Origin of the sequence: Wolbachia endosymbiont (group A) of Melitta haemorrhoidalis (assembly GCF_964273365.1) — a bacterium.
In the GTDB taxonomy this organism is placed as follows: Bacteria; Pseudomonadota; Alphaproteobacteria; order Rickettsiales; family Anaplasmataceae; genus Wolbachia; species Wolbachia pipientis.
Window position 1 is genome coordinate 1 of record NZ_OZ187004.1, and the last position, 115,343, is coordinate 115,343.

The 115,343-nt window shown below is 35.6% G+C and carries 105 protein-coding genes, 5 tRNA genes, 1 other RNA gene and 1 pseudogene (1 of these 112 running past the window's edge); 66 read left to right on the forward strand and 46 right to left on the reverse strand.

Translation table 11 applies throughout. The features are described from left to right. From tuf to carA, 4 genes are all read right to left on the reverse strand, one after another. Nucleotides 1–1,158, reverse strand: a 1,158-nt coding sequence (gene tuf, locus ACICPZ_RS00005) for an elongation factor Tu (RefSeq protein ID WP_395462122.1), incomplete at its 3' end; no start/stop codon positions are given. A 78-nt stretch (nucleotides 1,159–1,236) separates the two neighbouring features. Continuing rightward, a tRNA-Gly gene (locus ACICPZ_RS00010) sits at nucleotides 1,237–1,307 on the reverse strand. Between the two features lie 4 nt (nucleotides 1,308–1,311). Next, nucleotides 1,312–1,394: transfer RNA gene (locus ACICPZ_RS00015), tRNA-Tyr, on the reverse strand. Nucleotides 1,395–1,508: 114 nt separating this feature from the next. Beyond that, on the reverse strand, nucleotides 1,509–2,708 hold the full coding sequence (gene carA, locus ACICPZ_RS00020) for a glutamine-hydrolyzing carbamoyl-phosphate synthase small subunit (RefSeq protein ID WP_264373989.1): 1,200 nt from the start codon (nucleotides 2,706–2,708) through the stop codon (nucleotides 1,509–1,511). Between the two features lie 205 nt (nucleotides 2,709–2,913). On the opposite strand from carA, the gene ACICPZ_RS00025 reads away from it, so the two are divergent. Beyond that, on the forward strand, nucleotides 2,914–3,408 hold the full coding sequence (locus ACICPZ_RS00025) for a hypothetical protein (RefSeq protein WP_010962761.1): 495 nt from the start codon (nucleotides 2,914–2,916) through the stop codon (nucleotides 3,406–3,408). A 420-nt stretch (nucleotides 3,409–3,828) separates the two neighbouring features. Here the strand turns inward: ACICPZ_RS00025 and ACICPZ_RS00030 are convergent, their stop codons facing one another. Both ACICPZ_RS00030 and glpX read right to left on the reverse strand, forming a co-directional pair. Then, nucleotides 3,829–5,196: a hypothetical protein gene (locus ACICPZ_RS00030; RefSeq protein WP_264373990.1), complete on the reverse strand. Its 1,368-nt coding sequence runs from the start codon at nucleotides 5,194–5,196 to the stop codon at nucleotides 3,829–3,831. An 81-nt stretch (nucleotides 5,197–5,277) separates the two neighbouring features. Then, complete coding sequence (gene glpX / locus ACICPZ_RS00035) at nucleotides 5,278–6,204, reverse strand: class II fructose-bisphosphatase (RefSeq protein ID WP_264374058.1); 927 nt, start codon at nucleotides 6,202–6,204, stop codon at nucleotides 5,278–5,280. Nucleotides 6,205–6,316: 112 nt separating this feature from the next. Here glpX and ACICPZ_RS00040 point away from each other — a divergent pair, with 112 nt between their 5' ends. Then, entirely contained in the window at nucleotides 6,317–7,678 is a 1,362-nt protein-coding gene (locus ACICPZ_RS00040) for an ankyrin repeat domain-containing protein (protein WP_264373991.1), read from the forward strand. Between the two features lie 85 nt (nucleotides 7,679–7,763). Here ACICPZ_RS00040 and ppdK read toward each other — a convergent pair whose 3' ends face one another. Continuing rightward, nucleotides 7,764–10,499 carry a pyruvate, phosphate dikinase gene (gene ppdK / locus ACICPZ_RS00045; protein WP_395462161.1) on the reverse strand — a complete coding sequence of 912 codons (2,736 nt, stop codon included), beginning with the start codon at nucleotides 10,497–10,499 and terminating at the stop codon, nucleotides 7,764–7,766. A 210-nt stretch (nucleotides 10,500–10,709) separates the two neighbouring features. Between ppdK and ACICPZ_RS00050 the strand changes: the two genes are divergently transcribed. Further along, nucleotides 10,710–11,561: an Rpn family recombination-promoting nuclease/putative transposase gene (locus ACICPZ_RS00050; protein WP_015589151.1), complete on the forward strand. Its 852-nt coding sequence runs from the start codon at nucleotides 10,710–10,712 to the stop codon at nucleotides 11,559–11,561. Between the two features lie 106 nt (nucleotides 11,562–11,667). On the opposite strand, the gene ACICPZ_RS00055 is transcribed toward ACICPZ_RS00050, so the two are convergent. After that, nucleotides 11,668–13,023 carry a phosphomannomutase/phosphoglucomutase gene (locus ACICPZ_RS00055; protein ID WP_227738550.1) on the reverse strand — a complete coding sequence of 452 codons (1,356 nt, stop codon included), beginning with the start codon at nucleotides 13,021–13,023 and terminating at the stop codon, nucleotides 11,668–11,670. Nucleotides 13,024–13,150: 127 nt separating this feature from the next. Here ACICPZ_RS00055 and ACICPZ_RS00060 point away from each other — a divergent pair, with 127 nt between their 5' ends. The 4 genes from ACICPZ_RS00060 (at nucleotide 13,151) to ACICPZ_RS00075 (ending at nucleotide 17,764) form a co-directional block, all read left to right on the forward strand. Beyond that, nucleotides 13,151–15,244 (forward strand): hypothetical protein, encoded by a 2,094-nt coding sequence (locus tag ACICPZ_RS00060; protein WP_264711391.1) that lies wholly within the window; start codon nucleotides 13,151–13,153, stop codon nucleotides 15,242–15,244. A gap of 521 nt (nucleotides 15,245–15,765) precedes the next feature. Beyond that, complete coding sequence (locus ACICPZ_RS00065) at nucleotides 15,766–16,017, forward strand: hypothetical protein (RefSeq protein WP_010081945.1); 252 nt, start codon at nucleotides 15,766–15,768, stop codon at nucleotides 16,015–16,017. Further along, nucleotides 16,007–16,522 carry an IS110 family transposase gene (locus ACICPZ_RS00070; RefSeq protein WP_010081946.1) on the forward strand — a complete coding sequence of 172 codons (516 nt, stop codon included), beginning with the start codon at nucleotides 16,007–16,009 and terminating at the stop codon, nucleotides 16,520–16,522. The genes ACICPZ_RS00065 and ACICPZ_RS00070 overlap by 11 nt, the downstream gene beginning before the upstream one ends. A gap of 153 nt (nucleotides 16,523–16,675) precedes the next feature. Then, nucleotides 16,676–17,764 carry an IS481-like element ISWpi2 family transposase gene (locus ACICPZ_RS00075; protein ID WP_264373697.1) on the forward strand — a complete coding sequence of 363 codons (1,089 nt, stop codon included), beginning with the start codon at nucleotides 16,676–16,678 and terminating at the stop codon, nucleotides 17,762–17,764. 47 nt (nucleotides 17,765–17,811) lie between these two features. Here the strand turns inward: ACICPZ_RS00075 and tsaD are convergent, their stop codons facing one another. From tsaD to ACICPZ_RS00095, 4 genes are all read right to left on the reverse strand, one after another. Beyond that, nucleotides 17,812–18,819 (reverse strand): tRNA (adenosine(37)-N6)-threonylcarbamoyltransferase complex transferase subunit TsaD, encoded by a 1,008-nt coding sequence (tsaD, locus tag ACICPZ_RS00080; protein WP_209473117.1) that lies wholly within the window; start codon nucleotides 18,817–18,819, stop codon nucleotides 17,812–17,814. Between the two features lie 156 nt (nucleotides 18,820–18,975). Continuing rightward, entirely contained in the window at nucleotides 18,976–19,140 is a 165-nt protein-coding gene (locus ACICPZ_RS00085; protein ID WP_022626335.1) for a hypothetical protein, read from the reverse strand. 118 nt (nucleotides 19,141–19,258) lie between these two features. Continuing rightward, a complete protein-coding gene (locus ACICPZ_RS00090; RefSeq protein ID WP_209473121.1) occupies nucleotides 19,259–19,996 on the reverse strand; it encodes a hypothetical protein in 738 nt (245 codons plus the stop codon). Nucleotides 19,997–20,524: 528 nt separating this feature from the next. Next, a complete protein-coding gene (locus ACICPZ_RS00095; protein ID WP_264373998.1) occupies nucleotides 20,525–21,661 on the reverse strand; it encodes a cysteine desulfurase family protein in 1,137 nt (378 codons plus the stop codon). A 155-nt stretch (nucleotides 21,662–21,816) separates the two neighbouring features. Here ACICPZ_RS00095 and ACICPZ_RS00100 point away from each other — a divergent pair, with 155 nt between their 5' ends. Beyond that, complete coding sequence (locus tag ACICPZ_RS00100) at nucleotides 21,817–22,515, forward strand: alpha/beta hydrolase (RefSeq protein ID WP_209473125.1); 699 nt, start codon at nucleotides 21,817–21,819, stop codon at nucleotides 22,513–22,515. 238 nt (nucleotides 22,516–22,753) lie between these two features. On the opposite strand, the gene ACICPZ_RS00105 is transcribed toward ACICPZ_RS00100, so the two are convergent. Beyond that, entirely contained in the window at nucleotides 22,754–23,428 is a 675-nt protein-coding gene (locus tag ACICPZ_RS00105) for an ABC transporter ATP-binding protein (protein WP_007549198.1), read from the reverse strand. Nucleotides 23,429–23,467: 39 nt separating this feature from the next. Beyond that, complete coding sequence (locus ACICPZ_RS00110; RefSeq protein ID WP_164224387.1) at nucleotides 23,468–23,929, reverse strand: HesB/IscA family protein; 462 nt, start codon at nucleotides 23,927–23,929, stop codon at nucleotides 23,468–23,470. Between the two features lie 47 nt (nucleotides 23,930–23,976). Here ACICPZ_RS00110 and ACICPZ_RS00115 point away from each other — a divergent pair, with 47 nt between their 5' ends. The 3 genes and pseudogenes from ACICPZ_RS00115 to tnpC all read left to right on the forward strand — a co-directional run bounded on the left by ACICPZ_RS00115 (nucleotide 23,977) and on the right by tnpC (nucleotide 27,718). Further along, complete coding sequence (locus ACICPZ_RS00115; RefSeq protein WP_070356885.1) at nucleotides 23,977–25,176, forward strand: deoxyguanosinetriphosphate triphosphohydrolase; 1,200 nt, start codon at nucleotides 23,977–23,979, stop codon at nucleotides 25,174–25,176. Further along, a complete protein-coding gene (ribD, locus tag ACICPZ_RS00120; RefSeq protein ID WP_264373997.1) occupies nucleotides 25,176–26,258 on the forward strand; it encodes a bifunctional diaminohydroxyphosphoribosylaminopyrimidine deaminase/5-amino-6-(5-phosphoribosylamino)uracil reductase RibD in 1,083 nt (360 codons plus the stop codon). Before ACICPZ_RS00115 ends, ribD begins: the two co-directional genes overlap by 1 nt. 112 nt (nucleotides 26,259–26,370) lie before the next feature. Beyond that, nucleotides 26,371–27,718: pseudogene (tnpC, locus tag ACICPZ_RS00125) on the forward strand (IS66 family transposase). Between the two features lie 143 nt (nucleotides 27,719–27,861). On the opposite strand, the gene rpe reads toward tnpC, so the two are convergent. Together rpe and ACICPZ_RS00135 are read right to left on the reverse strand one after the other, a co-directional pair. Further along, nucleotides 27,862–28,542, reverse strand: a complete 681-nt coding sequence (gene rpe, locus ACICPZ_RS00130) for a ribulose-phosphate 3-epimerase (protein ID WP_264373996.1) — start codon at nucleotides 28,540–28,542, stop codon at nucleotides 27,862–27,864. Nucleotides 28,543–28,636: 94 nt separating this feature from the next. Then, nucleotides 28,637–29,065, reverse strand: a complete 429-nt coding sequence (locus tag ACICPZ_RS00135) for a zinc-ribbon domain-containing protein (RefSeq protein WP_264373995.1) — start codon at nucleotides 29,063–29,065, stop codon at nucleotides 28,637–28,639. A 73-nt stretch (nucleotides 29,066–29,138) separates the two neighbouring features. Here ACICPZ_RS00135 and dapD point away from each other — a divergent pair, with 73 nt between their 5' ends. Beyond that, nucleotides 29,139–29,969 carry a 2,3,4,5-tetrahydropyridine-2,6-dicarboxylate N-succinyltransferase gene (gene dapD, locus ACICPZ_RS00140; RefSeq protein WP_264373994.1) on the forward strand — a complete coding sequence of 277 codons (831 nt, stop codon included), beginning with the start codon at nucleotides 29,139–29,141 and terminating at the stop codon, nucleotides 29,967–29,969. Between the two features lie 6 nt (nucleotides 29,970–29,975). Here the strand turns inward: dapD and ACICPZ_RS00145 are convergent, their stop codons facing one another. Further along, on the reverse strand, nucleotides 29,976–30,260 hold the full coding sequence (locus ACICPZ_RS00145; RefSeq protein WP_010962783.1) for a DUF2610 domain-containing protein: 285 nt from the start codon (nucleotides 30,258–30,260) through the stop codon (nucleotides 29,976–29,978). Then, entirely contained in the window at nucleotides 30,261–30,632 is a 372-nt protein-coding gene (locus ACICPZ_RS00150) for a hypothetical protein (RefSeq protein ID WP_022626336.1), read from the reverse strand. A 101-nt stretch (nucleotides 30,633–30,733) separates the two neighbouring features. Between ACICPZ_RS00150 and ACICPZ_RS00155 the strand changes: the two genes are divergently transcribed. Beyond that, the gene (locus ACICPZ_RS00155; protein ID WP_264329519.1) at nucleotides 30,734–31,783 is read left to right on the forward strand and encodes a class I SAM-dependent methyltransferase; all 1,050 of its coding nucleotides are present in this window, start codon (nucleotides 30,734–30,736) and stop codon (nucleotides 31,781–31,783) included. Between the two features lie 377 nt (nucleotides 31,784–32,160). Here ACICPZ_RS00155 and terL read toward each other — a convergent pair whose 3' ends face one another. The 3 genes from terL to ACICPZ_RS00170 all read right to left on the reverse strand — a co-directional run bounded on the left by terL (nucleotide 32,161) and on the right by ACICPZ_RS00170 (nucleotide 37,277). Continuing rightward, nucleotides 32,161–33,468 (reverse strand): phage terminase large subunit, encoded by a 1,308-nt coding sequence (gene terL, locus ACICPZ_RS00160; protein WP_264374203.1) that lies wholly within the window; start codon nucleotides 33,466–33,468, stop codon nucleotides 32,161–32,163. A gap of 1,440 nt (nucleotides 33,469–34,908) precedes the next feature. Further along, a complete protein-coding gene (locus tag ACICPZ_RS00165) occupies nucleotides 34,909–36,483 on the reverse strand; it encodes a penicillin-binding transpeptidase domain-containing protein (RefSeq protein WP_006280388.1) in 1,575 nt (524 codons plus the stop codon). After that, entirely contained in the window at nucleotides 36,438–37,277 is an 840-nt protein-coding gene (locus ACICPZ_RS00170; protein ID WP_010962787.1) for a polysaccharide deacetylase family protein, read from the reverse strand. The genes ACICPZ_RS00165 and ACICPZ_RS00170 overlap by 46 nt, the downstream gene beginning before the upstream one ends. Nucleotides 37,278–37,399: 122 nt before the next feature. On the opposite strand from ACICPZ_RS00170, the gene ACICPZ_RS00175 reads away from it, so the two are divergent. From ACICPZ_RS00175 to ACICPZ_RS00205, 7 genes are all read left to right on the forward strand, one after another. Then, nucleotides 37,400–38,908, forward strand: a complete 1,509-nt coding sequence (locus ACICPZ_RS00175) for a YifB family Mg chelatase-like AAA ATPase (RefSeq protein ID WP_264329517.1) — start codon at nucleotides 37,400–37,402, stop codon at nucleotides 38,906–38,908. An 83-nt stretch (nucleotides 38,909–38,991) separates the two neighbouring features. Continuing rightward, nucleotides 38,992–39,441: a hypothetical protein gene (locus ACICPZ_RS00180; RefSeq protein WP_264329516.1), complete on the forward strand. Its 450-nt coding sequence runs from the start codon at nucleotides 38,992–38,994 to the stop codon at nucleotides 39,439–39,441. Between the two features lie 248 nt (nucleotides 39,442–39,689). Then, nucleotides 39,690–40,886 (forward strand): cell division protein FtsZ, encoded by a 1,197-nt coding sequence (gene ftsZ, locus ACICPZ_RS00185; RefSeq protein ID WP_010962790.1) that lies wholly within the window; start codon nucleotides 39,690–39,692, stop codon nucleotides 40,884–40,886. After that, complete coding sequence (locus tag ACICPZ_RS00190) at nucleotides 40,886–41,284, forward strand: EVE domain-containing protein (RefSeq protein WP_264374000.1); 399 nt, start codon at nucleotides 40,886–40,888, stop codon at nucleotides 41,282–41,284. Before ftsZ ends, ACICPZ_RS00190 begins: the two co-directional genes overlap by 1 nt. A 55-nt stretch (nucleotides 41,285–41,339) precedes the next feature. After that, a complete protein-coding gene (locus tag ACICPZ_RS00195) occupies nucleotides 41,340–41,675 on the forward strand; it encodes a WPE palindromic element domain-containing protein (RefSeq protein ID WP_174515860.1) in 336 nt (111 codons plus the stop codon). Continuing rightward, entirely contained in the window at nucleotides 41,669–42,121 is a 453-nt protein-coding gene (gene ybeY / locus ACICPZ_RS00200) for an rRNA maturation RNase YbeY (RefSeq protein WP_264374001.1), read from the forward strand. The genes ACICPZ_RS00195 and ybeY overlap by 7 nt, the downstream gene beginning before the upstream one ends. A gap of 86 nt (nucleotides 42,122–42,207) precedes the next feature. Continuing rightward, nucleotides 42,208–42,996, forward strand: a complete 789-nt coding sequence (locus ACICPZ_RS00205; protein ID WP_010082472.1) for a succinate dehydrogenase iron-sulfur subunit — start codon at nucleotides 42,208–42,210, stop codon at nucleotides 42,994–42,996. Nucleotides 42,997–42,999: 3 nt separating this feature from the next. Here ACICPZ_RS00205 and ACICPZ_RS00210 read toward each other — a convergent pair whose 3' ends face one another. Genes ACICPZ_RS00210 through ACICPZ_RS00225 form a run of 4 tightly spaced genes read right to left on the reverse strand, consistent with a single transcriptional unit; the run spans nucleotide 43,000 to nucleotide 46,433 of the window. Beyond that, nucleotides 43,000–44,136, reverse strand: a complete 1,137-nt coding sequence (locus tag ACICPZ_RS00210; protein ID WP_010962793.1) for a hypothetical protein — start codon at nucleotides 44,134–44,136, stop codon at nucleotides 43,000–43,002. 42 nt (nucleotides 44,137–44,178) lie between these two features. Then, nucleotides 44,179–44,958 (reverse strand): GNAT family N-acetyltransferase, encoded by a 780-nt coding sequence (locus tag ACICPZ_RS00215; protein ID WP_006280097.1) that lies wholly within the window; start codon nucleotides 44,956–44,958, stop codon nucleotides 44,179–44,181. Continuing rightward, nucleotides 44,948–45,430: a phosphatidylglycerophosphatase A gene (locus ACICPZ_RS00220; RefSeq protein WP_006279290.1), complete on the reverse strand. Its 483-nt coding sequence runs from the start codon at nucleotides 45,428–45,430 to the stop codon at nucleotides 44,948–44,950. Before ACICPZ_RS00220 ends, ACICPZ_RS00215 begins: the two co-directional genes overlap by 11 nt. Nucleotides 45,431–45,449: 19 nt before the next feature. Beyond that, nucleotides 45,450–46,433 (reverse strand): NAD(P)H-dependent glycerol-3-phosphate dehydrogenase, encoded by a 984-nt coding sequence (locus tag ACICPZ_RS00225; protein ID WP_010962796.1) that lies wholly within the window; start codon nucleotides 46,431–46,433, stop codon nucleotides 45,450–45,452. Nucleotides 46,434–46,758: 325 nt separating this feature from the next. Between ACICPZ_RS00225 and ACICPZ_RS00230 the strand changes: the two genes are divergently transcribed. Further along, complete coding sequence (locus tag ACICPZ_RS00230) at nucleotides 46,759–47,529, forward strand: response regulator transcription factor (RefSeq protein WP_010962797.1); 771 nt, start codon at nucleotides 46,759–46,761, stop codon at nucleotides 47,527–47,529. A gap of 51 nt (nucleotides 47,530–47,580) precedes the next feature. On the opposite strand, the gene rnpB is transcribed toward ACICPZ_RS00230, so the two are convergent. Both rnpB and ACICPZ_RS00240 read right to left on the reverse strand, forming a co-directional pair. Then, nucleotides 47,581–47,930, reverse strand: an RNA gene (gene rnpB / locus ACICPZ_RS00235) — RNase P RNA component class A. A gap of 157 nt (nucleotides 47,931–48,087) precedes the next feature. Further along, on the reverse strand, nucleotides 48,088–49,653 hold the full coding sequence (locus tag ACICPZ_RS00240) for a hypothetical protein (RefSeq protein ID WP_264374205.1): 1,566 nt from the start codon (nucleotides 49,651–49,653) through the stop codon (nucleotides 48,088–48,090). Between the two features lie 673 nt (nucleotides 49,654–50,326). Here ACICPZ_RS00240 and nuoE point away from each other — a divergent pair. From nuoE to ACICPZ_RS00255, 3 genes are all read left to right on the forward strand, one after another. Then, nucleotides 50,327–50,827, forward strand: coding sequence for an NADH-quinone oxidoreductase subunit NuoE (nuoE, locus tag ACICPZ_RS00245; RefSeq protein ID WP_010962799.1), 501 nt, complete (start codon nucleotides 50,327–50,329; stop codon nucleotides 50,825–50,827). Continuing rightward, nucleotides 50,828–52,042, forward strand: a complete 1,215-nt coding sequence (gene tgt, locus ACICPZ_RS00250) for a tRNA guanosine(34) transglycosylase Tgt (RefSeq protein WP_010082445.1) — start codon at nucleotides 50,828–50,830, stop codon at nucleotides 52,040–52,042. A 191-nt stretch (nucleotides 52,043–52,233) separates the two neighbouring features. Further along, the gene (locus ACICPZ_RS00255) at nucleotides 52,234–52,551 is read left to right on the forward strand and encodes a hypothetical protein (protein WP_010082444.1); all 318 of its coding nucleotides are present in this window, start codon (nucleotides 52,234–52,236) and stop codon (nucleotides 52,549–52,551) included. Nucleotides 52,552–52,557: 6 nt separating this feature from the next. Here ACICPZ_RS00255 and ACICPZ_RS00260 read toward each other — a convergent pair whose 3' ends face one another. Both ACICPZ_RS00260 and ACICPZ_RS00265 read right to left on the reverse strand, forming a co-directional pair. Beyond that, a complete protein-coding gene (locus ACICPZ_RS00260) occupies nucleotides 52,558–53,829 on the reverse strand; it encodes a M16 family metallopeptidase (protein WP_010962800.1) in 1,272 nt (423 codons plus the stop codon). After that, complete coding sequence (locus tag ACICPZ_RS00265) at nucleotides 53,826–54,446, reverse strand: superoxide dismutase (RefSeq protein WP_264374003.1); 621 nt, start codon at nucleotides 54,444–54,446, stop codon at nucleotides 53,826–53,828. The genes ACICPZ_RS00260 and ACICPZ_RS00265 overlap by 4 nt, the downstream gene beginning before the upstream one ends. 930 nt (nucleotides 54,447–55,376) lie before the next feature. Between ACICPZ_RS00265 and ACICPZ_RS00270 the strand changes: the two genes are divergently transcribed. The 8 genes from ACICPZ_RS00270 (at nucleotide 55,377) to ACICPZ_RS00305 (ending at nucleotide 63,295) form a co-directional block, all read left to right on the forward strand. Continuing rightward, entirely contained in the window at nucleotides 55,377–56,783 is a 1,407-nt protein-coding gene (locus ACICPZ_RS00270; protein ID WP_006280502.1) for a cytochrome ubiquinol oxidase subunit I, read from the forward strand. Then, nucleotides 56,776–57,798, forward strand: coding sequence for a cytochrome d ubiquinol oxidase subunit II (gene cydB / locus ACICPZ_RS00275; RefSeq protein WP_010962802.1), 1,023 nt, complete (start codon nucleotides 56,776–56,778; stop codon nucleotides 57,796–57,798). The genes ACICPZ_RS00270 and cydB overlap by 8 nt, the downstream gene beginning before the upstream one ends. A gap of 250 nt (nucleotides 57,799–58,048) precedes the next feature. Next, complete coding sequence (gene era, locus ACICPZ_RS00280; protein WP_010082484.1) at nucleotides 58,049–58,933, forward strand: GTPase Era; 885 nt, start codon at nucleotides 58,049–58,051, stop codon at nucleotides 58,931–58,933. Beyond that, nucleotides 58,926–59,747: a 3'-5' exonuclease gene (locus ACICPZ_RS00285; RefSeq protein ID WP_006279435.1), complete on the forward strand. Its 822-nt coding sequence runs from the start codon at nucleotides 58,926–58,928 to the stop codon at nucleotides 59,745–59,747. Before era ends, ACICPZ_RS00285 begins: the two co-directional genes overlap by 8 nt. Nucleotides 59,748–59,954: 207 nt before the next feature. Beyond that, nucleotides 59,955–61,934, forward strand: coding sequence for a porin (locus ACICPZ_RS00290; RefSeq protein ID WP_010962806.1), 1,980 nt, complete (start codon nucleotides 59,955–59,957; stop codon nucleotides 61,932–61,934). A 156-nt stretch (nucleotides 61,935–62,090) separates the two neighbouring features. Further along, nucleotides 62,091–62,270: a hypothetical protein gene (locus ACICPZ_RS00295; RefSeq protein ID WP_155975174.1), complete on the forward strand. Its 180-nt coding sequence runs from the start codon at nucleotides 62,091–62,093 to the stop codon at nucleotides 62,268–62,270. Between the two features lie 100 nt (nucleotides 62,271–62,370). Next, nucleotides 62,371–63,177, forward strand: a complete 807-nt coding sequence (locus tag ACICPZ_RS00300) for a DUF2163 domain-containing protein (RefSeq protein ID WP_395462123.1) — start codon at nucleotides 62,371–62,373, stop codon at nucleotides 63,175–63,177. A gap of 31 nt (nucleotides 63,178–63,208) precedes the next feature. Then, nucleotides 63,209–63,295, forward strand: a tRNA-Ser gene (locus tag ACICPZ_RS00305). 106 nt (nucleotides 63,296–63,401) lie between these two features. Here ACICPZ_RS00305 and ACICPZ_RS00310 read toward each other — a convergent pair. The 3 genes from ACICPZ_RS00310 to ACICPZ_RS00320 form a co-directional block, all read right to left on the reverse strand. After that, entirely contained in the window at nucleotides 63,402–63,653 is a 252-nt protein-coding gene (locus ACICPZ_RS00310; RefSeq protein ID WP_022626339.1) for a hypothetical protein, read from the reverse strand. Beyond that, nucleotides 63,623–63,772, reverse strand: a complete 150-nt coding sequence (locus ACICPZ_RS00315; protein WP_285520262.1) for a hypothetical protein — start codon at nucleotides 63,770–63,772, stop codon at nucleotides 63,623–63,625. Before ACICPZ_RS00315 ends, ACICPZ_RS00310 begins: the two co-directional genes overlap by 31 nt. 262 nt (nucleotides 63,773–64,034) lie before the next feature. Next, nucleotides 64,035–64,328 carry a transposase gene (locus tag ACICPZ_RS00320; RefSeq protein ID WP_080717625.1) on the reverse strand — a complete coding sequence of 98 codons (294 nt, stop codon included), beginning with the start codon at nucleotides 64,326–64,328 and terminating at the stop codon, nucleotides 64,035–64,037. Nucleotides 64,329–64,687: 359 nt separating this feature from the next. Here ACICPZ_RS00320 and ACICPZ_RS00325 point away from each other — a divergent pair, with 359 nt between their 5' ends. The 3 genes from ACICPZ_RS00325 to ACICPZ_RS00335 are packed head-to-tail and all read left to right on the forward strand — an operon-like array spanning nucleotide 64,688 to nucleotide 68,110. After that, entirely contained in the window at nucleotides 64,688–65,797 is a 1,110-nt protein-coding gene (locus tag ACICPZ_RS00325) for a PQQ-binding-like beta-propeller repeat protein (protein ID WP_038228167.1), read from the forward strand. After that, nucleotides 65,790–67,178: a dihydrolipoyl dehydrogenase gene (lpdA, locus tag ACICPZ_RS00330; protein WP_264374207.1), complete on the forward strand. Its 1,389-nt coding sequence runs from the start codon at nucleotides 65,790–65,792 to the stop codon at nucleotides 67,176–67,178. Before ACICPZ_RS00325 ends, lpdA begins: the two co-directional genes overlap by 8 nt. A 2-nt stretch (nucleotides 67,179–67,180) precedes the next feature. After that, a complete protein-coding gene (locus ACICPZ_RS00335) occupies nucleotides 67,181–68,110 on the forward strand; it encodes a tyrosine recombinase XerC (protein ID WP_264374007.1) in 930 nt (309 codons plus the stop codon). Here ACICPZ_RS00335 and ACICPZ_RS00340 read toward each other — a convergent pair. The 3 genes from ACICPZ_RS00340 to ACICPZ_RS00350 form a co-directional block, all read right to left on the reverse strand. Beyond that, entirely contained in the window at nucleotides 68,107–69,741 is a 1,635-nt protein-coding gene (locus tag ACICPZ_RS00340) for an ankyrin repeat domain-containing protein (protein WP_208571626.1), read from the reverse strand. The two genes, ACICPZ_RS00335 and ACICPZ_RS00340, sit on opposite strands and share 4 nt — an antisense overlap. A gap of 85 nt (nucleotides 69,742–69,826) precedes the next feature. Continuing rightward, nucleotides 69,827–70,774: a thioredoxin-disulfide reductase gene (gene trxB / locus ACICPZ_RS00345; RefSeq protein ID WP_010962814.1), complete on the reverse strand. Its 948-nt coding sequence runs from the start codon at nucleotides 70,772–70,774 to the stop codon at nucleotides 69,827–69,829. Next, nucleotides 70,761–71,360, reverse strand: a complete 600-nt coding sequence (locus ACICPZ_RS00350) for a peroxiredoxin (RefSeq protein WP_012673206.1) — start codon at nucleotides 71,358–71,360, stop codon at nucleotides 70,761–70,763. Before ACICPZ_RS00350 ends, trxB begins: the two co-directional genes overlap by 14 nt. A gap of 1,090 nt (nucleotides 71,361–72,450) precedes the next feature. Between ACICPZ_RS00350 and ACICPZ_RS00355 the strand changes: the two genes are divergently transcribed. Further along, a protein-coding gene (locus tag ACICPZ_RS00355) for an IS5 family transposase (protein WP_395462124.1) occupies nucleotides 72,451–73,214 on the forward strand; the annotation gives its coding sequence in 2 pieces (ribosomal slippage) (nucleotides 72,451–72,805 and nucleotides 72,805–73,214; 765 coding nt in all). A gap of 6 nt (nucleotides 73,215–73,220) precedes the next feature. Here the strand turns inward: ACICPZ_RS00355 and ACICPZ_RS00360 are convergent. Then, nucleotides 73,221–73,958: a hypothetical protein gene (locus ACICPZ_RS00360; protein ID WP_395462125.1), complete on the reverse strand. Its 738-nt coding sequence runs from the start codon at nucleotides 73,956–73,958 to the stop codon at nucleotides 73,221–73,223. A 115-nt stretch (nucleotides 73,959–74,073) separates the two neighbouring features. Then, nucleotides 74,074–74,412, reverse strand: a complete 339-nt coding sequence (gene grxC, locus ACICPZ_RS00365) for a glutaredoxin 3 (protein WP_007550037.1) — start codon at nucleotides 74,410–74,412, stop codon at nucleotides 74,074–74,076. 68 nt (nucleotides 74,413–74,480) lie between these two features. Here grxC and ribF point away from each other — a divergent pair, with 68 nt between their 5' ends. The 4 genes from ribF to ACICPZ_RS00385 are packed head-to-tail and all read left to right on the forward strand — an operon-like array spanning nucleotide 74,481 to nucleotide 78,553. Next, nucleotides 74,481–75,413, forward strand: coding sequence for a riboflavin biosynthesis protein RibF (ribF, locus tag ACICPZ_RS00370; RefSeq protein WP_010082493.1), 933 nt, complete (start codon nucleotides 74,481–74,483; stop codon nucleotides 75,411–75,413). Beyond that, nucleotides 75,410–75,886: a signal peptidase II gene (lspA, locus tag ACICPZ_RS00375; protein WP_006279329.1), complete on the forward strand. Its 477-nt coding sequence runs from the start codon at nucleotides 75,410–75,412 to the stop codon at nucleotides 75,884–75,886. Before ribF ends, lspA begins: the two co-directional genes overlap by 4 nt. A 29-nt stretch (nucleotides 75,887–75,915) precedes the next feature. Then, nucleotides 75,916–77,256 carry a M16 family metallopeptidase gene (locus tag ACICPZ_RS00380; RefSeq protein WP_264374011.1) on the forward strand — a complete coding sequence of 447 codons (1,341 nt, stop codon included), beginning with the start codon at nucleotides 75,916–75,918 and terminating at the stop codon, nucleotides 77,254–77,256. Beyond that, nucleotides 77,243–78,553: a M16 family metallopeptidase gene (locus tag ACICPZ_RS00385; RefSeq protein ID WP_264374012.1), complete on the forward strand. Its 1,311-nt coding sequence runs from the start codon at nucleotides 77,243–77,245 to the stop codon at nucleotides 78,551–78,553. Before ACICPZ_RS00380 ends, ACICPZ_RS00385 begins: the two co-directional genes overlap by 14 nt. Nucleotides 78,554–78,555: 2 nt before the next feature. Here the strand turns inward: ACICPZ_RS00385 and purN are convergent, their stop codons facing one another. Further along, the gene (gene purN / locus ACICPZ_RS00390; RefSeq protein WP_264329499.1) at nucleotides 78,556–79,122 is read right to left on the reverse strand and encodes a phosphoribosylglycinamide formyltransferase; all 567 of its coding nucleotides are present in this window, start codon (nucleotides 79,120–79,122) and stop codon (nucleotides 78,556–78,558) included. A 304-nt stretch (nucleotides 79,123–79,426) separates the two neighbouring features. On the opposite strand from purN, the gene ACICPZ_RS00395 reads away from it, so the two are divergent. Then, nucleotides 79,427–79,843, forward strand: a complete 417-nt coding sequence (locus tag ACICPZ_RS00395) for a hypothetical protein (protein ID WP_006279382.1) — start codon at nucleotides 79,427–79,429, stop codon at nucleotides 79,841–79,843. Here the strand turns inward: ACICPZ_RS00395 and ACICPZ_RS00400 are convergent. Further along, on the reverse strand, nucleotides 79,836–80,366 hold the full coding sequence (locus tag ACICPZ_RS00400; RefSeq protein WP_077188223.1) for a Na+/H+ antiporter subunit E: 531 nt from the start codon (nucleotides 80,364–80,366) through the stop codon (nucleotides 79,836–79,838). The two genes, ACICPZ_RS00395 and ACICPZ_RS00400, sit on opposite strands and share 8 nt — an antisense overlap. 344 nt (nucleotides 80,367–80,710) lie before the next feature. Here ACICPZ_RS00400 and ACICPZ_RS00405 point away from each other — a divergent pair, with 344 nt between their 5' ends. The 11 genes from ACICPZ_RS00405 to dapA all read left to right on the forward strand — a co-directional run bounded on the left by ACICPZ_RS00405 (nucleotide 80,711) and on the right by dapA (nucleotide 92,661). After that, nucleotides 80,711–82,057, forward strand: a complete 1,347-nt coding sequence (locus ACICPZ_RS00405; protein WP_264373686.1) for an IS110 family transposase — start codon at nucleotides 80,711–80,713, stop codon at nucleotides 82,055–82,057. Further along, nucleotides 82,041–84,104 carry an ankyrin repeat domain-containing protein gene (locus tag ACICPZ_RS00410; RefSeq protein ID WP_264373687.1) on the forward strand — a complete coding sequence of 688 codons (2,064 nt, stop codon included), beginning with the start codon at nucleotides 82,041–82,043 and terminating at the stop codon, nucleotides 84,102–84,104. Before ACICPZ_RS00405 ends, ACICPZ_RS00410 begins: the two co-directional genes overlap by 17 nt. 120 nt (nucleotides 84,105–84,224) lie before the next feature. Further along, a complete protein-coding gene (gene smpB, locus ACICPZ_RS00415) occupies nucleotides 84,225–84,674 on the forward strand; it encodes an SsrA-binding protein SmpB (RefSeq protein WP_264373688.1) in 450 nt (149 codons plus the stop codon). Between the two features lie 6 nt (nucleotides 84,675–84,680). Continuing rightward, nucleotides 84,681–85,472, forward strand: coding sequence for a prolipoprotein diacylglyceryl transferase (lgt, locus tag ACICPZ_RS00420; protein ID WP_010962823.1), 792 nt, complete (start codon nucleotides 84,681–84,683; stop codon nucleotides 85,470–85,472). A 690-nt stretch (nucleotides 85,473–86,162) separates the two neighbouring features. Continuing rightward, on the forward strand, nucleotides 86,163–87,908 hold the full coding sequence (locus tag ACICPZ_RS00425; RefSeq protein WP_015589192.1) for a type I secretion system permease/ATPase: 1,746 nt from the start codon (nucleotides 86,163–86,165) through the stop codon (nucleotides 87,906–87,908). A 361-nt stretch (nucleotides 87,909–88,269) separates the two neighbouring features. Continuing rightward, nucleotides 88,270–89,709 (forward strand): hypothetical protein, encoded by a 1,440-nt coding sequence (locus ACICPZ_RS00430; protein ID WP_015589193.1) that lies wholly within the window; start codon nucleotides 88,270–88,272, stop codon nucleotides 89,707–89,709. 4 nt (nucleotides 89,710–89,713) lie between these two features. Further along, on the forward strand, nucleotides 89,714–90,322 hold the full coding sequence (locus ACICPZ_RS00435; protein WP_065094800.1) for a hypothetical protein: 609 nt from the start codon (nucleotides 89,714–89,716) through the stop codon (nucleotides 90,320–90,322). A 4-nt stretch (nucleotides 90,323–90,326) separates the two neighbouring features. Then, the gene (locus tag ACICPZ_RS00440) at nucleotides 90,327–91,133 is read left to right on the forward strand and encodes a hypothetical protein (protein WP_264329850.1); all 807 of its coding nucleotides are present in this window, start codon (nucleotides 90,327–90,329) and stop codon (nucleotides 91,131–91,133) included. A 13-nt stretch (nucleotides 91,134–91,146) separates the two neighbouring features. Beyond that, nucleotides 91,147–91,220, forward strand: a tRNA-Arg gene (locus ACICPZ_RS00445). A gap of 67 nt (nucleotides 91,221–91,287) precedes the next feature. Next, a complete protein-coding gene (ssb, locus tag ACICPZ_RS00450; protein ID WP_213863027.1) occupies nucleotides 91,288–91,770 on the forward strand; it encodes a single-stranded DNA-binding protein in 483 nt (160 codons plus the stop codon). A gap of 9 nt (nucleotides 91,771–91,779) precedes the next feature. Then, nucleotides 91,780–92,661: a 4-hydroxy-tetrahydrodipicolinate synthase gene (gene dapA, locus ACICPZ_RS00455; protein WP_264329667.1), complete on the forward strand. Its 882-nt coding sequence runs from the start codon at nucleotides 91,780–91,782 to the stop codon at nucleotides 92,659–92,661. A 38-nt stretch (nucleotides 92,662–92,699) separates the two neighbouring features. Here dapA and ligA read toward each other — a convergent pair whose 3' ends face one another. Further along, nucleotides 92,700–94,697 (reverse strand): NAD-dependent DNA ligase LigA, encoded by a 1,998-nt coding sequence (ligA, locus tag ACICPZ_RS00460; protein ID WP_264374212.1) that lies wholly within the window; start codon nucleotides 94,695–94,697, stop codon nucleotides 92,700–92,702. A gap of 214 nt (nucleotides 94,698–94,911) precedes the next feature. On the opposite strand from ligA, the gene gltX reads away from it, so the two are divergent. The 10 genes from gltX (at nucleotide 94,912) to ACICPZ_RS00510 (ending at nucleotide 103,906) form a co-directional block, all read left to right on the forward strand. Next, nucleotides 94,912–96,234 carry a glutamate--tRNA ligase gene (gltX, locus tag ACICPZ_RS00465; RefSeq protein ID WP_264373691.1) on the forward strand — a complete coding sequence of 441 codons (1,323 nt, stop codon included), beginning with the start codon at nucleotides 94,912–94,914 and terminating at the stop codon, nucleotides 96,232–96,234. 107 nt (nucleotides 96,235–96,341) lie between these two features. Then, entirely contained in the window at nucleotides 96,342–96,491 is a 150-nt protein-coding gene (locus tag ACICPZ_RS00470; RefSeq protein ID WP_264374431.1) for a hypothetical protein, read from the forward strand. A gap of 595 nt (nucleotides 96,492–97,086) precedes the next feature. Beyond that, nucleotides 97,087–100,416, forward strand: a complete 3,330-nt coding sequence (dnaE, locus tag ACICPZ_RS00475) for a DNA polymerase III subunit alpha (protein ID WP_264374253.1) — start codon at nucleotides 97,087–97,089, stop codon at nucleotides 100,414–100,416. Between the two features lie 48 nt (nucleotides 100,417–100,464). Next, a complete protein-coding gene (locus ACICPZ_RS00480; RefSeq protein ID WP_010082465.1) occupies nucleotides 100,465–101,238 on the forward strand; it encodes a 30S ribosomal protein S6 in 774 nt (257 codons plus the stop codon). Then, entirely contained in the window at nucleotides 101,238–101,513 is a 276-nt protein-coding gene (gene rpsR, locus ACICPZ_RS00485; protein WP_007548890.1) for a 30S ribosomal protein S18, read from the forward strand. The genes ACICPZ_RS00480 and rpsR overlap by 1 nt, the downstream gene beginning before the upstream one ends. A 7-nt stretch (nucleotides 101,514–101,520) precedes the next feature. Further along, complete coding sequence (rplI, locus tag ACICPZ_RS00490) at nucleotides 101,521–102,075, forward strand: 50S ribosomal protein L9 (protein ID WP_006279792.1); 555 nt, start codon at nucleotides 101,521–101,523, stop codon at nucleotides 102,073–102,075. 6 nt (nucleotides 102,076–102,081) lie between these two features. Continuing rightward, nucleotides 102,082–102,315, forward strand: coding sequence for a hypothetical protein (locus tag ACICPZ_RS00495; RefSeq protein WP_182282649.1), 234 nt, complete (start codon nucleotides 102,082–102,084; stop codon nucleotides 102,313–102,315). After that, nucleotides 102,312–102,545: a hypothetical protein gene (locus ACICPZ_RS00500; protein WP_138344574.1), complete on the forward strand. Its 234-nt coding sequence runs from the start codon at nucleotides 102,312–102,314 to the stop codon at nucleotides 102,543–102,545. Before ACICPZ_RS00495 ends, ACICPZ_RS00500 begins: the two co-directional genes overlap by 4 nt. Beyond that, nucleotides 102,542–103,834: an adenylosuccinate lyase gene (gene purB / locus ACICPZ_RS00505; RefSeq protein ID WP_010962833.1), complete on the forward strand. Its 1,293-nt coding sequence runs from the start codon at nucleotides 102,542–102,544 to the stop codon at nucleotides 103,832–103,834. The genes ACICPZ_RS00500 and purB overlap by 4 nt, the downstream gene beginning before the upstream one ends. After that, nucleotides 103,834–103,906: transfer RNA gene (locus tag ACICPZ_RS00510), tRNA-Met, on the forward strand. Before purB ends, ACICPZ_RS00510 begins: the two co-directional genes overlap by 1 nt. 170 nt (nucleotides 103,907–104,076) lie before the next feature. Here ACICPZ_RS00510 and ACICPZ_RS00515 read toward each other — a convergent pair. Next, nucleotides 104,077–105,333 carry an iron-containing alcohol dehydrogenase gene (locus ACICPZ_RS00515; protein ID WP_264329664.1) on the reverse strand — a complete coding sequence of 419 codons (1,257 nt, stop codon included), beginning with the start codon at nucleotides 105,331–105,333 and terminating at the stop codon, nucleotides 104,077–104,079. A 42-nt stretch (nucleotides 105,334–105,375) separates the two neighbouring features. Between ACICPZ_RS00515 and dapE the strand changes: the two genes are divergently transcribed. Beyond that, nucleotides 105,376–106,572: a succinyl-diaminopimelate desuccinylase gene (gene dapE, locus ACICPZ_RS00520; protein WP_264373692.1), complete on the forward strand. Its 1,197-nt coding sequence runs from the start codon at nucleotides 105,376–105,378 to the stop codon at nucleotides 106,570–106,572. Between the two features lie 647 nt (nucleotides 106,573–107,219). On the opposite strand, the gene nth is transcribed toward dapE, so the two are convergent. The 3 genes from nth to icd form a co-directional block, all read right to left on the reverse strand. Next, a complete protein-coding gene (gene nth, locus ACICPZ_RS00525; RefSeq protein WP_395462126.1) occupies nucleotides 107,220–107,858 on the reverse strand; it encodes an endonuclease III in 639 nt (212 codons plus the stop codon). A gap of 37 nt (nucleotides 107,859–107,895) precedes the next feature. Beyond that, nucleotides 107,896–109,143 (reverse strand): molecular chaperone DnaJ, encoded by a 1,248-nt coding sequence (locus ACICPZ_RS00530; RefSeq protein WP_264373693.1) that lies wholly within the window; start codon nucleotides 109,141–109,143, stop codon nucleotides 107,896–107,898. A gap of 82 nt (nucleotides 109,144–109,225) precedes the next feature. Beyond that, nucleotides 109,226–110,644: an isocitrate dehydrogenase gene (icd, locus tag ACICPZ_RS00535; RefSeq protein WP_264374215.1), complete on the reverse strand. Its 1,419-nt coding sequence runs from the start codon at nucleotides 110,642–110,644 to the stop codon at nucleotides 109,226–109,228. Nucleotides 110,645–110,789: 145 nt separating this feature from the next. Here icd and ACICPZ_RS00540 point away from each other — a divergent pair, with 145 nt between their 5' ends. Both ACICPZ_RS00540 and ACICPZ_RS00545 read left to right on the forward strand, forming a co-directional pair. Next, entirely contained in the window at nucleotides 110,790–111,326 is a 537-nt protein-coding gene (locus tag ACICPZ_RS00540) for an RDD family protein (protein WP_006279799.1), read from the forward strand. A 22-nt stretch (nucleotides 111,327–111,348) separates the two neighbouring features. Further along, the gene (locus ACICPZ_RS00545; RefSeq protein WP_010082496.1) at nucleotides 111,349–111,825 is read left to right on the forward strand and encodes an RDD family protein; all 477 of its coding nucleotides are present in this window, start codon (nucleotides 111,349–111,351) and stop codon (nucleotides 111,823–111,825) included. A gap of 166 nt (nucleotides 111,826–111,991) precedes the next feature. Here ACICPZ_RS00545 and rho read toward each other — a convergent pair whose 3' ends face one another. Both rho and ACICPZ_RS00555 read right to left on the reverse strand, forming a co-directional pair. Further along, nucleotides 111,992–113,395 carry a transcription termination factor Rho gene (rho, locus tag ACICPZ_RS00550; protein WP_007549497.1) on the reverse strand — a complete coding sequence of 468 codons (1,404 nt, stop codon included), beginning with the start codon at nucleotides 113,393–113,395 and terminating at the stop codon, nucleotides 111,992–111,994. Between the two features lie 199 nt (nucleotides 113,396–113,594). Then, the gene (locus ACICPZ_RS00555; RefSeq protein ID WP_010082495.1) at nucleotides 113,595–114,197 is read right to left on the reverse strand and encodes a cell cycle transcriptional regulator TrcR; all 603 of its coding nucleotides are present in this window, start codon (nucleotides 114,195–114,197) and stop codon (nucleotides 113,595–113,597) included. A gap of 331 nt (nucleotides 114,198–114,528) precedes the next feature. On the opposite strand from ACICPZ_RS00555, the gene ACICPZ_RS00560 reads away from it, so the two are divergent. Continuing rightward, nucleotides 114,529–115,343, forward strand: partial view of a peptidylprolyl isomerase gene (locus ACICPZ_RS00560; protein ID WP_095742751.1) — the 5' portion only. 994 nt of this gene lie beyond the right edge of the window; only the first 815 of its 1,809 coding nucleotides appear in the window; the start codon lies at nucleotides 114,529–114,531; the stop codon falls past the right edge of the window.

Here is a 115,343-nt window from a genome sequence, read left to right on the forward strand (position 1 = left end):
AGAAACAACACCAGAACCAACAGTTCTACCGCCTTCTCTTATCGCAAAACGCAATCCCTTATCCATTGCTATCGGTACTTGCAATTCTACTTCTACACTCACATTATCTCCTGGCATTACCATCTCCTTCCCATCTAGCAATTTTATGCTCCCAGTTACATCCGTTGTCCTTAAATAAAACTGTGGCTGGTAATTCGCAAAAAATGGTGTATGCCTTCCTCCTTCCTCTTTCTTTAATATATAAACCTCCGCCTTAAACTTTCTATGCGGTGTTATCGTCCCCGGTTTCGCTAATACTTGCCCTCTCTCCACTTCTTCTCTTTTTGTTCCTCTTAACAATATTCCTACATTGAGTCCTGCACTTCCCTTATCCAGCAACTTCTTAAACATCTCAACACCTGTGCATATCGTCTTTTGCGTCGCTTTCAGACCTATTATCTCTATCTCTTCTCCCGTCTTTATCTCTCCCTTCTCTATTCTTCCTGTTACCACTGTTCCTCGCCCCGATATCGAAAATACATCTTCGATTGGCAATAAAAATGGTAAATCCACAGGCCTTGGTGGAACCGCTACATATTCATCTAACTTTTCCATCAATTTATCTATTGATTTCTTTCCATATTCGCTGCTGTCATCCTCCAGCGCCTTGAGCGCTGAACCAACCACCACAGGCACTTCATCCCCTGGAAATCCGTATTTACTCAGTAATTCCCTCACTTCCATTTCTACTAAATCTATCATATCAGCATCAGCAACATCAGCTTTATTTATATACACCACGATATATCCAACACCTACCTGCTTCGCCAGCAATATATGCTCTCTCGTTTGTGGCATTGGCCCATCAACCCCCGACACTACCAATATCGCCGCATCCATCTGTGCTGCACCTACTATCATGTTCTTTACATAGTCAGCGTGTCCAGGACAATCAACGTGTGCATAATGCCTTTTTTCCGTCTGATACTCAACATGCGCTGTTGCTATCGTTATCCCCCTCTTCCTTTCTTCTGGCGCTTTATCTATCTGATCGTACGCTACAAAATTTCCATAATGCTTCGTTATCGCCGCTGTTAACGTCGTCTTCCCATGATCCACATGTCCTATTGTTCCCACATTTACATGCGGCTTTCCAAATGCTTCCACTATTGCTGTCATAATTTAAACTTTTCTACCTAAAATACAAATACATCAATAAATAATATGTTGATTTTATAAAAATACAACAAAAAAAAGAGCGGATAGTGGGAATCGAACCCACGTCACTAGCTTGGAAGGCTAGAGCTCTACCATTGAGCTATACCCGCACAATGGAGGAGGTAGGATTCGAACCTACGTACGCTCACGCGGACAGATTTACAGTCTGTTACCTTTAACCACTCGGTCACTCCTCCGCAAAAATTTGTTAAGAGAATACTATTTTAGCATCTTAACTTAAGCTCTTATTGTATTTAATACTAAACGCCTAAAATTAAAAAATCAAGCAATAAAACCTACCCTGATTAAAATCATGCAGATTTCATTTTATATAACACAATATTGCCAATAAAACGCCTAAACAAATAATGCGAATCATGCGTACCTGGCGCTTCTTCTGGATGATATTGCACAGAAAAGACTAGGTAATCCTTCATCATTATTCCCTCTACACTATTATCAAATAGAGAAATGTGAGTAATTTCAACATTACTTGGAAGAGAAGCTGAATCAACAACAAAACCATGATTTTGGCTAGTGATCTCAACTTTTCCACTAATTACATCATAAACTGGATGGTTACTCCCTCGGTGACCTATATCCATCTTGATGGTCTTTGCCCCCAAAGTAATCGCAAGTAATTGATGGCCCATGCATATGCCAAAAATTGGTATTTTAGATTTTATAATAATGTCTATTTCTGAAACTACACTTTCTCCTATTTCTTGCGGATCACCAGGACCATTTGAAAGCACTATACCATCTGGATTCATACTCAACACTTTTTGAGCAAAACCTGTGCTTGGTCTGATTAATTCAACTGTACAACCAAGTTCTATTAAGCGTGAAACTATACTGATTTTTACGCCAAAATCAACGATTACAATCCTATATTTTGCATTAAGGTCAATAGCTCTATCTGATGTCATTCCAGTGCGTGACACTGGAATCCATATATTTTTTGCTGGATCCGAGTAGTCAGCTACTTGGATGACAAAGTGCTCCGCTAGTCTATTATTTTCAAAACTGTTATTTAAACTAACCTTATTAGTTATTTCTATCCCATTTACAGGTTTGTATTCCTTCAATTTGTCTAATGCATGCGCCTTACTCGATGAGCATATCATTCCATTTTGAGATCCATGTTCTCTCAAATGTCTCGTTAAAGCTCTAGTATCAACTCCTGATATCCCAATCACGTTATTTTTCTCTAACCAATCATTTAAACTGATATATGAAGAAGGGTGGGACATAGAAGAAAGTTCACGCATAACCACACCACTTGCAAAAATTTTCTTTCCTTCATTATCCTTATGGTTTATTCCAACGTTACCAATATGAGGAAAAGTGAACGTTATAATTTGATCGGCAAAAGAAGGATCAGTTATAGTATGCTGATAACCGGTCATACCAGTGGTAAAACAGACCTCACCTATGCATTTGCCTTTTTTACCTACTGATTTTCCCCAAAAGCACTTGCCATCTTGTAAAATTAAAACTGCGTCCTGCACTTCATTATCTATTTAACTGATTCAAAACAGTATACAAGAATTTCAAATAATACGTAACTCTTTCTAAAATTCCAAATTTAACCACGAAGCAGCAAAAAATAACATGAAAAACTTTTAATACAATCTTTCATATAAAATATATAGTTGACTACCTTCATATTTCGTATTAGATATAGGTAAATCATAAGTAAAGTGGAGGGTAATAATGAACACTGGTACAAATCAATCAAAAAAAATAAATGAGAAGTGGTTAGCTGGAGGAATTGGCGCGCTATTATTTGTAATGATGCTACCGTCGATTCTTCTTTTAGCAAAAATAGCTATAGGGTTAATTATGGTTTCAGTTGCAGCAATAGCGATAAAAGTTGCCTTAAAAACAATATCGAATGCTTTAGAGGATAAACAGGCAGATCAAAGCCAAGCGACGCAACAAACAACACAAAGTAAAATTATAAACCTGGCTATTGGATTAACATCTATATTCGTAGGAGGATTATCACTATTCATTATAGCACAAACTGGCTTAATTGCAGCATGTGCAGCTATAACTGCTTTAGCTCTACACGAATATGTTAAAAATCAAGAAATAGGAAAAGAGATAAATGATAAATTCGATAAGGTAGCTGACGATACAATCAATTTTATTGTTAGCAGTGTTGAAAAACTTATTCCAACAAAGCCGCCAGGCATAACAGCCTAAACTGTCTCCGTTCAGGGCATAAGTGTTACAAGTAGCATTATATAAAGCGATTAATGGCATCCTCCTGATAATAGAATAATTGTATCTGTTCAGGGGCATCGCAAATATTGAAGCAAAAGTGGTCAGTGCTTACTATACGAATATTGTGATTTGAATCCACTAGGGAGGATGTCATCCCAGTGCCCAGACACTGGGATCCAGGAATTTTGATTAGAGATTAAATTGGTGAGTATAAAAGTAGCTAATCCTACGTTAAAATACAACGTTTTTAATGGGACTGCGTAAAAGGGCTGGATTCCAGTGTCAAGCACTGGAATGACACCTTTGTGTTTGAGGCAAAACCTGCTATAACATTTCTTCGCAAACAAACGTTCGTACAGTTATGTATCAGCTACTTTCATGGCACCATTTGTTGTAAACTCACATTTCTCTATGATTATCTTTATTTGCCGCTTTCCCGAACGGATGCTCTACAGTTATTTCCTCATTAATAGAGCGAGGTGCACCGGAACCAGGTACAACGATATTCTCGTGCGATTGCATATCCTTCTTTTCCTCACATGGTGTTTGCTTAATGAAATGTGCTGCTAAAACTTCATGTAAAGCTTTACCTTTTATAAGCACAGCCTCGTTTTGCTTAGCTAACTCTAAAATTTTCTTTGGTTCAACATCTTTACCGTCAATAGTTGATTTTTTAATACTAACTTGACCTAAATTTATATTTAGAACAACAGTACAGTTAAGGTCTTTTCCAGATTCATCTTTTGCACCCCAACTAATTTCGATGTCACATATTGCAAATTTTGTAAAGGAGTAGTTCCTCTGTTGTTTCTCATTCTTCTCAATTGTTACTATTCTTTCACCATTGCTGTATATTTTTGCTCTTTTTACCTCGCTTTTCTCTTCTTCCATTCTTTTAGTTTTTTCAGTGAAAAGACGACTGGTTTCTAAACTTTGTTCAGGTTTAGTAATGTTGATATTAAGATGGTCATAATGATTAAGAAGACGGTTTGCATATGGACATGGCACATAACACCCATCAAAGAAAGCAATTGCACTACCAGTTTTTAGAAATTCTTGTCCATCGCTCATTCCTTCACCAATTCGAATAAGATATCTACCCAACCTCTTTTTAAAATTTTCTTTTAACTCCTCCTGATCTTTAGAAGTAAGCTTCTTATCCAATATACCCATTATTTCTTTTCGCTTACTCAATACCACATAATTGAAAAGGAAAATATCATCCTCTCGATAATAATTTGCTATCTTGTCAAATGGATCTGCCGGCCAACCGTTATTATAATTTACGAAATCAGAAGAATCTTCACACTTATTATCCTTAAAATCAAAATTCAATCTTTCAAAATCTGATAATACTTTTTCTGCCCTATCTTCAAAAGACCGAAGTCCATCTTGAAGTTCTTTTCCATAACTCATTCCTTTGTCAATTTGAAGAACATATTGACCATATTTCTTTCTAAACTCCTCCTGTTCTTCGAGGAGAGGAAGATTCCTATCTAATATATCGATTATTTCTTTCCGCTTATTCAATATTACATAGTTAAAAAGGGCACTCTCCCCCTTCTTTTCATAATCGTCTGCTATTTTGTCAAAACACTTATTATCCTTAAACTCCAATTCCTCAAAATCTGAGAGCACACTTTGTACCTGAGTCTCATCGAATTGAAGATTTGCTTGAGGAGATAGAAGAGTCAACTTTTCTTCACTTTCCTTGGTACTCGAATTTTTGTACAAACCATTAAATAGATTTATAATACTAGAAAACATTTCACACCTCTATTGTTATAAGTAAACTTGATTATATCTTAATGCTAAATGTTGTAAAGCTAAAATTAGAAACTAAAAAAGCTAACATAAGTTCTGCATTGTTTGCAGCTTTATCAGCCTATTAGGCAGAATTATTAAAGAATTAGTTGAATAGGTATTATGATTCAATTTAACTCCATCCACAAGTTCTCCGCTTGTTACTCCAGTTGCAATGAACACTGATTCACCTCTTGCCATATCTTTTACGGCGTAGACTTTTTCTGGGTCATCAATATTTAAATTTTTTGCTCTTTCTCTTAACTGATCCGTATCAAGTACTAATCTTCCCTCCATCTGTCCGTCGATAGAGCTTAGCGCTGCAGCCGCAAGCACTCCCTCTGGTGCTCCTCCTATACCGATATACATATCATGATTGCCATTTACTAGTGAAACTATGGCCGCAACATCACCATCATCTATTAGTTTAATTTTTGATCCTAATTTCCTGATTTTCTCTATTAATTCACCATGCCTTTCACGTTTAAGTACAGTTACCACGAGATCATTCACTTTGCATTTTTTTGCCTTGGCTAAATTGTCTAGATTCTTTTCAATGCTATTTTTTAGTGAGACTACACCCTCTGGAAGATTTTTTCCCACTGCTATTTTTTCCATATAAACATCAGGTGCGTGTAAAAAATTACCTTTTTTCGTTGCAGCAAGAACAGACATTGCCCCTGATTTGTAATGAGCACAAATCGTAGTGCCCTCAAGTGGGTCAACAGCGATGTCGATTTCAGGACCATTTCCAGTGCCAACCTGCTCGCCAATATATAGCATCGGCGCTTCATCTCTCTCACCTTCACCAATTACGATAGTACCATTTATTTCCATTGAATTTAATACTGTACGCATTGCATCAACTGCAACCTGATCAGCCTTTTTTTCATCGCCGAAGCCTGCTAGTTTATATGCAGCAAGCGCCGCAGCTTCGGTCACTTTAACTAATTTATAGGCTAAATCTTCCATCATTTGCTTTAAGAACTATATTCAATATGTATCATGATATATCATGCTGCTTGAAACTGCAATATGTCTTGACTGATTATTAGGGAGTTGATATAATATAAGCATTATAGTTGTGGCATATAGTGATGATGATGTTAGAAATTTCTATCTAGATATAGATAGAATTACAGGACGTGATAACACAGTTACTAGTTTGGAAGAACTAAAAAAGAGGTTAAGGAAAGAAGTTAATTTTCAAGATGAATGTGAAGGAGGCAATTCATTAGGGAACCTACTTCTAAAACATGCAACCGAAAATAACAACCCACGCGTTAAGGATTTTCTCCTCCAAAATGGGTGTGAACCCCTTCAACAAGAGCAAATAACCGCAGCAATAAACAAGGAAGAAGAGGCACCTAATGTGGAAGAGAATAGAGCAGACAGTAATGAAGTAGATTCTAGTAACTTCATAAACCCTGGTATGACTGCTGAAGTACTTTACGAGCAACTAATACAAGGGAAAGAAACAAATCTGGCAATTTTTGACTCGTTTGCAAATGCTGTAAGAGAGTCCAATATTACCGGCGATCGTGGCATATTTCTAGATGTTGTAAAATTGTTTACAGATTTAGATGCTGTAATCCATCTTACAGATACTGCTTCCAGAACTATATTGGGCATAGCTACAATAACAAAACAAGCTGACGTTGTTAAGGTACTTTTGGATAGTGGCAAATTTTATGAAGAAGAAAAATTTAACGCTCTATGTCTTGCTATTACTCAGGATAATGCCCAAGAAGCTGAGCTAATTTTAGGTTACGTGAGTCCTGCAAACAGGAAAGAGGCTTTACAAGTGGCCATACAGGTAGGTAAAACTGAAATTGTTAATGCGTTCTTGAATAGAGGTAAGCTTAATGAAGAAAATAGAGCAGAACCCAGCAGCAGTAATGGAAACATTGGTAGTAGACCTGTAGCAACAGTGCCTCCAGTTAGTACTAATGGTGATAATCGCAATCACGACAATGAAATACCTGTAGTAACAGAGACTAACCAAACTACCACGCCAAATAGTGATAATGTTAATGGCCAATCAAATCATAATAACAAAAATAAAACGCCTGTAATACCAGAGGCTAAGCAAACTGCCAAACCAAATAATGATAATAAAGCTAACGGCTTTGTAGATGCTCAATTTTCTGTGCCAAATGAAAAAGAAGCTAAATATAAAAAAAGCAAGGAAAATTTTTACACCTCATTAACAAAAGATGTTGTTGGAGTTGTTATTACAGGATTATTCATTACTGCTGCTGTGATGGTTCCATTTGTAACTGGTGCAGTGATTTGTGGTGTTATAGCTGCTTTGGTTGCAATAGCTACCGGGTTGCATGTAAAAAATTCTACATTACCAAGTTATAGGGAGATGAGAGAGAATGAAGTTGAACGTGTAACAGGATGTCATCCCAGTGCCCAGACACTGGGATCCAGAAGGTCATAATAAAAACTAGATTCCAGCGTCACGCGCTGGAATGACACCCTCTGGTGGGCTCAAACCATATGAGTAGCCAACACTGCCACTATACTTACCTAGCAAATTTAGATCTAACACTAAACTGTGCTGCCACTAACTTTGCAATCGGTACTCTATAGGGTGAGCATGAAACATAATCTACCCCTGATTCGATGAGAAACTCTATAGATTTTGGATCTGCTCCATGCTCTCCACATATACCCAGTTTTATTTCTTTTCGGGTTTTTTTGCCTCTTTCAATGGCTATCTTGATTAACTCCCCTACCCCTTCGATGTCCAGCACTTCAAATGGGTCGTTTTCGAATATGTTGCTTTCCTTATAAGAATCAAGGAAATTAACTGAATCATCTCTTGAAAGTCCCATGGTTGTTTGCGTTAAATCATTAGTGCCAAAACTAAAAAACTCTGCATGTTTTGCTAATTTATCAGCAATCAGTGCTGCTCTTGGTAGTTCTATCATCGTTCCAATTGAATAAGCCTTGTCTGATGTCATTCCAGCGCGTGACGCTGGAATCTGCGTCTGGATCCCAGCTGAGATAACAGAGGATTCTTTCTTTGCTAGCTCGCATATCAGAATAAATTCTTTCTCGCTCATGATAAAAGGAATCATGATTTCAGGCTCCACTTCTATCTTCTTTTCTTTCTTTAATTCACTTGCAGCACTAAGTATTGCCCTAATCTGCATGCTATATATTTCAGGATGAGAAATAGCAAGTCTACAACCTCGATGGCCAAGCATTGGGTTCTTTTCTGATAACTGTGCTATTTTATTTTTTACTGACTCAACTGACTTACTAAGTGATTTGGCAATTTTTTCTATAGTAGACTGATCATTGGGTAAAAATTCATGCAAAGGTGGATCAAGCAACCGTATAGTGACTTCCCTGCCCTCCATAATAGAAAATATTTCTTTGAAATCAGACTTTTGCATTTCTTCTAGTTTAATGAGCGCATTTGCCCTTTCATTTTCATCGTCAGCTATTATCAACTTTTGAATGAATTCGATTCTATCACTAGCGAAAAACATATGTTCTGTGCGACATAAGCCTATACCTTCTGCACCGAATTCTTTTGCAATTTTTGCGTCTTTTGGAGTATCAGCGTTCGCTCTCACTTTGACCGTTTTGATTTCATCTATCCAGTTGATTACCGTTTTGAATTCTTGCGATAATTCAGGTGAAATTGTAGGGAGAATGCCAAGCATAACCTCCCCTGTTCCTCCGTTGATGGTAATTGGTTCACCTTTATTTACTTTTGTATCCCCTACAGAAAAGAAAGTTCCATCTTTATCGATATAAAGTCCACTCACACTGCAAATGCATGGCTTACCCATTCCACGGGTTACAACAGCAGCATGCGAGGTCATCCCTCCCCGTGCTGTTACTATGCCACTTGCAGCATTCATTCCATTAATATCTTCAGGACTCGTTTCTGACCTTACTAAAATCACTTTTTTGCCCTGCTCTGCAGCTTTTTCAGCATCACTTGCACTAAACACTACATATCCAGAAGCAACCCCTGGAGAAGCCGGCAGCCCCTTCCCTATTACTTTTTGGTCACTCTTAACGTCAAGAACTGGATGCAATAAATTGTCAAAGGTTTTTGGATCAATTCTCAATATTCCTTCTTCTTTTGTAATCGTTCCTTTGTTTACCATATCAACTATTATGCGAATAGCAGCTTCAGCCGTGCGCTTGCCAGACCTAGTCTGCAAAATCCATAACTTACCGTCCTGCACAGTAAATTCGATATCCTGCATGTCTTTATAATGCCTTTCAAGTTTTTCACATACCACGCATAATTCTCGGTAGACACTTGGCAGCAACTTCTCCATGGTGTTTTTTTGCTCTCCGTCAATTGGCATAGGAGTATAAACACCAGAAACCACATCCTCACCCTGAGCATTAACCAAAAACTCACCAAAAAGCTTTTTTTCTCCAGTTGAAGGATTTCGTGTAAATATCACACCAGTTGCAGAATTATCATTTAAATTACCAAAAACCATTGCTTGCACGTTGACCGCTGTTCCAAGGTTTTCAGGAATATTATGTATTTTTCTATAGGAAACAGCCCTATCATTTTTCCAAGAAGCAAATACTGCATTCACTGAGCTGAGCAATTGCTCTTCAACGTTCTGCGGAAAATGTTTTCCTGTTTTTTCATGTACTATCCTTTTGAAATTGTTAACAATTTCTTTTAAAACATCAACATCAAGATCAGCTAAGCTTTTTGCTCCACTCTTTTGCTGCTTATTATCAACAACATCTTGAAATAGGTGATGATCAAGCTGTAGTACAACATTGGAGTACATCATGATGAAACGGCAGTAGCTATCGTAAGCAAAACGTTCGCCACTTTTTTTTGCAAGCCCAACAACGGTTTCATCATTTAGACCAACATTTAAAATAGTATCAAGCATGCCCGGCATTGAACTAACACTACCAGAGCGTATGGAAACTAATAAGGGATTATTTAAATCCCCAAATTTACAACCGATGTCATTTTCGAGCATCGCCATGTAGTTTTTGATTCCACTACATATGTCATTCCAGTGCGTGACCACATTTTTTTCTGGATCCGAGTAGTCAGCTACTTGGATAACAGAAGATCTATTGTCTTGATAATAGACTTTGCAAGCAGAGGTGGAAATTGTGAAACCAGGTGGAACAGGAATGCCAACATTGCACATTTCTGCTAAATTTGCCCCCTTTCCTCCCAGCAGATTTTTCATTTCTGCATTGCCTTCGCATTTACCCTGGCTAAAGTAATGTATTAACTTTTCCCCCATCATTTTCTCCGGATTTTCACTGATAAACACATTGTACATATAGCTCCAATAAACCTGTGAGAACTTGAAACCTTAGGATAATAAATTTTACAAAATTTTGCAACAACGTTCCTTACAACAACATCAGTAAAGTTAACAAAAAAGACGACAAATTATTGAATTATTATTAATAAGAATATATAATATAAAGATACATTTAAAAATTTTTTTATGGCTCTTTCTAAATTTCTCGACCCCAAGAATGATGTTGCGTTCCGGCGTATTTTTGGTACTGAAAAAAATAAAGACATCCTCATTCACTTTCTCAATGATATTTTGGGGTTCACTGGCAAAGATGAAATAAAAGAAATAGAATTCCTCAGCACTATTCAAGATGCTGAAATTGCCTCTAAAAAACAAAGTATCGTTGATGTTCTTTGCAGGGATGAAAATGGGGTGCAAGTAATAGTCGAAATGCAAGTTGCCAAAACTAAAGGCTTTGAAAAACGCGCTCAATATTACGCTGCTAAAGCTTATTCAAGGCAAGCTGATAAAGGTGATCAATATCAGGGTCTTAAAGAAATCATTTTTATAGCTATTGCTGATTGTATTCTCTTTCCTAATAAATCTGAGTATAAGTCAGATCATGTAATGTTAGACAAAGATAGCTATGAACATGATTTAAAAGATTTTTATTTTACATTTATTGAGTTACCAAAATTTCCTAAAACTAAAGAAGACCAATTGGAGAGTATAGTTGAAAAATGGATCTATTATTTTAAATATGCAGATGAAACTAGCGAAGAAGAATTGGAAAAGATAATAGGTAGTGATGTAATAATTAAAAAGGCATATGAAGAACTAAATAGATTCAACTGGTCAGAGAAAGAATTTATTGCCTACGAACAGGAAATAAAACGTATTCGTGATGAACGGGCTGTTCTTGAACAAAAACTTGATGATGCTAAAAAGGAAGGAAAAATTGAAGTTGCAAAAACAATGCTGGCTAATAATGTTGATGTCACCACTATTGTTAAGTTTACTGGCCTCTCCATGAGTGAGATCAAAGAATTGCAGAATTAAGTGGACCCGCAAACGGTTACACGAAATAATGCTGCAGCCTGACCAGGTGATAAGTACATTTAGCCTATTTATCTTTATACTTTCATGCCAATTTTATAAATCAAATTTATTTCTGTGAGTAGCTACAATTTAAAGACCTTGCTTCATCAATGTAATGGAACAAAACCTTTTTAGTAAGTTCAAAACCCTCTAAAGTCTCTCCTTCGCATCTTGCTGTAATGCAGTTTTGCGTATTTGATACCCTAAGAAGCCACCAACCTTTATTATCGGTTACCTTAACACCATCAAGATCTGAAAATACAATATTTTGCTGCTCCAGTGTTTTCTTTATTGACTCAATTATTTGAAACTTTTTCTCATCTTTCACTACAATCTTCACTTCATGAGTGATATATAACTTCGGTAAATCCTCAATCACCTGAGATAGGCTTTGGTTTTTCTTAAGCAAAATGTCAACTGCTTTAACAGCAGAATATAGCCCATCATCAAAACTTAGCTCAGAAAAGAAGAAGTGCCCGCTTAATTCACCAGCAAACTTTGCCTCTTCCTCTACCATCTTCTTCTTAACTAGTGAATGTCCAGTAGCACAGGTGATAACTTGCCCTCCTAACTTGCTAACAAAATCATGCACTTTCATACTCATTTTTACGTTAGCAATAACTTTGCTTTCTGGATATTCCTCCAACACTTCACGTGCAAAAATTATAAATAAATGGTCATTGGAAACAACGTTGCCTTTATTATCAATTAAGCGCACCCTATCGCTATCGCCATCTAGCGCAATGCCAAGATCACATCCATATTCCTTCACAATGTCAATTAATTGAGCAAGATTTTTTTCCTCTATGGGATCTGGATCATGCAGTGGAAATGCCCCATCTATAGAGTTATTGGTTACGATGTGCGTATGACCAGGCAAGATCTTTTCAATATACCTTATAATTCCACTTGCTGGACTATTTCCACAATCCCAGGCTATTTTTAATTTCTGTGTAGTATTATTCTTCACTGCACTTTTCAATATGCTAATGTACTCACTATATATATTTATGTTAATTAAGCTTCCAATTCTTGTGCTGTTTTTAATTGGACTGCTTATAATTTCCTTCATTTCTTGATCTGAGAAGACTTTTTTATTACTAAAAAATTTAAAGCCATTATATTCGCTGGGGTTATGAGAGGCAGTTATTATGATACCAAGATCCGCCTGTGTGATTTGTGTTGCAGCGTAAAGCATAGGTGAAGAGCATAGTCCAACGCGTATAACATTTGCACCGGATAAAGTTAAGCCCCTAATTAATTCTCTTTCTATACCTGGTGAATCTATTCTGCTGTCGTAGCCGACACAAACACTAGCTACGGTTTGGCCAAACTTTCTACCTATCTCGTACCCATCATTAATCTGCAAATCTTTGCCTACTATACCTCTAATATCGTATTTTCTTATAATGGTATTGTCCATACTGTACTTCTTGAAGTGACTACTATATAACATTTTGGCCAAATGCTCAAGTTTATTTATCCAACAATTAGTTGATTTTTTAAAGAAATCTGTTAATATTATAGTATATTTTTTAAAATGTAAAATTATGCCACAGGAAAACGAAAATGTATTTATAGCTGAAAGTCAAAGTTTAGATGTAGATGAACAAAAGAAAAATGATACTTTAAATGTCATTGAATCTTGCAACGATCTTCAGGATTTTATCAAAAGACTGGAGGAAGAAAATTTAATCTGGTACTTTATTGGTCCTTTACGCAAAGATGAGGACATTACAGGACAGATAAATTTAAAGTGGGAAAAGGAGTTCCAAAAATTTGAGCAATCAATAGACGCAATGCATAAAGAACTTAAGTCGTCTCTGCCTGGTCAAAATTTCTTAGTGTATCCAACAAAGGATAATGACTTCAAAATTAGATTTGAAAATGAAGAAAAACCAATAGAAATTAGCAATATTTTAAGGACCAGCAGTGAAGGTAAGGTTTATAATATATCTTTAGGGAAAGATAGTCAAATAACTGCAACCAAAAAAGGCAGCGAAAGGCACTATGATTTTACTGGTTCAAGCTCATGTGAAATGACCATTAATTGGCAGGCTAAGGATTCTGAAGGTAACAGCATAGACTGTAGCATGACCGTAAAATTGGATTCTGGTGGTATACAGAGTGTTATTGGTGAGCCAAAATTTGGAGGAATAACGAGTTCAGAAGAAGTATTAAAGTTAGTTGGACAAAATAAAGAAGTTTTTATCAACGGAAAAACTCTGTATCAAGCTTTTACTGGCATATCCAAGAGTGTAGACGATCAGCAAGTACCAGCAGAGGAAATATTTACAAAAGATCTACATATATCACCACAGTCACCTACACCAAGCAGCAGTGGGTATTCCTCTCCTAGCACACCTTCTTCACGTAGAAGTTCTATATCCACCAGCAGTGAATTTAGTGATGAAGATGAAATATTTGAGGATGATATGTCTGGTGATGAAGAAGAGTATGAGCAAGAAGGATTAAAAGATGAAGTTGAGGAATTAGAGGAAGAAAAAGAAACATTTGCTAAATATTTTGCAGTGCAGGCAAAGCAGCTTGAGGATCTAAGATTAGAACGTGACTCCTTGAGAGATAAAGTCAATGAACAACAGCGAGCGATATTTGAAAGAGGTCAAAGAATAAAGGAACAAGAGGAAGAACTACAGGATAAAAATGATGTAATAAAGAACTTAAATGATCAGTTGAAAGATAAGGAAGGTGAAACAAATGAGGCAAATAAAGAATTACAGAGAAAATTGAAGCAAAGTGAAGCTAATTTAACTGTACTAAAGGAAAAGAATGCAAATTTGGAGAATGACCTGAAGAAAATAGTGGAAGGTTTAAAGGATGATCATAAAAAGCAGTTGGCAGAACAGTTAATGGAAACAAAAAAGGAAAACAATACATTGGCTGAAACGGCGAGCCAATTGTCTAAAGAATTAAATGAATTACAGAGAGAAAAGGAAGATTTAGAGAGGGAAATTCGACAACTTGAACCTGGAAGATCACTTGCAGATGAGCTAAGCGAAGAAAATACGAAGAGGGAAATAGAAAAACTTCAATATCAACTTAAGGAAAAGGAAGGGATGTTAACGTGTACACAGGAAGAGCTGGCATCTGTCAAAGAGAGTCTAGAGCAACTGCAGAACATATTACAGCAGGAAAAAGGTCAGGTAGCTACATCAACTCAAACTGAAGTTGAATATGAAAGTAGAGGAACAAGCATGCAGCAGCAAGACCAAGGTATACAAGCTGTAAACAACAACTCAAGCAGAACAGCTAGTGGGTTAAGACAAGAAAACAAAAAATTGACTAGAGACAAACTAACTATATCTGAACAATTAAAACAAAAAATAAGAGAGATTGACGAGTTAAAGAAAAATTTAAAGCAATTACAAGAAGAAAATAAACAACTAAAACAAGAAGTTACCAAAAATGCAGGAGTTGATGCATCATCTTCAACAGGTCAAAAAGAAGCTAAAGAAGCAGAAGTTATACCGCAAAACATTATGGATTGGCCTGTTCCAATTCCAGATGATAAACCGGAAGAGCAGAAAACTCCATTAGAGCCAATCAAGGTAAATACAGAATTATCAGATCCAAAATCAATCCCTGCTGAGGGTCCGGAAAAATCTCCTCCTCTTTCAAAATGATGAGTTTTGCTTCTATAGCTGACCCAAGCAACACGTCATCCCGCGATTTATTCGCGTTATCTCAGCCGCTAACACGTAGCGGGATACTTAACCGTCATACCGTGATTTATTCACAGTATCTCTTAGCCACTAACAAGCAGCGGGATGACAGCAATCCTACGTCATGCCGCCGCGGTACCTCTAGATCCCGCTAACTAGTAGCGGAATGACGAATTTTTGTTTTTCAAATTATAGCTAAACATACTGTAATTGCTATTGAATGATGGAGAGACATACTCCATTATTTTAGCACGAAGTAACAAATTCAATGAATTGGTTCTTCAAAAATAATTTAAACTTTTACAGTAGGTCATGAAATATTATAGCGATCTCATTAAAAGAAACTTTTATAAGTATCGTTGATGAGAAAGGAAAAGTTGTTAAGGAAGAAGTTGTTGCAAGCGAAAGTAAGGCAATAGCAGATTAGCCAAGGCAAAAAATACGAACCCATAGGAATAGAAAGTGGATAGTTGTCAATATCAATGTGCAAAGAGTTAAGGAGTTTTGGATTACCAGTAATTTGTGTAGATGCAAGGCATATGGCAGCAGCGTTGTCTGCAAGAATCAATAAGAATGATAAAAACGATGCGAGGGGTATAGCGCAGATGATGAGAAGTGTTAGTAAAATCAGTTGTCAAATTAAAATAGCGCTTGGAAGCAGAAGACAGCTAATGTGTAGCAAACAGCAGGTTATTGGAACAATAAGAGGGTTGTTGAAGATACATGGTCGGTAAAGGATCAAAATTTGAAACTTTCGCTTTAAGAATACAAGAGGCAATAAATAATTTGGATGAAATCAGTAGGAGTTCAATTGAAGCGTTAGTTTGTAGTTTGGAAGCAATAGAAAAGTCATTAAGAAAGCTTGACAAAATGCTTTCAGAACAAGGTGAAAAAGACGATGATTGTAAATTGTTAACTACTGTTCCAGGAGTGGGGATTATAGTAGCAATGACGTATAAAGCTGCAATTGATAACCCACATAGGTTTGAGAAATCTGATACAGTTGGAGCATATATAGGGTTGACACCAAGGCAATATTCTTCTGGAGAAGTTGATCGGCATGGCAGCATATCAAAGATGGGACCAGCGGAATGTAGAAGTATGTTATATGAAGCTGCACAAACAATGCTTACAGTTACCAAGAGGACATTTAAATTAAAAAACTGGGGTTGCGAAGAAAAAAGGAATGAAAAAAGCAATTGTAGCAGTAGCAAGAAAATTAGCTGTAATTATGCATAGGATGTTGGTTGATAAAACAGAATTTTATTATCAATAAACATCAAAAGAGCATAGGACAATAATTTTATTGAAAATAAAAGTGTATTAAATAAGACTTGACCTGACACTTTAAAAAAGTAAGTTAAAAATAATAAAAATAAAGGAGTGTTAGATATGAGTACAATACAGACAAAAATATTAAAACCAAAGCTAGGATTATTAGAACTAGCAAAACAACTAGGAAATGTGTCTCAAGCATGCAAAGTGATGGGATACTCAAGAGATACATTTTATCGCTTTAAGGAGTTATATGAAAATGGAGGAGAGGAAGCATTACATGAAATAAGTAAGAAAAAACCGCTATTAGCAAACAGAGTTTCCGACGATATAGAAAGAGCAGTGATTAGTATAGCAACAGAATTTCCAGCATATGGGCAAGAAAGAGCTGCAAATGAACTGAGAAAAAGAGGTATAATAATTTCTCAGGGAGGAGTAAGGTCTGTATGGCTAAGAAATGACCTTGAAACTCTCAAAAAGAGACTTAAAGCACTAGAGACAAAAGTAGCTCAAGACGGAATCATTTTAACTGAAGAACAACTTGCAGCTTTAGAAAAAGTGAAAGAACAAAGGGAAGCTCATGGTGAAATTGAGACGCAACATCCAGGTTATTTGGGTTCTCAAGATACCTATTATGTGGGCAATATCAAAGGTATAGGGCGCATTTATCAGCAAACTTTTGTTGATACTTATTCCAGAGTTGCAATGGTTAAACTTTACACGGACAGAACAGCTATTACAGCTGCAGATCTTCTCAACGATAGAGTTATTCCATTTTTTGATGAGCAGAAAATTCCATTATTACGCATTTTAACTGATAGGGGTACGGAGTATTGTGGCAAGCCCGAAAATCACGCTTATCAGCTTTATTTGGGCATAGAAAACATCGATCATTCTAGAACTAAAGCCAACTCTCCACAGACTAATGGCATATGTGAAAGGTTTCATAGAACCATGCAAGATGAGTGTTACAATATCATCTTTAGAAAGAAAATCTACAGTTCTTTGGAAGATCTACAGATTGATGTTGATCATTGGTTGCGTTCTTATAATGAGACAAGACCTCACTCGGGTAAATATTGCTATGGCAAAACGCCTATGCAAACTTTTCTTGATAGCAAATATATTGCTTTTCAGAAAAATATTAGTAGCATTACACAAGAGCCTGATATTAGTTTTGACTACCTCAATTCTTCTGTCAGTTAATTCTTGTCTGTCAGATCAAATCTTGTCTTTTACAGAATTGAGAGCTTTTAATAACTCTCTAACTCCCACTTAGGTCTTGGTGCAAAATTGAGAGAATCTATATAGCTTTTCTGTAACATTTCAATTCCTGCCCATCCAACCATTATTGCATTATCTGTACATAGGTTGTTGGGAGGAAAAAATATGTTTAAGTTTATGTGTTGCTTTAATTTTTCTCTCAAGAAATTATTTGCTGCAACTCCGCCGGTAATCACAAAGTCATTGATTTTGATATTTAAAGATTCGGCTATAATAATCGCATTACTAACCCTGTCCAGCAGTATGTCACTAATACACTCTTGAAACGAAGCACATACATCACACACATCTTGCTCGCTCATTTTCAGTTCTTGCACTAAGTTTTTTACTGCTGTTTTAATTCCAGAAAACGAAAAGTTACATCCAGAACGTTTTATCATTGCCCTTGGCAGTTTGAATCTTGTGCCATTGCCTTTTTTAGCCAACTTTTCAATTAATGGGCCTCCTGGGTAGCTTAAACCCAGCATCTTAGCAACTTTATCGAACGCTTCACCCAGCGAGTCATCAAGCGTTTCTCCAAGTTTAACGTATTTGCCTACATCCTGTGCAATTAAAAATTGACAGTGACCACCTGATATTAATAGGACTAAAAATGGAAATTTTACCTCATGCAGTAACCTAATAACCAATGCATGCGCTTCTAAGTGATTCACTGCAATGAACGGTTTTTGTGCTACATGCGCAATTGCTTTAGCCATCATTGTACCAACTATTAATCCACCTATGAGTCCTGGTCCTGATGTTGCTGCAATTGCATTGAGGTCACAAAAGTTAAGGTTAGATTTTTTTACAGCGCTTTTTATCAGGCCACTTAAATGTTCCATATGAGCACGTGAAGCTATCTCAGGAATCACCCCACCGCGTTTTTTGTGTTCTACTTGAGAAAGAATCTTGTGAGCAAGGACTTGCTTGTCACTATTTACAATCGCTACTGCAGTTTCGTCGCAGCTTGTTTCAACAGCTAAAATGGTTTTCATGTATATTTAGTTACTGTATTACCAAAACTATACTTTGAAACGCTGTAGAAGTTAACTGCAAAGTTAACTTCTATAGCTAAAAGATTTACCGACAACCGTCATTCCGCTACGTGTTAGCTGATGAGATACCGCGCACAACTGTACGAACATTCATTCTTAAAGGTAAACTGCACAGCAAATGGTGTCATTCCAGTGCTTGACACTGGAATCCAGCCTTGCCGTAATCTCATCAAGAACGTTGTGTTTTAACATAAGATCAGCCACTTTTATGCTCACCAACTTAGTGCCCAATCCAAATTCCTGGATTCCAGTGTCAAGCACTGGAATGACACCATCTACTACTCAAATTACCTGCAAATTGCAATGTTCGTACACCAAAAGAATGAATCGCGGTATGACGGTTCGCGGCGGCATGACGTAGGAAAACCTGCACTATAAGCTAATCATCATCTCCAAATATAGAGCTAATTTTTTTGCCCCCAGGAGAAAATTTATTAGTCCAACTGCTTTGCACTTTGGTTACATCTTTAAAGACAGTTTTATTGCTGTATTCCTTGATTTCTTTATCTACTCTCTCCATTATTTGTGGATCCAGGTAGCTCTTTTTCCATTGGTCAGTAGCAAGGAACACTTTGTTTAAGTCTTGAGTGCGGATTAAGTATTCTTTATCTTTAGGGTAAACCTCCTGCGCCCAAGCAAATAGCTCAAAATAGCGTGCAAATAATTCAGATGCGCGTGATTTTGCAGTTTGATAAGCCTGTATCTCCTTAAATATAACTTGGCCGATAATTTTCTGCACAAGAATATTTGCTTGCTTTAGGTTCTGCTCAATATCCTGGTAAACTTTATGGAGAAATTCCTGTTCCAAACTTAAGTTCAGTTCATTTTCAACCATGTGTGAAAGTTCATGCACTATAATGTATGGGTTTGACTTCCTCAGTACAATAACATATCTATTTACACTGGAAGACCTGATTGTCTTACACACTCCCTCTTCCATATCCACTAATCCCTCTTGGTATATTTCAAATGAGAGCCTGTTTTGCTTTATTAGTGATAAAGTGAGGTTTAATGTGTTTCTAAACTTCTCAAATTGATAGAGATATTCGACATACCGTATTGCATTTTCACTGCTTCCTACTTGAGTTGCTTGTTTTATTAAATTCCTGATTAGCATACCTTATTATTAAAGGAATTCTTTTTATACTCAAGAATTGATTGGCTACAAAGTGTTTTTAGGAAGCCTGATTGCATAGCTAAAGTAATTCATGTTTACTGATAACCGTCATACCGCTGCTTGTCAGCGGGATCTATGGTGAGATACCGCGAATGAATCCATAGCTGTACGAACATTCATTTTTGAAGGTAAATTGCACAGCAAATGGTGTCATTCCAGTGCTCTTTTTTTGTCATCCCAGTCTGGGATCTATTTTGCATGTAACTCCAATTGTGTTTTGGCATAAAACGCGACACGTATTAGACTTATTTGCAAGCAAAGCTTGCTAGATCCAAGTAGTCAGGACACTGGAATGACACCATAGGGGCACTGCCGTCATAAAGGAACCAGTGTCAGCTACTTGGATGACAGCTAGCCTAACAACCGTCATCCCGCTGCTTGTTAGCGGGATCTAGAGATACCGCGGGGTTGTAAAGTAATTTTTTACATCTAATGCTCGGCCAGTGCCTGCATGATACCACGTATTATCTATACCAAGGTGTTCTGCTTGTAGATATTATACCAACAATCCACTATTTTTTTTATGTCTTGTGGTTTAGTTTCTGGACCTATACTGATTCTAATTGAACACTCTGCTTGCTCTTTTGTTGCCCCCATTGCAAGCAAAACATGGGAAGGCTCAACTTTTCCAGAAGAACATGCGGAGCCATTACTAACTGCAATATGATTCAAGTCAAAATGCATAAGCTGCACATCACTCTTTACTCCTGGCATATAAATAAAACTTGTGTTTGGCAGCCTCTTAGAGTTTTTACCGAAGATTCTTATGTCACTGGCAAGATTTAATAATTCACACTCTAATTGATCACGTAGCTCCTTTACTTCATCCATTTTTGATAGAAGGTCTGGAATATTTTGCAGTGCAGCAGAAAGGCCTGCAATCGCAACAATATTTTCCGTACCACCACGAAATCCCTTCTCTTGTCCACCACCTATTATAATAGGTTCTATCGCAAGTTCTTTATTGAATATTAAAACTCCACTGCCTGCTACACCGCCAAATTTATGGGCGGATAAAGTGAGTAAATCCACTCCTAAATCTTCCATATTAACTTTAATTTTCCCAACACTTTGAGCAGTGTCAGTGTGGCAAATTGCTCCAAACTTGTGTACTATTTTAGCCATTTCCTCAATAGGTTGAATAACTCCGGTTTCGTTATTTGCCATCATAACTGAAACTATTGCTTTGTTTCCTTTAAGTTCGCTTAGAATTTTTTCTAGCTCTAAAAAGTCAACAATGCCCTCCTGATTAACAGGTATTATATATGGATTACATGCAGAATTAAGAATTGAAGGATGCTCTATAGCTGAAATTATATGCAGGTAGCCTTTCATTCCTCTCATAACAAGGTTATTCGCTTCAGTTGCACCAGACGTAAAAACTATTTCTTTATCACTTGAAACGCTAATAGCACCACGTACGTTATCTCTTGCATCCTGAAGAATCTTCCTTGCTTCTTGTCCTCTCTTATGTAGTGATGATGGATTGAGCGTTTGTTTTGACAAGACCTCAAATATACTTTTTTTTACATTTTCACTAATTGGAGCAGTTGCATTGTAATCAGCATATACGCAACCACTATTTTCTAAAGAGAATGGACTCATCTGTCACTTAAATAAGTTTACCATCAACTATAGCCATAACTATGTACGTTAGCTTTAACACGATAAAAAATTTATTGCAAAAACAGCGAAATTAATACATAATTAATAACTCACGTCATTAATACCTGTCAAGCGGGTTCTTATTAGGGGTTACCATGGTTGAAGTTTTTTTGAATAATGCAACAAGAAAGATAGAAGGTGAATACCACCAAAGCAAAGATGCCAACGCGCCGGTTGTGCTGGTTTTACATCATCATCCTCAATATGGTGGTAATATGGATAGTAAAATTGTACATAGTACATATACGTCTTTTATCGATAACAATTTTTCTGCATTGAAAATTAACTTTCGTGGTGTGGGAAAATCTACCGGAACTTTTGATAAGGGTATAGGAGAATTAACTGACGCTGCGGTAGCCATTGATTGGCTTCAGGAACATAATCCTAGCAATGTTCCAATTTGGATCGCTGGTTTTTCTTTTGGAGCATGGGTGGCTATGCAGCTAACAATGCGCCGCCCTGAGATAGTGGGTTTTATTGCTCTTTCTCTTCCGGTAACTAAGTACGATTTTTCTTTTCTTTCTCCCTGTCCAGTTTCTGGGCTTATAATACAAAGCAGTAATGATACAATCTCAGAAGAAAGCGATGTAACAGAATTAGCAAAAAGGTTGATAAATTCAGTAAGAAGTGATCACATGAAATACTATATAATAGATGATACTAATCACTTTCTAAAGGATAAAGAAGAGGAAGTGACTCAAATCGTGGACAATTATATAAAACTGCGCTTGAATAGTGCAACTATTTCTTCTCAAAAGGTCAAAAAAGAGGTAAGGGTAAAAGAATATGCCTAATCTTTACAAACAAGAGAAATGAGTGTAGTAATATAAATGAAAAGGTTTTGTTATGTTTAAAAAGCTATTATTTTTTGTTTTAGCTGTGTTTATGTTATCGGGGTGTTCCCTAAGTAAACAGCGTAAGTTAAAAAGTCCGTGTATAAAAAGCAATGAAAGCATTTCATGCGAGTTGTACTCTGTTAATGATCATTGGTTAGATAAGTATAGGGCATAGAAATTGTGCTATTTTTCCTATTCACAACTTCACTAATGATCGATCTCTCAATTGGAAAATGCAGTCTGCCTTTTCTGCAAGGAGATGATTGTGTGTTACTATAAGCATAGAGCTGTTATTTTCCTTTACGTATGAATGTAGCAGTAAAAACACCTTAAAAGAATTTGTTGGATCTAAATTTCCTGTTGGCTCATCTGCAAGTAAAAGCTTTGGAGAATTTACAATGCTTCTTGCAATTGCAACTCTCTGCCTTTCCCCACCCGAAACTTCAGATACCATGCTACTTGCTTTGTTTTCCAGACCAAATTTTTCCAACATTGCTTGCGAATTTTTTTTTGCTTCAGCTTTGCTTTTTCCTGCAATGAGTTGAGGAAGCATAATATTTTCCAACACCGATAACTCTTGTAACAAATAGTGAAATTGATAAACAAAACTAAGAAAATTTCTTCTTACATGAGTTTTATGCTTATTACTGGCTTGTGTGCAATTTATTCCATCTATCGTAACTATACCTGAAGTTGGCTTGTCCAACAAGCCTGCGATTTGCAATATAGTTGTTTTCCCTGCACCTGAATCGCCAATCAGCGCTACTACTTGCCCTCTTGTGACACTTAAGTTGATATCCTTTACAACAGCAGAATTGTTCTTGAAGCTTTTATCTACGGAAGTTAGTTCTAGTGCTACATTACCACCCATGTTTAAAAGATCCAGAAGGCATCTAAGTTTTAGTAATAATTAAACCGAAAAACTGTTACCACAACCACATTGAGACTTAGCAAAGGCATTCTTTATTTGAAAACCAGAACCACTGAGATCCTCAGTATAATCTATAACTGAGTTATTTAAAAATTTTGCTGAACAATTATCAACCATTAATACAGGGTTTCCATTTTCATCATTAATTACTATATCTTTACCTTTTTCGCTAAAACTGGAGTGGCTTCTATAGTCCTCACTTTCTTCATAGTCATCATCTTCGTCTTCGTCATCAAACTCATCATCGTAATCATCGTCTTCATCATCCAAAGATAGATTTTTATTCATTTGATCCATAAGAAAATTGTATTTGAAGCCAGAACATCCACCGCCTGAAACTGCAACCCGTAAAACGGAACTCTTATCTCCTTCCTGCTCTGCAAGAGAGTGGATTTTTTTTAGTGCATTATCAGTTAAGTTGATGTTGTAATTTGTTGACATAGTAACCACCGTTTATTATTGATAACTTATTATAGTAGAAATTTTACATGTCAAACAATAATTTTCTATTAAATTATGCATGTTTTCCAAGCAAAACAAAAGGGAGATACTTCAAAGAGCCAGAAGATGAGAATCGCAGCTGCTTTCAGCGTGATAGGGACCGTATCATTCACTCTAATGCGTTTAGAAAATTGGAGTACAAAACACAAGTTTTTATCAATTATGAGCACGACTACTATCGCACTCGGCTTACTCATAGCCTTGAAGTTGCACAAATTGCAAGGTCCATTGCGCGTAGACTTGGCTTAAATGAGGATATCACTGAATGCATAGCGCTCGCACATGATCTTGGTCATCCTCCATTTGGTCATGCAGGTGAAGATGCTCTAAAGAAATCAGTTCAAGATTTGAATCTTGATAACGAGAAGTATGAGTTTGATCATAATGTTCAAGCTATAAGGATTTTAACTTACCTCGAACAAAAACATGCTGATTTTGATGGTATGAATCTAAGTTGGGAGGTGATTGAAGGAGTTGCAAAACATAACGGTCCCTTGCTTGGTCAAAACGCGGAGTCTTCTACAAATAATCAGCTGTTATTAGAATACAACAAAAAATATGATCTAAAGCTTGAAGAATTTTCAAGCATTGAAGCGCAAGTTGCTTCAATTGCCGATGATATTGCTTACAGTGTTCACGATCTTGATGATGCACTCAGGGCGAATTTAGTAACCATCGAAGATTTGCTGAATGTTCCTTTAATTGAAAAAATGTTTAAAGACATAAGGAGCAGATATTCAGAATTGCCTCAGAGCAAACTCATACATGAATCACTGAGTGGAACTATAGGAACTATGATAAGTGATGTTGTTTCTCAGACTGAAAGAAATATTGAAGATCACAAAATAAAAAGCGTAGAAGACGTAAGAAGTCTAAATAAAATGCTAGTCACATTTTCACCAGAAGTTGCGAATGCTACAAAAGAAATGAAAAGATTCAACATGGAGAAAATATACAGAAGCTATAAACTGAGTAGAACGATGAACAAAGCAAAACGCATAATACAGGAACTCTTTCAATGTTTTTATGAAAACCCAGGATTACTTCCCACAGAGTGGAGCAAACTCGCTTGTGAATCTCAGCGTTCAGTAATAATATGTGACTATATCTCAGGTATGACAGATAGATTTGCTATACACGAGCACAGAAGAATTTTTGATACCTCATACGAAATGACTTCTTTCTAATGACTGATGATCATTTCATGTCAATTGCATTAAGGCTTGCAGAAAAAAATCTTGGAAATGTTGCACCAAATCCTGCTGTCGGGTGTGTTATTGTAAAAGATGGTACAATTGTTAGTGAGGGATATACAGGGATTGGTGGGCGTCCGCATGCGGAGGTAGTCGCTTTGCAAAACGCTAAAGATTCAACTCATGGCGCAACTATATATATCACTCTTGAGCCATGTTGTCATCACAGAGTCACGGGGCCTTGCACTGCAAAAATCATAAAAGCTGGCATAAAAAGAGTAGTAATTGCAACTATTGACCCAGATAGTAGAGTTTCAGGTGGAGGCATTAAAGCTCTGAAAGAAGCAGGAATTGAAGTTGAGCAAGGTATTATGCAAAAAGAAGCAGAAGAACTGAATGTCGGTTTTTTCACCACTAAAGAATTACATAGACCATTTATAGCTTGCAAAATCGCAACAACTCTTGACGGAAAAATCGCAACATTTACAGGCGATAGCAAATGGATAACAAGTGAAAATACGAGAAACTGGGTGCATGAGCTCAGAACAAAATATGATGCAATTATGATTGGCAGCAATACTCTTATTAATGATGATCCACTCTTAACTTGCAGATTACCAGGACTCGGAAGTAGATCGCCAATAAGGCTAATTATAGATAGTCAAGAGAGATTAAAGGAAGAGCATAACATTGCAAAGACTGCAGACAAAGTAATAACTTGGGTCATCACAAATAAAGAAGTAAAAGAAAAAAGAAAAAATATTAACTACTTGAAAGTCAATTCAAACGATGCAGGCAAAGCCTGCCTAAAGGACATGGCATCAAAACTTGTTTCAGAAATTGGTATAACAAGATTATTAGTTGAAGGTGGAGGAGTGTTAATCACAGAACTATTAAAGTGTAATTTAATCGACAGGTTGATAATATGCCGCAGTGGTAAAATTTTAGGCAATGATGCCACTCCTTTTGTAGGAGATTTAGGGATTCAATTCATTAACAACTGTTATCAGTTTAAAAAAACAAAGATAATAGAGTTTAGTGAGGATATAGTTGAGGTTTGGGATAGGTCGTCATAATCCTTACATACTCAAACAGTAAAAAAAAGGTATCCGTTCAGCGGAGCGGTAAAATAAAAAGTAGACAAGGAGTGCTAAAAACATAATATCACAAGTAGTATGTGTGGTAAATATGTCTGATCTACTAGCTAGTCTTCTCAAGCTCTGTGAAAGCTTTAAAATAGAGATAGAGCAACTAAAAGCAGAGATAAAGAGGTTAGAGATAGAAAACGAAAATTTTAGATCTGAGAATAAGGCGCTAAGAATCGAAAATGCTGAATTGAAAGAAAGACTAGGTCTGAATTCACAAAATTCATCGATACCGAGCTCAAAAGAGTTATACAAGCTAAAGAAGAAAAAGAAAAAAAGTGACAGGAAAATAGGGGCACAGATTGGGCATGAAGGAAAGTATCGCCCTAAAATGGAAGCAGATGAAGTGGTGAAAATAGAGTTCTTGCGAGTGCGGAGGAGAAATTGCGATATCGAAAGAGCCATACATTCATCAAAAAGTTGATTTGCCAGAAATTAAGCCTTATGTTGTGGAATACCAATGGCCGCTGTTGCAAGTGTGGAAAAAGAAAAAGTAGCAGGCTACCAGAAGGTGTTACTGCGGATACATTTGGTCCAAAAGTTAAGTCAACAATTGCGGCGCTGAGCGGATTTTACAAGAACTCGAAAAGAGAAGTAGCAAATATTATAAAAAATATTTTCAACCTGGACATCAGTGTTGGTAGCGTGTCAAATAGCGAGGCTAGAGTTGCAGAAAAATGCCAAGAAGCATATGAGCAAATCGAGCAAGAAGTAAGTAAAAGTGAAGTTCTGCATATCGATGAAACGAGCCATTATAACAAAGGTAAACTTGGTTGGTGCTGGATGTTTGCCAGTAATACAGCAAGTTTTATAAAATTGACAGAGTCAAGAGGAATGAAGGTTTTACAAAATAGTAAGTTCTGCAATCGCAATAGCTTACGACAGGTACGCAGCATACAACTACTTTGCCGATAAGAACAGGCAAATCTGTTGGGCACATTTATCAAGAGATTTTGAAAGATTAGCACATAGTTGAAGTTAAAGTTCTGGGCTGTTACTTAAGAAACGTAGCCACTGAATTATTTGCACTAAAAAAGGCCTTGCTAAAAAATGAGATAGATGTTTTTAGATTTACCAGACGTGCCAGAAAATTGCGAAAACGTACAAGGTATTACTTGAAGCCGTTTACCTGAAGCAATTGGAGCTTCTCGAGTTGCAAAAAATATTTTGAAATCTGAAAGAATAATGTGGAATTTTTTAGATGACCCAGAAAACATTCCGCTGACAAACAAACATGCTGAACAGCAGATACGGCATTATGTCGTTTATCGCAAAAATTCATATTTTACCCAATCGAAGTGGGGAACTTGAACGGATAATTTCATTATACTTGACATGGAAACAAATGGGCTTTCCAAAACCTCTTATCTATCATCTCTCACACCGCTTAGCTGAACGGATACAACCCAAGAAAGGTTTTTCTACGTCATACCGCCGCGGTATCTCAGCATAGATTCCGCTAACGAGTAGCGGAATGACGAATTTGTTGTTTTTCAAATTGTAGGTAAACCTAAGCCACTTTAGCTATATAGGGTCACAACAATGGATTTTTAAGATCGTTTACGGCCTTCTTAATATCTTCAGCCTTGAATATCGCCGATCCCGCAACTAAAATATCTGCACCTGCTTTTATTATATCAGCTGCGTTAGAAAAGTTAATTCCACCATCTACTGAAATTTGTGTTTTAAGATTACGCTCCTGTATCATTTTTTTTATAGTAGATATCTTGTTCAACTGTGAATGAATAAATTCCTGCCCTCCAAAGCCAGGGTTGACTGTCATAATCAGCACAATATCTAGCTCATGTATTATATATTCAAGCACACTTGGGGAAGTTGAAGGAACAATTGAGACTCCAGCTTGAATCGGTTTTTTTGCATCGTTTACATCTTTGTATGACTTTATCTTTCTTATCAACCTCTCAAGGTGTATCTCTGCTTCTGCATGTACAGTGATAATATCAGCACCAGCATTTATAAAGCTTTCAATGTGGTTACCAGGAGATTTGACCATTAAATGCACATCAAAAGGAAGATTGCTATATTTACGTATTGCAGAAACAACGCTAGGACCAATTGTAATATTTGGAACGAAATTCCCATCCATAACGTCTATGTGTATGTAATCCACACCTAAATCGCTAATTTTTCTTACTTCTTCCCCTAATTTTGCAAAATCTGCTGAAAGTATAGAAGGTGCAATTTTAATACTCATGAGCTGCCTTTTTTGCTAAAAAATAACTTATTTTTAAAACTCTGTCACCCTAAGCACCATCTGAGTAGCTAGAGACCGATATCGGTATGCCTATTTAACTAGATCTTAAATTAGATAAAAAAAGGTAGTCTTGATAAAACTTATTTACAGCAAGTTTTTTTACATTTGGACTTTCTGTTTGTTCTTTTTTGTACCCTAATTTATAGCTTATTGAATCCTTGTATAAACTGATCGTTTTGTATGCTTTGTTCATCTCTCTAGGAAAGATGCCATTAGCAATTACAATGCATAACCCTGTAGCTGTTGCAAAAGCTAGAGTGGTAAATGCTAGATTTTGTAAAAAATTCCTTCCACTAACTTTTTTTTCCTGTATATTAGCAGAGTGCGATTTGTTTGACACTTCTTCTAGATATTCATGCCATATGTGATTGCAGTTCGTACATTTTACCTTTCTTCCAGACGCGCCAATTTGCTTAGGAGATACTAAGTAAGTTTTAGTACAACTATTACATTGTATTTTCATAGCACTTACATATAAGTAGTAACAAGCCCAAATGATACGAGCTACAAATTTAATATCAATATATATATAACAAATGGAAGGTTTGCAACTAAAAAAAACACAGAGTGAGATAGAAAATATTTGGAAAAATAGAGAAAAATTTAATGACTGTAATCTAAAGAAAACAGCAAGAATAGCAATTAAAGAGGTAATTGAGCTCCTTGATAGTGGCAAAATTAGAGTAGCAGAAAAGCTATCAAGTGGAGAATGGGTAGTACATAAGTGGATAAAGCAAGCAATATTATTACATTTTCTCACTGAAGAAAGCAAAATAATAGACAATACCAATTGCTGGTTTGATAAGATCGGTAACAAGTTTAGTGAATGGAATGAGGAGAAATTTCGCCGGTTAAAAATTAGAGCAGTTCCTGGGTGTTTTGTTCGCCGATCTGCTTATATAGGTACAAATGTTGTTCTAATGCCAAGTTTTATCAACGTTGGTGCATATGTTGATTCAGGAACAATGATAGATACCTGGTCAACGATTGGTAGCTGTGCGCAAATAGGAAAAAACTGTCATATTTCCGGTGGAGTGGGAATAGGTGGAGTTCTTGAGCCTATTCAAGCTTCACCTGTCATTATAGAAGATAATTGCTTTATTGGAGCACGTAGCGAAGTGGCCGAGGGTGTGGTAGTGAGAGAAGGATCAGTCCTTGGCATAGGCGTGTTTATTGGGGCATCAACAAAAATTATTGATAGAGAAACTAGCAAGGTATTTTATGGCGAAGTACCACCTTATTCTGTAGTGGTACCAGGGTCTATTCCATCTAAAAATAATATTTCAACCTATTGTGCAGTCATAGTAAAAAAAGTGGATGAAAAGACGAGATCGAAAATCTCTATAAATGAAATATTGAGGGATTAAACTATCTTACTCCTTGTCGTCACTTTTTTTATCATTATTACTAACCACAGTAATGGCATACGCGCATAACTCTGAGAAAGAGACTCCATTTTCTTGAGATAGTTTATATAATTTTTGTAGACTTTCTTTTACTTTATTAGGAATATTCCCTCCACGTTCTTTTACAAGCCAGGAATCTTGATGATGAATTGGATGAGCATCACTTTTTGGATTTCCTATGTATATTGCAAAAGGTGAACTTTGTCCTTTGAAGTCACATTGTACAGTAAATTTTTTTATAGATTCAGCCATCTAAAGACCTCTACTTTTCTTTTTGGTCGATTTTATAGCAGGTGGAAGAGGTGGTTTCTTTATAAAATCTTGTCTATTGACAACACTTTCTCTACCTTCCAAAGCTCGGCGAACATCAGCTCTGCTTAATTGCGACTCTTTTGCTACCTTCATTCCATGCTTTGCCATAATATTAGCACATGCTAGTACTTTTTTTACCAATTCTAGATCACCATTTAGCATTTGAACTAGCACTTGAAACACTTCCGCTAAAGTTAGCCCATCAGCATTTATAACCTTGTTTTCTATAAAATTGACAGCTTCTTCAAATTTGTATTCAATACTATCATCTTGAGGTATAAGGGCAACATAATCGGTGTTTTTGTCGTCCATAACTGAAGCACTATTACTCACAAACTTAAGTTTATACTATATATATAAATACTCTACTATTTTATATTATGGCACGCTATAGTTAAACATTTATTAATAACATGCTCACTTATATACACGAATTAATTGACAAAAGTCAAGGATCAATATCCATCAGTGATTTCATGAATGCCGTTTTGTACCATGAAAAATACGGCTATTATACAAGTAAATTACCGCTTGGTAAGGATGGTGATTTTACTACCGCACCTGAGATCAGCCAATTATTTGGTGAAGTAATTGCAGTTTGGATAATGCATACATGGGAAAAATTAGGAAAGCCATCAAAATTTTCTCTAGTTGAACTTGGGCCAGGCAAAGGAACACTCATTCACGATATAATAAGAGTCACTAAAAAGTACAGCAGCTTTTTTAATTCAATGTTGATCCACTTAGTTGAAATAAGCCCTACTTTACGGAAGATACAAAAGGAAAAATTAAAAAGCTTAGATGTTAATTGGCACAAAAATATTGACAACCTACCAGAACAACCAACCATTTTTTTAGCAAATGAGTTCTTTGACGCTCTTCCGATAGATCAGTTTGTATATCATGATGAGGGGTGGTATGAAAATATGGTGACAAAACAAGATGATGGCAGTCTCTTGGTGTCATGCCAGTGCGTGACACTGGAATCCAGAAAAAAAGAATCATGGATTCCAGTGTCAGCTACTCAGATGACAAATGGAAAATTTTTTAATGGTGCAGTGGTGGAAATATGTTCAGTTGGGGTTGAAATATTAAAAAAACTTGAGAAGAAGATATATAATAATAAAGGAGCTGCTTTGATTGTAGATTACGGTTATGTATACCCCGCATATAAGAGCACTTTGCAATCGATAAAACAACATAAGTATGCTAATTTTCTTGAGAATGTTGGTAATAGTGATATTACCGCACTTGTGAACTTTCAAGCGTTAAGAGATTCATTAAAGCATGTAGATTGTGAGATTTTAACTCAAAGGGAATTTTTATATCTTTTTGGCATAAAAGAAAGAACCCAGGCTTTAATGAAAAACGCAAGTGATGAACAAAAGAATAGGATCTTTAGTGAATTCTTAAGGTTGACTGAAAATATGGGCACTCTTTTTAAAGCAATGCTATTGATATAGCTAACCCAAGAAAGGTTTCCCTACATCATACCGCCGCGATATCTCAGCATAGATTCCGCTAACGAGTAGCGGAATGACGAGCTTATTGTCATGCCGCCGCGAACCGTCATACCGCGATTCATTCGCGGTATCTCATCAGCTAACAAGCAGCAGTTCTACGTCATACCGCCGTGGTATCTTTTAGCATAGATCCCGCTAACACGTAGCGGGATGACGAGCTTATCGTCATGCTGCCGCGAACCGTCATACCGCCACGAACTGTCATACCACCACGAACCGTCATACCGCGATTCATTCGCGGTATCTCTAGATCCCGCTAACAAGCAGCGGGATGACGGTTGTCTCCTAGCTGTCATCCCAGTACTGGTAGACTCAAATCACAATGCCCGTAAAGCTGCAACCCTGGAGGTACTGTTTCTCACCCACTGGAGATATTGCACGGTACTATCTACTTGATCATCGTGTCGAGTTTCAGGAAACATTAAAATCTCATACTCAAAATCGTTCAGCCATACTGCTTGATGTGGCAGAAAAACCTTGCCAGACTCTATAATCGGAACAATTTGATGAAATCGAGTGAGCTTACCATCATGTGGCACTATTTCGATAATGGGCAAATGACTGTTTGCCTTCAGCTCTTGTGCTAATTGCTGACCACTTGTTTTGGCTTCGATCAAAATCGCGTGTGGTGACCATCTTGCAGCTAGTGATAAAACTTGTTCTTTAAGCTTTGGATACTCAAGCTTTGCGCGATATACATCAAGTAAATAGAATTTATTATCTATTTTTGCCCAGGTGGTGCAGACACTAAAGTTGCTCATGTTACTTGTTGAAACCGCAGTATCCCAACTTTGTGTTACATGCGAGAGATTATCAGGAACATTTTTATAGCGCTTTAGCCACTCTCGTTTGACTATACCACTTGAAAGCGGCAGAGGGTTTTGTTGATATTGCGCAGCAAAAGCATAACTCCCAAGTTCAACTTTTATCGTCTCAACTTCTTCTTTTCCTCCATCGAGGGGATATAGCAACTGACCTTCTTCTCTTGAATATAATATCCTTATGTTTTTTGGCTTGGAGAGAAGGTGTCCAGTTAAGTCCTCCTGGTGTAGCCTGTGCATTACAAGAACGATGACTCCTTTTTTTCTATCGTTCAGCCTGGTTACTAAAGTCTGATCAAACCAGTTTGTGGCACGCTTTCTAAGCGTTTCACTCAAAGCTTGAGCAGAACTGAGCGGATCGTCCACAATGATAAAATCACCACCTTCACCAGTTAGTGTTCCACCAACTGATGTTGCGATTCTGTATCCTCTCTGCACTGTTTGAAATTTATATTTGGTATTCTGGTCTTTGGATAGTTCTATCTCTGGAAATAGCGCTCTATACCAACTAGACTGCATCACGCACCTGGTGTCGAGCGAGTGCTTTTCGCTGAGCCGCTGAGAATAACTTGCAACTATTATTCTCGCAGTTGGTTGGTTTCCCAGTATCCATGCGGGCCACGCAACGCTTATGCACATGGACTTCATCGAGCGCGGAGGCATATTGAATATTATTCGTTTCACTTCACCAGCGCTCGCCGCTTCCAGCCTATCTGCTATGACTTTTATATACTGATAATCGTTATACTCACACCCCGGCACTACCGTTTGAAAGCACAGTTCAATGAATTTTAGAAAGTTCATGATATAATGTTGAAACCAGCGCGTAACGCTGGGATGACAAAAAAAGGAGCACTGGAATGACACCCTACTTAACCGTCATACCGCGATTCATTCGCGGTATCTCTTAACATAGATCCCGCTAACACGTAGCGGGATACTTAACCATCATTACACCGTCATACCGCGATTCATTCGCGGTATCTCTTAGCCGCTAACACGTAGCGGGATGACGAATTACTTAACCATCATTACACCGTCATACCGCGATTCATTCGCGGTATCTCTTAACATAGATCCCCCTACTATACCTTAACATAGATCCCGCTAACAAGCAGCGGGATGACGAATTACTTAACCATCATTACACCGTCATACCGCGATTCATTCGCGGTATCTCTTAACATAGATCCCCTACTATACCTTAACATAGATCCCGCTAACAAGCAGCGGGATGACGAATTACTTAACCATCATTACACCGTCATACCGCGATTCATTCGCGGTATCTCAAAGCATAGATCCCGCTAACACGTAGCGGGATGACGAATTACTTAACCATCATCTACACCGTCATACCGCGATTCATTCGCGGTATCTCTTAACATAGATCCCCTACTATACCTTAACATAGATCCCGCTAACAAGCAGCGGGATGACGAATTACTTAACCATCATTACACCGTCATACCGCGATTCATTCGCGGTATCTCTTAACATAGATCCCGCTAACACGTAGCGGGATGACGAATTACTTAACCATCATTACACCGTCATACCGCGATTCATTCGCGGTATCTCTTAACATAGATCCCCCTACTATACCTTAACATAGATCCCGCTAACAAGCAGCGGGATGACGAATTACTTAACCATCATCTACACCGTCATACCGCGATTCATTCGCGGTATCTCAAAGCATAGATCCCGCTAACACGTAGCGGGATGACGGTTGTTGTTTAGCTATAAATATTAAGAAATTTACCAAATGAAAAAAAAGGCAAAAGAAGCCCCGTGGTTATTATCCGCTTTAAAATATTGGCGTTTTTTATGTTTTAAACGCTTGACAAGCGAGATTCAGCCGCTTTTAATTGCAACTAACCTACGCTGCAAATGTTTAAGAAATTTACTAAGCAGAAAAAAAGACAAAGAATCCCCGAGTTAGCTAGTCTTTTACTATCTCTGTCGAGTATTGGCATTTTTTGATGTCTTGTAACGCTTTATAAGCGCGTTCAGCTTATTTAGATAAAAATCTAGATGTAGATGAAGTTTTGTAAAGACATACAGTATCTATATACTGCAAAAAATTGAACATAAGACGCCGATACATTAAGTAATCCTTACCTTTTAATCTGCAGATTGGCGAAAGCAAATACAATAGCTTCACTATCATGATAAGGGCGCTGGCGAAGGGTGTCAAGTAAGTTTTTTCGTTTCTATTCCCAATAAAAGTTTGTTATATGGTTATGCAAGAAGTTTAATACTCATAGTTTCAAGCATATACTGAAATATTTCATTAGCTATAGCAACATCTTGGCGTGGGGCTTTGCCGTGTTCTATAAACACAGAGATTGCATAGCGCGGGTTATGGTAAGGGCCATAAGCGATAAATAACTTATGACTTTCACCCTTAGAGTTTATCTCTGGTGTACCGGTTTTACCGGCAATTTGTATACCGCTTAGCCCTTTCTTATAGGTTCCAGTTTTAGAATTCACCACATCAAACATAGCTTTTCGAACTATGCTAAGATGCTCACAATCCACATCAATATCGGGAAAATCTTGTATCGTTTCATTCATCTTAATGCGGGGAATTACCTCTTTTCCTGTTGCAATCCTCGCTGCAAGAACTGCAAGCTGTAGTGGTGTTGTAAGCATATACCCTTGTCCTATAACTAAGTTGATAGTGTCACCTAAATACCACTGCGAATATAGCTTTCGTGTACGCCAATCTCTATCTGGCAACAACCCTGGAGCTTCTTCTTTAAACGTTCCAATCAGTGGCCCACTTCCAATACCAAATTTTCTGGCCATTTCTACTAGAGAGTCTACACTTATTTTTTTCCCTATATTATAAAAGTAAGTGTTGCATGATAATGCCATTGCCTCATTTAAAGATACATACCCATGGACTTTGCTTTTCAGACAACGAAATTTCCGCTCACCTATTTTCATATAGCCCTTGCACGAGAATTTCTCTTCTGGTGTTATTATCCCGTCTTTTAAACCCGCAAGCGCAACTATTACTTTAAATATTGAACCAGGTGGAATTTGATATGATAACGCACGATTCACGAGCGGCAATGAAGGAGCATTCAAGCTCTCCCAAGTCTCATTTGATAGCCTGCTAGCAAAAAGATTATTATCGTAAGAAGGTGAATTATATAATGCTAAAATTTCTCCATTATTTACATCAATTACCACTGCGGAGCCTTGGTGATCTTTAAATACCTCTGCGGTTTTCTCTTGCAGATTAATATCAATTGTCAGTTGTACATCTTGTCCGTCTTGTTGTGGTATGCTTGATAATTCTTTTATGACGCGTTTTTTAGAATTTATTTCCTGCTCAGATTTTCCTGACTTGCCTTTCAATATATGATCATATGTATATTCAATACCGCTGATTCCTACTTCGCTTATGCCTTGCTGTCTTTTTGTATATCCGATTACATGAGAACACATTGAACCAAACGGGTAATAACGTTTATAAAGAGCAGTTATTTTTTCTGACGATTTTGCTATTTTAGACTCGACTTCTGATAATGTCTGCAAATCAACTTCCTTACCAGAACCATCAAACAAAACAACATACGAAATTTTGTTTACCGCAAGTTCAATGCTATTCCTATCTAAAATTTTGCCCCGCTTAGGCATAATAGTAGCAACTCTTATTCTATTACTATTAGATAGTGCTTCGTACTTTTGTCTGTTTCGTATTTGTAAATTATATAACCTGCAACTAAAAACCGCAGAAATGGTAAGCTGAATACCACCTAATATGAATGCTCTGCGGTTAAAGACTTTGTTTTTTGTCCACATAACATTCCTTCAAAACACACTTTTTTCCCCTCTTTTATTGTTACACTTCTGGCTTTTACCGTATTACAAACCCTTTTTTCCCACTCACTTAAGGTCACAAACTTATAACCTGATTTTTTTAGTATTTTAATAATATGAGGTAAAGCTTCAATTGTGTTTGACCTGTTATTGTGATCATGAAACAGTATAACTGCTCCATTATGTACATTACTTAAAACTCTTTCAACTAAAGTTTCTGGCTTATCACCTTGCCAATCTAGCGAATCAACTGTCCATAATATTGAATACATATTTAATTGATCAGTATTTTCAATCAGATTATCGTCATAACATCCATATGGCGGACGAAACCATTTTACATCTTGTTTTATTGCATTTTTAATTGCTGTATTTGTCTTTTCCAATTCTTGCAATTGTTCCTCACTTGAAAGTGATGTCAACTTCCTATGCGACCAAGAGTGATTGCCTAACTCATGACCTGATTCATGAATTTTCTTTACTATTTCAGACGTTTTTTCATTTATACGTTCACCAAGCACAAAAAATGTTGCTTTTGCTTCATAGCTTTCCAGAACATTAATAATATCGTTTACTCTATTGTTAGACGGTCCATCATCAAACGTAAGCGCAACAAACTTATCGTCGTTATTCAATAATTTTTTTATATTACTTAAATTTCTATATGATAGATCTAGATTACAACTGAGCCCACAGTATGGTAAATTAAAATTACAATCACTACAAAAAGCCGTACTTGAATATAGTAAGAAAAAAGTGATTATCCTTATAAACATTTGTAATCAGCAAAGTGATAGAATACTACACTTTTTTGCTAAGTTAAGCCATCTTTAATTGCTGTAGCCTTTACTTCATCGCTTCTTTAATATATTGTATTAACAATTTTATATAATATATTATGATTGCAAATATAAATACCATTGCGCTTCAGGGAATTAGCACAGTAAATGTCAATGCACAAATTCATATGGCAAATGGTATTCCAGCTTTTAATATTGTTGGCTTGCCGGATAAAACTGTTGCAGAATCCAGAGAGCGCATCAGAGCAGCGTTAAATTCAATCAATCTACTACTACCTCCAAAAAGAATTACAGTTAATCTCTCCCCTGCGGATTTGCTGAAAGAAGGCAGTCATTATGACTTGGCTATTGCTATTGGACTACTTGTTGTAATGAATGTGATACCAGTTGAAAAAGTTCAGTCTTATATAATCATGGGTGAACTGGCTCTTGATAGCAGAGTTATTCCAGTTTCAGGTGTGCTGCCAACAGCAATTAATGCAAAAAAGGACAATAAAGGAGTAATTTGCCCGAGAGGAAATGGTGTAGAAGCTGTATGGGTGAAGAATGTTTCAATTCTGGCTATAGAGAAATTAACTGATATTATCAGACACTTTAAGGGTGAGCAATTAATTCAGCCAGTAATTTTTAATTATAGTGATGCACCCAAAGAAAAAAGATTGGTTCCCGATATGAAGGATATCAAAGGCCAAGTTGTTGCAAAAAGAGCAGCTGAAATTGCAGCAGCAGGTGGGCATAATATGCTTCTTGTTGGCCCTCCTGGTACTGGAAAATCAATGCTTGCTAAACGCTTTATAGGGTTGCTGCCTGATTTAACCGAACAGGAGATGATTGATGTTAATATTATTTCCAGCATAACAAAAACTGGTAATGAAATATTCAAAGTAACTCGTCCCTTTCGTGAACCTCATCATTCATGCTCTATGCCAGCGATGATAGGGGGAGGAAAGAATGCAAAACCTGGAGAAATTACCATGGCTCACAATGGCGTGTTATTTCTTGATGAGCTACCTGAATTTCCAAGACTCGTGCTTGATTCTCTGCGCCAACCACTTGAAGATAGAAAAGTTACCGTTGCAAGGGCAAATGCTCACATAACCTACCCTGCCAATTTTCAACTGATAGCTGCAATGAACCCTTGCAGGTGCGGTTATTTAGGTGATGCAAGCAGATCGTGCAACAAAGCTCCAAAGTGTGGCACAGATTACAAAAACAAAATATCAGGCCCATTGCTTGATAGAATAGACATATGCATTGAAATGCCAAACGTTAGCATACTCTCTCCTGAAATCTCTGTGGAGGGAGAAAGTACTAAAATTATAAGAGAAAGAGTGATAGCAGCAAGAAAAGTTCAAACTGAGCGCTATAGTGAATTAAATATTCGTTGCAATTCAGAAGTAAGCGGTGAAGCATTTAATAAATTTACTGAACCAGATCAGGCAGGGTTAGAATTGCTAAAATACGTACTGAAAGAAAATTACATTTCCAATCGAGGCTACACACGCGTATTAAAAGTTGCAAGAACTATTGCAGATCTTGCAAAAAGTGAAGAAGTAAAAAGAGCACACATTGCTGAAGCGCTCAATTACAGAATAAAGGTATATTAAAAAATTAGTTTACTTGACAGGCAATTTTTTTTACTATATGCTTCCTTAATGAAATTTTAACATTCTATTTAAGGAGTAGAGTTATGGCATTAACAAATTATGAGTATAGAAAAGAGGATGGCATTTTTCATGCTATTTCAGAAGGATATATACAAGCTGAAAAATACTGGGGAATTCCTGGTGCTGCTGGTGGAGCTGGTCAGTACGCTATGCATAATAAAGGGAGAACAGCATTATTTCCGCTTGCAGTTGCAAGTGTTGTCTTTACAGCAATGCATATGAAAGCAGGCTTTGTTAGTGCAGCAGAAGCTTCTGGGTTTCTTGCTAAGACTGCCAGTTACTTTGTTGGAACAAATCAAGCAATAGCTGCTTCATTACCTGGATTTATCGGAACAGGTGTTGCTGGTCAGATAGTTGCGGGTGCCATAATGGCAATTGCTGCAGTTGCTGCTGTTTATGGAACATATCAAGTTGCCTCAAAATTAAAAGATGTTGCAGTTGAAGCATTGAAAGGGAAAGATCAGACAATATAATAATCTTCAACAAAATAAAAAGGGATAGGTTTCTGTCCCTTTTTATAAACGTTTTCTATTTTTTGCATCGGTTAAGTGATGTCATCTAAGAATCTAGTTATTATAATTAACGGCACTTATTAGTATAAATGTTAAGAATAAGTAAATCCCGTTTACTATTTACGCCTATAGAAGTGAAAAGTATTTGCATATTATTAAAAAAGCGGTAACTTATTATCAAGTGAATTCGCTAAATTTGAGTAATTTAAATGTCTATTGATCTTAGTCTGCCGGAGTTGCCTATATTACACCCAAGGATTACCGTTGTGGGAGTGGGTGGTGCTGGTGGAAATGCTGTGAATAACATGATCCAATCTAATTTGCAAGGAGTGAATTTTGTTGTCGCAAATACCGATGCTCAAGCACTAGAAAAGTCGTTATGTGATAAAAAAATTCAGCTTGGCATTAATTTAACTAAGGGGCTTGGTGCTGGTGCTTTGCCTGATGTTGGCAAAGGTGCAGCAGAAGAGTCAATTGATGAGATTATGGAGCATATAAAAGATAGTCATATGCTTTTCATCACAGCAGGAATGGGCGGTGGTACTGGAACCGGTGCAGCACCGGTAATTGCAAAAGCAGCCAGAGAAGCAAGAGCCGCAGTTAAGGATAGAGCGCCAAAAGAAAAAAAGATATTGACTGTTGGAGTTGTAACTAAACCGTTCGGTTTTGAAGGTGTGCGCCGTATGCGCATTGCAGAGCTTGGACTTGAAGAACTGCAAAAATACGTGGATACACTTATTGTCATTCCAAATCAGAATTTATTTAGAATTGCAAATGAAAAAACTACATTTTCTGATGCATTTAAACTTGCTGATAATGTTCTGCACATTGGCATCAGAGGAGTAACTGACTTGATGGTCATGCCAGGGCTTATCAATCTTGACTTCGCTGATATAGAAACAGTAATGAGCGAGATGGGCAAAGCGATGATCGGCACCGGAGAGGCAGAAGGAGAAGATAGAGCAATTAGTGCTGCAGAGGCTGCAATATCTAATCCATTGCTTGATAATGTATCAATGAAAGGTGCGCAAGGAATATTAATTAACATTACTGGTGGCGGAGATATGACTCTGTTTGAAGTTGATGCTGCAGCCAATAGAGTGCGTGAAGAAGTAGATGAAAATGCAAATATAATATTTGGTGCTACTTTTGATCAAGCGATGGAGGGAAGAGTTAGAGTTTCTGTTCTTGCAACTGGCATTGATGGTCGCAATAATAAATCAGAAACTTCACCTATAAGTCAGAGCGAAGACTCAGAGAAAGAGAAATTTAAGTGGCCATATAGTCAAAGTGAAAGTACGCAAGACAAAACACTGGAAACAAAACCAGCTGAACAGGTAAGCGAAGGAGCTAAGTGGGGCAGCAATATCTATGATATACCAGCTTACTTAAGAAGAAAAAAATAATGCAATTTTGGCTACTCAAGTCAGAGCCAAGTGAATACTCATGGCAAAAAATGGAAAAGGATCAGGTAGTTGAGTGGGATGGTGTGCGCAATTATCAAGCTCAAAATTACATGAAAATTATGAAAGCAAGCGATCTTGCGTTTTTTTATCATACAGGTAAAGAGAAAGCAATACTTGGAATCGTTGAAGTATTTAAAGAGTATTATCATGTTAATGATCCCAAGTTCGGATTAGTGAATGTAAAGTTTTTGAAACCTTTAAATAACCAAGTAACGTTAAATAATATAAAACAAAACCCACCTTTGAAAAATATGACTATATTAAAACAACCACGTTTATCAATTGCCCCAGTTTCGGAAATTGAATGGAATGAAATAATAAGGATGAGTGATGTGTAATACCTGTCATTTCAGTTCCTAAATGATGTCATCTCAGCACACAACGCACAGCTGTATGAATATTTGTCTCGAAGGCAGTGCATTAAACGTTATAGCCGATTTTGCATCAAACACAAAGGTGTCATTCCAGTGCTTGACACTGGAATCCAGCCTTAATGCAACCACATTAAAGCCGTTGTGTTTTAATATAAGATTAGCTACTTTTATATTCACTAACTTGATGTCTAATCAAAATTCCTGGATCCCAGTGTCTAGGCACTGGGATGACATCCTTCTAGTGTACAATATTCGTACAGTTGTGTACATGACACAAGGGTCTATAACTCTTCTTTTTTGGATTCCAGTGTCAGCTATTTGCATGACACCCTTACTGATGTGTCACTCATGTTAGAAGTAAATATTCTTGACAAGAAATGGTGCAGCATTATAGAAAATCCTAAAAATTTTGTATTAGGTGTCATCAATGCTTCTCTAAAAGAATTAAAAATAGACCACTATAAACCAAATATATCAATAGCTCTGGCTGATGATGACTTGCTACATCAACTTAATTTAAAATTTAGAGAAATGGATAAGCCAACTAACGTACTATCATTTCCGTATGAACAATTGTCTAATGAGTGCGATTTAGGAGACATAGCAATTTCAATAGACACAATAAAAAGAGAATCGCATGAGTATTGTATACCCATTCTTGCTCACATTGCACACATGTTAGTGCATGGATTACTGCATTTACTTGGTTATGATCACCAAAAAAAAGATGAAGAAATTATAATGAAAAATCTAGAAAGAGAGATTTTAGCTTCGCTTGGCTACAATATGTGTGCGATTTAAAAGGAATTTAATAAAAATATAGTAGATGATAATAAAATATGTTATCTACAAAGGGTTTTAGCTATAAACAATAAAAGGTAAGTGATATGGTTCAGTTTTCTTTGCCAAAGAATTCTAAAATTAATCAAAAGGGCAAAATTTATCCTATTCCTGCTAGAGCAAAAAACATCAGAAGATTTCAAATTTACCGTTGGTCTGCTGATGACGAGAAAAACCCTAGAATAGACACATTTTTTATTGATATGGATAGTTGTGGCCCTATGGTACTTGATGCATTAATAAAAATAAAGGATGAAATAGATTCGACTTTAACTTTCAGACGTTCTTGTAGAGAAGGCATATGTGGATCTTGTGCCATGAATATTGACGGAACCAATACTCTTGCATGTACTAGATCTATACATGATATAAAAGGTGACGTAAAAATATATCCATTACCTCACATGTATGTAATAAAGGACCTAGTCTCGGATTTGAGCCAATTTTATGAGCAATACAAATCAATTAAACCTTGGTTACAAGCAGATAAGCCTGCCCTACCAAATAAAGAATACTCTCAATCTTCTGAAGATAGAAAAAAATTAGATGGCTTGTCCGACTGTATATTATGTGCTTGCTGTTCGACTGGTTGCCCAAGCTACTGGTGGAATAGTGATAAATTTTTAGGACCAGCAATACTATTACAAGCTTACAGATGGATTGCTGACAGCCGTGATAATAAGACAGGTGAAAGACTTGATGTTTTAAACGACCCATTCAAGTTGTATCGTTGTCATACAATAATGAATTGCACAAAAACTTGTCCTAAAGGACTTAATCCAGCAAGAGCAATAGCGAAAGTAAAACAGCTCATGGTAGAGAGAGAAGGAGTTTAAGTATTATCTTTTGCATTCTTCGTAAGAGAACAGCAAACCTTCCGAAGCGTAGGGTATTGTTAATACCCTGAACGCTTTTCCGTTTGTGAAGTGCATCGTATCATCGTACGATTCAAATAATTTTTTGAACAACTCATGTCTTTGGTTACTAATAGTTTGAAAATCCTCTTTTTCTAAAAGCTTTTTAGATTCGAAGAGGTAAAGCATAACTTCGTGATAAGTTGGGTAAGATGCCAAAAATTTTGGGTCAAATTGAAAGGTTTTTATAAAAGCATTATTATAAAATTTTAGCTTTTGATTCTTACTATATATTACTATAGCAACCGGTAACCTCTCAAGCAAATTTTTCTGTGTAGCTAAATAACTGTTTAATTCAGTATATAATTTCTCTGCATCACTAACATCTTTCCCATACATTACTATGCTACCAGAACCTTGTATTGGAATTTTAACAAAATCGAAAACCTTAGGTTCGTTCTTATAAGTTATGACATGTCTTCCTGGTTTTGTGCTATGAGCGCTACCGGTAATAGCAAATTTCTTAGAACCATCTACATATTTATCATAAAACAAGTTATAAAATTCCACCTTTCTACTCTTGTTATATCTTAGTATTGGAAATGGTAAAGAGTTGAAAACGTTTTTATAGCTCTCCACTTCCTGTGTAAGCTTACTATTTTCTAACTCAAGTCCGTTAGCCTTTATCTTACAGTCTGAGACATTCCTTATCCATAACAGTACACCTATCACATTGTTAGAATCATCTATTATGCTTCTACCGTAACATATGCAATAAACCTCACTGTCTTTTGACTTTAAATCTAGAGTAAAAGATTTATTTATTTCCTTTGCCTCAACAAAATTTTTGATTAAGCTTTCTGATTGCTCAAAAAAATTCACAAACTCATTAAATGAGTAAAAAACAGTATTAAGCAAAATTAGTAAATTGGGAGAGAACTTTTCTATACGTTTTTTTGCATCCCAAATATAAAACCCATCATTCACAGTATCAATTAAATTATTTATGATAACATTTTGATGCTGTAAGTTCTTAATCTTATTACTAATTTTTAATTTAGAATAAGAGAGAAAGAATAATATTAGAATCAATATTAAAACCACTTCATACAAAAAAAACATAGCACTTTTAAAACAAATGTAAAAATTTGTAACCGCTCAGAATTATGCTGAAGAGGTATATAAGTAAAGATTGCCTAACATTTGAAAGCCCAATCTCTTATAAAGGTTCACAGAAGATTTCATACAATGTGCTACTATATATTTGCATTCAAGCTGTTTAGCTATCTTTATTCTTTCTAAAACCATTTGGGTACCTATTCCACGATTCCTGTAAATTGGTAAAACTCCATCACTATAAAAACCAGCTACGCTATCTTGAACATAAAGACCGCATGTCCCAATAATTTCATTATTTAGTGTTACAAGAAAAAATCTTAATCTTGAGTTCTTATCATCATAATTTGATAATCCGCGAAAAAATGTGCTGACAATTCCAACGCCATGATAAAAAATTTTAGAAGTGTGTAGATCTAACTGTTCTAAGAGGTTGCTACCATTCACAGCATTTAACCTCAAGTTTGGAATAACATCAGCAGGTAAAAAGTAATTTTTCATATTAAGTAAAGCTTTTTTTGGTGTGCTAACGTGTTTTATTTCACACTTTTCTAAAATATCTCTTATTTTCATATGTGAATTTATTACCCATGTTGCTTCTATATCTCTTGTTCTGAGATAATCTAGAGTTTTTTGTATAGAAAGCTCGGTACATTGATCTCCACAGAACACAAAATTAAATAATGACTCCCTGGTACCATTTATTGTAAATATGATGTTATCAAATTCATCGTGTACTTCCCACTCAGATAAATTCGCTGTGTACAGTATATAATCCTTTAGATTTTGAACAATTAAGCTTGAATAATAAATTTTTTTATCCTGCATACACCAACAATAAACAATAAAAGGCTCCTATAAGAACACAGGCTAAAATTGCAGCTATAACGTCATCTAGCATAATACCTAAAGGACCTTTGGTATTTTTATCGATTAAATTTATAGGCCACGTTTTTATTATATCAAAAAACCTAAAAGAAAAAAAGCACAACAACAATGAAGAACAATTCATCTCTTGGCTTAACAATATCGAAACTAAAAGTATCGTCAGCAATTGACCAACCACTTCGTCAATTACTACCTCTTTTGGATCACATGAAGTCTTGTAATGTTTTATATAATTACCTGTAGACCATAATCCAATTAAGAATAAAAAAGAAATAATTGCTGCACCTAAAATTTTGTTGCTCAGGATTACAGGAACAAGCGGAAAAGAAGCCAAACTACCCACAGTACCTGGCATTTTTTTTACTGTTCCAGACAGCCACCACGTTGATATTAATTTATATAAAAATTTCACAATATATCCAAATACAAAATTAACTTATAAGAACAGAAAGAGTATCCTCTATAGAGGCGCTTTCATACAATAATCTATAGACCGCTTCACATATAGGCATTTTTATCTTTAGCTTTCCTGCTAAATTAAATATGGACTCAGCAGTGCTAAAACCTTCAATCACTGACTTGCCTTCTGACAAAATCTGCTGAACATTAAAGCCATTGTCACTATTACCTATTTTAAACCCAAAAGATAAGTTTCTTGAATTCAAGGATGTGCATGTCATAATTAGGTCACCCAGACATGCTGGCCCAAGTAGTGTATTTATATCCACACTACCGTCACCAATTTTTGCTGAGTATAAAGCCTTAATTTCGCTCATACTTTTCGTAATCAATGCTGCATGAGCATTAAACCCAAGTTTACTACCTAGAACAATCCCACACGCTATAGCAAAAACGTTCTTTAACGCTGCACAAATCTGTACTCCTATAATGTCGTTACTAAACTCCAATTTAACATTTTCTTGTTGCAGCTCTGATACTAGCTTTGAACCTAATGTGTTATTTTGGCATGCAAGAACCATTGAATAGGGTAATTTTCTTGCAACTTCTACAGCAAAGCTAGGACCTGAAAAAATAGCAATAGGATTGTTAGGTAAAATTTCATTTACTATTTCACTAGGTAATTTTAATGTAGACTTTTCTATTCCCTTACAAGCTAAAATTATTGCTACATCTTTTTTCAGATTACAATTATGCAATTGCTGACATACCTTCCTCAGAGACTGAGTGGGAACAGCGAGGATTGTTACTGAAGCATTAATTATGTCTTCAATAGCCAATTTTACTGACACATTATCAGAAATTCGACAACCGGGTAGCTTGTCACTTTCTCTTTTCCCGTTGATTGATTCAAATGTAGTTTCATTGTGAGTCCACAAAATCACATCTTTCTTACTACCTAATGAAATTGCGATTGCTGTACCCCATGCACCAGCACCTAAAATTGATATTGCCACACAATATTCCTGAAAATATTACTTATACTTTAAAATAGTAGGATAAGTAAATTAAAAATATAACACAGACATATAGAATAGTTAAATATTTATTAACCGAAGTATTCTTTTAATAATAGTAACTTTAATTCAATATTTACTAAAAATATTATTACTATCATGGTATGTCTATTATATTTTAGATCTATTTATATAACTTTGGAACAATATATTTACTATTAATTAATAAGTGTAATTTTGATCATTTGTTAATAAAAATTTGATTTATTACTTTCCTTAGTTATATATATTACTAAAATTATAAATTATTTATGGGGTGTAAAATATGCGTATATTATTAATTGAAGATGATCAAGTAAGTGCAAAGACTGTAGTTAACGCCTTAACTTCTGATGGACACTTCTGTGACGTTGTTACTTCTGCACAAGATTATAACAATAATATGGTTTCCTCAAACGGAGATTACTATGACCTAGTTATTTTAGATATACACTTACCTGGTGATATTGACGGATATGATATATTGTTAAGACTAAGAAGTGCAAAAATCAAAGTTCCTGTCTTAATACTTTCATGCATATCCGCTGTCAATCACAAAGCTAAAGGACTCGGGTATGGTGCCGATGATTACTTAACCAAGCCATTTCATAAAAGCGAGTTATTAGCTCGAATTAAGGCCATAGTGCGTCGTACTAAAGGCCATCCTGAATCGGTGATAAAGATTGGTAATATAAATATCAATTTTGATCACAGGGTTGTTGAGGTGAAAGGTAAAACGGTTCACCTTACTAATAAAGAGTATTCTATGATAGAATTGCTAGCACTGCGTAAAGGAACAGTACTAACAAAAGAAATGTTCTTAAATCATCTTTACAATGGCTTGGATGAACCTTCAGATAACAAGATAGTTGATGTTTTTATGTGCAAATTACGTAAGAAACTTGAAAGTGCAAATGATGGAAAAAGCCACATAGAAACCGTTTGGGGCAGAGGGTATGTTCTGAAAGAGTATATTGATGATGATGAATATTCTAATGTTAATGTAGGCGAAAGTAGTGATGGCTATCAAGCAGAACAAGTGAAGGACAACGCATGAAATGCCTACACATTTAAATATAGCATGGCTTATATCGCACGTATCATGTGAACGCCTAGGTGAAATATAAGCCGAGTTCTGTTTATGTAGCTATTTATCTGGAGTAAATGTTACCATTTACCGCATGCGATTTACCCGAGTAGATATGAGGAAAACATAAAATCTACTTCTATTTAATCTTGCTCCTAGTGTTGGTTACTCGACTACCAATGTTGCCATTGCCATGGTGTGCTCTTACCACACCTTTTCACCCTTACCTAAAAATATTTTAGGCGGTAATTTTCTGTAGCCCTATAACTGGAGTTACCTCCGGCGGGCATTACCCGTCACTATTTTTCCTTGGAGCCCGGACTTTCCTCTGCTATGTTTATCACACAACAGCAGCTACTTATTTCACCTAGGAATTATACTTTAACATGAAAATCACAAAAGCAAAAGACAATTTCCTAACAGTCTACATATTAAAAACATTTAGACAAATAGCTAAAGGTGATATTCCGGCACATCATCACTATCCCAAGATAAGCTTTTTTCACTTTTAGACTCCGCTTCAGTTAGTCAAGAGCCTGGTCCACCGCTTGAAGACGATGAGCTACTTCTTGATCGACTACTACTTTCTACTGATATACTATTTAGCACTGTTTCAGATTGATATATAGTTCGCATTCTGTTACCAGTGGTAAAAATTTCTTCATCGCTACTTGAAGATGATCGCCTTCTATAACCCAAATCAGTTAGTTCTAATACAGGAGCAGCATTACGACCCTTAACATATCTATATGCTATGAATCCTATAATTCCAACAATACCTATTGCTCCAACCAAAGATCCCCCTATCATTCCTGCCTTATTAGACCCTATAGCAAGTTGAGTAGGTTGTGGTGAAGAAGTAGACTGAGGAAGTAAAGTCGTGGTGAATATAGGAGTTGTTGACTCTTTTGTTCTAGTACTTGGTATACTAAATACTGTTTGTGTAGTTTTCTCTGAGCTTGTTGTTGGCGCAGTTGGCTCCACTGTTACTGTGCTTGTTTGAGTCGTTGACTCTGTTGAAGGTTTATTCGTTGTAGAAGTAGGTGCAACGGCTTCTGTTGTTGGCTTCACTGTTACTGTACTTGTTTGAGTCGTTGACTCTGTTGAAGGTTTACTCATCGTAGAAGTCGACGCACCAGTCGCTGCTGTAGGTTTTACAGTACTTGTCTCAGTCCCTGAAGTTACTATCGGCACACTAGTTGACGTTGTAGCAACTTCCGTTGTCAATTTAGTAGTCTTCACAGCGTCGGTTTCTGCTGTGCTAGTAATTGCAGCAGTCGGCGTTTTCTTAGAAGTCACAACCGTTTCTGCAACAGTTATAGGAGCCACGGTACTACTAGAAATAATATCTGGCGTTAATCGACCGTTAATGATATTAACAAAATCACTGAGAGTTTTGATGCTATTTGCCGGTATTATTGTTGCTTCAGAAGATTTTCCAGAGCCGTTTTGATTAAAAGTTACAATATTTTCTCCACTTACCGCAGTTACGATAAAACCACCCTGACCGTTGCCTTTAATATATAATTGCTCTATAGGATCTGTAAATTGATAGATAGGAAAATCTGACACTGATCCATTTTTAAGTAGAGTTGCTATATGTAACCTCTGCTCATTAGCTGATTGGTCATTTTCAAGAAAAGCAACTAGATCATTTCCTTCCGTTTGTTCAACATACTGCAAAAAGCTTATTTCATGTTCTCTAGAAAGAGATAGTGCTTTATTATCTATTTGACCTTTTCGATTACCAAGTAAAAAGCCATTAACTCTATCCTTCAGACCCTGAATCACTTTAGCCATATCAAATTTAAAAATACGTGTTTTTCTCACCTCTTGATTTTCCTTAGTAATCCTTTTGCTCACTTGCGAATAAAGCATCGTGTTTCCATTTAATGCCAATTGCCCCTGATTATCAAAATTGAACAATTTTCTTTCTGTAACACCTTTTTCTCCAGTCAATACCTTAAATTTTCCGCTCTCGCTTGACTTTAAGTACCAAGAAACTAAAGTTTGATCCTTTAAGTTATGGGCGATTACAATTACGTCACCATTACCAACTTTCACTGCTCTTGGTTGAAAGTAACTATTGCCCACATTTGCAAGACTATTATTATCAATATTCTTTTGTAATTTTCTTTTATCTAAATGTTCAACTGAAGGAGTATTAACTGATTGTTTAATTCCGTAAGTGTTAAAAGATAAGCCTTTAACGCATTTTTCTCCTTCTTCGCTAATTCCTTCTTCAGGAAAGATAACTCCAACTTTATCTATTTCAGCTGAATCTTCTATTAATGTGAGAGATAATTGATCTTTGAATTCATTTGCTACGCTGATATTTGTACCACATTCGTATGTTTTTGATTGATATAATGGACTAATAAGTAATTTTACTTTACTGCTCCCATTACCATTATCTTGATAGCTGAGTCCGTAAGCAACTCCATTCCCCTCAATTAATTCTACGTTTGTTGGATTAAAACCTATCGCTTCTTTAATTTCCGGTGTATTTGAGTTGATCCGAGCAATCTTCTTAATATAGACATAATTTTATTTAAAATATTAATAAAATGCTATTATGATTACTCCTGTGTGTTAATGTCAATGAAAATTTTAACTAAAATTAAAAAATTAATATAATATTTTATACTAAAAGGTAAATATAAGCTTGAAGAGGGCTAAGAAGCTTTATGCTATTTCTCAAAAAACCAACAATTGCAATCATTGGTTCTACAGGTATAATCTGTTAAAGTTTACACGAGTCTCATGAATGATAGAAAAAGAAGAGCAGTTTAGTTTTACATCAGAAAACCTCAAGAAAGCGGGAAAGTTTATAGAGATGTATCCCAAAGGTAGAGAAGGTAGTGCTGTTATGCCTTTACTATATCTGGTTCAAGAGCAATGCGGATGGGTTTCTGAATCTGCTATGCGTTATGTTGCTGATATGCTGCATATTCCACATATTCGTGTATATGAAGTGGCAAATTTTTACACCATGTATAATTTAAAACCAGTAGGCAAATATCTAATACAAATTTGTAGAACAACTCCTTGCTGGTTGTGCAATAGTGAAGAAGTTTTAAATACCTTTAAAAAAAAACTTGGAATCAATATCGGTGAGACTACTAAAGATAATTTGTTCACTTTAAAAGAAGTTGAATGCCTAGGTGCATGCGTTAATGCTCCCGTTGTGCAGATCAATAATGACTTCTATGAAAATCTTACTCCTGAGAAAGTAGAAAACATCATAACAGAACTTTCAGGCAAATAGATGAAAGAAGAATTTTCATTCAAGAGAATCAAGCAATCAGGTTCTGCAAGAGTTGGAACAATTAAAACTCCAAATGGAAGCGTAGAAACCCCCGCTTTTATATTCTGCGCAACAAAAGCTGCAATTAAAGCTGCAGATATTGAAAGAATAAGTGAAGCTGGTACCCAAATCATACTTTCCAACACCTATCACCTAATGCTTCAACCAGGAGAGAATACTGTTGCAAAACTTGGTGGTTTGCGCAAGATGATAGGATGGAATGGGCCAATGCTAACTGACTCAGGTGGATATCAGATATTTAGCTTAGGCCACGGATCAGTTTCGGAAGAGATAAAAGGAATAAGAAAAAAACAAAAAACTTTGATCAAAATTAATGAGGATGGGGCAATTTTCCGTTCTTACATTAATGGTAAAATTTATTGCTTAACTCCTGAAAAATCTGTACAAATTCAACAGAAATTAGGTGCAGATTTAATCCTAGTTTTAGATGAATGCACTCCATTTCACGTAAGCAAAGAATACACAGCAAAATCAATGCTCATGAGCCACAGATGGGCTGAACGTTCTTTAAATGAATTTGAAAAAAACAATAATGGCAAGCAGGCACTGTATGGAATTAGTCAAGGCGGAGTGTATCAAGATTTACGTAGAGAAAGTTGTGATTTTATCAACGATTTGCCATTTTTTGGTCAAGCAATAGGTGGATCACTTGGTCAAAGTAAAGAGCAGATGCATGATGTAGTTTCTTTCACTATGGACCACCTGAAAAAAGACAGGCCTACTCATTTGCTTGGTATTGGTGGAATTGTGGACATCTTTCGCGGAGTAGAGCTTGGAATTGACACGTTTGATTGCGTGCATCCAACCCGCTTAGCAAGGCATGGTGGCGCACTTGTTAAAGTAAAAAACAGAAATTCTATTTCTTCAAAGTGCAAAGAGCATATTAATTTGCGGAATCAACGATTTGAGCTGGACAACAACCCAATTGAAAGTGACTGTTTATGTTTTACCTGCAGAAAACATTCAAGAGCTTATATACACCATTTACTGAAAGCTAAAGAGCTCCTGGCTTACACGCTCGTTACCATTCATAATATTTTCTTTATGAATAAGTTAATGGCATCAATAAGGCAGGCTATATTAGATGATAGGCTAGATCGGGAGAAAAATAATTGGATTAGTGAGACACCACTACACTGTGAATTATACACCTAGTTCATATTTTTCTACGCTTATTTTATATTCCCTAAAACAGAAAAAGCCTTCCTCTTCCTACTCTTTCTTCCTTGGCTAATCCATAGTTAGCGTTTTTTGCACATGTGCGTTGCATTTTTTAATCTTCTTTAAAAACTTGACAATACATGACAACACTGGTATGTTAAAAATATAGTTTTTGTGAGGTATTTATGGTTAACAATAAAGAAAAACATCAAATAGCGTTTTGCGTTTCAGCCGTTACATTCTTAGCTGGGTTATCATTAATCGCAACTGCAATTGCAGTGGGTACCGTACCTGCTATAGCTGCTTGTCTAGTGATAGGAGGAATTTTGACTGTCTTGTCTGGTGTGCAAGCAGTAGAAAGCTATTTATTTTTACGAAACAGCGAGAAAACTTTGAATAAACTGATAAGTAATATACGCGATGAACCAGAAAGCAAACTTTTTATAGAAAGGATTTTGCAACCGTTCATTGAACTTTTTAGTGAGCTTAAGCAACATAATTAAAGTACACTAAGCTTTAAGCATAGAAACCACTTTATCGTAACTTGGCAATGATTCAATTTCTCCAATTGCAGCTAGAGTGGTTTTTTCATGCTGAGATAACAATTCTTCTGCTGCTTTTTTTACGTTAGCAGTGGTAACTGCACTAATTTTTTCTATTAATTCATTTTTACTGATGTACCTATTATAGTTACCGTAGTAGTGTCCCAATGTTTCAGCACGTGAGCTAACACTTTCGCGTGACATTAAAATTTGGGATTTTACTCGCTCTTTCACTCTATTTACTTCTTCTTCCTTCAGATCATCTGTAGACAACTTCTTCAACTCTGTCGTTATAGATTTTAAAAGCTTATCTAAGTTACTACTGTCTGTACCAGCAAAAATGGAAAACATTCCTGTATTAGTATAGCTGGAATTAAATGAATAAACAGAGTAAGCTAATCCCTGCTTTTCCCTTACTTCCTGGAATAAACGTGATGACATTCCGCTCCCTAATATAGAATCAAGCACTTGAAACGTGTGATATTTATCGTCATGGCGAGAAACACTAGGTAGACCAATTAGCAAGTGTACCTGATCTAATTTACGATGTTCTAAATACTCACCACCAGTACAGCTCGCATTTTGGCTTTTTTTCAGCTTTTTAGAATGAATCTTTGAGAGAAAATCTTTGGTTAATGCAACAACTTCTTCATGTTCAACATTTCCTGCAACGGCAAATAGCATATTCTCACCAAAGTAATGCTCATTTATGTAATTATCTAGATCTCCTCGAGTAAAAGATTTTACAGTATTTTGCGTGCCTAAGATTGACCTACCAAATGGTTGGTCTTTATAAGCTGCCTCAAAATATTTGTCGAAAATAATGTCACTTGGTGAATCATTAGTTTGAAAAATCTCTTGTATTACAACACCCTTCTCACGTTCCAATTCATCTTCTGGAAACGTGGAATTCATCAATATATCTATTAATATATCAATACCAGTTTTTATGTCTTTCTTGAGGACTTTTGCATAATAGGTGGTGCTTTCCCTACCGGTGCTAGCGTTGAAAACTCCACCTATGTCATCAAAAGCTTTTGCAATTTCAAAGGCAGTTCTTGTCTTCGTCCCTTTGAAAGCCATGTGTTCTAAAAAATGGGATATTCCATTTTGCTTTGCACTTTCTGCTCTACTGCCAACACCAACTCGTATGCTTAAAGCTACGGAATCAATATCACGCACCTGCTCAGTTATTATGCGCAGACCATTATCTAATTTTGTTACCCGGGGTATATTCATCTCATATATTCTTCTAAGTTCTCTTCTGCAAAATCCCAATTAATCAAATGATCAAGGAAAACTTTTATGTAGTCAATTCTACGGTTTTGACAATCTAAATAATAGGCGTGCTCCCACACATCCATAGTGAGTAGTGGCACTTGGCCATAAATTATTGGCAAATCTGCATTTGGAGTCTTGGTGATTTTGAGCTTTCCTAACCTACCTTTTTCGAGCACTAACCACACCCATCCACTGCCAAACTGGCTTACTCCATGACTCGAAAATTCTTCATAAAATTTATCAAAGCCACCGATATCGTCTTGAATTTTTTTTGCTAGAAGACTACCATCTTTAGGCTTACCACCACCATTTTTTTTCATTGAATTCCAATAAAAAGTATGGTTCCAAACTTGTGCTGCATTATTAAATATAGGCAAGTTGCCGCTATTACCATGCACTTTTGTTATTAATTCCTCAATTTTTACATGTTGATAACCCGTATTTTCAACTAGCTCGTTGAGTTTATTTAAATATCCTTTATGGTGCTTATCATAATGAAAATCTAAGGTTTTTGCAGATATATAAGGCTCCAAAGCTGTTTTATCGTATGGTAATTCAGGTAAAGTAAAACTCATAAAAACCTCTTTATTTCTAACCTACTTGGATGGTAGGGCAATATATGCTTTTGTGCAACATATAATTAATAGCTAAAACATTTAGGTATCTATTGCATTATTCTAAATTATACTACAATAACGATTATTATATAAGCCATAGAAATGGATTAAATGCAAAAGTTACTTGACACCCTTCGCCAACCCCCTTATCATGAAACTGAAGCTATTGTATTTGCTTTCGCCAATCTGCAGATTAAAAGGTAAGGATTACTTAATGTATCGGCGTCTTATGTTCAATTTTTTGCAGTATATAGATACTGTATGTCTTTACAAAACTTCATCTACATCTAGGTTTTTATCTAAATAAGCTGAACGCGCTTATAAAGCGTTACAAGACATCAAAAAATGCCAATACTCGACAGAGATAGTAAAAGACTAGCTAACTCGGGGATTCTTTGTCTTTTTTTCTGCTTAGTAAATTTCTTAAACATTTGCAGCGTAAGTTAGTTGCAATTAAAAGCGGCTGAATCTCGCTTGTCAAGCGTTTAAAACATAAAAAACGCCAATATTTTAAAGCGGATAATAACCCCAGGGCTTCTTTTGCCTTTTTTTTCATTTGGTAAATTTCTTAATATTTATAGCTAAACAACAACCGTCATCCCGCTACGTGTTAGCGGGATCTATGCTTTGAGATACCGCGAATGAATCGCGGTATGACGGTGTAATGATGGTTAAGTAATTCGTCATTCCGCTACGTGTTAGCGGGATCTAGAGATACCGTGACGGTATGACAAGGGAGAACAGTTGTATTCCTGCACAATTTATTCTCATGACAAAAACGTCTTAACTTTCTCTCTACTTTTTCTGGGTAAGGTCAATTTTGTGAAAAAATGGATTGAATTATAGGCAGATTTGGCTATTATTTGTAATACATGGGTATTAGGTAAAATGTTTAAATTTGATCCTTTATTATTAGCTCGAATTCAGTTTGCCTTCACAATAGGCTTTCACATTATATTTCCTGCTTTCACGATCGGGCTTGCAAGTTTTCTAGCCTTTTTGGAATGGTGTTGGCTTAAGACTGGTGATACACGTTTCCGTGATGTTTATAAATTCTGGATCAAGATTTTTGCCGTTGCTTTTGGCATGGGAGTGGTATCTGGAGTTGTAATGTCATATCAACTTGGTACCAATTGGTCGATTTTTTCTGACCGCATAGCCAATGTTCTCGGCCCTCTATTTTCCTTTGAGGTTTTAACAGCCTTTTTTCTGGAGGCATCTTTTTTGAGTATTATGCTATTTGGATGGAATAGAGTAAGTTCTCGTATGCACTTTGCTTCTACTTGTATTGTTGCAGTGGGAACGCTTATTTCAGCTTTTTGGATTATTGCAGCCAACAGTTGGATGCAAACACCCGCTGGATTCACGATTGGTGAGAATGGTCTCCTATATCCAACCAATTGGTTAGAGATTATTTTTAATCCTTCTTTCCCTTATCGCTTTATTCATATGGTAACAGCAGCCTATCTTACAACAGCTTTTGTGGTTGGTGGTGTAGGAGCATTTTATCTTTGGAGAAAACGACATGCTCCTCAAGCAAGAATTATGCTTGGTATGGCAACCATTATGGTAGCTTTAGCTGCACCATTTCAGCTGTTCATGGGAGATAGGCATGGATTAAATACACTAAAGCATCAACCTGCTAAGATTGCTGCAATGGAAGGTATATGGGAAACCGAAAAAGGGGCTGGCTTACTTTTATTTGCTTATCCGGATCAGCAAAATGAAATTAATCACTACGAGATAAAAATTCCTAATCTTGCCAGCTTGATCTTAACACATGATTTTTTAGGAGAAGTAAAAGGATTAAAGGAATGGAAAAAAGAAGATAGACCACCTGTAGTATGGGTATTCTGGTCCTTCCGTATAATGGTTGGAGTTGGAATTTTAATGATCATAATTGGGTCAGTAAGTGTTATACAGTATCTTCGTGGCAAATTATTCCAAAGTTGTTTCTTACATGGATGGTGGATATCAATGATGCCGTCTGGGTTCATAGCGTTACTTGCAGGTTGGTTTACTACTGAAATTGGCCGTCAACCTTACACTGTATATGGAATTATGCGCACAATTGAATCATTTTCATCTGCGATTACCGGTCCTCAGGTTGCATGGTCTTTGATTGCATTTATCGTTATGTATACCCTTATATTTGGAGCAGGTAGTTACTATATTCTGAAACTTATATACAAAGGAATTCCTGTCATTAAAGAAGAAGAGCAATTTTATAAACACGGTATTGGAGCTTCAGTGATTGATGCTGGTACATCTGGAAAGGACAACAATCATGTTTGATTTTTCTTCCTTAATTAATTTACCCCTAATCTGGGGATTACTAATTGCCATAGCTGTTTTACTGTATATTTTAATGGATGGGTTTGATTTAGGTATTGGTATTTTACTTCCTTTTGCACCGTCAGATAAATGCCGTGATCACATGATAAGCTCAATTGCACCATTTTGGGATGGAAACGAAACATGGTTGGTATTGGGTGGTGGAGGGTTGTTTGCTGCTTTTCCTCTTGCATATTCAATATTAATGCCTGCTTTTTATATTCCAATCATTATTATGCTGCTTGGCCTTATAGTGCGCGGAGTATCCTTTGAGTTTCGTTTTAAGGCAGAAGGAAAATACAGGCGATTATGGGATTATGCCTTTCATTTTGGGTCACTTGGTGCTGCATTTTGCCAAGGCATGATTTTAGGTGCATTTATACATGGTGTAGAAGTAAACGGACGCAACTTTTCTGGTGGCCAATTTGATTGGGCAAGTGCTTTTAGTGTAATGACAGGCATTGCTGTGATATTTGGATATGCACTTTTAGGTTCTACATGGCTCATAATGAAGACAGAAAATATAACACAAGAATGGGCACGCAAGGTTGCTTCTTATACGCTTGGTTTTGTAGGTATTTTCATGGGACTAGTGAGTGTAGTGACACCATTTTTAAATGAACGTATTAAAAACTTTTGGTTTAGCATGCCAAATTTTTATTATTTATTTTCTATTCCATTACTCACATCTTGGCTATTTTTCATGCTGTGGTTTGATCTTCAGAATACTAAACGGGAGTACCGTCCATTCTTTCTCAGTATTGCTATTTTTTTTATGGGATATTTAGGTTTAGGAATTAGTATCTACCCATGGATTATACCTTTTCAATATACCATTCTGGATGCAGCCGCTTCTGGGCCAAGTTTATCTTTAATGCTCATTGTTATAATACCGCTTTTACCAATCATTTTAACTTACACTGGTTATTGCTATTATGTCTTTCGTGGAAAATCAAATTATGAACACACATATTAAGGAGTTAGTGACCTTATGGTTAAAACGTTACCCTTAAATCAAGCAGTCGTTCAGGCAATGGCGTCAACTCAAGAACCTTCATTAGCAAACCCTCCTATGGATTTTCTGAAAAGTTTTTGAGTATATTGTATTTTTAATTTGTAGAATAAGTTTTTTTCCTTTTTGCATGCTAACCAAAAAGGGTTCTGTCATCCTTCTTGTCATATAAGTAGCTTGACGCGGGCATTCAGTTTTCTTTATAATTTTCTTTGTGAAAGAACAAAAATGCTTATTTGTAACCATAGCTGGCTTACCAAATGCTGGGAAGTCTACATTAATTAACAGCATCATAGGCAAGAAAATTGCAATTGTCACCCCTAAAGTGCAAACAACAAGGACGCAAATAAGGGGTGTTGCAACATGCAACAACACACAAATTGTCTTTACTGACTCCCCAGGAATTTTCTCAGCAGAAACAAAACTTGAAAAAGCTTTAGTCAAATCTGCATGGTCGGCAGTTAAGGATAGTGACATCACTTTGTTGCTTGTTGATGTAAGCAATTATTTGAAAAATATAGAAAGAATTAAGACTATATTTATGCGGCTGCAGCGCACAAAAGGCAGATGCATTTTGGTTATCAATAAAACTGATTTGGTAAAAAGGCCTGAATTAAAGATGGCGCATGAGCATCTGAATTTGCTTTATAAATTTGAAAAGGTTTTTATGATATCAGCATTAAAGAATGATGGACTTTCTGATTTGATGAATTACTTGTCTGAAGTTGCATCGGTGAGCCCCTGGTTTTATGAAGAAGATCAAATAACCGATTCCTCGACAAATTTTTTATCAGCAGAAATTACGAGAGAAAAATTATTCTTGAACTTGCGTGAAGAATTGCCATACTCTACAGCTGTTATAACTGAACAATTTGAGGAAAAAAAAGATAAGAGTTTAGTCATCAAACAGATCATATTTGTGTTGAAAGATAGTCATAAAAAAATAGTACTAGGAAAAGATGGCAGTAATATTAAAAAAATTAATATCGAAGCGCGTGCTGAACTAGAAAAATTATTTGAGTGCAAGGTACACCTCTTTTTATTTGTGAAAGTGCGACCTTGGATCGACCGTCCGGAGGAGTATATAGGCAATGCTTAATTCTTTATTGGTATTTGATATTGAAACTATACCAGATGTAAATTCCTGCAAAAATTTACTCAATATTAGTGATGATAGTAGTGTAGAAGAGAAGAGGGATGCATTAACAAAATATCATCTCGAAATAACAAATGGGCAAAACTCTTTTCTGCGTCAGCCTTTTCACCTTGTTGTAGTTATTAGTTTTTTACTTTGCAATATAAGCTACCAGAGCGGTTATGAGGTGTTCACACTGCAAGAAATAAGATCTGGAGGCACACTAAATTCCAGTGAAAAGGAGCTAGTGAAAGGATTTTTTAACTACATATCAGAGAAAAAGCCAAGATTAGTTTCGTTCAACGGACGCACTTTTGATATACCAGTGCTGAAGTATCGTGCTATGGTCCATGGCATTCAAGCGGAATATTTTCATAAAGCTGGCGATAAGTGGAATAGTTACAATCAGAGATATAGCAGTGATTGGCATTGTGATTTGCTTGAATCCCTCTCTGATTTTGGAGCTTCTGCGAGAGTAAAAATGAACGAAGTTTGTGCAGCATTTAATCTTCCTGGTAAGATTGGAGTTGATGGGTCACAAGTTATGGACTTATACGATAGCGGCAAGATACAAGAGATTCGAGATTATTGTGAAACAGATGTAATTAACACTTATTTGATTTACTTAAGGTTCATGCATCATCAGGGAAGGATTACTACTGAAAGCTACAACAAAAGTGTGGAAGAGCTACTTTTAGAGTGCGAAAAAAAAGAATACCTAAAGAAATTTAAAGAAGAATGGCAAATAACTTGTGGTGGAAAAATTTTACTTCCATAGAATAAATAGTCGAGTTATAATGCACTAACAAGCGAACCTCTGTACTAAATTTTGGTTAATATACACGTTGAGCATATTAAGAAAGTTGCTTTTAAGGTATTGCATTTTACTTTTATTTTCGTTATAAGGTTGCTTTAAGTTGAATTTTCAACATTTTTATACTATTTACATTTAAGATATGATTTCGAAATTTTTTGGGGGCACTTCATGAAAAAGTCTATGTATACTAGAACTGCTCTAGTTTCTTTATTAACTTTATGTTCTTTCAGCAGTTTTGCAGCTGACTTTCCTGATGAGAGTATGAAGGAAATAAAAAAGCAAGAGAGCACAAAAACTTCTGGAAAAGTGGAAGTTATGAAAACATCAAATAAAAAACTGAAAGAAAAGATGGACAGAATATGTAATGCTGATCCAAGAAAAAAAGCTGAAGAGCTTAAGAAAAAAGAGGAGCTAAGATTAGCAGCCGAGCAGAAGAAAAAAGAGGAGATCAGGCTAGCAAATGAGAAAAAAGCAAAGCTTATAGAGGATTCAAAAGCGAAAGCTCTAAACGCTAAGAATTCTAATATAGAAAAAGGTAAAGTTTCAAAAACTAAGCGTTCTAAAACTAAGAATGCTAAAGTTGAAGCTAAAGATGTAAAGAAGGATATAAAAGTTGTTAACAAAAATACAGAGGAAAAAGGTAAGGCAAGTCCTGTTGTTTCAGTTGGTGGAGTTGATATTATCGATACCAATCAAGGGCAAAGTAATTTAAGAATAACTTTTGGTGGTGTTGTTGATGCTCAAGGTTATGGCAAAGCTGGACCAAGTGGCGCAGATTATAAACGTTATAACGTTATGCCAAACAGATCTACAGAGTATTATAATGCCACTCCAGATATAACAAGAGGAGCAAATCCAATATTCTATGAAGGAATAGGAAATATTGGTGATTACAGCAACGATATGGGTATGATTGCTGATGCAATATTGCACCTCAGAGCAGAAAATAAGAATGAAGATTTAGGTCTTCTTTATGGTGCTGACGTGCAGTTTCATGTTCCAGTGACCGAAGGTAAGGGAGCTTCACAGGGTGTTTATGCTGCAAAAGGCAGAAGTGCGCATGTGTTTGTTAACTCAAAATATGGTGACGTGAAGCTTGGTTACCAATTTGGTCCTGAGGCTCTGATGAGGCTTGATGCAACAAGAATTGCGACTGTTGACGGAGCTGCAGATAGTGACTGGTTCAGAAAAGTGAACTTAGAAGGAAGCGCTGCTAGCTTTCCATTTTATGTAACACCACGTCTTTACACTGAAAGTTTTTCGAGTGAAAGTGAAAAATTCTCTTTCCGCATGGCAGGGAAATATAACAAAGGCGTTATGACTACACTGCCATTTAGAGTTGCTTACTACTCACCAAATTATATGGGCGCAAGATTTGGTATCAGCTACTCACCTCGTTATGATAGTGGTTTGTTTACTGTAAAAGAAACAGTTTCAGAAGATAAAGGCGGTAAGATAGAACATAAGGAAACGATAAAGCATGTCGGCCCAGACTATGAGCACATAGTAAGTGCTGGTGCATCATATGAATATGACTTTGATAAACATAACATAAAAGTTAAAACTTCTGCAGTTGGTGAATATGGCTTTCCAAAGCAACCAAGTAAAGATAAGCATCTTTATAAGGAATTTGTGGAGTATAATGACCTGATGGGTGTTAATTTTGGTGTAAGCGCTGATTATAAGATTAATGAAGATCAAGGCGTAAAGTTTGCTGCCTCTTTTGCATACTTGGGCAAATCTGGTCAACCGAAGGGTATTAAAAAATTAATTGGTGATACCTATACGGAAATTGATAGTAAAGATGCTACTGATGGCAAAAGAGTGGAAGGGCTGAAAGCTCAATTTGGTAAAGATAGTATAGATACCATGTATTGGACTGTAGGAGCTGGGTATCAACATGAGAATATCTACACAAGTTTGACGTATTTTGGCAGCAGAATGAATGACAAAGATATGCTTCATGATGGTGCACTTGGCGTTCAATATGATCTGTCTCCTGCATGCAGTAAGAGCAAATTTGTTCCTTACGCAGCTCTCCATTATTTTATGACTAACGAAACAGGTAAGCTGAAAGATGAGTCTGATGCTGATGTACCTTCTAACCAAGGAATTCTCCTTCTTACTGGTGTGAAGTTTTCTTTCTAACCAGCCAGTACACACCACAGTTAACTGTGGTGTATTCTTGTCTGTTAGTGTTTATTTGTCGATCAAATAAACATATGGTGTCCTCTCTCCTGTCATCCCAGTGTGTGACACACAACTGTACGAACATTGTGATTTGAGGACACTCCACCAAGAAGGATGTCATCCCAGTGCCCAGACACTGGGATCCAGCTTTCCATGCAACTTCATCAAAAGCGTTTATTCAGCATAAGATCAGCCACTTTTTATGCTCACCAAATCAGTTTGCTTACTTACAAGCAAAATTTCCTGGATTCCAGTGTCAAGCACTGGAATGACACCCTATGGTCACCGGAATGACGCTTTATGGCTACTTAGATGATGAGAAAAGAACACACTGCCCTTATTCTACTGGCCGTATAGCTACTTTCAAATTTAATCAATTAAGCAGGAGGCCCCTATGCAAACCACACTAAAAAATCATTTAGCTGGAGAATTACTTACCACCGCTACGTGCTGGAAATTAAAGCTCGCAGGTGGAGAAGTAATGGGATTCACTGACTATGATGAAGATTTAAATATTGATAATATACTCTATAAATCTTCAAGTGGATTTACAGCCAGTAGTATAATATTAAACAGCGATTTGAAAACTGATAATCTAGAAATTGAAGGGATATTAAATAGTGCTGATATTAAAGAAGAAGATGTTTTATCAGGAAAGTACGACTTTGCAAATATTGAAATATTTCTTGTGAATTATAAAGACTTGACCCAGGGAACAATGAATCTACATTCAGGAATTTTTGGTAAAGTGACATTAAGTAGTGGAAGATTTATTGTTGAAATTAGAGGGCTTTCAGCAAAGCTTGAGAGAAGCATAGCAGAATTATACTCTCCTGCATGCAGAGCACAATTTTGCGATGATAAATGTAAAGCCGATACTAAAAAATTTAGTAAAATAAGTACAATCACTAAAGTAATAGACGAAAGAAGATTTGAAGACACGAATTTAACTGAGAGTGATGAATATTATAAGCACGGAGTAGTAAAATTCTTTGGCTCAATAGCGTTTGAAGGTGTAGTAAAAGAATATAAAAATAAAGTAGTTACGTTGTTTACTTCGCCTCCATACCAAATTTTTGCTGGAGATAAATATTCAATACTCGCAGGTTGCGGTAAAACATTTCCAACTTGCAGAAGCAAGTTTAACAATACTGTGAATTTTCGTGGTGAACCCTATATACCAGGTTTTTATATTGTTTAGCAGTACAATTTTCAATATTATGAATAAGCATGGAAAGGTGGCTGAGTGGTCTAAAGCACACGCTTGGAAAGCGTGCACATATGAAAATATGTCGGGGGTTCGAATCCCCCCTTTTCCGTATGTTACTTCTAGAATAGTATAAAACCCCCGGTCGCGCACACAACTGTACGAACATTGTAATATGGTACAATGTTACAACTATGCGGTGGTAATTTACGATAAATTCATGTAGCCATTTCAAATTTAGCCATACCAATGTCAGTAAATTGATTAAGCAAATAACACTTGAGTAGCAGTTCCTTCCCACGATTAATTTCAGATTTGTTCCGAAAATTAAACCCGAATGTTTGTTTCAGTCGCGAGAAAAAACTTTCTACATAAGATCTTTTTCCGTAGTTTGTTTGCCTTTTCCACCTCTTCATTCCATCTTCGCTGTATGACTTTATTAGTCTAATTGCAGCATTTCTCTCTGCCATACTTTGGATGCTCTGCTGCATTGTTTTTTTGGAGGAATTTTTGTCTTTATGCCGCATTCATCACACAATTTATAGAGTTTATGTCTGTCATATGCTCTGTCTGCATATAGTGCTTTTATGGCATGCTGAAAATTAACTCCTTTAAGTAAATCGCAAGCTCCATAGTGATCAGACCGTTACTGTATTTTGCAGCTATGGCTTTTTTGCTGTTTATATTCAACATTACATGCAATTTTCTTGTCTGTTCATAACCACGATATTTTCTGTCAGCGCTATTTTCCTTGCTGTGTGTTGTTATAAATGCTGATGCTTGTGCTATCTATGGCAATTTCGATATCTTCCATATTATTTTTATCAATTCTGCAATCATTGATCTTAATATTAAGTTTTTTTTGAAGCTTGCGAATAGCTGATAACTGCCAAATCTCTTCCTATTTGTTGCAAATATCCTTTTATAAACCCGACTGTTTGTCTTAAGCCAATTCTAAAAAGATTAACGATTATATGCACTAAAATCACAACTTTATCACTATAAATATAGTTGCCGCCCTGCATTTTTGGACTATTTTCATACCAATTTTCGATAGCTTTATCGATGTAACGAAAAATATTTCCTCTTTTTTCTAGAAATTTGTTATATTCATGGCAGTTACTAACTCTCATTTTTTGTGGCATATTTTTCCTTAAGCGGTTAAATGGCTATTTTATAATGAATTTTGTCAGTAGCCACCAGATTTTTTCAGTTGCGATGCAACAGAGCCATCCCAGTGTCAAGCACTGGGATGACAGGAAAAGAGGCTATTTGGATGACATCTTTCTTCTTGGTATAAATTACTTTTATATCTCAATGTTCGTACAGCTATGCACGTTGCCGCATAGTGGATGAGGTGTACTACCTCTAAGAGTATACATTATCTCACATAATAATATAATATTTCGTTCATAAATCAACGTTTTTAACATGCAGCAAGAACATTTCCGTTGTAATTAAGGTTCTTAAGATGTATATTAATGAATCTTGTTTTCAATAAATAATGAAAGTAATAATTGTCATGATAATGTTATTGTGTAGCAGTTACACAATGGCAAGCGAGAGAATAAGTCTAGTGGATAAAAAACTATCTCAAGGATATGTAGCTCCAGTGCTTACAGAAGATAGCGTTATTTTATCAGATAAGCACGGCGCTTTATATTCCTTTGATATTGATAACTCAAAGGCTATGAATTGGAAATTACACCTCTCACACAGAAAAAAAATTAGTAACATGAGCCTATTGCGTCACAGAGGAAACGTTTTCTTTATAGTGGATAACGTTCTACACACAATAGATGCAAAAACCGGCGAGATTCAGTGGGAAAAAGAATTGAGAGCTCCAGTAAGAGGGAAAGCAGCAGTAATAAACAATAAATTGGTAGTATTGACTATTGATAATTATCTGTACGTGTTTGATATAAAAGATGGCAGCTTCGTTTGGACTTATCAAAACGGCATCAATGAGGTTCGAGGTTTGTATTCCATATCGCCAGCAATTTCTAATGATAAAATAATAGCACCATTTTCAAATGGTGAGTTAATAGCTTTTAATGAAGACGGTAAAAAATTGTGGAGCCAAAAATTGGCTACAAACCTTTTGGATACACAGCTCACAGATGTAACTACTACACCGAGAGTGCTTGGCGATACTTTAATAGCTACAAATAATTCTTATATTTATAGCATTGACGTGAAATCAGGAAATATTTTATGGTCAAAGTCACTGCAAGTAAAAAGTGTATCAGACATTGAGTCATATTATAGTCCTCTTATTCCTGCAGAGAAACAAAAAGAAGGCGGAAGAATTTTTATAGTTACTAAAGACGATAAAATAATTGGCCTGGATATAAAAAATGGAGAAACAGTCTGGGCATCTGATTTAATAGAAAATACGCAATTGTTTGCTCCAATTATGCATGCCCATACACTGTGGGTGACAAGCAATAAAGGTTCAATGTTTGCTTTTCCGGGATCTGAAAGTGCAGGAAAGGTAGTCAAAGTACCTGGTAATGTGTTTCACACTCCAGTGTTTACTCGCAATAAGATATATGTAACAACTGAGGGAAAAGGTGTTTATTCTTTAGAAAATAGGTTTGTTTTTTATGACTGATTATGATTTAATTGTTATAGGTGGTGGCCCAGGAGGCTATAAGTGTGCTATCGCTGCTGCAAAACTTGGATTGAAAGTTGCCTGCATAGATAAAAATAGCATTTTTGGTGGTACGTGCCTGCGGGTTGGGTGCATACCCTCCAAAGCATTGCTCCATTCTTCCTATCAGTATGCTCACACGAAAAATGATCTGTCGAAGCTTGGCATAAAAATTAAGGACGCAAGTTTCGATTTAAAAGAAATGCTAGGCTATAAGGACGCCAGAGTTCAGGAACTTGGAAAAGGTATAGAATATCTGTTTAACCTTCACAAAATCACTAAAATCAATGGGCTTGGGAAAATTACTTCTTTTGATCAAGGCAATCTTGAAGTTTCAGTTGAAGGCAAGGCACTGAAAACAAAAAATATAGTAATTGCAACCGGTTCTGACGTTATTTCTCTGCCAGGAATTAATATCGATGAGAAAGACATTATTTCGTCTACTGGTGCATTATCTTTAACTGAAGTACCAAAAAAACTTGTCGTAATCGGAGCTGGGGCAATAGGGCTTGAAATGTCTTCTGTATGGAGGAGGCTAGGGTCTGAAGTCACTGTAGTAGAATTTTTTGACAGAATCGCTGCAGCAATGGATGGAGAATTAAGTAAGTCTCTACTTTCTAGTCTACAAAAACAAGGAATAAAATTTTTACTTAGCACTAAAGTTGAGGAGATAAAACAAAGTAGTAATTCTTTGAGTATGAAAGTTTGCTCTGTAAAAGATAATCAAACAAACACTATAGAGGCGGATAAGGTATTGGTGGCAGCAGGACGCAAACCATGCACTGAGAATCTTGGTATTGATGAAAAAATAGAAAAAGATAATCGCGGTTTCGTTCAAGTTAACAACAGATATGAAACTAATGTGAAAGGAATATTTGCTATTGGTGATGTGATTGGTGGAGCAATGCTTGCTCATAAAGCAGAGGAAGAAGGAGTGGCAGTTGCAGAGATAATAGCAGGACAGTCACCTCACGTTGATTATGGAATCATACCATCTGTCATTTACACTCACCCTGCGGTTTCTTCGATTGGTAAAACCGAAGAGGAACTCAAAAATGCTGGCCGTAAGTACAAAGTTGGTAAATGTCAATTTGCTGCAAACGGCAGAGCAAAAATCACTGATGATGCTGAAGGATTCGTGAAAGTGCTGACTTGTAGCAGAGCAGATACAATACTAGGTGTGCATATCATAGGAGCATACGCTGATACGCTAATCAACGAAGCAGCAGTTGCAATGGCATATGGCGCAGCAGCAGAGGATATATACAGAATTTGTCACTCTCATCCTGATATAAATGAAGCCTTTCGAGATGCGTGCATCGATGCTTTCTTTAAAAAATAATTGTGGACCTCGGTTCAATCATTGAAAAATGGTATGAGTGGCTGAGGTGCAACAGATCTTATTCACCAAACACTTTAGAGTCATACATGAGGGACTTGAAGGATCTTATAAGTTTCCTAAATACTCACATTGGTGGAGAAGTAAATGTTGGTACTCTGAAAAATTTAAGCATACCTGAGTTAAGAAGTTGGCTTACCTCTCGTTACGCAAGAGGTGTAAACGCAAGATCCAACACTCGAGCACTCTCAGTAATCAGAAATTTCTTCAAGTACATAAAAAATAACCACAATATAGACAATGAAGCTGTATTTTCCTTATCAAGGCCAATTCAGAGAAGAACTTTGCCCAAAGCATTATCAATACCTGATATAAAAACTTTATTGAAAGAAATGAAACTATCCGATCTGGGCGAATCTTGGGTGGTAAAAAGAGAAATTGCGATTATCGTCCTGCTATATAGTACAGGCTTAAGAATCAGCGAAGCGTTGAACCTTAGGGTTAGTGATATTAACAATGAAAGTTTAATAGTAACAGGTAAGGGAGATAAACAAAGGCAGGTATTCATTCTTCCGGTAGTAAAAAAGTGTATACAAGAATATGTAAAAGCCTGTCCTTATCTTGGCACTAATAATGAAACACAATATCTTTTTTTGGGAGTAAGAGGAAAAAAATTGGGAAGAACTTATGTGGCCAATCGTTTGCAAAAAATAAGGAGAATGTTAAATTTACCAGAAATTTTATCTCCACATGCATTTCGCCATAGTTTTGCTACTCATTTGCTTCAGGAAGATATTGACATAAGATCAATACAACAACTGCTTGGTCACTCAAGCCTGGAAACTACTCAAATTTACACTCACCTCAATTATCAAGATGTTTTTAACATGTACAAAAATTTTCAGCAGGGCCTGGAGAAGAAATCAAAACTTTAACTTCGTTCTAAACCACCAAGCTGAGTGCTTTCAACATCACTAAGTATTGTGTTTGCTTTATATAAACTACAACATCCTAATAAAAAAAAAGCCAGTGCAACTGCTGTAAAGAAAGCACTTATTATCCCTGGATAATCTTCTATTACTAAACATGCAACAACAGTATATACTCCAAGCAATATAAAACATGCAGAAGCGTAGTTGCTCAGTTTTCTACCAGAAGAAATTGCTTGCGAGGATTTTTCGTTTTTATTACTACGGAGCAGTCTATTTTCTGATGAAAGCCTATCTCTTTCTTCCCTTACTTGTTTCAAATCTCTTTTTAATCGTGAAATTTCGACAGTGTCGCTTGCTCTTCCATACACAATTCTATTAAGTCGAGTTACTTCACTATTTAGATCATTGATTTTTGTTTTTTGAGCCGATTTTTCCTGCCTTAAATCTTCTTCTAACTGTGAAATTTTGTTAATGCCTCTCGTTCTTTCGCGTACGACCCTATCCAGCTCTCGTTCTTTTTCTATGAGTTGAGCTTTCGTTCTTTCAAGTTCACCTTTAAGTTCTTGTATAACTTGCTCAGAACCTACCGGTATATCATTCGTACTTGCCAAAGGTTGTAATGTATTTGCAGGAAATTTTTCATTTAGATAATTTGTAATAGATTCGATTGGATTATTAACACCCCTCAATGCAGCAGTAACAATTGCATGACTCATGAAGCAATTATCTTCTACTAATTTTTTTACATCATCTAAATCTTTTTTATTAATAGTAGCGGTTAATCGCTCTGTAATGGCTTGTTCAATTATTTGCTTCACCCACGAATTTTGCTCTATAGCTTGTATTGGCTTTATTTGACTAAAATCTAGCTCTTTATGTTTTAAAAGTTTTGTCAATACTTCTTTGTTATCTGATGTTATTCCTTGTAAACATGATTGAATAATTAAGCTAAGCGGCGTTTCTATTTCTTCATTTCGGCTTCTTTTCCAGCAATTAGGGTTAAACTCTTGATTTAATGGTCTTTTCGCTTGGTAAATGTTTCTGCTAGAAAGAGCACCTAACAACTCGTTTGCTTTTTGTGCTTTTTTAAATTCTAATTTTATTACGCGCTCAAATCCTCTTGCAATACAATCTTCAGGGCTTTTATATTCATAATTTTTGATATCAGTTTTTATATCTGGGTGCGTGAGCAATATTTTTACCACATCTTTAGCCCCAACTTGACAAGCAATATGTAAAGCTGTGTCTTTGCGCATATTAGATGTTGTTATAAATTCTGATATTTCACTTTGTGTACTAGGATCATATCTCGTCCGTGTTGTAGACACAGATTGCTTACTCTGAGCATTAATATTGATACTTCTGTTTTGTATAAGCAATTTAGCCATTTTCTCTAACGTAGCCTGTCCATCACCGCTGACAGCGCAGACATTGACAATAGACATCAAAGGTGTCATGCCCTCCTTATCAAACGCATTAACATCCGCACCTTCTTTCAGAGCTTGTTTAAAAGCTTCCGGGTTTTCGTTATCAATAGCCTTAAATAACTTTTGTGTTGGTTCATCGAGCTGTCTTGAAGTTGTCTGATTATATCTATAACCATTAGTATTTATCCCATCCCCTCCATAAAGCATATTAAACCTACCTAATAATTTACTAATATAATTATGAAAAAGAAAAGGAAAATTGCAAGCGATTTATTCAAAATCCTAGAATTAACTACGACTCTAAAAACTTTTCTGCATCAAGCGCAGCCATGCATCCTGTTCCTGCTGCAACTACTGCCTGACGATATACCTTATCTTGAACATCACCTGCAGCAAACACTCCTGCCCTACTAGTTAAAGTTGTTCCAGGTTTTGTAATGATGTAACCCTGCTCATCCATTTCAACAAAGCCTTTAAAAATACCCGTATTTGGTGCATGCCCGATTGCAATGAACACTCCATCCACTTTTAATTCTTGGGTTTTATCGATCTCTGCTGATTTAATCGCAATACCAGCAACCCTTTTTGGATTTTCTTCTCCAAGAATCTGCTCTACGGTATGGTTCCACATTACTTTTATTTTATCATTTTTAAAGAGCCTATCTTGCATTACTTTTTCCGCTCTTAATTTATCACGCCTGTGTATTAATATCACTTCTTTGGCAAATCGAGTTAAAAATATTGCTTCTTCAACAGCAGTGTTTCCACCACCAATCACAGCTACAACTTTATTCCTAAAAAATGCACCATCGCAAGTCGCACAAGCTGAAACCCCATAACCCTGAAATTTCTTTTCACTTTCTAAACCAAGCCACTTCGCTTGCGCACCAGATGCAATGATAATTGCATCTGAATAGTAGTCATTGATATTACCAGAAGATCTAAATCTATACTCATTAAAGTCCTCAAGTTGTTCAACGCTTTTTATCTCATCATCTATTATTTTTGCTCCAACCTTTTCTGCATGAAACCTCATTTGCTCCATTAGTTCTGGACCCTGTATTGAAACAAAACCAGGATAGTTTTCAACATCTGTAGTAATTGTAAGCTGACCACCAGGCTGCATTCCCGTTACTACAATTGGCTCTAAGTTTGCACGTGCTGCATATATAGCGGCAGCATAACCCGCTGCCCCAGATCCAATAATAAGAACTTTTGTACTAAATTTATAATTCTTCACTGTATGAGTTTAGATAATCAGCTACTCCTTCATCGCTTGCCTGCATTGCTGGCTTACCTTTCTTCCACCCTGCTGGACATACTTCACCATGCTCCTCATTATGTTTAATTGCATCAACGATTCTAACGAATTCATCGATATTACGCCCTAAAGGCAAATCATTTATCGATTGATGACGTACAATAAATTTATCATCAATAACGAAAGTTGCTCTCAGCGCAATTGAGTCATCATATAAGACCCCATAGTCTCTTGATATAGACTTTTTGATATCAGACACTAAAGTGTAGCTAATCTCTCCAATACCACCATCATTAACTGGAGTGTTTCGCCATTTATAATGTGAAAATTTTGAATCTACACTTATTCCTATCACTTCAACACCACGCTTTGCAAACTCATTTATTCTATTATTGAGCGATATCAATTCAGTTGGGCAAACAAAAGTAAAATCAAGTGGATAGAAAAAAAGGACAGCATACTTATTTTTTATGCGCTTACTCAGACAGAAATCATCAACAATTTCTCCGTCAGAGAGAACAGATGAAGCAGTAAAATCGATAGCAGATTTTGTTACAAGATTCATAATTAACCTATTCTTTTAAAATAACTTTAATTTTACATCTTGATAAACTTATATGCAAGTTTTCTTTGGTTTTAGTCCTATAAAAACTTCCTAAAATAGCTCTTCTTTTTTACCGATAAGATACAATCCAGGTTGGAATACTGAGTTGGTGAGTATAAAATTCTACGTCATGCCACCGCGAACCGTCATACCGCCACGAACCGTCATACCGCGATTCATTCGCGGTATCTCTAGATCCCGCTAACAAGTAGTGGGATGACGGTTGTCGTTTAGCTATAAATGTTAAAAAATTTACCAAACAAAAAAAAGGCAAAAGAAGCCCCGTGGTTGGCTAATTACTTACATTATACTTTCAAGTATGGCGTTTTTTTATTCTAAACGTTTAATAACCGCGATTCAGTTGCTTTTAAGCCGCAACTAATCTAAATTATAAACATTAAGAAATTTACTAAACAGAAAAAAAGGCAAAAGAAACCCTAGGGTAGCTAGTTATTCACTATCCATTTTTTAAGTTGGCGTTTTTTTATGTTTTAAATGCTTTATAAGCGCATTTTAGCTTATATTAGGTAAAAACCTAGAAGTTTTATAAAGACATAAGGTGCACATAGTGCAAAAAATTAAACATGAGACGCCAGATACGTGAGTTTTTTTGTCATTTAATCTGTACAGAGAAGATAAATAAATAGCTTCAGTTTCATGATAAGGGAGTTGGCGGAGTTTGTCAAGTAAGTTTTTCGCTTCTGCGGGCTACTTGAATAACGGCTACAATGTTCATACAGCTATGTACATAGCTGGAACCCAAAAAAAGAACCAAGTAGCCAAGCTACTTGGATGACAGAAGGTAATATAAGAAGTCTATTGGCTCTCGTATACCTTAGTGAAACTTAACAAGTTTATCTATAGTTTTAGTGATGATTCTTGGAGTATCCGGAGAAACTGCTGAGCTCAGCCTATTTAGTCGCTCTATAGCAAACTCGCTGTTCTCATTTGTTATGAAATCACATAAAATATTTTCTATATCCTTAGAACCTGTCTTGAAAGGGAATAAAGAAAAGAGTATGATGAGGTAAGCAAAAAATAGGAGGGTAAATTGTATCCAAGTGATATAAGTGACAAGGAATGGGAAATTTTAGAGCCCTATGTTGCACAAGGAGCGATAGGACGACCAAGAAAACATAACATCAGAACAATTATTAATGCAATAAGGTATATAATGAGGGGTGGTTGCCAGTGGAGAATGCTACCAAAGGATTTTCCCCCATGGAAAACGGTGTATGACTATTTTATCAGGTGGCGTAATAATGGAAAATTGAAAAAAATACATGACATGCTAGTAAAAGAGGTAAGAAAAATGGTTGGTAAAAATGAAACACCTTCAGTAGGTATAATTGACAGTCAATCAGTGAAAACGACTCAAAAAGGGGATCAAGAGGATATGATGCCGGTAAAAAAATAAAGGGTAGAAAACGCCATATTATTGTAGATACACTAGGTCTTGTAATTACTGCAGAGGTACACAGCGCAAGCATTCAGGATCGTGATGGTGCTACCAATCTTTTTATTCAAGCTAAATGCAAAGCTCCAACATTACGTAAGTTTTTTGCTGATCAAGGATACAAAGGTAAATTACAAAATCGATGTTTGTTGGAAACTGGATGTTTGCTAATGATTACCAAGAAATTGGTTGATACAGGATTTCAGGTTATTCCTAAACGTTGGATTGTAGAACGAACCTTTGCTTGGCTTTCCAATTTTAGACGCATGAGCAAGGATTACGAGCATTCTCCTCTTACTTCAAAAAACAATATCTTATTTAATATGATTACTTCTATGCTTACTAAATTAGCTGCTTAACTCCTTTCAAGACAGGTTCTTAGTAACACTTTCATGCTTCCTCAGAGGATGATTATGTGGATACCTATTGATGGTTCTGATGCTAGAATACTCAACAAAAGCTTGATCCTTAAAAGCAAGTTGTCTCAATTTCTCTTTGAATTTTCCTTCTTCCTCTTTTGCTAAAAGGCGAGACTTTATCAGTGACTTTATAATCAAATTTATAGCTTGATGCATTTCAGAATGCACTATAACTTTAATGGTATTTTCTTCTGCTATACAATCATAAATACTTTTTTCGCTCTTTAGTGACTCTATTAATTTCTTGCTACTTTGTGAATTCAATTCCAAATTCTCCTCACTCATAGGAGTTATTATGAAGGTGTTCTTACTCACTCTGATGTTAAATTGTGGAGAGCCTTCAGAAAAGGAAAATGCTACATCCTTAAATTCAAGTGCATGATTGTATGCAGCAAAAAGGGTGTGTGCTATAACACTGCTGGGCACCTTCATTCCATGTTTACTCAGGTGGTTCAATACATTTTCAACCTCATGATATGTAAAGTCTGTATCTTTTAGCAATTCAACAACTTCTATGCCGTTGTGTTGTTTATACTCTATTCTCACTTCTTCTGTAAAAAGTGTTTTAGCTGCTATATGTTTATCAAGCACTGTGAAAATCTTGATGAAATTCTCTAAATCTTGTTTGTTAACTAATTCGATACTAATTAAGTTTCTGCTAATAATTGAAATATTTTTTGTCATTTTTTCCCACTAAAAAAACTCACTGAATGAATTGTATTTTTAATTCATTAAGAATTGTTCAAAGTGAGCATACTAGTTTTCATTTACGTATTACACGACAAAACAAGATAAAAAGTTACATAAAATCATCATGTGGTATAACACACTCTCCACATTCATCATTGCTGTTTGTGTAGGTTGTGACATCAGTGTGATTGTCATTATTATTTAGCATATCATCCAACTTTCCTTCTTTTTCAAGATCCATCAATTTGTCACACCCCCCAATGTGCTTATCGTTGATAAAAATCTGTGGAACTGTTCTAACGTTATACTTTGATTTTATGTCGTTAAATAGATCTGAGTTTTTGAGCACATCAATTTCTTCATACTTCACACCTTTTTTATCTAGTAAATCCTTTGCCCTTATGCAGTATGGACAGCCCTTCTTTACATATATCACAACATTTTTCACAATTTATCTCCGTAGCTTACTAAAATATAGTTATTATATATAAGAAACATGTAAAAACATCAAATTGTATGAAAATTATTTATAATTGTGAGCAAGGAATAGAAAATAATATAGCACTAACCTTCGGAAATTTCGATGGCATTCATTTAGGACACGAGTTTGCAATTTCTACTCTAAAGAAGGTAGCACAAGAAAGAGGATTACCCTCTGCAGTTTTAACTTTTGAGCCTCACCCATCAACTGTTTTATTTGGTAGAAACAATTTTAGGTTAATAGACCAAGAACAAAAAAAGGAACTAATCAGCAGCTATGGTATAGATTACTTATATATTATTAATTTTAATAGAGGTTTTTCTGAGGTTAGCTGCGATGACTTTATCAGTGAGATTTTAATAGATAAATATGGCGCTAAACACATAATTGTCGGAGAAAATTGCACTTTTGGTCATAAACGATTGGGTAATATATTAACTCTAGAGAAATATTCTGAAATATATGGATACTCTTTGACTAAATTAGAGCCATTAACAATTGACGGCAAAATTTGCTCTTCTTCTTCAATAAGGGAGTATGTACAAAGGGGCGAAATAGAAATTGCTAATAAATTGCTCGGCAGGCCTTATCAAGTTTCTGGTGTTGTGACAAAAGGTGCATGTAGAGGTAGAGAAATAGGATTTCCAACCATAAATATTCCTATAGAAGATTGCATGATAAAACCTAAGTTTGGCACATATTACGCTAGAGTGACTTTTCCTGATAGTAATCCAAATTGGTTATATGGAGTAGTCAATATTGGTATGAGACCTACTTTTAAGGATCTGAAAAAGCCTATAATAGAAATGCACATATTCGATTTTGATGAAGACGTATATAGTCATAAAGTCAATATACAACTTTTAAAATTCATAAGGTCAGAAAAAAAATTCCATAGTATTGAGGAGTTAACAAAACAGATAAATTATGATATACTTAAAGTTTATAGGTTAAAGGCAAATTTATGAAAAAGTTATGCTTAGTTGTTATATTAATTATAGTATTGATTGACCAAACGAGCAAATTGTACATAAACTCATTGATTGATGAAGGAGAATCAATTGAGATCGCTAGTTTTATAAAACTAGTTGAAGTTTGGAATTCAGGTATTAGTTTTGGAATGTGTAGCGCTTTACCACATGGCGGTTTCTTTTTTTCAGCATTTTCAATACTAATAATTGGTATACTTGCATATTTGATATACAAGTCTGACGATCAGTCAACTTACCTTGGTTTTTCTCTGATGATTGGTGGAGCAATCGGAAACGTAGTTGATAGGATCTATTGGGGAGCTGTATATGATTTCATATATTTTCATATTGATGATTGGTATTGGCCAGCCTTTAATTTAGCAGATTTATCTATAGTTTGTGGAATGTTTACATTGTTATATAAGTGGTATATATACGATATGCTTATTTCTAAACAAAATGAGGAATAAAATAATTGTTTTTATATTAGGTCGAAATAATGCTTCATAAGTTTTTTAGTTTTCTTATACTACCTGTACTTTTTTTTACTTACCCAATTTCTTCGAATGCTTTAAACATAGAGCACAACATAAAATATACTAAACTCAGTAACGGACTAGATGTTTATGTTGTTTCTAATCATCGGATTCCAGCCGTTTTACATGCAGTAATATACAAAGTTGGGGGAATGGATGATCCAATCGGCAAAGCAGGATTGGCTCACTACTTTGAACACTTAATGTTTAAAACTACAGGAAAGTTTAAAGACATAGAAGCCACTATGAGTAGCATTGGGGCTAAATTTAACGCGTTTACCACTAAAGAATATACCTGTTATTATGAGTTGGTCCCCAAAAAAGATTTACCACTGGCAATGGAAGTTGAAGCAGATAGAATGGGAAACTTTAATGTTACTCAAGACAAAATAGATAGAGAAAAAAACATTGTACTGGAAGAAAGAAAAATGAGATTTGATAACCAACCTCATAACTTGTTATGGGAAGAAATGGATAGTGCATTTTATCGTACTGGCTATGGTAGATCTGTTATTGGCTGGGAGAGCGATATCAAAACTTACAATCAGGATGACATAGTGAGGTTTCACGATAGTTATTATCACCCTGGTAATGCAATATTGCTGATTGTGGGTGATGTGGAGTTTGATGAAGTAGTGAAATTAGCAGAAGAAAAATATGGCGAAATTAAAGCTAAGCCTATAATTAGGCATTACCCTAATCAGGAACCAGTACATAACGCAGGTCTATCGGTGACCTTAGAAAGCACTGAAGTAAAAGAACCAGTTTTATATTTTCGTTATCGTGTTCCCTTATTTGAGCACATAAATGAAGCTTCCGCTGCTCATTTAGCGGTTGACATTTTAGGTGGCGGCAAATCCAGCAAACTGTATAAAGATTTGGTTTTAGATAAAGATGTGGCAGTATCAGTGTTTGCTTATTATAATAGCCTAGCTTTTAGTGATGGCTACATTGATATTATGATAATTCCAAAAAGTGGCGCTAATTTAGATATTGTTGAAAGAGAGTTAGATAATACTATTAATGGCTTCGTATCTAAAGGGGTGACGAGCGAGGAATTACAAAGCTCAAAATATAGATACAAAGCAGCACAGTTTGATAATCTATCTGACTTAACTCATATAGCAATGTTTTATGTGCCGCACCTAGCACTTGGCATTCCACTTGATGAAATAGATATTTCATATAGCAAGATTAATGATGTCAATCTAGAGGATGTAAATAATAAAATCCGTGCTATTTTTTCTGCTAATAAGTTAATTGGTCGTTTATTACCAAAAGGAGATAATAATGAGAATAAGTAAAATTATATTTCTATTTTTTTTCTGTTTAGGCTTTAATTTACAAGCAAGTGGTAACCTAAATATAGAGGAGGTCACCACCCGTAAAGGATTTAAGTTTTTATTTGTAGAAAATCATGATTTGCCAAAAGTTTCACTAAATATATCATTCAAGGATGCAGGTTATGTGTATGAGAATGCAGAAAAACAGGGACTTACCTGGTTTACTTCTCTTATAATTCAAGAAGGGGCAGGAAAAAATGATGCCAAAGATTTTGCGAAAAAGCTTGAAGATAAAGGGATTAGTTTAAATTTTATTGCTGATTTAGAAGCATTTAGGGTTTCATTAAATACTTTGTCTGACAATCTAGAGGAAGCAATTTCATTACTGAGCGATACTATAATGCGTCCTAAAGTTGACCCTGAAGGGTTGAATAGAGTTTTCGAGAAAGCCAAAGTTGATTTTAATAATCTTGAAAAAAATCCTGGCTTTGTTGCTGTAGAAGAATTGAATACGTTGTTGTTTAAAAAACACCCTTACTCAAAAAGTATGTACGGTACTCTTGACACTAGAGTGAGCATTACTAGAGACGATGTTTTAACATACATAAAGCGTAATTTTGCTAAAGATAACATAGTTATCAGTGTTGCTGGTTGTGCAAAAAAAGAAGAAATTATTACGCTATTAGATAAATATTTATCTAAATTGCCGTCAAAAAGATCAAAAGTTAGAAAAATACCTGTGAAAAATGATTTTGGTCCTGCAGAAAGTAAGAATATTTTTATGGATATACCACAGAGTGTGATACTTTTTGCTCAAAAAGGTATAGCTTATGAAGATCCAGACTACTATAATGCTCAAGTTTTGGTTAATGCGCTTGGTGGTATGGGGCTGAATTCAGTGCTGATGAAAGAACTAAGGCAAAATCTTGGAATTACTTATGGTATTAGTGCCTCTATGGCCAGTTATACGCATGGAAATATTATAGCTGGGGGTTTAAGTACTGATAGCTCTACTGCCAGTCAATCCATATCTGCAATAAGAGATACATTGAGCAGGATAAAAAAGAAAGGAATTGACGAACAATTGTTCAAGGATGCAAAAATTGGCTTGGTAAATAATCTTGTCCTTCGCCTGTCCAATAACATAAATACAGCAATGCTGCTGGATGATATGCAGATAAATGATCGTGATGTTAACCGTATAAATAATTATGCGAATGTCATTAATGACGTTAAATTAGAGAAAGTAAACGAACTGGCAAGTTCTTTGCTGGAACCAGAAAATTTATTTTTTGTTGAAGTTGGAAGAAACACTTAAGATCAATAATTAATACTTTCTGCTATTGATCTTACTGCTTTTACATAGCACTTATGCTCCTCAGCTAGAATGCGTTCTGAGAGGCTTTGAATATCATCAGCTGGTAGCACTGGCACAGCAACTTGAGCAATTACGGCTCCAGCATCAACTTCAGGAGTGACATAATGTACAGTACAACCTGTAATTTTTACACCTGCTTTTAGAGCTTGCTCTTGAGCGTTTAGACCTTTAAAAGACGGAAGTAAAGAGGGATGAATATTTATCACCTTGTTATGCCATTTACTCAGAAAATCAGCTTTGAGAATTCTCATAAACCCTGCAAGGCAAATTAAATCAACCTTATGTTGAACAAGTATTTCGTGAATTTTACCAGCATCAAGCGGTTTATCTTTAACAATAAACGCTGAGATTCCTGCTTGCTCTGCTATTTTCAGACCAGCAGCTTCGCTATTATTTGTGATAACACATGCAACTTCTGCGGAAAAATTCTGATCTTGACATGCTTCTATTAAGGCCTGCATATTCGACCCCCTACCTGAAATTAGTATTCCGAGTTTTATCTTTTTCATTATAGCACAGTTAGTTTAGAATTTAGTTAATACTAACAAAACAGCTCAAAAGGAAAACTTATTTTATAGCAAAGAAGGCAGACTAAACTCTTTATATAAGTGGACCTCTAATTTTGGACCTCACTGGACAACACAAAATAACGAATAGCCCCATGTACCCAGCTAAAACTAGCTTTAATGCTTAGATATTGTGCTATTTTTGTATAATATACCACTATAAGTATATATTTTTGTAATCGCGTTATTATTTATTTAACAAAGTATTAGTATAATTTATTACACTGGATTAAATGGAGAAAGTTCAATGAGTAAATTACCGAACAATGCAAAAATAGGTAAATCTCAGGTTACTCAGTGGGAGGTAATAAAAAATTGTGAATATGCTGATAATTGCTTGTCAAAAATAGTAACTTTGTACGTTATTAGAATAACTCAGCTATCAGATTTTTATACGAGTGACGAACCTGAAATTAACACTGTTTTAGCAAGAATAAGCGTGACAAGTGAAAATGTATTTTTAAACAAGGCTACTACTATTGAAGTTATGGAAGGTATTTTTCCGTATAAATTTAACAGCAAGAAGAGAAATAACATATTAAGGTTAGAAGATTTATATAATTATTTATGTTCTATTGTTAATAATAGCCTTCCAAAAGAAATGCTTGAAAGTCTTGTAAGGGAATATAAGGATGCTGTTAACTTATTTAAAGCAATTACTTAACTGAACGTAGTATTTTTAAGATTTTGTTTTCTATTTCAGAAATGCCGCTTTCAAGGTTTTTATCTATCAAGCATATGGTAGACAAATACGTTTTTTGCTTGCTTTCAACATTGATAGTTAAAGTTCCGGGAGTGATTGTGACTGAATTGGCAAATAACGCAATGCTTTCGTCATTATGCCCTTTGCATTTTCTTAGGATAATAATCGGTTCAAGCTTAGATTTGAGTTGTAGCACCTTTTTTGTTACATAAACACTTGATAAAATGATTTGGTACATTAACCACGGTATATAACTTACTAACTTATAAAACGATAGTCTACTCGTACTATTTAAAATCTGGCTAAGAGCTCTTTCAGCGTTTATCAACCTTCTAAAGATAAACGATGTGAATATAGAGGAAAACACTCCACAAAAAATAAAAAACGGCTCAAAATAACCAGACAATACAGTCCATAGAACAAATAAAATTATAAATGACAGAGAAAAAAACTTGATTTCCTTCCTAAAGTTGAGGTTTTTCATAGTCTGTAATATAACTTAAATGACTCTTTAAGGAAAGATAATAACGAATATTTAGGTTCTTGACTTCTATGTTGAAAGCCCAGAACAGATAAAATCTGTAAAACCAAAAAGAAACTCCCTCTTTACTTTATGTTCTTTGGGTATAGTGTTATGAAGAAGCGCTTCTGCAGCTATAACCGAAACAATCAATGGTGCTATAAATGCCCGTTTGAAAGCATGGTTTTGGGGGAAATGGTAAAACCATTGATGGAGTTCTTTTTGGGCTACCTCGTTTAGAAGATTGTATAACCTAACCGTCCCAAGCTGAAGTGCTTCTTATCATAATAATATAGGAGGGATTTTATATGGCAGAAGCAAAAAGTAAATTAAAAACAATAAACCTTGATGCAGCAGGGATTGATATTGGCTCGACTGTACATTATGTATGTGTACCTGAAGGAAGAGATGAACAACGTATCCAAAAATTTGGGTGCTTTACAGTAGATCTACACAACTTAGCAAAGTGGTTAAAAAAGTGTCAGGTTAGAACTGTAGCCATGGAGTCAACTGGAGTATATTGGATTCCCTTATTTCAAATATTAGAATCACATAAATTTGAAGTAAAATTAGTAAATGCGCGACATGTCAAAAATGTGCCTGGTAGAAAGTCTGATGTTCAAGATTGTCAATGGCTGCAACAATTGCACAGCTATGGACTGCTTCAAGGATCATTTAGACCGGATAATCAAATGTGTGTACTGCGTAGTTACGTTAGACAACGTGCTAATCTAATTGAAAATGCAGCTAAACATACTCAACGTATGCAAAAAGCGCTAATTCAAATGAATATTCAATTACACAAGGTTATTAGTCATATTACTGGGATAACTGGTATGAAAATCATTGAAGCTATAATTGAAGGCGAAAGAGATCCTGAGAAATTGGCTAAATTCAGGGATGCACGAATAAAAAATGATCAGTCTACTATAGCAAAAGCGTTAGCTGGTGATTATAGAGAGGAACACTTGTTTGTGCTAAAACAAGAATATGCAGCATATACTTTTTTTCAAGAGCAAATAACGGGATGTGATAAAAGTATAGAAAATTACTATAAAACATTTGAAACAAAGTCGAATGAGAACAGGGCATTGAATAAGACACGAAAGAGAAAACAGAAGAATAGTCCAGATTTTGCCGTAGATGAAGATTTATATCGAATAACGGGGATGGATTTTACTAGAGTTCCAGGACTTGATGTATTAAGTATACAGGCTATCATTTCAGAAACAGGTATAAATCACAATAAATGGAGGACAGAAAAGCATTTTTCTTCCTGGCTCGGATTAAGTCCTGCTAATAAAATTACAGGAGGGAAAATTATTGGAACAAGAACTCGTAAAGTTGTTAATCGTGCTGCAACTGCCTTGCGACTTGCTGCTCATTGTGTATCAAGAAGCAACACTGCACTTGGTGCATACTGCAGGAGGTTAAAGAAGCGACTAGGGATACCAAAAGCGATCACTGCTACAGCAAGGAAATTAGCATGTATTTTTTATAATATGCTAAAATATGGACAAGAATATGTAGAAAAAGGAATGAACTATTATGAAACACTCTACAAAGAGAGAGTAGTCAAAAATTTGACTAAAAAAGCAAAGGAATTTGGTTATATACTAATGAAAGAGGAGCCGATAGATGAAGAAGGTTCTTAGGAGTTTCTTAGAAGATATAACAACTAAGTTATGTTTTTTAAGTGAGGAAGTTATGAAATATGACAAATTTATGGAAATATTAAAAAAAATAAATGACCTTTCAGATTTGAGCAAGGACAATATAGTTGAAAAAATAAAAGCTAAGTTACAAGAAGAAGATCCAGATTTATGTCAAGAGTGGGAAAAGAGTAAACCTGACAACGATAGTGGATCTGACATAAATTACATATTTACTATATCTTGTGGTCAAAATTCTAAGAAAGTCAAATTGTTACATCTTGCTTCTTATTGGAACTATGCAAATGTAGCAAAAGCTCTGATTGAAAACGGGGCAGATATTAATGCAGAACATGATAATAAAATTACTCCTTTACATATTGCTGCTCACTATGGCCACGAAGATGTAGTAACCATTCTAACTGGAAAAGGAGCAATTGTTGATGCAAAAAATGGTGATGGATGGACTTCTTTACATTTTGCTGTTGAAAAGAACCACGAAAATGTAGTAAACACTCTAATTGGAAAAGAAGCAAATGTTAATGCAAAAAATGATAAAGGATGGGCTCCTTTACATCTTGCTATTACAAATGGCCACAAAGAGATAGTACAAGTTCTATCAAAAGCAGAAGGAATCAACGTTGATGCAAAAAATAGTGATGGGTGGACTCCTTTACATCTTGCTGCTGCAAATGGCCGCGAAGATATAGTAGAAACTCTAATTGAAAAAGGAGCAGATGTTAATGCGAAAGATCATTATAAATGGACTCCTTTAACATTTGCTTTTCAAAAAGGCCATGAAGTGGTAAAAGGAGCTCTATTAAAGGCACAAGAGAACATCAAAGCTTTGCATTCAGCTGTTAAACATAATAATGAGGAGGAGGTGAAAAACCTATTAAATAAAGGAGTAAACGTTAATGCAAAAGATGATGATGGATGTACTCCTTTACATCTTGCTGCCAGAGAGGGCTGCGAAGATGTAGTAAAAATTCTCATTGCAAAAGGAGCAAATGTTAATGCAAAAGATGATGATGGATGTACTCCTTTACATCTTGCTGCCAGAGAGGGCTGCGAAGATGTAGTAAAAATTCTCATTGCAAAAGGAGCAAATGTTAATGCAAAAGATGATGATGGATGTACTCCTTTACATATTGCTGCTGAAAATAACCACATAGAGGTAGTAAAAATTCTAGTTGAGAAAGCAGATGTTAATGCAGAAGGTATTGTGGACGAGACTCCTTTACATCTTGCAGCCAGAGAGGGCCATAAAGATGTAGTAGACATTCTAATCAAAAAAGGAGCAAAGGTTAATGCAGAAAATGATGATAGATGTACTGCTTTACATCTTGCTGCTGAAAATAACCACATAGAGGTAGTAAAAATTCTAGTTGAGAAAGCAGATGTTAATATAAAGGATGCTGATAGATGGACTCCTTTGCATGTTGCTGCTGAAAATGGCCACGAAGATATAGTAAAAACTCTAATCGCAAAAGGAGCAAAGGTTAAGGCAAAAAATGGTAATAGACGTACTCCTTTACATCTTGCTGCTAAAAATGGCAAAATAAAAGTGGTGGAAGTTCTGCTACACACTGAAGCAGACCCTTCATTAAAAGATGTTGATGGAAAAACGCCAAGAGACCTCACTAAAGATCAAGGTATAATTCAGCTTTTAGAGGAAGCGGAAAAAAAGCAAACGTTAAAAAATGAGAATAAAAAAACGCCAAAGGATCTTACTGAAAATAAAGATGTAATGCAGCTTCCAGAGAAAAAGGAAGAAAAACAGGTTGGAAAAAATGCAATTGTGAAAGAAAAAGAACAATCTGCAAAAAATGCAATTGTAAAAGGTGTTATTGTGTGTTTTGTAACTGCAGTGATAGTTGGTGTTGCACTTGCATTTGCTACTGCCCTATCTGTACCAGCAATAATTGGACTAGCTGCAGGATCTGCGCTCATAGTTGGTGCTGGTCAATATATAATGTCAAAGCCTAAAACTGAAATGAAAGAAGTAAAGGAACTTGTGCCTAGAGAGACAGAAAAAGCACTTACTTGATTTTTGTTATCCTGTTGCTATCAGACTAGCCTGGCACCTTATATTTATTGGGATAACTGTTTTATTATGAATTAAGTCAAAAACTCTGTAATATATTGAAGCTTAAAGATATCTTTAGATATGGAAGTTATTGCAGAAAATAGGAAAGCAAGGTTTGAATATTTCATCTTAGAAGAATTTGAAGCGGGTATGGTCTTATTAAGCAGTGAAGTTAAATCGCTAAGAGAAAGAAAAGTAAATATTTCCGACGCCTACGTTGTTGAAAAGAATAGCGAAGTATGGCTGCACAATATGCATATTGCAGAATATAAAGCTGCGAACCAAAAAAATCATAAACCAAAAAGGGAACGTAAATTACTCTTGCATAAAAAGGAGATAAATAAACTAATTGGTCAAATCAAGACTGCTGGGATAACTGTTGTGCCGCTTTCGGTCTATTTTAACGATAAAGGATTTGCAAAAACTAAAATTGCCATTGTAAAAGGAAAAAAACTCTACGATAAGAGAGCAACCATAAAACAGAGAGAGTGGGATCGTGAAAAAAGTAGATTGTCTAAAAATAATTTATAGCAAAATATGTCTTTAAATCCAGTAATTTTCAGCATCGGTCCTGTTTCTATATATTGGTATTCCTTAGCCTACGTTTTGGGTATAGTGTTTGCATATTGGTATTTACATAAGCTAGATGACCAAAAAATATTTACTAAGAATTTTTACGATTCGTTATTAACAGCCACTATTGTAGGTATTATCCTTGGAGGTAGACTTGGCTACGTATTGATATATGATCCAGTTCTTTATATAAGCAACCCTATTGAGATATTGAAGACCTGGGAAGGAGGGATGTCATTTCATGGTGGTGCTATAGGAGTTTTGCTTGCAGTAATAATTTCGTGTAAAAGACATAATATCCCTACATTTTATGCACTGGACCTAGTTTCTTGCGGAGTTCCCATAGGTTTATTTTTAGGTCGCATAGGCAATTTTATAAACGGAGAGTTATTTGGCAGAGTTACAACTATGCCATGGGGTATGGTATTTCCAGAGAGTGGTGATAATTTGCTGCATCATCCAAGCCAGCTTTATGAGGCACTTTTTGAAGGACTGCTACTTTTTGCAGTTGCAAATTCACTGTTTTTCTTAACTAGAATAAGACTGTATCACGGTGCGTTAACTGGTATTGCAGTTATGTGGTATGGAATAGCACGTTTTTTCGTTGAGTTTTTTCGCGAACCAGACTATCAAATTGGCTATTTGTGGCTTGATTTAACTATGGGGCAGTTGCTTTCTATACCTATGGTTTTGCTAGGAATGCTTGTATATCTAGGCGCATTAAATTTAAAATTTAATACGAAATCTGTCACATAGAGAAAAGGTGAGTTCAATAGAAAAATGTAGCCAGAAGCCCCACATTATGCACAATTGTACGAATTTTCTGCGTTGCAGTAGAATGAATCGGTGGGCTTTGTTGCATCGCTAGCTATGATGGATTAAAGATAAAAAAGGTGGAGAATATCAGTAGCTTATTATTCTGGTATTTATAACAAGAACGGTCAGTGAATACCTAAATTTGAGTAAAAGAAATTTCACTACCACTCACTAATCTGGCTAAAATTCAAGAATTTCAATGCTTTAGCTATTTTCAATAGAATTAAATTTATTAATATAAATAACAAATTACTATTCTTAAATTTGATCAGATTGATTGCAAAAAAACAAGATTTTCAATAAGTTGCTTATAATCCTAATTATAGTTAGCCTTTCATAAGTAGCGATGCAACAAAGCCATCCCAGTGTCAGCTACTTTCATGACACCATTTGCTGTGCAGTTTACCTTCAAAAATGAATGTTCGTACAGCTATGGAATGAATCGCGGTATGACGTAGCTTCGCTATAGGCAATGAAGGAAATATTAACTATACTTCTTTTTACCATTGTTTATATTTCCTATTCACATATATTAATATTTTACTCACTTAAAGTAAGCTAACTACCGTTATTAATATTTTTGTAATAAAAATTGTATATGGTGCATGTAATCAAATTAAGAGGAAGATTGTGGAAATTACGCCATCAATAAAAAAAGAATTGAAGCAAAGTACTCTATATGTTTGCCTAGAAAAATGCAAAAGTGCATTTTGGTTTATCTTTTGGTTTAGTGCGGGAATCAATTTATTAATGTTATTCCTACCACTTTATACCTCTCAAGTGCTTGATCGGGTGATATCGAGCGAAAGTGTATCAACACTAACTATGCTGACAATTATCACTTTATCTGCATTTGCATGTTCTGCAATGCTTGAAACTTGTCGATATTTAGCCATGGCAAAAATAGGTGATTGGATCGATAAAACTGCAACACCAGATCTGATAGTAAGGTCAATCAGGCTAACGTCAGTGCAGAGCTCAACTTCAAGTGGTGAAGCAATACGAGATCTCGGAGTGATAAAAAATTTCATTACAGGAAATGGTATATTCTCACTGTTTGATACTCCATGGTCGTTAATTTACCTTGTTGTGATTTTCATGATACATACCTCCACGGGGTTTATAGCTATTACTGGAATTATTATATTAGTCTCTATGGCAATATGGAATGAACTTGCCACTAAACGAATATTACAAGAAACCAACGAAGAAACTATACGGAATATCAATGCTATAGATGTTGCAACAAGAAATGCAGAAGTGGTTGAAGCTATGGGCATGTCAGAATTCATAGTCTCTGATTGGTGTAAACGAAATGATCAGAATCGAGCAATGCAAATTAAAGCACAAAATCGCTCTAATGTAATTACTGGAATCACTAAGTTTTTGCGCTCAACTCTGCAAATATCAGTAATTGGAACAGGTGCATTACTTGCAATCACAGCTCATAAGACTGCCGGTAGCATCATCGCTGCTTCAATTTTAATGGGTAGAGTATTAGCACCATTTGACGCTGCGGTTCATACTTGGAAGTTTTTAAATCAGGCTAGAATGTCATATGGAAGGCTACAAAGACTTATATTAACATCGCCAAAAAGAGAGCAAACGATGGCTCTACCAGAACCTGAAGGAAAATTGGAATTTGATAGAGTATTTTTTACTCCTTATGGAAGCAATAAGCCGACAGTAAAAGGAATATCATTCATTATAGATCCTGGAGATGTAGTTGGTGTTATTGGTGCAAGTGCTTCTGGTAAATCCACTATCGCAAAATTAACTGTTGGTGTATGGAAGCCAATATCTGGTGTAGTCAGACTAGATGGCGCTGATGTATATACTTGGAATCGAGAAAATTTTGGTAATTATGTTGGCTACTTACCTCAGGATATTGAGTTATTTAACACTAGTGTCAAAGCTAATATTGCTCGCATGAGGCCAGATCCAAATCCTGAAGAAATAATCAAAGCAGCAAAAATTGCAGGAATACATGAACTAATACTAAGCTTACCAAATGGATATGATACAACAATAGGAGGTCCTGGAGGAGTAACGCTCTCTGGCGGCCAAAAACAGCTTCTTGGACTTGCCAGAGCTTTTTATGGTCACACAAAACTTTTAGTACTTGATGAACCAAACGCTAACTTAGATAGCAATGGAGAGGCATGCTTAATTAATGCAATTGGCATTGCAAGAAAACAAAATACTACTACTGTTATCATCACTCACAAGCTACCGTTATTGTCCGTAGTTGATAAGGTGATCCTCATGTCAGATGGTGTCATTTACGCTATGGGACCAAAAGATGAGATTTTGAGCAAATTAGTTGCTCCATCATCAAGTACCACAGAAGATGAGCGCTCTTCAGCAAATGGTTAGTTTACTTACAATAAATTCTGTATCTGAAATAACAACTGTTCCAGAAAAATATATATTTCTTTACCATTAGAAATAATATTACAAGAATAGTAAATAGATTAATAACTCTTATTAATTAAAGTCAATCGGCAGATATAGCTAAAGTGGCTTAGGTTTACCTACAATTTGAAAAACAACAAATTCGTCTTAATGAATTTTCTTAATTTGTTATCTAAATAACTTAATATTAGTGATAATTTTATAAAAAAATTATAATATAAATAATGTTGCTGCGAAAATTTATAACAATATTTCCCTCTAACGTTTAATGAATTTCAATAAATTGCCTTTTTAATTCTAGATAAGTATATGCTTTGTTAATATGTTTAGTTCAAAATCCAAAAGTAAGTTTATGCTTTCTATTGGAGAAGAAGGCATAATGTTACTATATTTTAAAAATAATACTTTAAATAAAAGGTATTTTGTTAAGGGCAAAAACGATAAAGCAGTTTCCGATTTAATTTCATGTCTTTCGTCAGATAAAAAAGCACCTTTATACCTGGTGCTTAATCATGCAGATCAAAATTACTCGCTACAGTTTATTACAAGGGCAAACAAGATTAGTGCCTATCTATCAGCAAAAACAAAGATGGAGCATTTTTCTCGTAATAATGACATAAGTTCAGTTTTTTTGGTTGAGAAGCCAAACAAATTCAATCAAAACTGGTGCTATCTTCTTGTTTCATCAAAAGCAAAGCATTTAGTAGAATATTGGTTGAATGTGTTTATTGAGATAGGCTCCAACTTTAAGGGAATATTAATGTTTCCTATAGAAATAAGTAATATAACAAAAAAGATTCTACATAAAGATCCTAATAATTGGAAAATTATAGTTGCTGCAACTAAAACGGGAGGCTATAGACAAGTGGTTCTTAAAGAGAATAAAATGGTATTTACGCGCTTAACATCATTTACTAATGATAATTTACCAGGAATTATCGCTGGTGGAATATATCAGGAAGTGCAAGATACTATTCGATCCTTAACTAAGTTTGGGTTTGAAAAAAATAACCCTATCGACCTTTGTATCATAGTGTCAGAAGATATCAAAGCTAGTTTATCAGTCATAAATTTTTCAGAGAACAGTGTGAACATATTAACTCCATATGAGTTAGGCAAACTATTAGGAGCAGAACTAGCTATAAGTGAAAAAGATAACTTTTGCGATACCATAATTTTGTTTCATAGCTTTAAGAATAAATTAGCAGCTATTTTTAATACAAAGGAAACTAAAGAATTTTATCTATTCAATTACCTTTATTTAAACTCTCCTCGAATTTTTCTATACTTCGCCCTGGTTTTAGTTATAACAAACACCCTTTGTTTGCTAAATTTGTATTCAAATTTCAATGTCGCTGATAATTTATCAGCAAAGCAGAACACCTTAAATAACCAATTAACAAAACTTAGCCAAAGCTATAATGTAAAAAAAATAGATGAAATTTATGATTTTATTAATATCAATAATATTTTATCAAAAATAGAATACTCTCCTCTTACACAAGTTAAGTATGTAGAAAAGTTAAAAATACCAGGTATAGAGCTTCGATCATTTGAATGGAATTATAATGAGGCAAAAAGTTATATTACCACAACTTTAAAGTTTAATTTTCAATCCGGTAAAAATATTTCTCATCAATACGAGAAACTACGAAAAAATTTAAACGATAATTTTCGTACCTATGACATTAATATTTCTAGCTTACCTGCTGCTAAAGAGCAAAATCTATCTATTGATGTTGAAATAGGAGAGGCAATGTAGATTAATGACTATCTCTCAATTAAAAAGAAAAGCTACAATTCAGTTTATATCGTATTTGTTATTATCTGTTGGATTAATAGGGTTATTAACATATGTTGTTATCTATAACGAAAAGATTTATAATAAAAACCAAATTGCGATTGATAAAATACGTTCTATTAATTTACAGATTACTGGAATTCAAAAAAAGGAAGTTGTTCTAAATAAAAACCTAGATTTATGGAAAAAAATTTCTTCTTCAAATTTACATAGTAGCAGATACATTGCAAATTTAAATTTCGAGCTTAGCAAGTTATATAAAAAGTACTATATATTAGAACCTGAAATATCAATTTCTATACCCGAAGAAGTTGAGCTCCACAACAAAAGTGAACGCACAAAAGTAATAAAAAGTGAAGTGGTCCTAAATTTAAGCTCAATCAGCGATAAGCATATTTTTTTATTTCTACAGTCTATTCCAAATCTGCCCGGTTATGTTATGATCAAATCTCTTATTTTAAATAAGCAGAGAAATATTGATGCTGCAACTATGAATCAGATTTTGAATGGTAATATGATAGAGATAGTGAGAGCTAATATAGTCTTTGATTGGTATACTATATTAAGTAGATAAGGTGATGAACATAAAGCTGTTTTTTATTTTTACGCTACTCATTTCCAATGTTAATGCATATTGCAGTTGTGAAGATATCATAGAAAGCATAGAAATTTGTAAGGAGTATTCTTGCCGACAATATATTGGCAATGAAGATTTTATTGAGCATAAAATATTAGGATTAAATAGTGGAAATTTATGCGTATATATAGAAAAACAAGGTAATGATGAAATGGTTTGTCATCATTCTCAGTATGGAATGATGATAGAAAAAAGATATTTTGAAAGTATTCTTAAAGTTGGCAATCAAGAAATCGACGATTTTATTGATATAGCAAATTTGCGTGCAAAAGAGTGTTTCTTTATCAACAATCAAAAACTAAGCTATACAGATCGGGACGATATAATAAGAGAAGCAGTGGAAAGTGACTTTGACGTTTTGTCACAATATAGTAACGTAAAAAGCATTTTTTTTGATGAAGAGCCAGTTAATAAAATGGTTCATGAAATGGAAAAGTTCAATTTATGGTCTTCAAAAGCTGCGAAAGAGGAGAATTTCAACTGTAAGGTAGTGAGTTTAGACTCAATTTTATATCTTTCTCTCGATACATGGAAAATATGGGTAAATGGAAAACTGTTTATAAACACTAAGGATTTAAAAGTGCACTCAGTCACTGAAAATTATGTAACTTTTGTATGGACCGTAGATCAAAAAGCAATAAAAAAGCATGCGAATGATTCTCAAAATGTATATTTTGGATATGGGAGTATTATGTTTACGCTTTATCCAAAACAAAAATTTGACTTGGATGGCTTATCTATTAAATAACTTAAATATATATGCGCTTGTAGCTCAGTTGGATAGAGCGTTGCCCTCCGGAGGCAAAGGCCGTGGGTTCGAATCCCTCCAAGCGCACTTTTAATTAAATTTGACAATAGTATTTTCACATAAGATAATAAAAGGATTTATTTAGAGCATAATTATGTCTGGTGGTACCATAAACAAAGTCATACTAGTTGGTAATTTAGGAAAAGATCCTGAAATTAGGACTACACAAAATGGAAAAGAAATGGCAAGTTTTTCAATAGCCACGTCTGAAAGTTGGACTGACAAACTTTCCGGTATGCGCTCTGAAAAGACAGAGTGGCATAATATCGTAATTTTTAGTGAAGGATTAGTAAAAATCGTCAAAGATTTTGCACGCAAAGGCAGTAAAGTTTATGTTGAAGGTTCTTTGAGAACTAGAAAATGGACTGACCAAAACGGTGGTGAAAGATACACAACAGAGGTGGTTCTATATAATTTTAATAGCGCTCTTACTCTCTTGGATTCACGAAATAGTGCGCCAAATTCTGATTACAAGCCAAGTGAATACAAACAAGGTGAAACAGGACAAAAAGATAAACACGAAAGTTTTGACAACGATATAAAAGATGAACTACTCGACGATGAAATACCATTTTAACAATTTAAATTGAAATCTACATTTTTATGGACTGCTTGTGTTACTCCTTTTAATTGCAATGGAGATAGTATAGATTATAGCAGTTTGCAGCGTTTACTGACAATGCAAGTTAAAGCTGAAAATGGCGTAGTGTTGCTGGGTAGCACAGGTGAAGGCCTATCGCTTACTGATTCTGAAAAACGCGAGTTAGTTGAATTTGTATGTGAGCTAAAATTAAATACAAAAATTATAATTGGCGTACCAGGAGTGAATCTATATCAGACTCTTGAATGGCTTGATTTTTGCAAGGGTATGCCTATTCATGGCTATCTAATGACAACTCCCATTTATGCAAAGCCCGGAATTATGGGGCAGACTTTATGGTTTGAAAAGCTGCTTGAGAAAGCACATGTGCCGGTTATGTTTTACAATATTCCATCAAGAGCAGGAATAAATCTTCACGCTGAAACTGTACGCAACTTATCCAGCCACGAAAAATTTTGGGCTATCAAAGATTCAAGTGGCACTGTTGATACTTTAGCTCAGTATAAGAAAGTTGCACCAAATATTGAGGTCTTTTGTGGAGATGATAATATGATATCCGATATGGCCGCTTATGGTGCGGCTGGCCTGGTTTCCGTTGCTTCCAATGTTTGGCCATATGTAGCACATGAATATGTTAAGAAGTGCCTCAATGGCAGGAACCCTCAGGCAGATATCTGGCAACAGGCTTGCGAAGCGTTATTTACTGCCAGCAACCCAATACCTACTAAAGCACTTTTGCATGATATTGGTCTTATAGAACATCAAACTGTCCGCCTACCGCTCAGCACAGAAGACTTGCCTTCTGTTGAAAAATTGAGGCAAGTCAATAAAATGATTCTTGGATGGAAAGAATTGGCTACTCTCTAAATAGTCTTGCAACTTTGATTTAATATACAATCCAAGTTTCATTTGAACACTCCCAAACTTATCACTTTATGCCACTGGTCTTCATCTAAAATTTCTACACCTAATTCCACTGCCTTTTTATATTTGGATCCTGGTTTTTCTCCTGCAATTAGGTAGTCAGTTTTAGCAGAAAGATGTGAGCTGACCTTTGCTCCTAGAGTTTTGGCTCTTACTTTTGCCTCTCCTCTACTCATAGCAAGTAGCTTACCAGTAAACACTATAATTTTATTATTTAAAACAGAGTCACTAGAGTTGGAGCTCACAGGAAGAATTTGAAGACAAGCAGTAAGATCATTTAACATTTTGATGTTATGTTCCTTAGAAAAAAATGATTCCAAAGATTCAGCTACTTTTTTTCCTATGCCGTCTATACCTACTAGCTCAGTATTATCTGATGACAGTTCAATCATCGAATTATACCAATTATCATAAGAAACATAATAATCTGCAAGCAATTCTGCTGCAACTTGGCCAATAAATCTAATACCTAAAGAAAATATAAACCTATCTAGAGTTATTACCCTTCTGCTTTGTATAGCATTTAATAAATGAGCTATTGATTTCTTGCCCCAACCAGACTGTTCTTCCAGATTAAATTCATCCAATTTTTCTTCTAAAGTAAAAATATCATGGATTTGTTTTATCAGACCAAGGTCGTAAAAAAACTCTATCTGCTTATCACCAAGGCCAACAATGTCAAATGCATCTTTCGATACAAAATGCTTTAGTTTTTCTATCATTTGAGCTTTACAGGCAAATTCCTCAGGACACCTTACTGCCGCCTCTCCCTCAACCTGACGTACTTTACTACCACATTCAGGGCATACTTCAGGAAACACAAATTCAGGTGTATTTGGAAGACGAGAATCTCTGCTTACTTCAACGATCTGGGGAATTACATCCCCTGCCCTTTTGATTGTTACAATATCTCCCTCTCTTATGTCTTTACGTTTTATCTCATCTTGGTTATGCAGACTTGCTCTACTAACTAGCACCCCACCAATATTGACTGGCACTAAATCTGCAACTGGAGTTAAAACCCCTGTTCTGCCCACCTGTATAAATATCTTATTTAACTTTGTTTTTGCATAAACCGCAGAAAACTTGTATGCAAGTGCTGAGCGCGGTGCTTTGTGAGTATTCCCTAGACGATTTTGTAGTACCAAATCATTTACTTTATAGACTATTCCATCAATATCATAATCCAAGTTATAGCGACAGTTATAGACTTCATTATAGAACTTCAGCATTCCATCCAAACTACTCGTTAAGGACTGATGCTCATTTACGCAAAAACCAAGTGCCTCAAGCTTATTTAGTACCTCACTTTGACTTTTCTCTGCTCCACCAATCAAAGAATAAGCAAAATATCTAAGAGGTCTGCTTGCTGTAATGTTTGCATCCAATTGCTTTAGAGAACCAGCGGCTGCATTTCGAGGATTGGCAAATTCATCGTTTTCATTTAACTTTAAAAAGTCGCTGTTACTGATGTATATTTCACCTCTTACTTCTAGTCTTCCTTGCACACCTTGCAAAAACTTAGGAAAGCCTTTTATTGTTGCAACATTGTGAGTGACATCTTCCCCTACAAAACCATCACCTCGAGTTGCAGCTTTAACAAATCTTCCATCCTCATAAATTGCAGAAAACGACAACCCATCAATTTTTGGTTCACATAATATCTCTATTTTGTCCTCAATTAAAAACCTCTTTATTTTAGACAAAAATTTCTCTACACCTTGTTCATCATAAGCATTCTCAAGGGAAAGCATAGGTTCTTGATGTTCCACCTTAGAAAACCTCTCATCAGGTGGAGCACCAACACTATCTTGTGTTGCATAAGCTTCTGGAAGTTGTGCCTCTATTTCAGCTAACTTTTTCTTCAGTTCATCATATTCAGCATCACTTATTTCTGGCTTATTTTTTTGGTGATACAAAACATTATGATAATTTATTTGATCTTGCAGTTTTTCTCTCATCTTTTTTAAGGTAGTCATGATACCAATATAATGCTACATTAGCCTTTGTCGTCAAGTTGTGAATTTTCTTGAATTTATCATATGGTCTTAATCCATCAAATATCAAAGGTGCCACAATGCTATAGCCATACTTATTCTTCTCTTGCTCAATTGTATTAGCAGATCTCGCTTGCTCTAGCCATATATTTATATAAAATTAAAATAAATTAGAGTAAACAATATTGCTATTTAAATGCTAACAAGATTCGCTCCAAGCCCAACTGGCTACCTCCACGTAGGAAACGTACGAACTGCCTTGGTTTGTTGGATGTACACACGCAATCAAAATGGAAAATTTTTACTCCGTTTTGATGATACTGACCTTCAGCGTTCAGATGTCAAATATATAAATGATATCATACAAGATTTGAAATGGATTGGTATCAATTGGGATGCAAGTTTCAAGCAATCAGAGCGCTTTGAGCGTTATAACGAGGTGTTTTTGCAGTTAATAAAAGAAGGGCATATTTATGCATGCTATGAAACAAGAGAAGAGTTAGACATTAAACGAAAATTGCAGTTAAAACAAGGACTTCCCCCTGTATATGACAGAAGCGCGTTACTTCTAACTGAGCAAGAGAAAATTAGTTATGAGCAAGAAGGAAGAAGACCACATTTTAGATTTAAGTTGGATAGAAATGAAGTTGTTAAATGGAATGATGAAGTTAAAGGTGAAATAAATATTGCAACCAGTAGCATAAGTGACCCTGTGGTAAAAAGAGAAGATGGAATTTACACATACATGTTACCTTCTGTTATTGATGATGTTGACTTTAATGTAACCCATGTTGTACGCGGGGAAGATCATGTAACTAATACCGCAGTTCAGCTCCAAATGATTAAAGCATTAAAAGCGAAAATCCCTACATTTGCTCACCTTTCTCTGCTACATTTTGATGATAGCAAAATATCCAAGCGAACCGGCGTGCTGGACATTAAATCTATAAAAGAAGATGAAATTGAACCGATGGCACTAGTTAGTTATTTAGTGAAGCTCGGAACATCCAATCCAATTGAAGCTTGCGCCTGTATGCAATCTTTGATTGATTCATTTGACATTAAAAAATTTAGCTCAGCATGTACGCAATTTAGCTTGAGTGAAGCATACAAGCTAAATTGCAAAGTGCTGCAACAAATGCCATTTGAAATTATACAAGAACGTTTAAATCAAATTGGAGTGGACTCCTCAGAGTTTTGGTATTTTATAAAGAACAATATAGAAAGGTTTTCTGAGGTGGCCAAGTGGTGGAAAATATGCAAATCCGATATAGAGCCTGTGATTCTTGATAAGGAGCTTATAAAAATTGCGTTCAATGCATTGCCCCAAGGTGATTGTAATGAAAACACGTTGTCAGAATGGGTCAAAACTATTCGACAAACAGTGGATATAAAGGCAAAAAACCTATTTACGCAGTTGCGTTCAGCTTTAACAGGAACAGAAACAGGACCAGAGCTCGCTAAACTATTAATTTTTATCGGCAAAGAAAATATCATTGCAAGGTTAAAAGAAAAGTGAAAACTAAAGAATTATAGCTAATGCAATCCCTACGTCATACCGCGATTCATTCGCGGTATCCCTTAGCCGCTAACAAGAGATCCCGCTAACAAGTAGCGGGATGACGGTTGTCAGGGTGTCATCCAAGTAGCCTCTTTCTTGTCATCCCAGTGCCCAGACACTGGGATGACAAAAAAAGGAGCACTGGAATGACAGCAATCTACGTCATACCGCGATTCATTCGCGGTATCTCAGCCGCTAACAAGAGATCCCGCTAACAAGCAGCGGGATGACGGTTGTCGTTTAGCCATAAACATTAAGAAATTTACCAAATAAAAAAAAAGGCAAAAGAAGCCCCGTGGTTATTATCCGCTTTAAAATATTGGCGTTTTTTATGTTTTAAACGCTTGACAAGCGAGATTCAGCCGCTTTTAATTGCAACTAACTTACGCTGCAAATGTTTAAGAAATTTACTAAGCAGAAAAAAAGACAAAGAATCCCCGAGTTAGCTAGTCTTTTACTATCTCTGTCGAGTATTGGCATTTTTTGATGTCTTGTAACGCTTTATAAGCGCGTTCAGCTTATTTAGATAAAAATCTAGATGTAGATGAAGTTTTGTAAAGACATACAGTATCTATATACTGCAAAAAATTGAACATAAGACGCCGATACATTAAGTAATCCTTACCTTTTAATCTGCAGATTGGCGAAAGCAAATACAATAGCTTCACTATCATGATAAGGGAGCTGGCGGAGTTTGTCAAGTAAGTTTTTGTATTTTAATTTTAGAATTTTATAGGCTTTTGTTCTCATGAAAATTATGTTCTCATGAGTAAATTAATGTTATCCTTTTTTGTTGATCTAAAGTTTCTTATGTTCATACACTTACGTGTTCATAGTGTTTATTCGCTGCTTGAAAGCTCGGTTAAAATTGAGGAGCTGATCGGCCTTTGTTTGCGAAATAAAATGCCAGCGGTTGCAATTACTGATTCAGGTAATTTATTTGGTTCACTTGAGTTTGCAGAATATGCGGCAAGTAGGGGAATACAGCTAATAATAGGATGCAATATTATAGTTAAACATTCAGAACAAAATTTACCTATATTATTGCTTGCAAAAAATGAGCAAGGGTACACTAATTTAGTCACTTTGGTGAGTGAGTCTTTTAGAAAGCGCAAGAATAACAGCGATATTCCTTACGTTGATTTTGATGAGCTATTGAATTTAAGTACGGGTCTGATCGCTTTAACCGGTGGATGTTTGGCTCAACTATTGTTGGGGCAAGATAAAGAAACGGTTGAAAAACTGCTTTCAGCATTCAATGGTCATTTATATGTTGAATTGCAGCGTCATGGGCTGAATAAAGAGCTAGAGCTTGAAGAAGCTTTAATAGACTTTGCTTATCAGCGCAATATACCACTAGTTGCAACGAACGATGTGTTTTTTCCAAATAGGTCTGACTATGAGGCTTATGATATATTAACGTGTATATCGGAGGGGAGTTATGCCCTGGAGAATAACAGAAAGAAGTTAACTACCGAGCATTACTTCAAGTCTGTGGCAGAAATGGAGGAGCTGTTCAGCGACATTCCCGAAGCAATTCATAACACTTTAGTGATAGCTAAGCGGTGCTCTTACATGCCAAGAAGCAGGCAGCCTATTTTGCCTAAATTTCCTTGTCGAGAAAATAAAACTGAGAATGAAGAACTGAGGGAGCAGGCAGTTGCAGGATTAGAATTCCGTATTGCGAATGAGACAGACATAGACCTTAAACAATACTACGATCGGCTGAATTACGAACTGAGTGTGATAACTTCGATGAACTACGCTGGCTACTTTTTGATAGTTTCTGATTTCATTCGTTGGAGCAAAGCAAATGGCATTCCAGTTGGTCCAGGAAGAGGCTCTGGTGCTGGATCAATTGTTGCTTGGGGCTTGCAGATTACAGACCTTGATCCAATAAAGTTTGGCCTAATATTTGAAAGATTTTTGAATCCTGATCGTGTATCGATGCCTGACTTTGATATCGATTTCTGCCAAGAGAAAAGGGACCTGGTTATTGATTATGTTCAGAAAAAGTACGGTTATGTTGCTCAAATAATCACTTTTGGAAAATTGCAAGCAAGGGCAGTATTGCGTGATGTTGGTAGAGTATTGCAAATGCCTTACTCTCAAGTGGATAAAATATCTAAAATGGTTCCATTTAATCCAGTAAATCCTGTAACTTTATCACAAGCGATAGAGTTTGATCAAAACCTGCAGAAAGAGCGGGATAGTGATGAGGTAATTGCAAAGCTTCTTGATATATCGCTAAGGCTCGAAGGAATATATCGTCACGTTTCAACTCATGCTGCTGGAATTGTAATATGTGATCAAAAGTTGGAAAATTTTGTTCCTGTGTACTACGATCCAAATTCGGCTCTGCCAATCACTCAATACAGCATGAAATATGTGGAGAAAGCTGGGCTAATAAAATTTGATTTTCTTGGACTTGGTACGCTAACGCTAATAGATCATGTGTGTCGTTTAATTAATCGTGATGAAAAAAAGATCGATATTTCTTCAGTTCCTTTGAATGATCAAAAAACCTATGAGATGCTCTCAAGCGGTGATTCAATTGGAGTGTTTCAGCTTGAAAGTTCGGGAATGAGAGAAGCTTTAATTAAACTAAAACCGGACTGCATTGAAGATATTATCGCTTTAATTTCCCTTTATCGTCCAGGACCTATGGATAACATTCCAACTTATGTTGCAAGAAAGCATGGCCTTGAAAAGCCAGATTATATTCATCCGTTACTTGAGGAAGTATTAAAAGAGACATTTGGGGTAATAATTTACCAAGAACAAGTGATGGAAATAGCGCGTATTCTCTCTGGATATAGTCTCGCAGAAGCAGATTTGCTAAGACGTGCCATGGGTAAGAAAATTAAGGAAGAGATGGATAAACAACGTGAACTTTTTGTCCAAGGGGCAACAAAAAATGGCGTTGATTATGACAGGGCAAGTTATATCTTTGACCTTGTTGCAAAATTTGCTGGTTATGGGTTCAATAAATCTCATGCTGCAGCATATGCGGTGATATCTTATCAAACGGCTTACCTTAAAGCTAATTATCCATTAGAATTTTTTACAGCACTAATGAATCTGAATATTGATGATAGAGATAAACTGAATTTATTTTATCATGCAGCAAAGTTTAGTGGCGTTACCGTTCTTTCACCTGATATAAACAAGTCTCAAGCTGAATTCTCAATAGAGGATGAACGCATACGTTATGGTATTGCTGCCTTGAGGAATGTTGGTTTTTCTATAGCGGAAGGAATAGTGAACGTACGTTCAAGCGCTTGTAAGGACATATGGGAATTCATTCAAAATTCAGGTCATATAATAAATAAGAGAGCGCTAGAAAGCCTGATTAAATCCGGAGCATTCGATAGCGTGCATAAGAACAGAAAGCAGCTATATGAGTCAATGGACACGCTGATTTACTTTGCAAATAAAAACAAACAGGATAGAGAATCAAGTCAAGCTGCTTTGTTTGGTAGTCTTGATGTCCTCAAACCGAAACTTGAGAATGTGGAAGATTTTGATGAAGAGGAAAAATTAGAACATGAGTTATTTTCACTAGGATTTTATTTAACTAATCATCCGCTTGAAAAATTTAGAACTCTTCTGGAAAAGTTAAATATTGGGTTTATCGGAGAAAATAGAACAGCAAAAACTGCTGGGGTAATATTAAATGCACGTATGAGAACTTCAGAGCGTGGAAGGTTTGTTATCCTCACACTTTCTGATCCCCATAACGTTTCTGAAATAGCATTCTATAATAATGAAATAATAGAAGAAAAAAGAGATTTATTTTCACCAGGAACATTTGTGATAATTGATCTTGAAGCTTCGGAAAATACAACAAGATTAGCAGGCAAGGATATATCTGAGTTTACAAAAAGAGTCACTTCTACAATAAAAGAATTAGTTCTCACCACTGAGTGCACGGATTCGCAAAAAGCCGCTATGGAATTAAACACAATATTGAAAGATGAAGGCAGAACCAAAATAATGCTAAAACTTCTTCTCGAAAAACATAAAGTGAGCATCTTATTACCAGGTGCATACTCAATTGCTCCTCAAGTAATTTATGAAATATCTAATTTAAGCTGGATTAAAGGCGTAGAAATTAATACAAATAACTTGCTTATATAAAAAAGCTTTATATAATGAAATATTTAATCGGTATTAAAGGAAGATATAGTGAATCTTTATGAATTTACTTTTATAGCACAACAAGGATTGTTACAGCAAGAAGTAGAGGAGATGGTCCAAGAGCTAGCTGTTTCATTGAAAAATATTAAAGCAGATATTATGTTCCAGCAAATCAGGGATATTCTGAAAAAAGGAAATGACAAGCTTACAAAACAAGAGTTAGAAGTGCGTGCTGAGGACATTAAAGAAAGTCTAGTTGCTTACTCTGACTTCTTGGAAGATCTTACAAAAATTTTATGGGTTGAATTAGAAGAAGATCTTTCAAATTTGAAAGAAGTGAAGTCAAAAATCGATAAAGAGTTGAAAGATGACCTAAAAGATTTAGGAATAACGCAAGATTTTACAAAATTTCTAGGAGGCAGTACTAAAAGTGCGTTTATCCATAACGCAGTAAATGCTTTGAAGAGAAATATTTCAGAACATCTAATAAAGATTTTTCAAGATATTTTGAAAGATTTTAGAATAAACGGTCCAACTCAATCGAGCAAAGCGTTGGAAATGCTTTTGAAAAACATTGAAGCATCAGGATTAATCAAGTATGAACATTGGGGTCTTTTGGATTTTGCATATCACAAAAATAAAATGAAGAGCGGTCATTATTGTATAATGTGCATAAGTTCTACTGCAAGCATTCTGGATGAATTTATGCGTAGAATGAAACTTAATGAGAACGTTATTCGCCACTTTCCTGTGCAGGTTGATAAAATTTTTGAAGGTAAATCTCATATGATGAATAAACAAATTGAGGAGCAAAGCGCATAATGATGAAAAGACGAAATAGTTTTAATAATTCTTACGTATCTGTAAATAATAGGACTGGCTTTAGGCGTTCTAAAGTTTGCCCTCTTGCTGCGTCTAAAGATGAAGACATAGATTATAAGAATATAGATTTATTATCCAAGTTTACCTCTGACTATGGTAGGATATTACCTAGAAGATTAACAGGCGTATGTGCAAAAAAACAAAGGAAGTTACGCTTAGCGATCATAAGGGCACGTTTTTTAGCTCTTATTCCTTACTGTACTAAAAAAGTTTAGGTAATTTATGTTGATAATTTTAAAGGAAAATATAAGGACTTTAGGTAAGCTTGGTGAAGTTGTCAAAGTTAAACCAGGTTATGCACGTAATTTTCTTTTTCCACAAAGAAAAGCGGTGAAAGCTACCAAGGAAAATTTAACAAAGCTAGAGGAGCAACGTTTATTACTGGAAGAAGAGAATATAAAAAGATTAAATGTAGCAAAAGAGCTTGCGTTGTCACTACATGATAAGTTTGTGGTATTAATAAAGCAAGCTTCAGAGGATGGTAAAATTTTTGGTTCTGTAACAACACGTGAAATTGCGAAAATTTTACTACAAGAAGGACATGTGATAGATCACCGTAGTTTATCTTTTGGTGGAGTAAGCATCAAAAACTTGGGTGAATACCAAGTAAACGTAGAATTACATAGTGAAGTAGTAGTACCAATTACTATATACGTCGTGAAATCCGAAACAGATGCAAATGAGCTAAGGCAAGTAAAATTGCAAAATCAGAAGTCTGAGCAACAAGAGGCAGAGCAAGATGCGAATAAAGAAGCTACTGATGGTGATGATAGCTGATCAAAGATGATCCCTTGTTATAGTCGTAAAGAAATGTCTGCCATGGCTAAGCTGGTGTCATCCCAGTGCTTCCCTCATGTCATCCCAGTGCGTGACACTGGGATCCAGTTTATTTCATCATGGACATTATTTTATGCTTCTAGAATCCGTTGTCCATTGAATAATTTGCAAATACTTTTATACCTGGATTCCAGTGTCACGCACTGGAATGACACCATTATTGGAGTAAATCAAAAATGATCCCACGCTATAGCCGTAAAGAAATTTCTGCCATGGCTAAGCTGGTGTCATCCCAGTGCTTCCCTCATGTCATCCCAGTGCGTGACACTGGGATCCAGTTTATTTCATCATGGACATTATTTTATGCTTCTAGAATCCGTTGTCCATTGAATAATTTGCAAATACTTTTATATCTGGATTCCAGTGTCACGCACTGGAATGACACCATTATTGGAATAAATCAAAAATGATTCCCCGCTATAGCAGAAAAGAAATGTCTTCCATTTGGGAGGAAAATAATAAATTTAATATATGGCTTAAAATAGAAAAATTAGCGTGTGAAGCTCAAGCAAAGTTAGGAGTGATTCCGAATAATATTGCTGAGAACCTCTCTGGTGCTATTGAATTTGATGTTGAATGTATCAACGAAATTGAATCCATTGTAAAACATGATGTTATAGCTTTTCTGACATATATTGCTAAAAAAGCGGGAGTTGATGTTCGTTATCTTCATTATGGAATGACAAGTTCTGATGTTTTGGATACATGCCTTGCGGTGCAACTGAAAGAGTCCTGTGATATTTTGCTCGAGAATCTAAAAAATTTACTTGCAGCATTGAAAAAAAAAGCTGAGGACTATAAAGATATTGTTTGTGTTGGACGCAGTCACGGAATGCATGCAGAACCAACAACTCTTGGAATAAAATTTGCCAGATTTTATGCTGAATTTAAACGCAATTATCAGAGATTAATTAGCGCGCAAAAAGAGATCTCAATTTGTAAAATATCAGGTGCAGTAGGCAATTTTGCAAATGTTGATCCGTTTGTTGAAGAATATGTAGCGAAAGAAATGGGACTCATACCTGAAACCATATCATCTCAAATCATTCCTCGTGATAGACATGCCATGTTCTTTTCAGTTTTGGGAGTAATTGCAAGTTCAATAGAAAATGTTGCTGTTGAAATTCGTCATTTGCAAAGAACTGAAATCGGCGAAATTTCTGAGCATTTTTCCACTGGGCAGAAGGGAAGCTCTGCTATGCCACACAAATGTAATCCTATTTTAAGTGAAAATCTGACTGGACTCTCACGTTTAATACGCAGTTATGTTTTTCCTGCGTTAGAAAATGTTGCATTGTGGCACGAACGTGATATATCACACTCGTCTGTGGAAAGATGCATTGCTCCTGATGCTTGTATAACAATGGATTTTGCTTTAGTGCGATTAACAGATTTGATAGATAAATTGGTGATCAATAAGGAAAACATTGAAAAGAACTTAAATTCTTCAAAAGGTTTAGTTTTCTCACAGCGTGTATTGCTTGAGTTAGTAAATAGTGGTTTGGCGAGGGAAGAGGCGTATAAAATTGTTCAGAGCAATGCAATGAAAGTGAAACAAAACAACAGTGATTTTCTGGCCGAATTGAAACAAGATAAACCCTTACTTAAGGTTATTAACTCGGAAAAACTTGAATCTTTGTTTGATTTGAAGTATTATACGAAACATATAGATCGTGTGTATAATAAGGTTTTTAATTAGGCTGAGTAGCTCAGTTGGTAGAGCAGGAGGATCATAATCTCTTGGTCGGGGGTTCAAGTCCCTCCTCAGCCACTCGAACTAAACTATGTTTAGCAAAGCAGTGCTATTGGTGAAACCCAGTGTCAGTTACTTGGAATGAGTTGTATATCCACTCAGGTGAGGAGACAATGGATAAGAGATTGTGAAAAGGGTTTAGCTTTTGGCCTATGATCTCTTTAAATGACAGAATTTCACTACAAAACTTAACTTTCTTCTATGCAGTTAGCTAAGTCAAGAAAGGTGAATCTATCTCTTGTTGTAAACGCAAGATCGACCACTTTACAATATTGTTCTTTATTCCAACTGAGGTGCTCTGGTAAGTGTGGAATTGATAGATCTTCAAATATTTTTTGCAGGTGTTTTGCAGGTAGTAAATTTTGCTTAATTAAACTGGAAATATTATGCCATTCTTTACAAATAATCTCTTGGATTTTTTGCTGCATAATTTGCTTCTGTTCAAAAGTTCTTACAAATTCGATATTATCAAAGCACTGAGTTATATGTTTTACATCTAAAGTGGTCGGTTTGATAATCGGGTTTTGTATTGATAATATCTTTTCCTGCAAATTAGCCATGGTAATCGTCGTAACAGCAATTTTTTCGCCATGTAGTAAGGAATGATCTCTTGTTACCATTTCCATTGCGTGAGCTATCATATGCTCTCCTTGGCTTGCAGAATAGCTGCCTTTTGATATTACCATTCCAAGTCCTGAAATTAGTAGAACTTCCATAAGTAATAGGACCACTTTTCTACTTCTTTTAGTAAGCGCCGTATACTCTCTTAGCAAAATTTGCTCCAAATCGCGAACAAGTGTAAAAGGTAATTCATTGTATTCTGTGCTAAGCAACAAATGAGATAGTAGCCAGTCAGCCTGAACTGTTGAACGACAAATGAAATCTGCAAATCCGCTTAATGTGAGGCGCAGTGGCGCATTGGCAAGTATGTCTATATCTATATATATTGCTCTTGGAAGATGTGCTTTGAACGATTTTTTATATCCATTTACTAATATTGAAGCATTTGCGGATGTATATCCATTCATAGAAGCGGCTGTTGGAAAGGATATATAATCTTTTTTCTCGAGGTAGCTTGCATATTTGCAGATATCGTTAACGGTGCCGCTACCAAATGCAACTATTAAGTCACTGTCTTTTACTTTGTTTCTCACTAGATTTACGGTTTCAAGAGAGGCAGCTCTGCTTGGTGTCATTTCTCTACTTGATGTCATCCCAGCGCGTGACACTGGAATGGCAGGTGGGGTTGGAATAATTAAATGAGAAATTTTATTAAATACGTTTTTGTTTAAAAGTTTTGCTGTATTTTCATCTGCAACTAGAAAGATGTCATTTCCGTGTTGTGTGCATATTTCATAGATATCATCAGCAAGGTGGTAATCTGTTATTACTTCCCTTAGAAAAGTTTGTTCGGTTTGATGTAATATTTGTTTTAAATAGTGCATAGAGTGTTTACAATATAGCAGTATAAGTATTTTAAGATTGACATGAAAATTGACCCTGTAGAGCTAACTAGGAAATTGATCTCTTTTGAGAGTATAACACCAGAAGACAGCGGGGCAATAGAGTATATAGCAACAATCTTCAAGAAGAGCGGCTTTGATTGTGAGATTTTAGAATTTGGTGATAAAGTTAAAAATCTTTATGCGAAATATATAAATGGAGTACCAAATTTGTGCTTTGCTGGGCACGTTGATGTTGTACCACCTGGTCAGTTAAAAGATTGGGCATTTGGTCCATTTAAACCAGAAGTGAGGGATGGAATGCTATATGGAAGAGGGGCCGCTGATATGAAAAGCGGAGTAGCTGCATTTATTGCTGCTATGGTAAATTTGATTGCAGAGAAGTTTCAGTTCAATGGTTCAATAAGTGCATTGATTACCAGTGCTGAAGAAAGCATGGAAGAATATGGAACAAAGGCAGTTTTGGAATGGATGAAAAATAAGCAGAAAAAGATAGATTTTTGTGTGGTTGGCGAACCAACCAGTAGTGAGAAATTAGGTGATACCATAAAAATAGGCAGAAGAGGTTCTGTAACATTTGAATTAATTTGCCATGGAAAACAAGGGCACGTTGCCTACCCAGACCTAGCAGACAATCCAATATATAAGGTAATATCGATATTGAGTAAGGTAAAAAATACTACTTTTGATCATGGTAATAAATATTTTCAGCCTTCACATTGCGAAGTTACTACTATCGATGTTGGAAATAATACTAGCAATCTAATACCTGGCTCAGCAACTACACGTTTTAACATTCGATATAACAATGAACAAACACCGGGTGGCTTATATAAGCTGATTGATGAAATATGCTCCAGTGTAACTAACGATTATAAACTTTCTATGCATAGCAGCAGGGACGTTTTCCTCTCTACTCCCGATAGAAATACTGATATTATGCTTGATGCGATAAATAAAGTTACCAGTATTGATGCTGTGCTGAGCACAAGTGGTGGCACATCTGACGCTGCGTTTATCAAAGATGTTTGTCCAGTGATTGAATTTGGTATAATCAACAAAACCGCACATCAGATAAACGAATGCGTATCAGTAAACGATATACACAAGTTAACAGCTATATATAAGGAATTTATAGAAAATTATTTCAATCCCACTAATAAAATATTGAATCAGGTCAACGTGGTTAGTAATATATCTAGTGGTCCATTGTTAGCTTAGATATAATCAGATCTCTTGCATAATAAACTTTTGGCAGCGTGTTGAGAAACGAAAAAACTTACTTGACAAACCTCGCCAGCCCTCTTATCATGATACTGAAGGTATTCAGTTATCTTCATCTGTGCAGATTAAACAGCAAGAAAACAACGTAGTTGGCGTCTTATTTTTAATTTTTTGCACTATGTGCACCTTATGTCTTCACAACATTTCTGGGTTTTTACCTATATAAGCTGAAACGCGCTTATAAGTCGTTTAAGACAGTATAGTACGCCAATTTGCAGGATTAGAGAGTGACAACTAGCTAACACGGGATTTCTTTTGCCTTTTTTTCTGCTTAGTAAATTTCTTAAACATTTAAACTAAGGTGAGTTGCATTTAAAAGCAGCTAAATTGCAGTGTTTAAGACTTAAAAAACGCCAATACTGAAAATAGACAATGACCAGGGCTTCTTTTGCCTTTTTTTTCATTTGGTAAATTTCTTAATATTTATAGCTAAACGACAACCGTTATCCCGCTACATGTTAGCGGGATCTAGAGATACCGCGGCGGTATGACGTAGAAGCTATACTTTTATAACCCAGTGTCCAATCTGGATTCCAGACTGGAATGACATCATAGGAGCTACTTGAATGACAAAAGAAGAAATACTAGACCTTATACCTTTTGCACTCAAACTCACATAAATCATGAATTATACACGCTTCACACGAAGGTTTTTGTGCTTTGCAAACATATCTACCATGCAAAACTAGCCAGTGATGAGCATAAAGCAGGTATTCTTTTGGAACTACATTTAAAAGAGATTGCTCTGTTTTAAACACATCTTTTTCTTTCACAAGCCCAACTCTATTGCTCACTCTAAAAACATGAGTGTCAACTGCCAACGTTGGAATGCCAAGCCCCGAATTTAAGAACACATTAGCGCTCTTTCTCCCAACCCCTGGTAAAGATACCAAATCATCGAAATTAGTAGGTACTTTGCTGTCGTATCGTTCTACCAATATTTTACTAAGCCCGATTATATTTTTTGCTTTGGAATTATATAAACCAATACTGCTTATGCATTTTCTTAGCTCACTCTGCCCAAAACTCAGCATTTTTTCTGGCGTATCAGTGATACTAAATAGCTCCTTTGTAATTTTATTAACGCTTATATCAGTTGTTCGCGCTGATAGAACTATCGCAACTAATAACATAAAATCATTGGTATAATTCAGCTCTATTTTTGGTGCAGGATTTGATTGCTTGAATTTTTCAAATATCAGTTCTACTTTTTTTGAGTCCATGCATAGAGCTAAAAGCTTATACTATACTGCCAACCTCTTATTGTGCAAGAATTTGCTTTTGAGGTCCAGACGGCTGTTTAGCGTTAACATCAGACATATTAGTGTTCACTTCATCGAAATTCCTCTCAGCAAATTCGTTAGCCACCTCTGCGAAACACTTTCTAACAAGAGGCATAATTATCGGCATTAATAGTTTTCGCGGGTCATACCGTCCTAACAGATCAGTTTCCTTTTGCACTCTATCCCTTGGATCTTCTTCGAGTAAATCTTTTGCGTGCTTCTCGGCATATATTTCACAACCTTTTGAAAAGACAGAAGCTAGAACTTCAATTAATATTGCTAATGTAAGTAGAGAGCCAAGTATACCTCCGCCAATAGTTAATCTATTAGCAATGAAATTTGTTGTAAGTAGATAAACAGAAAAAGCAGCTAAAGGATAGTTGATAAGAAGCTTACTGCCTAGCGCGATATAGTTCATTTTACTTATGAATTCATCAGTGGAAATTTCTGAATTTTTATACTTTTCCATATAATAATTCACTAATAAACCAAAGGCTCTACTAATAGCGATGTTAAATGCTATGATCCACCATGAAAAATAGCAACCTATAGTAACTGTAGTTAACAGGCTTAAGGGTAGAACACTAAGAGCCCGAATAAGTAGTAAGGCATTTTTACGTTCTATAAATCTTAACGCTAATTCTTTTTTATCCTCATCTACTAGGTCCTTTTTTTCCTTTAGAGGAAAAATATAAAGAAATAGCCGCATACTAGGTTTTGATAAGCGTTTATCAAGCTCGCCAGGGTTCAACGATCTAGAAAGATTGCTCAAAGCATCTCTTGAAAAACAGTATTTGAAATCCTCTTCAAACGAACGATCATTCTTTTTTAATATAGAAGTCAATTCATCAAAATCTTTACCTATAGCTTCTTCACCAATCCCTAGTGTATCGAACAGCTTCTTCCTATAATGAAATTCACGTTCTGTTAAACGTCCATTACTTTCAGCACCAACACTGACTTTAACACAAGGATTTCCTGACTCTAAAGGTTCAATGTACTTTTTTAGCTCTTGATAAGCTTTATAAATCTGATCAAATCTATTTTTGTCTCCACCTTTGTCAGGATGGTTTACAAGTATCAATTTATTATATTGTTTTTTCAGAAACTTGCTAAGAGCTTGATAATCCTTACCTACAATTTGTTCAGCTTTTATCTCTAGTACGTTAAACAGATCATTATTATCATAAAACTCCTGACCAGTTAACTTAAAATGTTGACTCATTACTACACCTCACATAAATACACGATACTATTAGTATAATATATTTAATGTTTCACACAAGCATAAAAATATCAAGCAACCACTAAGAGAAGAAACCCTCTTTCCCATCATACAAATACAACTTATCCATTCTCACCACATCAAAATTATGTTCCTCAAATTTGATTAGCAAGTTATTCACATCACTATTTGTAATTTCATTATTTGCAATGAACCTGCAGGTTATTTGGTCACTTGAAGACTTTGAACTTCCTGGCCAAATCGCAAGGCCTTTTGAATATATTGCTATAATCTGCGGATTACTTGTTTCAAACAACTTCACTATTTGGTCAAAATCAGCCGGCTTACTCCAGGCAAGCGTTATATCGCTACCAACTAGCTTTCTAACTTTGTAATCCTGTTCGTAGCTATTTTGTATTTCACTTATTTTGCTATTTGTACTGCTACCGACTGTAAGCTCAGATAATATTGCAGGCTTCTTTCCTAGATTCCCTATAATAGCTCCTGCAAATTCTTTTGTACCAACTTTCTGTTTACTTCTTTTCTCCTTATATAAATCGGCAGTGTGTATTCCATCCTCCAAAGTCTTGAGCCATGCATCGTAGATTAGTTTTGCAGTACCCACTTGACCTATGTAAATTAGCATATGCACTGCAGCATTTAAAAGACCAGAAGGATTGGCTATGTTTTTTCCTGCAATATCAGGGGCAGAACCGTGCACTGCTTCAAACATTGCGTATTCATTCCCGATGTTGCTACTTCCGGCAAGCCCCACAGATCCAGAGGTTTGTGCGACTATATCTGATAATATGTCGCCATATAAGTTCTCGGTTACTATAACATCAAAATTCTCCGGTTCTGTTGCAACACGCGCCATTCCAATATCAACTATATAATGTTCTGCCTTTATATCTGGGTATTCCTTTGCAATGCGATCAAACGCGGCATGGAAAGTTCCGTCAGTCATTTTCATGATGTTATCTTTAGTCAGGCAAGTTACTTTTTTTCTGTTGTGTTTTTTTGCATATTCAAAAGCGTACCTGCATATCTTCTCTGAGCCAGATCTAGTAATAATTTTAGTGCATTGGTAAGAGTCACCAGTGAGCCTATGCTCTATTCCGGTGTAAACGTCCTCTTCATTTTCACGTATCACTACGATATCAAACTTATCGAATTTATTTTCTATAACAGGATGATATGAAATGCATGGTCTGATATTTGCATACAACCCTAGATTTTTTCTGAGTGCAACGTTTAAGCTTTTGTGCCCTTTACCTTGAGGAGTTGTTGTCGGAGATTTTAATAATATTTTTGTCCTTTCAATTGATTCCCAACCACTTGGAGAAATTCCGTGAGACCATTCTTTACTGTAAACACGCTCCCCTATTTCAATAATATCTATTGAGATTTCCGCTTCTGCTTCGCGCAATATCGACAGCACCGCTTCCATGATTTCTGGTCCGATACCGTCGCCATATGCAACTGTGATTAGTGTTGACATAACTTCCCTAGTTATAAATGATTTAATATTAATTTAAATAATAGAGTGGCACAAGTAGCTAATATTACCCAAGTTAGTATATTTACGGTTATTTAATAACGTATTTTTATATCATATGATGATATTATGAAATATAGGTGGGGTTATGAATACTGAAATAAATGTTAAAGTAAATTATGTAGGATTTACAAGGCGTATTGTAGCAGAAATACTTGACCTCATCATATTTTCCCCTCATTTTATCTTCGGTTTTATCTATGGTGTATTCATCGTATCATTACAAGATCAAGATAAAGACTCTTTTCAGGAACTTGCACAACTAGCAACAGAAATACCATTTATAGTTTCTACAGTGGTCGCAACATTAGTACTAACAATATCCAAAATATTAATGGTAACAAAACTTGGTGGTACCCCAGGAAAACTATTGTGTGGTATGCATATTAAAGATGCTAATACATTTACAAATGTTACCCTTATGCAAGCAACAATAAGATGTATTTCTAAGGGAAGCATCTGGATTATTTTTCGCTTTTTGCTTCATCTGCATTATCATGGTTATACTTTTCTATATCTTTTAATTGTGCTAATTTTATTTTTGTTTGCAGTATTTGATCAACGCAAACAGACTTTTTACGATAAAATTGCAAAAACAGTAGTGATAGACTATAAATCTAGTTGATATTTTTCTTTATAGGTAGTACATGGATAAAAAAGTAAACTACTCAACGATGACAAGACGTACTCTAGCATTTATAGTTGATTGTATTTTATTTATCGCAATACCATTTGGTTTAATGGCGGTGGATTTCTCACTTACACACGCAATACAAGGGATCATGGGTGCAATAATTGTAATCACCACGATTGTATTTTCTTTATTTTTAATGATACCATGTATATTTCATATATTCATGCTAGTAAAATTTGGCGGCACTCCAGGACACTTGTTATTTAGCATGCGTGTAAAAGACAAAGATACATTTGAGTCAATCACTACAATGCAAGCAATGAAAAGGACTATAGCTCTTTTTATAATTTATTGCATATCACTTTGTAATCCCATTTTATTCTTAGCTATACTAATCTTAGTTTTAGTATGTGCAGTAGGTGATGAACATAAACAAGCTTTTCACGACAAAATTGCAAACACGGTAGTGATAGATTATAAACCTAGTTGATATTTTCCTTTAGCTGTCTGCCACCAAGGGTGTCATTCCAGTGTCACGCGCTAACTTAAGGTAAATTGCCAACTTAACTATAAATATATTTTGGTAAATCCAAATTATTTTAGCTATAAGAGCGTTTTACTTTTTGCTCAGCATATCCATCATAACTGGCTTACTTTTAGTGATTCATGGAGTTAAAAAAGTCAGCATTGCTCTTTGTTAAAAGTAGTTTGTCACGTAAAAATTCCATTGCTTCAACGGGTCCCATAGGATTGAGTATCCTACGCACCACCCATATTTTATTTAGTATAGCCTTATCAACTAATAGCTCTTCCTTCCTTGTTCCGGATTTTGTAATATCAATAGCTGGAAATATACGTTTATCAGAAAGTTTTCTATCAAGTATGATCTCAGCATTTCCTGTACCTTTAAACTCTTCAAAAATAACTTCATCCATTTTTGAACCAGTCTCTATAAGAGCTGTGGCGATTATAGTTAAAGAACCCCCATTCTCAATATTACGAGCTGCTCCAAAAAAGCGTTTTGGTCTCTGCAGTGCGTTTGAATCTACACCACCAGTTAGAACTTTCCCAGACGAAGGAATAACCGCATTATAAGCACGTGCAAGTCTAGTAATATTGTCAAGTAGAATTACCACATCTTTTTTATGCTCAACCATTCTTTTAGCTTTTTCTATTACTATTTCAGCAAGCTGTACGTGACGGTAAGCAGGCTCATCGAATGTAGAACTTACTACCTCACCTTTTACAGAACGTATCATATCTGTTACTTCTTCAGGTCTTTCATCTATAAGTAACACTATTAATTCTACTTCAGGGTGATTTATAGCTATAGAGTTAGCCATTTGCTGAAGCAATACAGTTTTTCCTGTGCGAGGTGGAGCAACTACTAACGCTCTTTGCCCTTTTCCAAGAGGAGCTACTATATCTATAGCACGCATGCTTAAGCCTTTTTTATCATCACCATTATTACACTCAAGTACTATGCTTTCCTCAGGATAAAGAGGAAGCAAATTATCAAAATGGACGTACTTTCTTAATTCACTTACTTCAGTAGAGTTTATACTTTGAACCTTAGTTAAAGTAAAATATCTCTCTTTATCACCAGGTGGCCTTATTTCTCCATATGCCATATCTCCTGTACGTAAATTAAACTTCTTTATTTGCCCGTTAGAAATATAAACATCATCGGTACTTGGGGCATAATTTGCACTTGCTGAACGTAAGAAACCAAAACCATCAGGCAATATTTCCACTATTCCACTCCCTGTGGTTATGCCTCCTTCTTCACTCATTTTTTTCATTAAGCTGAATATTATTTCCTGCTTTAGCATTCTACCATTGCTTTTACCGTTAGTTGAAATTTTTCTTTCTTCAGCTAACTCTAACAATTCTTCTGCTGTTTTCTCTTTTAATTCGCTCAGATCTAATGTTTTTCTGTTTTTCTCAGTACCTTCATTGACCATCTGTTTTACTGTATCGTTATTGTAAATTTGCTCACTTTTTTCAGGTTGAGCTGTAACCTTTCCTTTTGCCAAAACATCTTCATTGATTGTTGTCATAATCCTCCAAAAATTTTAATTGATGCTTACTAACCTAAAATGTGACTATAAGATAATAAATTAGGCTGAGTTAGTTTCAGTGCGTATTAAGCTTAATTATCATTAAACCCCGTACTTTACTTACATTATACTAATAAACACTAGCAAGTCAAGTTAATTTAATGTTAACAAAACACAAAAATTTGAGGATTTTCAATAGCTATTCTTTATATTTTTTTAACCTTTCTTGCTTCTCCTCTTCTACTTTTGCTTTTTCCACTTCTGCTTCTAAATTTTCTTGACTACATAAGCCGAGTAGTACAGGATCTTGGGGTTTTATATTTTGCATGTTATGATGAGATCCATCTCTTACCTGCTCAACTGTGTAATTTGTTGTACTAATTAATTTAGCTATAACGTTATTGTCCAAGATAGGAAATTTTTTTACTAAATAATAAATCGCATCAGGTTTATCTCTACGTCTTGCCGTAGAGGCAAAGCCAAGAATGCTACCAATCGCTTTACTCCTTTTTTTTATATTTTTTATAATCAAATTTGGTACACGATTTGGATTTTTTTTGCAATCATCGATTTCTTTTTCAGTAATTATTCCAGAAATAATAGGGTTATATTTTTCTACTTCTATTTCCTCATCAGCTATGTCTTGTACTTCTTCAAGGGCCAATCTGCAACATTGTGCTATTTGATTAAAAGTTAAACCAGTGTTGTCTACTAACCAAGCAGCTATTTGCACTAGAAACTGTTTATTTCTATCGTTATTGCCCTTAGAAGATTCCATTGACATCAAAAAAGCATCTCCCATTTAAAGTATCCCTTACTGTTATACAGAGCTAAAATATAAACTATTAAAACTAAAAAAGCATTAATTTTGTCATTCAATAACTTTTTGTTTGTCACTTCCCACCTCTTAAGTTAATTAAATGCGCTTACCTTTAAGCATATTTCAAACAAAATATTTCCCCTTCCTAAGGTATAGTATAACTCAGTTAAACATATGTTCCTATTTAAGATTAGAGAGTTAAATTTTAAGTTAATATATTGTAATATTATATATATTAGCTAATAAAGCAACAGGTTTACAAGCATTAAATTATCACTATTCTATAATTAATCATTAATTAACTGGGTTTAAAATGAATGTTAAAAATTTTTTCACTAAAGTAACCGTTGTCCTTTTAGCTTGCTTGTTAATCTTCATGGGAATTGGCAACCTTTTATCAGGTGATGATGAAAAAGAAGAGGTAGCTAGGGTTGGAAAAGAAGTTATAACGTCAGATGAGTATAAGTCGCTATATCAAAATTATGGAAAACAAATTTCTGGATCTGATGCGAGTAGAGAACAAGTAAAAAAGCTGAAATATGATTTGCTTAACGCACTTATAGAGCAAAAACTATTGTTTAACCTAACTAGTGAGCTGGGGTTGACAGTTGGAGAAGAATCTATAAAAAACCATATTAAAAACACCAAATACTTTCAAAATGATAAAGGTGAATTTGACAAAAATAAATTCTATGAAACGCTAAATGACCTGCATATGACAGAGAAAGAGTATATAGCAAAGCTAGAGAAAGTCCTGCCTGCAATGATGTTCATGACTTCATTATTTAAAGATAATTATCCAGTAACTTTTGGCGAGAAAATTGATGAGCAGATATACAAAAGTCGCTACCAAACTAGAGTAGTTGATATTGTTAAAATAACTGAAGATGCAGTTACAAACATTCCTGAACCAGATGATCAAGCCTTACTTGATTTGTACGAAAGAAATAAATCCCATTTTTATTATCCTGAGTATCGAACTGCGCAATATATTTCCCTAGGCCAAAAGTATTTTGAAGATCAAATCAAGATCTCAGATGAAGAAGTTGATGGTATAATAGAACAACAAGAACTTAAAAATCAAAGAGATATATTCAATGCAATATTTTCTACCAAAGAAGAAGCTGA

Excerpts from the sequence above, each read along its gene's own strand:
- ACICPZ_RS00310 (WP_022626339.1), bottom strand. The coding sequence starts at position 63,653 with ATGGCAGAGAGAAATGCTGCAATTAGACTAATAAAGTCATACAGCGAA.
- ACICPZ_RS00430 (WP_015589193.1), top strand. The coding sequence starts at position 88,270 with ATGTTTAGTTCAAAATCCAAAAGTAAGTTTATGCTTTCTATTGGAGAA.
- ACICPZ_RS00150 (WP_022626336.1), bottom strand. The coding sequence starts at position 30,632 with ATGGACGACAAAAACACCGATTATGTTGCCCTTATACCTCAAGATGAT.
- ACICPZ_RS00440 (WP_264329850.1), top strand. The coding sequence starts at position 90,327 with ATGAACATAAAGCTGTTTTTTATTTTTACGCTACTCATTTCCAATGTT.
- ACICPZ_RS00285 (WP_006279435.1), top strand. The coding sequence starts at position 58,926 with ATGCTTAATTCTTTATTGGTATTTGATATTGAAACTATACCAGATGTA.
- ACICPZ_RS00295 (WP_155975174.1), top strand. The coding sequence starts at position 62,091 with ATGTCATCCCAGTGCCCAGACACTGGGATCCAGCTTTCCATGCAACTT.
- ACICPZ_RS00300 (WP_395462123.1), top strand. The coding sequence starts at position 62,371 with ATGCAAACCACACTAAAAAATCATTTAGCTGGAGAATTACTTACCACC.
- ppdK (WP_395462161.1), bottom strand. The coding sequence starts at position 10,499 with ATGGGGGAAAAGTTAATACATTACTTTAGCCAGGGTAAATGCGAAGGC.
- ACICPZ_RS00025 (WP_010962761.1), top strand. The coding sequence starts at position 2,914 with ATGAACACTGGTACAAATCAATCAAAAAAAATAAATGAGAAGTGGTTA.
- ACICPZ_RS00255 (WP_010082444.1), top strand. The coding sequence starts at position 52,234 with ATGGTTAACAATAAAGAAAAACATCAAATAGCGTTTTGCGTTTCAGCC.
- purN (WP_264329499.1), bottom strand. The coding sequence starts at position 79,122 with ATGAAAAAGATAAAACTCGGAATACTAATTTCAGGTAGGGGGTCGAAT.
- ribD (WP_264373997.1), top strand. The coding sequence starts at position 25,176 with ATGACTGATGATCATTTCATGTCAATTGCATTAAGGCTTGCAGAAAAA.
- terL (WP_264374203.1), bottom strand. The coding sequence starts at position 33,468 with ATGAACTTTCTAAAATTCATTGAACTGTGCTTTCAAACGGTAGTGCCG.
- ACICPZ_RS00195 (WP_174515860.1), top strand. The coding sequence starts at position 41,340 with ATGAATATTTGTCTCGAAGGCAGTGCATTAAACGTTATAGCCGATTTT.
- rpsR (WP_007548890.1), top strand. The coding sequence starts at position 101,238 with ATGATGAAAAGACGAAATAGTTTTAATAATTCTTACGTATCTGTAAAT.
- ACICPZ_RS00030 (WP_264373990.1), bottom strand. The coding sequence starts at position 5,196 with ATGTTTTCTAGTATTATAAATCTATTTAATGGTTTGTACAAAAATTCG.
- ACICPZ_RS00495 (WP_182282649.1), top strand. The coding sequence starts at position 102,082 with ATGATCCCTTGTTATAGTCGTAAAGAAATGTCTGCCATGGCTAAGCTG.
- ACICPZ_RS00325 (WP_038228167.1), top strand. The coding sequence starts at position 64,688 with ATGAAAGTAATAATTGTCATGATAATGTTATTGTGTAGCAGTTACACA.
- smpB (WP_264373688.1), top strand. The coding sequence starts at position 84,225 with ATGGAAGTTATTGCAGAAAATAGGAAAGCAAGGTTTGAATATTTCATC.
- ACICPZ_RS00060 (WP_264711391.1), top strand. The coding sequence starts at position 13,151 with ATGCCACAGGAAAACGAAAATGTATTTATAGCTGAAAGTCAAAGTTTA.
- ACICPZ_RS00145 (WP_010962783.1), bottom strand. The coding sequence starts at position 30,260 with ATGGCTGAATCTATAAAAAAATTTACTGTACAATGTGACTTCAAAGGA.
- ACICPZ_RS00215 (WP_006280097.1), bottom strand. The coding sequence starts at position 44,958 with ATGCAGGATAAAAAAATTTATTATTCAAGCTTAATTGTTCAAAATCTA.
- ACICPZ_RS00270 (WP_006280502.1), top strand. The coding sequence starts at position 55,377 with ATGTTTAAATTTGATCCTTTATTATTAGCTCGAATTCAGTTTGCCTTC.
- ACICPZ_RS00065 (WP_010081945.1), top strand. The coding sequence starts at position 15,766 with ATGTGCAAAGAGTTAAGGAGTTTTGGATTACCAGTAATTTGTGTAGAT.
- ACICPZ_RS00320 (WP_080717625.1), bottom strand. The coding sequence starts at position 64,328 with ATGCCACAAAAAATGAGAGTTAGTAACTGCCATGAATATAACAAATTT.
- ACICPZ_RS00165 (WP_006280388.1), bottom strand. The coding sequence starts at position 36,483 with ATGTGGACAAAAAACAAAGTCTTTAACCGCAGAGCATTCATATTAGGT.
- dnaE (WP_264374253.1), top strand. The coding sequence starts at position 97,087 with ATGTTCATACACTTACGTGTTCATAGTGTTTATTCGCTGCTTGAAAGC.
- ACICPZ_RS00380 (WP_264374011.1), top strand. The coding sequence starts at position 75,916 with ATGCTTCATAAGTTTTTTAGTTTTCTTATACTACCTGTACTTTTTTTT.
- ACICPZ_RS00210 (WP_010962793.1), bottom strand. The coding sequence starts at position 44,136 with ATGTTTTTTTTGTATGAAGTGGTTTTAATATTGATTCTAATATTATTC.
- ACICPZ_RS00175 (WP_264329517.1), top strand. The coding sequence starts at position 37,400 with ATGATTGCAAATATAAATACCATTGCGCTTCAGGGAATTAGCACAGTA.
- dapD (WP_264373994.1), top strand. The coding sequence starts at position 29,139 with ATGGAAGGTTTGCAACTAAAAAAAACACAGAGTGAGATAGAAAATATT.
- ACICPZ_RS00110 (WP_164224387.1), bottom strand. The coding sequence starts at position 23,929 with ATGTCAACAAATTACAACATCAACTTAACTGATAATGCACTAAAAAAA.
- ACICPZ_RS00170 (WP_010962787.1), bottom strand. The coding sequence starts at position 37,277 with ATGTTTATAAGGATAATCACTTTTTTCTTACTATATTCAAGTACGGCT.
- ACICPZ_RS00070 (WP_010081946.1), top strand. The coding sequence starts at position 16,007 with ATGGTCGGTAAAGGATCAAAATTTGAAACTTTCGCTTTAAGAATACAA.
- ACICPZ_RS00360 (WP_395462125.1), bottom strand. The coding sequence starts at position 73,958 with ATGACAAAAAATATTTCAATTATTAGCAGAAACTTAATTAGTATCGAA.
- ftsZ (WP_010962790.1), top strand. The coding sequence starts at position 39,690 with ATGTCTATTGATCTTAGTCTGCCGGAGTTGCCTATATTACACCCAAGG.
- ybeY (WP_264374001.1), top strand. The coding sequence starts at position 41,669 with ATGTTAGAAGTAAATATTCTTGACAAGAAATGGTGCAGCATTATAGAA.
- ACICPZ_RS00190 (WP_264374000.1), top strand. The coding sequence starts at position 40,886 with ATGCAATTTTGGCTACTCAAGTCAGAGCCAAGTGAATACTCATGGCAA.
- cydB (WP_010962802.1), top strand. The coding sequence starts at position 56,776 with ATGTTTGATTTTTCTTCCTTAATTAATTTACCCCTAATCTGGGGATTA.
- ACICPZ_RS00400 (WP_077188223.1), bottom strand. The coding sequence starts at position 80,366 with ATGAAAAACCTCAACTTTAGGAAGGAAATCAAGTTTTTTTCTCTGTCA.
- ACICPZ_RS00115 (WP_070356885.1), top strand. The coding sequence starts at position 23,977 with ATGTCAAACAATAATTTTCTATTAAATTATGCATGTTTTCCAAGCAAA.
- ACICPZ_RS00410 (WP_264373687.1), top strand. The coding sequence starts at position 82,041 with ATGAAGAAGGTTCTTAGGAGTTTCTTAGAAGATATAACAACTAAGTTA.
- ACICPZ_RS00100 (WP_209473125.1), top strand. The coding sequence starts at position 21,817 with ATGGTTGAAGTTTTTTTGAATAATGCAACAAGAAAGATAGAAGGTGAA.
- tgt (WP_010082445.1), top strand. The coding sequence starts at position 50,828 with ATGAAAGAAGAATTTTCATTCAAGAGAATCAAGCAATCAGGTTCTGCA.
- glpX (WP_264374058.1), bottom strand. The coding sequence starts at position 6,204 with ATGGAAGATTTAGCCTATAAATTAGTTAAAGTGACCGAAGCTGCGGCG.
- ribF (WP_010082493.1), top strand. The coding sequence starts at position 74,481 with ATGAAAATTATTTATAATTGTGAGCAAGGAATAGAAAATAATATAGCA.
- ACICPZ_RS00405 (WP_264373686.1), top strand. The coding sequence starts at position 80,711 with ATGGCAGAAGCAAAAAGTAAATTAAAAACAATAAACCTTGATGCAGCA.
- ACICPZ_RS00050 (WP_015589151.1), top strand. The coding sequence starts at position 10,710 with ATGGCTCTTTCTAAATTTCTCGACCCCAAGAATGATGTTGCGTTCCGG.
- ACICPZ_RS00350 (WP_012673206.1), bottom strand. The coding sequence starts at position 71,360 with ATGAATCTTGTAACAAAATCTGCTATCGATTTTACTGCTTCATCTGTT.
- purB (WP_010962833.1), top strand. The coding sequence starts at position 102,542 with ATGATTCCCCGCTATAGCAGAAAAGAAATGTCTTCCATTTGGGAGGAA.
- ACICPZ_RS00205 (WP_010082472.1), top strand. The coding sequence starts at position 42,208 with ATGGTTCAGTTTTCTTTGCCAAAGAATTCTAAAATTAATCAAAAGGGC.
- ACICPZ_RS00385 (WP_264374012.1), top strand. The coding sequence starts at position 77,243 with ATGAGAATAAGTAAAATTATATTTCTATTTTTTTTCTGTTTAGGCTTT.
- ACICPZ_RS00155 (WP_264329519.1), top strand. The coding sequence starts at position 30,734 with ATGCTCACTTATATACACGAATTAATTGACAAAAGTCAAGGATCAATA.
- nuoE (WP_010962799.1), top strand. The coding sequence starts at position 50,327 with ATGATAGAAAAAGAAGAGCAGTTTAGTTTTACATCAGAAAACCTCAAG.
- ACICPZ_RS00075 (WP_264373697.1), top strand. The coding sequence starts at position 16,676 with ATGAGTACAATACAGACAAAAATATTAAAACCAAAGCTAGGATTATTA.
- dapE (WP_264373692.1), top strand. The coding sequence starts at position 105,376 with ATGAAAATTGACCCTGTAGAGCTAACTAGGAAATTGATCTCTTTTGAG.
- ACICPZ_RS00230 (WP_010962797.1), top strand. The coding sequence starts at position 46,759 with ATGCGTATATTATTAATTGAAGATGATCAAGTAAGTGCAAAGACTGTA.
- ACICPZ_RS00265 (WP_264374003.1), bottom strand. The coding sequence starts at position 54,446 with ATGAGTTTTACTTTACCTGAATTACCATACGATAAAACAGCTTTGGAG.
- ACICPZ_RS00135 (WP_264373995.1), bottom strand. The coding sequence starts at position 29,065 with ATGAAAATACAATGTAATAGTTGTACTAAAACTTACTTAGTATCTCCT.
- ACICPZ_RS00260 (WP_010962800.1), bottom strand. The coding sequence starts at position 53,829 with ATGAATATACCCCGGGTAACAAAATTAGATAATGGTCTGCGCATAATA.
- ACICPZ_RS00055 (WP_227738550.1), bottom strand. The coding sequence starts at position 13,023 with ATGGACAATACCATTATAAGAAAATACGATATTAGAGGTATAGTAGGC.
- lpdA (WP_264374207.1), top strand. The coding sequence starts at position 65,790 with ATGACTGATTATGATTTAATTGTTATAGGTGGTGGCCCAGGAGGCTAT.
- ACICPZ_RS00095 (WP_264373998.1), bottom strand. The coding sequence starts at position 21,661 with ATGAGTCCATTCTCTTTAGAAAATAGTGGTTGCGTATATGCTGATTAC.
- nth (WP_395462126.1), bottom strand. The coding sequence starts at position 107,858 with ATGGACTCAAAAAAAGTAGAACTGATATTTGAAAAATTCAAGCAATCA.
- ligA (WP_264374212.1), bottom strand. The coding sequence starts at position 94,697 with ATGACTACCTTAAAAAAGATGAGAGAAAAACTGCAAGATCAAATAAAT.
- ACICPZ_RS00545 (WP_010082496.1), top strand. The coding sequence starts at position 111,349 with ATGGATAAAAAAGTAAACTACTCAACGATGACAAGACGTACTCTAGCA.
- ACICPZ_RS00500 (WP_138344574.1), top strand. The coding sequence starts at position 102,312 with ATGATCCCACGCTATAGCCGTAAAGAAATTTCTGCCATGGCTAAGCTG.
- ACICPZ_RS00180 (WP_264329516.1), top strand. The coding sequence starts at position 38,992 with ATGGCATTAACAAATTATGAGTATAGAAAAGAGGATGGCATTTTTCAT.
- rho (WP_007549497.1), bottom strand. The coding sequence starts at position 113,395 with ATGACAACAATCAATGAAGATGTTTTGGCAAAAGGAAAGGTTACAGCT.
- ACICPZ_RS00290 (WP_010962806.1), top strand. The coding sequence starts at position 59,955 with ATGAAAAAGTCTATGTATACTAGAACTGCTCTAGTTTCTTTATTAACT.
- lgt (WP_010962823.1), top strand. The coding sequence starts at position 84,681 with ATGTCTTTAAATCCAGTAATTTTCAGCATCGGTCCTGTTTCTATATAT.
- ACICPZ_RS00105 (WP_007549198.1), bottom strand. The coding sequence starts at position 23,428 with ATGGGTGGTAATGTAGCACTAGAACTAACTTCCGTAGATAAAAGCTTC.
- ACICPZ_RS00530 (WP_264373693.1), bottom strand. The coding sequence starts at position 109,143 with ATGAGTCAACATTTTAAGTTAACTGGTCAGGAGTTTTATGATAATAAT.
- ACICPZ_RS00340 (WP_208571626.1), bottom strand. The coding sequence starts at position 69,741 with ATGCTTTATGGAGGGGATGGGATAAATACTAATGGTTATAGATATAAT.
- ssb (WP_213863027.1), top strand. The coding sequence starts at position 91,288 with ATGTCTGGTGGTACCATAAACAAAGTCATACTAGTTGGTAATTTAGGA.
- lspA (WP_006279329.1), top strand. The coding sequence starts at position 75,410 with ATGAAAAAGTTATGCTTAGTTGTTATATTAATTATAGTATTGATTGAC.
- rpe (WP_264373996.1), bottom strand. The coding sequence starts at position 28,542 with ATGAGTATTAAAATTGCACCTTCTATACTTTCAGCAGATTTTGCAAAA.
- rplI (WP_006279792.1), top strand. The coding sequence starts at position 101,521 with ATGTTGATAATTTTAAAGGAAAATATAAGGACTTTAGGTAAGCTTGGT.
- ACICPZ_RS00435 (WP_065094800.1), top strand. The coding sequence starts at position 89,714 with ATGACTATCTCTCAATTAAAAAGAAAAGCTACAATTCAGTTTATATCG.
- ACICPZ_RS00090 (WP_209473121.1), bottom strand. The coding sequence starts at position 19,996 with ATGCTAATCAGGAATTTAATAAAACAAGCAACTCAAGTAGGAAGCAGT.
- gltX (WP_264373691.1), top strand. The coding sequence starts at position 94,912 with ATGCTAACAAGATTCGCTCCAAGCCCAACTGGCTACCTCCACGTAGGA.
- tsaD (WP_209473117.1), bottom strand. The coding sequence starts at position 18,819 with ATGAAAACCATTTTAGCTGTTGAAACAAGCTGCGACGAAACTGCAGTA.
- ACICPZ_RS00555 (WP_010082495.1), bottom strand. The coding sequence starts at position 114,197 with ATGGGAGATGCTTTTTTGATGTCAATGGAATCTTCTAAGGGCAATAAC.
- ACICPZ_RS00540 (WP_006279799.1), top strand. The coding sequence starts at position 110,790 with ATGAATACTGAAATAAATGTTAAAGTAAATTATGTAGGATTTACAAGG.
- ACICPZ_RS00515 (WP_264329664.1), bottom strand. The coding sequence starts at position 105,333 with ATGCACTATTTAAAACAAATATTACATCAAACCGAACAAACTTTTCTA.
- icd (WP_264374215.1), bottom strand. The coding sequence starts at position 110,644 with ATGTCAACACTAATCACAGTTGCATATGGCGACGGTATCGGACCAGAA.
- ACICPZ_RS00395 (WP_006279382.1), top strand. The coding sequence starts at position 79,427 with ATGAGTAAATTACCGAACAATGCAAAAATAGGTAAATCTCAGGTTACT.